The organism is Bacillus norwichensis, assembly GCF_014836955.1.
GTDB classification, from domain to species: Bacteria; Bacillota; Bacilli; order Bacillales; family Bacillaceae_C; genus Siminovitchia; species Siminovitchia norwichensis.
This window is the reverse complement of record NZ_JACSPV010000016.1, coordinates 1-90,313: the sequence shown is the minus strand read 5'-3', so window position 1 is coordinate 90,313 and position 90,313 is coordinate 1. Positions and strand designations below refer to the sequence as shown.

Annotated in this window: 72 protein-coding genes, 1 rRNA gene and 2 pseudogenes; 17 read left to right on the top strand and 58 right to left on the bottom strand. The window is 40.5% G+C overall.

Annotation, left to right across the window (positions count from 1 at the left end):
* Positions 1–186: 186 nt before the first annotated feature.
* Together H9631_RS11145 and H9631_RS11140 are read left to right on the top strand one after the other, a co-directional pair.
* A pseudogene (locus H9631_RS11145) lies at positions 187–752 on the top strand (IS256 family transposase); the annotation flags it as partial.
* A gap of 589 nt (positions 753–1,341) precedes the next feature.
* The gene (locus tag H9631_RS11140) at positions 1,342–2,775 is read left to right on the top strand and encodes a L,D-transpeptidase family protein (protein WP_404801734.1); all 1,434 of its coding nucleotides are present in this window, start codon (positions 1,342–1,344) and stop codon (positions 2,773–2,775) included.
* Between the two features lie 53 nt (positions 2,776–2,828).
* Here H9631_RS11140 and H9631_RS11135 read toward each other — a convergent pair whose 3' ends face one another.
* The 9 genes from H9631_RS11135 to H9631_RS11095 all read right to left on the bottom strand — a co-directional run bounded on the left by H9631_RS11135 (position 2,829) and on the right by H9631_RS11095 (position 16,395).
* Positions 2,829–4,391 carry a malate:quinone oxidoreductase gene (locus H9631_RS11135; protein ID WP_318246801.1) on the bottom strand — a complete coding sequence of 521 codons (1,563 nt, stop codon included), beginning with the start codon at positions 4,389–4,391 and terminating at the stop codon, positions 2,829–2,831.
* 660 nt (positions 4,392–5,051) lie between these two features.
* The gene (locus tag H9631_RS11130; protein WP_191812777.1) at positions 5,052–7,178 is read right to left on the bottom strand and encodes a heterodisulfide reductase-related iron-sulfur binding cluster; all 2,127 of its coding nucleotides are present in this window, start codon (positions 7,176–7,178) and stop codon (positions 5,052–5,054) included.
* A 3-nt stretch (positions 7,179–7,181) separates the two neighbouring features.
* Positions 7,182–8,165: an electron transfer flavoprotein subunit alpha/FixB family protein gene (locus H9631_RS11125; RefSeq protein WP_191812776.1), complete on the bottom strand. Its 984-nt coding sequence runs from the start codon at positions 8,163–8,165 to the stop codon at positions 7,182–7,184.
* A 12-nt stretch (positions 8,166–8,177) separates the two neighbouring features.
* The gene (locus H9631_RS11120) at positions 8,178–8,951 is read right to left on the bottom strand and encodes an electron transfer flavoprotein subunit beta/FixA family protein (RefSeq protein WP_191812774.1); all 774 of its coding nucleotides are present in this window, start codon (positions 8,949–8,951) and stop codon (positions 8,178–8,180) included.
* Between the two features lie 28 nt (positions 8,952–8,979).
* Entirely contained in the window at positions 8,980–10,626 is a 1,647-nt protein-coding gene (locus H9631_RS11115) for an AraC family transcriptional regulator (protein WP_191812772.1), read from the bottom strand.
* A 20-nt stretch (positions 10,627–10,646) separates the two neighbouring features.
* Positions 10,647–12,287, bottom strand: coding sequence for a urocanate hydratase (gene hutU / locus H9631_RS11110; protein WP_191812791.1), 1,641 nt, complete (start codon positions 12,285–12,287; stop codon positions 10,647–10,649).
* A 76-nt stretch (positions 12,288–12,363) separates the two neighbouring features.
* Positions 12,364–14,028 (bottom strand): urocanate hydratase, encoded by a 1,665-nt coding sequence (gene hutU, locus H9631_RS11105; RefSeq protein ID WP_191812769.1) that lies wholly within the window; start codon positions 14,026–14,028, stop codon positions 12,364–12,366.
* A gap of 54 nt (positions 14,029–14,082) precedes the next feature.
* Positions 14,083–15,225: an acyl-CoA dehydrogenase family protein gene (locus H9631_RS11100; protein WP_191812768.1), complete on the bottom strand. Its 1,143-nt coding sequence runs from the start codon at positions 15,223–15,225 to the stop codon at positions 14,083–14,085.
* A gap of 15 nt (positions 15,226–15,240) precedes the next feature.
* Positions 15,241–16,395 (bottom strand): CaiB/BaiF CoA transferase family protein, encoded by a 1,155-nt coding sequence (locus H9631_RS11095; protein ID WP_191812766.1) that lies wholly within the window; start codon positions 16,393–16,395, stop codon positions 15,241–15,243.
* A gap of 445 nt (positions 16,396–16,840) precedes the next feature.
* Between H9631_RS11095 and H9631_RS11090 the strand changes: the two genes are divergently transcribed.
* Together H9631_RS11090 and H9631_RS11085 are read left to right on the top strand one after the other, a co-directional pair.
* Positions 16,841–18,193, top strand: a complete 1,353-nt coding sequence (locus H9631_RS11090) for a YjiH family protein (protein WP_191812764.1) — start codon at positions 16,841–16,843, stop codon at positions 18,191–18,193.
* 422 nt (positions 18,194–18,615) lie between these two features.
* Positions 18,616–21,768 carry an ATP-binding protein gene (locus H9631_RS11085; RefSeq protein WP_191812762.1) on the top strand — a complete coding sequence of 1,051 codons (3,153 nt, stop codon included), beginning with the start codon at positions 18,616–18,618 and terminating at the stop codon, positions 21,766–21,768.
* Positions 21,769–22,116: 348 nt separating this feature from the next.
* Here the strand turns inward: H9631_RS11085 and H9631_RS11080 are convergent, their stop codons facing one another.
* The 6 genes from H9631_RS11080 to H9631_RS11055 form a co-directional block, all read right to left on the bottom strand.
* Positions 22,117–23,169, bottom strand: coding sequence for a sensor histidine kinase (locus H9631_RS11080; RefSeq protein WP_449727654.1), 1,053 nt, complete (start codon positions 23,167–23,169; stop codon positions 22,117–22,119).
* A 17-nt stretch (positions 23,170–23,186) separates the two neighbouring features.
* Positions 23,187–23,867 (bottom strand): response regulator transcription factor, encoded by a 681-nt coding sequence (locus H9631_RS11075; RefSeq protein WP_191812758.1) that lies wholly within the window; start codon positions 23,865–23,867, stop codon positions 23,187–23,189.
* 270 nt (positions 23,868–24,137) lie between these two features.
* Entirely contained in the window at positions 24,138–24,953 is an 816-nt protein-coding gene (locus tag H9631_RS11070) for an ABC transporter permease (protein WP_191812756.1), read from the bottom strand.
* On the bottom strand, positions 24,950–25,957 hold the full coding sequence (locus tag H9631_RS11065) for an ATP-binding cassette domain-containing protein (RefSeq protein WP_191812754.1): 1,008 nt from the start codon (positions 25,955–25,957) through the stop codon (positions 24,950–24,952). Before H9631_RS11065 ends, H9631_RS11070 begins: the two co-directional genes overlap by 4 nt.
* A gap of 455 nt (positions 25,958–26,412) precedes the next feature.
* Entirely contained in the window at positions 26,413–26,877 is a 465-nt protein-coding gene (locus H9631_RS11060) for a flavodoxin (RefSeq protein ID WP_191812752.1), read from the bottom strand.
* A 36-nt stretch (positions 26,878–26,913) separates the two neighbouring features.
* The gene (locus H9631_RS11055; RefSeq protein WP_191812750.1) at positions 26,914–27,195 is read right to left on the bottom strand and encodes a DUF2325 domain-containing protein; all 282 of its coding nucleotides are present in this window, start codon (positions 27,193–27,195) and stop codon (positions 26,914–26,916) included.
* 513 nt (positions 27,196–27,708) lie between these two features.
* On the opposite strand from H9631_RS11055, the gene rluF reads away from it, so the two are divergent.
* Entirely contained in the window at positions 27,709–28,416 is a 708-nt protein-coding gene (gene rluF, locus H9631_RS11050) for a 23S rRNA pseudouridine(2604) synthase RluF (protein WP_191812748.1), read from the top strand.
* A 248-nt stretch (positions 28,417–28,664) separates the two neighbouring features.
* On the opposite strand, the gene H9631_RS11045 is transcribed toward rluF, so the two are convergent.
* Positions 28,665–29,621, bottom strand: coding sequence for a TRM11 family SAM-dependent methyltransferase (locus tag H9631_RS11045; RefSeq protein ID WP_191812746.1), 957 nt, complete (start codon positions 29,619–29,621; stop codon positions 28,665–28,667).
* A gap of 467 nt (positions 29,622–30,088) precedes the next feature.
* Positions 30,089–30,985 (bottom strand): LysR family transcriptional regulator, encoded by an 897-nt coding sequence (locus tag H9631_RS11040; RefSeq protein ID WP_191812744.1) that lies wholly within the window; start codon positions 30,983–30,985, stop codon positions 30,089–30,091.
* Positions 30,986–31,153: 168 nt separating this feature from the next.
* Between H9631_RS11040 and H9631_RS11035 the strand changes: the two genes are divergently transcribed.
* Positions 31,154–32,344 carry a coenzyme F420-0:L-glutamate ligase gene (locus H9631_RS11035; protein ID WP_191812742.1) on the top strand — a complete coding sequence of 397 codons (1,191 nt, stop codon included), beginning with the start codon at positions 31,154–31,156 and terminating at the stop codon, positions 32,342–32,344.
* 1,058 nt (positions 32,345–33,402) lie between these two features.
* Positions 33,403–34,581 carry a metallophosphoesterase gene (locus tag H9631_RS22705; protein ID WP_318246799.1) on the top strand — a complete coding sequence of 393 codons (1,179 nt, stop codon included), beginning with the start codon at positions 33,403–33,405 and terminating at the stop codon, positions 34,579–34,581.
* 418 nt (positions 34,582–34,999) lie between these two features.
* Here the strand turns inward: H9631_RS22705 and rlmH are convergent, their stop codons facing one another.
* The 24 genes from rlmH to H9631_RS10910 form a co-directional block, all read right to left on the bottom strand.
* Positions 35,000–35,479 carry a 23S rRNA (pseudouridine(1915)-N(3))-methyltransferase RlmH gene (gene rlmH / locus H9631_RS11025; RefSeq protein ID WP_191812740.1) on the bottom strand — a complete coding sequence of 160 codons (480 nt, stop codon included), beginning with the start codon at positions 35,477–35,479 and terminating at the stop codon, positions 35,000–35,002.
* 114 nt (positions 35,480–35,593) lie between these two features.
* Positions 35,594–35,752: a CxxH/CxxC protein gene (locus tag H9631_RS11020; protein ID WP_191812738.1), complete on the bottom strand. Its 159-nt coding sequence runs from the start codon at positions 35,750–35,752 to the stop codon at positions 35,594–35,596.
* A 168-nt stretch (positions 35,753–35,920) separates the two neighbouring features.
* A complete protein-coding gene (locus H9631_RS11015; RefSeq protein WP_191812735.1) occupies positions 35,921–37,132 on the bottom strand; it encodes a S1C family serine protease in 1,212 nt (403 codons plus the stop codon).
* Between the two features lie 196 nt (positions 37,133–37,328).
* On the bottom strand, positions 37,329–38,123 hold the full coding sequence (locus H9631_RS11010; protein ID WP_191812733.1) for an MBL fold metallo-hydrolase: 795 nt from the start codon (positions 38,121–38,123) through the stop codon (positions 37,329–37,331).
* Positions 38,124–38,936 carry a two-component system regulatory protein YycI gene (locus H9631_RS11005; RefSeq protein WP_191812731.1) on the bottom strand — a complete coding sequence of 271 codons (813 nt, stop codon included), beginning with the start codon at positions 38,934–38,936 and terminating at the stop codon, positions 38,124–38,126.
* Entirely contained in the window at positions 38,923–40,251 is a 1,329-nt protein-coding gene (locus tag H9631_RS11000) for a YycH family regulatory protein (RefSeq protein ID WP_191812729.1), read from the bottom strand. The genes H9631_RS11005 and H9631_RS11000 overlap by 14 nt, the downstream gene beginning before the upstream one ends.
* Positions 40,248–42,074: a cell wall metabolism sensor histidine kinase WalK gene (gene walK, locus H9631_RS10995; protein WP_191812727.1), complete on the bottom strand. Its 1,827-nt coding sequence runs from the start codon at positions 42,072–42,074 to the stop codon at positions 40,248–40,250. Before walK ends, H9631_RS11000 begins: the two co-directional genes overlap by 4 nt.
* Positions 42,075–42,080: 6 nt before the next feature.
* Positions 42,081–42,788, bottom strand: a complete 708-nt coding sequence (gene yycF / locus H9631_RS10990) for a response regulator YycF (RefSeq protein WP_191812725.1) — start codon at positions 42,786–42,788, stop codon at positions 42,081–42,083.
* A 505-nt stretch (positions 42,789–43,293) separates the two neighbouring features.
* Positions 43,294–44,667 carry a VWA domain-containing protein gene (locus H9631_RS10985; RefSeq protein ID WP_191812723.1) on the bottom strand — a complete coding sequence of 458 codons (1,374 nt, stop codon included), beginning with the start codon at positions 44,665–44,667 and terminating at the stop codon, positions 43,294–43,296.
* Positions 44,668–45,308: 641 nt separating this feature from the next.
* Positions 45,309–46,595: an adenylosuccinate synthase gene (locus tag H9631_RS10980; RefSeq protein ID WP_191812721.1), complete on the bottom strand. Its 1,287-nt coding sequence runs from the start codon at positions 46,593–46,595 to the stop codon at positions 45,309–45,311.
* A 159-nt stretch (positions 46,596–46,754) separates the two neighbouring features.
* Complete coding sequence (locus H9631_RS10975) at positions 46,755–47,894, bottom strand: serine hydrolase (protein ID WP_191812718.1); 1,140 nt, start codon at positions 47,892–47,894, stop codon at positions 46,755–46,757.
* 95 nt (positions 47,895–47,989) lie between these two features.
* Positions 47,990–48,385 carry a VOC family protein gene (locus H9631_RS10970; RefSeq protein WP_191812716.1) on the bottom strand — a complete coding sequence of 132 codons (396 nt, stop codon included), beginning with the start codon at positions 48,383–48,385 and terminating at the stop codon, positions 47,990–47,992.
* 37 nt (positions 48,386–48,422) lie between these two features.
* Positions 48,423–49,742: a DUF4179 domain-containing protein gene (locus H9631_RS10965; RefSeq protein ID WP_191812714.1), complete on the bottom strand. Its 1,320-nt coding sequence runs from the start codon at positions 49,740–49,742 to the stop codon at positions 48,423–48,425.
* The gene (locus H9631_RS10960) at positions 49,735–50,256 is read right to left on the bottom strand and encodes a sigma-70 family RNA polymerase sigma factor (protein WP_191812712.1); all 522 of its coding nucleotides are present in this window, start codon (positions 50,254–50,256) and stop codon (positions 49,735–49,737) included. The genes H9631_RS10965 and H9631_RS10960 overlap by 8 nt, the downstream gene beginning before the upstream one ends.
* A gap of 311 nt (positions 50,257–50,567) precedes the next feature.
* Complete coding sequence (gene dnaB, locus H9631_RS10955; protein WP_404801735.1) at positions 50,568–51,920, bottom strand: replicative DNA helicase; 1,353 nt, start codon at positions 51,918–51,920, stop codon at positions 50,568–50,570.
* Positions 51,921–52,247: 327 nt separating this feature from the next.
* On the bottom strand, positions 52,248–52,697 hold the full coding sequence (gene rplI, locus H9631_RS10950) for a 50S ribosomal protein L9 (RefSeq protein WP_191812709.1): 450 nt from the start codon (positions 52,695–52,697) through the stop codon (positions 52,248–52,250).
* Positions 52,694–54,667 carry a DHH family phosphoesterase gene (locus H9631_RS10945; RefSeq protein WP_191812707.1) on the bottom strand — a complete coding sequence of 658 codons (1,974 nt, stop codon included), beginning with the start codon at positions 54,665–54,667 and terminating at the stop codon, positions 52,694–52,696. Before H9631_RS10945 ends, rplI begins: the two co-directional genes overlap by 4 nt.
* 42 nt (positions 54,668–54,709) lie before the next feature.
* Complete coding sequence (locus H9631_RS10940) at positions 54,710–55,648, bottom strand: YybS family protein (protein ID WP_191812705.1); 939 nt, start codon at positions 55,646–55,648, stop codon at positions 54,710–54,712.
* Positions 55,649–56,279: 631 nt separating this feature from the next.
* On the bottom strand, positions 56,280–56,516 hold the full coding sequence (rpsR, locus tag H9631_RS10935) for a 30S ribosomal protein S18 (protein WP_120115822.1): 237 nt from the start codon (positions 56,514–56,516) through the stop codon (positions 56,280–56,282).
* Positions 56,517–56,540: 24 nt separating this feature from the next.
* The gene (gene ssb / locus H9631_RS10930; RefSeq protein WP_191812703.1) at positions 56,541–57,041 is read right to left on the bottom strand and encodes a single-stranded DNA-binding protein; all 501 of its coding nucleotides are present in this window, start codon (positions 57,039–57,041) and stop codon (positions 56,541–56,543) included.
* Positions 57,042–57,104: 63 nt separating this feature from the next.
* A complete protein-coding gene (rpsF, locus tag H9631_RS10925) occupies positions 57,105–57,395 on the bottom strand; it encodes a 30S ribosomal protein S6 (protein WP_191812701.1) in 291 nt (96 codons plus the stop codon).
* Positions 57,396–57,616: 221 nt separating this feature from the next.
* On the bottom strand, positions 57,617–57,949 hold the full coding sequence (locus tag H9631_RS10920) for a DUF378 domain-containing protein (protein WP_191812699.1): 333 nt from the start codon (positions 57,947–57,949) through the stop codon (positions 57,617–57,619).
* Between the two features lie 106 nt (positions 57,950–58,055).
* The gene (locus H9631_RS10915) at positions 58,056–59,612 is read right to left on the bottom strand and encodes a fatty acid--CoA ligase (RefSeq protein ID WP_191812697.1); all 1,557 of its coding nucleotides are present in this window, start codon (positions 59,610–59,612) and stop codon (positions 58,056–58,058) included.
* Positions 59,613–59,636: 24 nt separating this feature from the next.
* Positions 59,637–60,776 (bottom strand): thiolase family protein, encoded by a 1,140-nt coding sequence (locus H9631_RS10910; protein ID WP_191812695.1) that lies wholly within the window; start codon positions 60,774–60,776, stop codon positions 59,637–59,639.
* A gap of 228 nt (positions 60,777–61,004) precedes the next feature.
* Between H9631_RS10910 and H9631_RS10905 the strand changes: the two are divergent.
* Positions 61,005–61,372, top strand: a pseudogene (locus tag H9631_RS10905) (MmcQ/YjbR family DNA-binding protein).
* A 318-nt stretch (positions 61,373–61,690) separates the two neighbouring features.
* On the opposite strand, the gene ychF reads toward H9631_RS10905, so the two are convergent.
* The 3 genes from ychF to H9631_RS10890 all read right to left on the bottom strand — a co-directional run bounded on the left by ychF (position 61,691) and on the right by H9631_RS10890 (position 64,057).
* Positions 61,691–62,791, bottom strand: coding sequence for a redox-regulated ATPase YchF (gene ychF, locus H9631_RS10900; RefSeq protein ID WP_191812693.1), 1,101 nt, complete (start codon positions 62,789–62,791; stop codon positions 61,691–61,693).
* Between the two features lie 157 nt (positions 62,792–62,948).
* Positions 62,949–63,146, bottom strand: a complete 198-nt coding sequence (locus tag H9631_RS10895) for a DUF951 domain-containing protein (protein ID WP_160706898.1) — start codon at positions 63,144–63,146, stop codon at positions 62,949–62,951.
* Positions 63,147–63,148: 2 nt separating this feature from the next.
* The gene (locus tag H9631_RS10890; protein ID WP_191812691.1) at positions 63,149–64,057 is read right to left on the bottom strand and encodes a mechanosensitive ion channel family protein; all 909 of its coding nucleotides are present in this window, start codon (positions 64,055–64,057) and stop codon (positions 63,149–63,151) included.
* Between the two features lie 185 nt (positions 64,058–64,242).
* On the opposite strand from H9631_RS10890, the gene yyaC reads away from it, so the two are divergent.
* Positions 64,243–64,851: a spore protease YyaC gene (gene yyaC / locus H9631_RS10885; RefSeq protein ID WP_191812689.1), complete on the top strand. Its 609-nt coding sequence runs from the start codon at positions 64,243–64,245 to the stop codon at positions 64,849–64,851.
* Positions 64,852–64,955: 104 nt separating this feature from the next.
* On the opposite strand, the gene H9631_RS10880 is transcribed toward yyaC, so the two are convergent.
* From H9631_RS10880 to rpmH, 14 genes are all read right to left on the bottom strand, one after another.
* Positions 64,956–65,672, bottom strand: a complete 717-nt coding sequence (locus H9631_RS10880; protein ID WP_191812687.1) for a DUF554 domain-containing protein — start codon at positions 65,670–65,672, stop codon at positions 64,956–64,958.
* Positions 65,673–65,708: 36 nt separating this feature from the next.
* Complete coding sequence (locus tag H9631_RS10875; protein ID WP_191812685.1) at positions 65,709–66,563, bottom strand: ParB/RepB/Spo0J family partition protein; 855 nt, start codon at positions 66,561–66,563, stop codon at positions 65,709–65,711.
* Positions 66,556–67,317, bottom strand: coding sequence for a ParA family protein (locus H9631_RS10870; protein ID WP_191812787.1), 762 nt, complete (start codon positions 67,315–67,317; stop codon positions 66,556–66,558). The genes H9631_RS10875 and H9631_RS10870 overlap by 8 nt, the downstream gene beginning before the upstream one ends.
* Before the next feature lie 262 nt (positions 67,318–67,579).
* Positions 67,580–68,977 carry a Na+/H+ antiporter NhaC family protein gene (locus H9631_RS10865; protein WP_191812683.1) on the bottom strand — a complete coding sequence of 466 codons (1,398 nt, stop codon included), beginning with the start codon at positions 68,975–68,977 and terminating at the stop codon, positions 67,580–67,582.
* Positions 68,978–69,004: 27 nt separating this feature from the next.
* Complete coding sequence (locus tag H9631_RS10860; protein ID WP_191812681.1) at positions 69,005–70,114, bottom strand: alanine dehydrogenase; 1,110 nt, start codon at positions 70,112–70,114, stop codon at positions 69,005–69,007.
* Positions 70,115–70,354: 240 nt separating this feature from the next.
* Positions 70,355–71,734 (bottom strand): sigma-54 interaction domain-containing protein, encoded by a 1,380-nt coding sequence (locus tag H9631_RS10855; protein WP_225220979.1) that lies wholly within the window; start codon positions 71,732–71,734, stop codon positions 70,355–70,357.
* A gap of 198 nt (positions 71,735–71,932) precedes the next feature.
* Entirely contained in the window at positions 71,933–72,793 is an 861-nt protein-coding gene (noc, locus tag H9631_RS10850; protein ID WP_191812677.1) for a nucleoid occlusion protein, read from the bottom strand.
* Between the two features lie 144 nt (positions 72,794–72,937).
* The gene (rsmG, locus tag H9631_RS10845) at positions 72,938–73,654 is read right to left on the bottom strand and encodes a 16S rRNA (guanine(527)-N(7))-methyltransferase RsmG (protein WP_191812675.1); all 717 of its coding nucleotides are present in this window, start codon (positions 73,652–73,654) and stop codon (positions 72,938–72,940) included.
* Between the two features lie 273 nt (positions 73,655–73,927).
* Positions 73,928–75,811 (bottom strand): tRNA uridine-5-carboxymethylaminomethyl(34) synthesis enzyme MnmG, encoded by a 1,884-nt coding sequence (gene mnmG / locus H9631_RS10840; protein ID WP_191812673.1) that lies wholly within the window; start codon positions 75,809–75,811, stop codon positions 73,928–73,930.
* Positions 75,812–75,830: 19 nt separating this feature from the next.
* On the bottom strand, positions 75,831–77,219 hold the full coding sequence (gene mnmE / locus H9631_RS10835) for a tRNA uridine-5-carboxymethylaminomethyl(34) synthesis GTPase MnmE (RefSeq protein ID WP_318246797.1): 1,389 nt from the start codon (positions 77,217–77,219) through the stop codon (positions 75,831–75,833).
* A 653-nt stretch (positions 77,220–77,872) separates the two neighbouring features.
* The gene (gene jag, locus H9631_RS10830; protein WP_191812671.1) at positions 77,873–78,493 is read right to left on the bottom strand and encodes an RNA-binding cell elongation regulator Jag/EloR; all 621 of its coding nucleotides are present in this window, start codon (positions 78,491–78,493) and stop codon (positions 77,873–77,875) included.
* Positions 78,490–79,278, bottom strand: a complete 789-nt coding sequence (gene spoIIIJ / locus H9631_RS10825; RefSeq protein WP_191812669.1) for a YidC family membrane integrase SpoIIIJ — start codon at positions 79,276–79,278, stop codon at positions 78,490–78,492. Before spoIIIJ ends, jag begins: the two co-directional genes overlap by 4 nt.
* A 75-nt stretch (positions 79,279–79,353) precedes the next feature.
* The gene (gene rnpA, locus H9631_RS10820) at positions 79,354–79,740 is read right to left on the bottom strand and encodes a ribonuclease P protein component (RefSeq protein ID WP_191812667.1); all 387 of its coding nucleotides are present in this window, start codon (positions 79,738–79,740) and stop codon (positions 79,354–79,356) included.
* Positions 79,741–80,015: 275 nt separating this feature from the next.
* Positions 80,016–80,150, bottom strand: a complete 135-nt coding sequence (gene rpmH, locus H9631_RS10815; RefSeq protein ID WP_120119205.1) for a 50S ribosomal protein L34 — start codon at positions 80,148–80,150, stop codon at positions 80,016–80,018.
* Between the two features lie 519 nt (positions 80,151–80,669).
* Here rpmH and dnaA point away from each other — a divergent pair.
* The 8 genes from dnaA to H9631_RS10775 form a co-directional block, all read left to right on the top strand.
* Positions 80,670–82,019 (top strand): chromosomal replication initiator protein DnaA, encoded by a 1,350-nt coding sequence (gene dnaA / locus H9631_RS10810; protein WP_191812665.1) that lies wholly within the window; start codon positions 80,670–80,672, stop codon positions 82,017–82,019.
* A gap of 174 nt (positions 82,020–82,193) precedes the next feature.
* The gene (dnaN, locus tag H9631_RS10805) at positions 82,194–83,330 is read left to right on the top strand and encodes a DNA polymerase III subunit beta (protein ID WP_191812663.1); all 1,137 of its coding nucleotides are present in this window, start codon (positions 82,194–82,196) and stop codon (positions 83,328–83,330) included.
* 118 nt (positions 83,331–83,448) lie between these two features.
* Complete coding sequence (yaaA, locus tag H9631_RS10800) at positions 83,449–83,664, top strand: S4 domain-containing protein YaaA (protein WP_191812661.1); 216 nt, start codon at positions 83,449–83,451, stop codon at positions 83,662–83,664.
* A 14-nt stretch (positions 83,665–83,678) separates the two neighbouring features.
* Positions 83,679–84,797: a DNA replication/repair protein RecF gene (gene recF / locus H9631_RS10795; RefSeq protein WP_191812659.1), complete on the top strand. Its 1,119-nt coding sequence runs from the start codon at positions 83,679–83,681 to the stop codon at positions 84,795–84,797.
* A gap of 11 nt (positions 84,798–84,808) precedes the next feature.
* Positions 84,809–85,057, top strand: coding sequence for an extracellular matrix regulator RemB (remB, locus tag H9631_RS10790; protein WP_191812657.1), 249 nt, complete (start codon positions 84,809–84,811; stop codon positions 85,055–85,057).
* Between the two features lie 44 nt (positions 85,058–85,101).
* Positions 85,102–87,027 carry a DNA topoisomerase (ATP-hydrolyzing) subunit B gene (gene gyrB / locus H9631_RS10785; RefSeq protein ID WP_191812783.1) on the top strand — a complete coding sequence of 642 codons (1,926 nt, stop codon included), beginning with the start codon at positions 85,102–85,104 and terminating at the stop codon, positions 87,025–87,027.
* A 298-nt stretch (positions 87,028–87,325) separates the two neighbouring features.
* Positions 87,326–89,809: a DNA gyrase subunit A gene (gene gyrA / locus H9631_RS10780; RefSeq protein WP_191812655.1), complete on the top strand. Its 2,484-nt coding sequence runs from the start codon at positions 87,326–87,328 to the stop codon at positions 89,807–89,809.
* Between the two features lie 423 nt (positions 89,810–90,232).
* A 16S ribosomal RNA gene (locus tag H9631_RS10775) occupies positions 90,233–90,313 on the top strand; the annotation flags it as partial.

Sequence of the window (90,313 nt, the reverse complement as noted above, 5' to 3'; positions counted from 1 at the left end):
TAAGAATCAGTTTTCATTCTAGACGGTGGCGACGAGAAACGTCGCCCGATTGTTTCCTCTGAAAATCTGTGGCATCCTCCGAAGGCTTTTACTTTATTCAGCCGGGGTTTGAACCCCCACTGAATGGAATACCAATATGCTTTCATCTCACCACTTACAGATGTGGGAGACTTCTGCTGAATAAAGTTAAAAACAAGCGCTGGAGAAGTGGACGTTAAGGTGCCGCGTGATCGGGCTTTGATCCTCAATTGATACCGAAGCGCAAAAAAGACGTGTCCGCCTGAAAACAAGGTAATTTCCATGTATGCACGTGGGATGTCACAACGGGATATTTCTTCAACGATTGAAGAGATCTATGGTTTTTCTGTTTCCCACGAAATGATATCGGATATTACTGATCATGTGCTTCCAGAGTTGGAGGAATGGCAAACGCGTCCGTTAAGCAACTGCTATGCGTTTGTCTTTGTAGATTGCATGTTTACCACCATCCGGAACCAGTATGAATCAAAGAAATATGCCGTCTATACGATCTTAGGCTATACCATGGAAGGCAAGGCCTATGGTTGAACGAGACGGAGAGCAAGCACAAATGGATGCAGATCTTCGATGAAATCAAGGCATGGGGCGTGGAAAACATCTTTTTTCTTTCAATGGATGGAGTCAGTGGGTTAGAGGAAGGTACTAAGGTCATTTTTCCTCAAGTCATCGTATGTAAATTAATGTACTACCCCTTACTTAACTCCACTCTTTACAATGAACTGAATCGTTCGGTTCGCCTAATAATATAATCATCATGGTTCGCTTCTTGCCCTAACTGTCAAAACACCGGCGAACATGTCCTTCCTCTTCTTGATGTTAGGCCGAACCCATTATGATTATATGACTGAACCGCTTATTCACATTACCTCAAATAAATATCTTTATTCTCGAATTTTCGGCTCTAGTCTCGGCACTCCACTATTCAACTATTATCACTTCATACCTAAAAGAAACTTTATACAAATCGGCCCACCTTAACTCATTGATTTGATTTTTTGAACTCAATTCGCTAAGGACAAACAGATTTGTATTTTTTATCTGTCACCTAAGGGAACAGATCAACGTTCCTCTCTGAGGGCTTTTTAGACATTCATAAAACGCCTTCTGATAACCAAACGAACAGTTCCATTGTCAAGGAATAAATGGTTAACCCCTTACATAGACCTATACTAATTGTTTTTAAAAATTTCACACATTACAAAATCCGACAAATTCCTTAGCAAACATATTGTAGTATAATTGTAATAGATTTGTAATATAACTAGCAGATTGCTGGTCGCACAGTAACGGAGGGAAATGTTTATGAGTTCTGTCAATGAACCTATTCAAACAGAAAGGAGCAGCCAATCAAAAAAGCCTTCAAAGCGTAATTTTATCATTATTGGAGCGATCATCATTATCGCTCTCATATTAGCGGGAATGAGCTATTATCAAGCAACCCGGTTCAATTCAAACATTACCATTAACGGCATCAAGGTTGGTGGGCTGACTGCTGATCAGGTAACGGATAAATTAAAAACATCCAAGTTAGCTAACAGGGTTTATATAGGGAAACAATTGATTATAAATAAAAAAGATACCCAGATGGCTTTTACAGATAAGGACCTGCCTAAAGTTAAAAACCTACTGAAAAAGCAGTGGACGTTTTTTCCTTCCAAGAAGGAAAAAGATTATGCGTTAGCACCTGAAAAAACGGATCTCTTCCGAACAGAAACACTAAAAAAACAACTAAAAAAAGAACTCCAATTAATGAATAAGAGCTTACAAGCACCTGTAGATGCTCAAGTGAAATGGGAACAAGGCAAAATTGTCATTTCCGAAAGCAAGGATGGAAAACAATATGACATCGACGCCTTATTAGAGGATTATGAAAAGCAGGTGTATACTAGCGATATCCATTTGGAGCCTATTTTCATACAGCCCATCAAATCGGACAACGCAATTATAAAAGAAAATGAGAAAAAGATGCAGGATTTCATACAGCAATCCATCGAGTATAAGGTACAGGATAAAGTGTACACCTTACAAGCGAAGGAACTAGTTAAAAAGGCATCTGTTTCAAATGATGGGAAGGTATCGGTTACTGAAAGTGACATTCAGAAAAAAATAGATGAAATTAATAAGTCTCAATCAACCTTAAACAAGGATTTTAAATTCAAGACCCATTCAGGCAAGGTCATCTCGGTTAGGGGCCAGGGTTATGGCTGGGCAATAGATGCTGAGAAAGAAACGACAATGCTTGAGAAGGCTTTTGAAAAAGGGAAGGAGTCCATTTCTGCTTCCAATATTTATGGAAACGGATGGGACTATGATGCTATTGGCTATGAAACAACAGCAAACAATGGTATCGGAGATACATACGCTGAAGTATCCATTGCAGATCAGCGTATATGGATTTATAAGAATGGAAAATTGATTGTCTCAACACATGTAGTGACGGGTAAAATGAGCACCAATGAGGGGACGTCACCTGGAGTTTGGTACATTCTCTATAAAGCCTCACCATACACCCTTAGGGGCAGTGCTGTAGGCAATCCTAACTACTCAGTTGATGTTAAATATTGGGCACCGTTTACCAATGATGGACAAGGATTCCACGATGCTGATTGGAGAAAAAACTGGGCTGGCAATGCCTATCTAACAGAAGGTTCGGCAGGCTGTGTTAACACACCTCCGGATGTGATGAAAACCGTATATGAACATCTCAGCACTTATGACCCGGTTATTGTCTATTAAAAAGACGGCTCCTGTACTCCTTAATAGGAAGTACAAGAGCCGTCTTTTTCTCTTTATGACACGCTTTGACTTTTATGCAGCGATACATTCTCAGCCAGACCCAGCGTTTCCGATGTAGAAGTAAGAATTTCTTGGAAAAGCTCTGGGTTTTCAACTAGTGACTGACCATAAGAAGGAATCATTTCTTTTATCTTAGACTCCCACTCTTTTATATGCTGCGGGAAGCATTTTTGCAATACTTCCAACATAACATGAACTGCTGTAGAAGCACCTGGAGAAGCACCAAGCAAAGCAGCGATTGATCCATCAGATGCACTGACCACTTCGGTACCAAATTGAAGGGTGCCCTTACCAGCTTTGGTATCCTTGATGACTTGCACACGCTGGCCTGCTGTTACGACCTCCCAATCCTCGCTTTTAGCACTTGGGATAAACTCACGCAATTCTTCCATACGTTGTTCATTTGATAGCATGACCTGTTGAACCAAGTATTTTGTCAGTGCCATCTCTTTTACGCCTGCCGCCAACATTGTAAGAACATTATTCGGCTTTACAGAACCAATCAAATCAAGGTTTGAGCCTGTTTTTAAGAACTTGGGCGAGAAGCCCGCAAACGGTCCAAACAACAAGGTTTTTTTGTTGTCGATATACCGGGTATCAAGATGTGGTACGGACATTGGTGGAGCACCAACTTTAGCTTTACCATACACTTTCGCATGATGCTGCTCTACAACCTCTGGATTGTTACAGACCAAAAATAGGCCGCTTACTGGAAAGCCTCCGATATGTTTGGATTCAGGAATACCGGTTTTTTGCAGTAAAGGCAAGCTTCCGCCCCCACCACCGATAAAAACAAATTTTGCAGCATGGTACTCACACACATTGCTATCGATATTATGCACTTTCACTCCCCACATGCCATCGCTTGTGCGTTTAATATCTTCAACACTGTGTCTGTAATTAACTTCGACATTTTTAGCCTCTAAGTGATCAAATAACATACGTGTTAGAGCACCAAAGTTAACATCCGTACCAGAGTCGACTTTTGTGGCCGCTATTGGTTCATTCGATGTACGATCTTGCATGATAAGCGGAATCCATTCCTTCAGCTTTTCCGGATCATCAGAAAATTTCATTCCCTGGAATAGAGGACTGCTTGACAATGCCTCAAAACGTTTTTTCAAAAACGTTACATTCTCTTCCCCTTCTACTAAACTCATATGGGGAATTGGCATGATGAAATCGTCCGGATTGCTAATTAGATTGCTCTTAACGAGATAAGACCAAAACTGTCTTGAAAGCTGAAACTGTTCATTCACCTTTATCGCTTTACTGATGTCTACTGATCCGTCCGGCTTCTGGGGCGTGTAATTTAGCTCACAAAGAGCCGAATGGCCCGTACCCGCATTGTTCCATTCGTTGGAGCTTTCTTCTCCAGCTTTTCCGAGTTTCTCAAATACTTTGATTTCCCACTCTGGTGCTAATTCTTTCAACAGAGATCCCAAAGTCGCACTCATGGCTCCGGCGCCAATTAAGATAATGTCTGTTTTTTCATGTATCTTGCCCATTACAACCTTCCTTATCCCTATATTTGCGTAAAAAAGAGTAGTTGTCACAAAAAACAAGGCGCCTCCATAGGAACACACCTTTTCTATACTTAATTATACCTCATACCCTAGTCTATTAAACTTTTTTTCGATAAAAATCATTGCTGTACTATAATAAGTATATCCTATTTAAAGCTAATAAAAAAGAGGGAAGTTTGTCCATAGGAGGCATTGAAACACAAAAAAACCAAGACCTTCGTCGGGTAGAATCAAACTTCGGCTTTCTCTTTGCCAGTGAACTCCTTCAGCGGGCGCTGAGCTCGCACTATTAAAAAAGATGAAGCTTGTCTGTGCCTCGTTAAAGAGTGCCTTTTTGGCCATTCGTAAGGTGCTTCTAGATGAAGTAGGCCAACGCTGAAAAAGTGTTATCAGACTAAAAAAGCACGCCCAAAATTGTCCTGATTAATATGCATTCAATATAAAGAAACCCACAATTCATCCCTGATGCAGAACAAATTGTAGGTCATATTAAAAATTCGCATGTCACATTAGTCAATAGAATAAAGTTTACGCTCTCTTTAACACAAACTGTCTTTATTAGTGAGACAGCTAAAATCAATTAAGTGCATTTGCTTTCGTTTTCCATTAACAGTTCTGGGAAAGCCTTCTTCTTCAAAGCTAGGTTGTGGCCTAAGACATAGAGTTGACCCTTTCCCGGCTTCTTTTATGTCAAATAAGCACGAAGTCTTTTTTCTCTCTTCTTTTCATCTCTTCGTCCACTGTTACAATGGATCGTTCTAATAATTCAGCCACATCCAATGTCTGCACTGTATCCTCCATCTCTTTTGCCTTTACGCCATCACTCAGCATCGTTAAGCAATATGGACAGCCACTGCCAATCACTCCCGGCTTCATTTCCAATGCTTGTTCCGTACGGGCAACATTGATTCGTTCTCCAGCCTTCTCTTCCATCCACATCAACCCGCCACCTGCTCCACAGCACATCGCCGTTTCCCGATTTCTCTCCATCTCGACCAATTTGACGCCAGGAATTCGCTTTAGAACTTCGCGGGCGGGGTCGTACACGTCATTATATCTGCCAAGGTAACACGAGTCGTGGAAAGTGATGGTTTCATTTACTTCCCTGATTGGAGTGATTTTTCCTTCCGTTAAAAGCTCATATAATAGTTCTGTGTGATGATAGACTTCTATGTCAGTCAGGCCAAATTCGGGATATTCATTTTTAAACGTATTGTAAGCATGCGGGTCGATGGTGACGATTTTTTTGACACCATACTTTAGAAACATCTCAATATTTGCCCTTGCCAGCTCTTGGAATAAAAATTCATTCCCCATCCTTCTCGGGGTGTCGCCCGAATTCTTTTCCTTGTTGCCAACAATAGCGAATTTCACTTCCGCAATGTTCAAGATTTTCACAAATGATTGTGCAATTTTCTGGCTTCTTTGATCATAAGAACCCATGGAGCCTACAAAAAATAAATACTCAAATTCTTCTCCTGATTTCTGCAGCTCTTTGACAGTAGGAGCATGAATATCCTCCCTGCCTTCACGCCATTTTTCCCGGTCCTTCCGGTTTAATCCCCACGGATTTCCCTGGCGTTCGATGTTTTGGATGGCTCGTTGGGCATCCGGGTCCATCTTCCCCTCCATTAAGATAAGATGTCTTCGCATATCAATAATTTTATCCACATGTTCGTTCATCACAGGACATTGATCCTCGCAGTTTCGGCATGTAGTACAGGCCCAAATTTCTTCTTCTGTGATCACATCACCTATTAATGAAGTTTCATAGAATGAGCCACTGCCTGTTTCAGCAGATTTTTTTGCCAGCATATTCCCCTGTGTATGACTGAAAGCATAAGCTGGCAGCCACGGAGAAAGAGATGTGACAACTGCTCCCTTTTCTATTAGATGGTCCCGCAATTTAATGATTAAGTCCATGGGGGAAAGCAACTTTCCGGTTCCAGTTGCTGGGCACATATTTGTACAACGACCGCATTCCACACAGGCGTACAAATCGAGCAATTGTTTTTGGTTAAAATTTTCGATTGCTCCCACGCCAAACACTTCCTGAGTCTCATCTTCAAAGTCAATGGAGGAAAGCTTTCCAACCGGATTTGTCCGACCTAGAAATACATTTACAGGCCCTGCAATTAGGTGAAAATGTTTCGACTGCGGAATATAGACTAAAAATGTGAGTAATATGAGTAGATGCATCCACCAAAATACAAAGAATAAAATGGATGCAGCAGTTGGTCCAATACCTGACAATATGTAAGCAACACCTGATGCCATCGGCTCAAATCCAGTTAAAGGTTTATCGAGCCAAATTTTTTCCATCCCTTTTAGACCGATTTTAGAAACCATTAATCCACCGATGAAAATGAGAACAAGGCCTGCTTTCCACCCTCTCTGTAAGCGGACAAGCCTTTCTACATATCGCCGGTAAAAGGCCCACACAGCGGCAATTAAGATCATCACGACAACAATTTCCTGGAAGAATGTAAAGTATGGATAAGTGGCTCCCAAAGGGAGATGAGCTCCTATGGAAAGTCCTTTTATTAATACATCCAGAGCACTGAACTGAACGAGCAGAAATCCATAAAAAAACATGAAATGGATCATACCGCTCTTTTTATCTTTTAGAACTTTTTTCTGACCGAATACATTTACTATGACAGCTTGGATACGTTCTTTCAGTTTATGGTTAAACTCTACTTTTTTTCCTAGCTTAATGAATTCATAACGAGTTTTTAACAGTGTGATAAAAAGGTAAGTCCCGTATCCTGTTACAGCTAAAAATAAAAACCAGTTAAGTAAAACTAGGTAGTTCATTTCTTAAACTCCAGAAACTGATAAATTTTGTTTTATCTCTTCTTTTAATAACGGGATTACTTCAAATAGATCACCAACGATCCCGTAATCAGCAATATCAAATATCGGTGCCTCAGGATCTTTATTTATGGCTACAATCACTTTCGAGTTGGACATCCCTGCAATATGCTGGATCGCACCGGATATTCCAAAAGCAAAATATAAATCAGGTGTTACCACCTTACCTGTCTGTCCAATCTGCAAAGAGTAGTCACAATAACTCGAGTCGCATGCCCCTCTGGACGCTCCTACTGCTCCACCAAGAAGATCAGCGAGACTTTGAAGCAGTTCAAACCCATCTACTCCTTTCACCCCGCGTCCACCCGCTACGATGATCTTTGCCTCAGATAAATCTACTTTTCCTGCCGTTTTTTGCACAACTTCTTTGATCACTGTACGAATGTTTTTTATTTCAATGTCCAATGAAGAAGCTGTACCTATTCTGGATTCGTCCTTTTCCAACGGTTTAATGTTATTGGGGCGAATTGTGATGAACTGAAATCCATCCGTAATTCTTTTCTTTTCAAATGCTTTCCCTGAATAAATTGGCCGTGTAAAGATCACTTTTCCTCCATTTGATTCAATATTCACAATATCAGATATGAGACCTGCCTGGATCTTTGTTGCAATTCTCGGAGAAACGTCTTTGCCTATAGCAGTATGGCCCATGATAAAACCATCCGGATTCTCGGAGTCAATCACGTGCAAAAGAGCTTGTTGATAAGCATCTGTTGTATATTGATTCAACGCTTCATTTTCCACTGTAATCACTCGATCAGCCCCATAATGATAAAGTGTTTCAATACAATTTGATACGTTTGTACCGAGTATGGCTGCGATTACTTCACCGCCATTGGACAACTTCTTGGCTGCTGAAATTGCCTCAAAAGCTACTTGGCGTAATTCCCCGTCTCGAGTCTCACAAAATGCTAAAAATTTTCCCACCATGAATACCCCCGTCTATGAAATAACTTTTGCTTCCGTTGTTAATAAGGAAAGAAGTTCTTTTACTTGAGTCTGCAGTTCGCCATTCAACAATTTTCCAGCCTGTTTGTCCGGTTTTGCAAAGATTTCAATCGTTTCTGTTTTCGTTTCTAATTCGTTTTCGTCTATATTCAGCTCATCCCAATCCAATGTATCCAACGGCTTTTTCTTAGCTTTCATAATGCCTGGTAGTGAAGGGTATCTTGGTTCATTCAACCCTTGTTGAGCAGTTGCCAATAAAGGTAAATCCAATTGCAAGCGTTCCTCATCGCCTTCGACATCGCGCACGACCTTCGCTCTTCCATTCTCAATACAAAGCTCGGTGATGCCAGTCACCTGAACGATGCCCAAAAGTTCAGCAACCCGGGGGCCCACTTGCCCAGAACCTCCATCAATAGCTACATTTCCTCCAAGAATAAGATCAAATTCCTTATCTTGAAGGTAGGTCGCAATCAAGGAGGCCGTTGTCATCTGGTCCCCATTCTCTAGTTCCTCATCATTGATCAGAATGGCCTGATCACACCCCATCGCCAAGGCTGTACGAAGTTCTTTCTCGGCTTCTTCGTCTCCAACCGTCAAAACTGTCACCTTACCGCCGTGTGCATCCCTTAACTGAACTGCTTCTTCAATAGCGTATTCATCGTAAGGATTGATAATATATTCAGCATCAGTATCGACAATTTCTCCATTTTGAATGGAGAGCTTTTCTTCCGTATCAAAAGTTCGCTTTATCATTACAAATATATTCACTGATTTCACCCCATTGTTTCTATGTACTTCACAACTTCGTTTCTTCTTTCTTATAACCCGGACGTAATAACGAATTACGGTATTGACTAGGTGTTTTACCGACGAGTGACTTAAATACCCGGCTGAAATACCGCGAATCATTATAACCAACATGATTAGCAATTTGATAAACGGTGTAGCTTAAATCCATTAACATCACTTTGGCTCTCTCAACCCTCAATTTTGAAATATATTCAACTAAAGAACAGCCTGTTGTTTTTTTAAACATGTTGCTAAAATAATTTGCGCTTAAACTTACATGGCTGGAGACCTCTTCCAATGTAATTGGTTGATCAAAATGTAGATCAATATAATTAATCGCTTTTTGCACGGACTTTAACACTTGTTTATTGTGGTTGATTAAAACTTGATCTAACATATTATTTGTAACTTTTTCAAACCATTCCTTTATTTCCTTAAGGTTTTCCAGGTTTTTTAACTGTCTATCAAATTCAGCATGCATAGAAAAAATCTCTTTCGGCTTCGAACCGCCATGTATGGCTGCTCGGGCTAAAGTAGTCAAAATATCAATAATTTGCAGGTGGAATACTCGGGGATTTAAATGATCTTGAGAAAAGAGAAGCTCATTTAACTCAGTGAGCTCTTTTTGGACACCTGCAAAATCTCCCATTGTAACTCTGCTTGCCAAACGAATTACATCATAGTTCAGAATGGTTTCATCTTCATTCACAAAAGGAGCTACATCATCAATATGAATAACCGTATTCTTGCCTGCAAAGAATTTATTTTCCTGAGCACGATACGCTTCTTGATATGACACATGCAGATTTCTGGCATCTTCATAATAATTTCCAATACCGATCGTAATGCTGTAACCCGTGTGTAATACTACAAAGTCCTTCATTTGTTCTGCTAAGTTTTTTGCATCTACTTTGTATTCTCTCTGGCTACTTTTCAGATGGCTTGCCAACAAAACAGCAATTTTATCTGCATCTGTTACTGCTACCAGCATTTCATTAACTGTCTCAGTTAAAAATCGTTGAATGCCTTGGATGATCTCGTGGCGGATTGAGTGTTCCCATTGTTTACTTTTGTTTTCGGACAACTTGTGGAAATCATCTATGTGCATGACCATTGCAGTGTTAGGTACATCAGACAGCCCAATGAACATACAGCGATCCCAAATCTCTTTTGAATGCTTGATACTCCCGTAGATTAGATCATATGCTAAACTACTTTTTAAATAAGAAGTTACCTTACCGTTTAATGAAATAGCATTTCTAACAGCTTCAGAGATTATTTCTTTTTTAAATTCATGAAGTAAATAGTAGATATTGTCATTTGTCAGTGGTTTTTGTAAATAGTCAATTGCACCAGCTTTTAAAAACTCGCGCACTTCATTTACACCGGGGTTTGATTTCATAAATACAAATTGAGTGCGAGCACGATCATTTTTTAAAATATGCAGTATCTCTTTTTCCAGCCCTTCATCTGGAAAGGTTTGATCCAAATCTACGATTACTAGGTCATAGTTGCTGAAAGCTGTTATCATACCTCTGCCATTCGCTAAAGAACACGTATAAATCAAAAAGTGGAAATCACACTCATTATTTAGTTCCTGAACCATTTGTATTAAAGTATCGTCGTTTGAGTAAATCAAGAGACCATGGTTCATTAGGCGACATCCTTTCATTTCTATAACGGTTTTTTTATCCCTAGTTTATTTACCATGGATTTGGCTGTCTCATATCCTGCATCTGCATGTCTGATAATACTTAGACCAGGATCTATTGTGAGTAATCGTTTCAGCTTTTCATAAGAGTCAAGACTTCCATCAGCCACCGCCGTCATCCCCGAATGAATGGAGTTCCCAATCCCGACCCCTCCGCCATGTTGAATGCTGACCATAGATGCACCACCACTTGCGTTTAGTAAGCCCGTTAAAATAGGCCAGTCAGCGATGGCATCACTTCCATCCAGCATATTTTCAGTTTCTCTTGTAGGCGCCGACATCGTACTGCCTTCAGAATGATCACGTGTAATGGCTACTGGTGCGGACAATTGGCCTGAAGCTACCATATGATTCAACAGTTCCCCCAACTGACTTCTTTCTTGATAATCCAACCAACAGGTCCTAGCAGGCAATCCATAAAAATAAATCTTTTCTTGGACAAAATTAATCCATCTTTCAGTCCTTTTGTCTGCGGAAAATTCAGTTAGAATCATTTCGTCAATCTTATATATATCGTTGGGATCTCCAGACAAAGCAATCCAACGGCACGGCCCTCTTCCTTCACAATAAAGCGGCCTAATATATTCTGAGATAAAGCCCGGAAAGGAGAATGCATCTGTATATCCATTTTCCAATGCTTGTGCCCGTATATTATTTCCGTACTCAAAAACAATGGAACCCTGCTGTTGAAAGTGGTTCATTGATTTTACATGCCCAGCCACCGATTCAGCAGCTAATTCTAAATAAGATTTAGGTTTTTTTCTTCTCAGAAAGTGAGCCTGCTCCAGGCTGAGGCCGCTGGGAATATAACCGTTCAACAGATCATGAGCTGCCGTTTGATCTGTTACAATATCAGGAATAAACCCCTTCTTTAAACATTCAAAATACACATCTGATGCATTACCCAAGAGAGCAATCGCAAATGGCTTGCCCTTCGCCGAAGCTTCTCTTGCAAGTGAAACTGCTTCGTCTACTGAGGAAACCATGACATCACAATAATTATTTAGTAAGCGCCTTTTTATTTTTTCTTCGTCGATCTCTACAATAATGGATACTCCACCGTGCATGGTTACGGAAAGGGGCTGGGCAGCACCCATCCCTCCCAAACCGGATGTAAGAACAATACGGCCCGCTAATGTACCGTTAAAATAACGGTCAGCCACTTCCCCCATTGTTTCAAAGGTTGCCTGCAGGACACCTTGAGCACCTATATAAGCCCAAGATGCAGCTGTCGCCTGTCCATACATCGTTAAGTTTTTCTTTTCAAGTTCATTAAAGGCTTGCCAAGTCGCCCATTTGGGGACCACCATGGCGGCGGCTGACAGAACTCTTGGAAAAAAGGGGAACGTTCGAAAGGTTGCGACTGGCTTGCCAGATTGGATAAGTAATGTATGATCTGGCTCGAGATGGGTAAGTTCATGGATAATTGCCTGCAGGGATTTTCTATCCCGAACAGCCTTGCCTGTCCCGCCATAAACAATAAAATCTTGAGCGTTCTCTGCCACTCTCGGATCAAGACTATTAAGTAATAACCGTAACAAAGCCTCTGTTTCCCAAGTTTTACATGTAATATCTGTGCCAACAGGCGAATGAATCGTTCCCATCAACGGAATTGCTCCCTTCTTTTCCCCTTTTTTACTGTTTGTCCTAAAGACATTTAAATGTTTTGAATGTGTTCAGCTATTGCAGCATAGGAATTTGAACACCTTTTTCCTTGGCTACTTCAATGGCTTTACCATATCCTGCATCCGCATGGCGAACAACGCCCATTCCAGGATCTGATACTAAAACCCTTTCGATCCTTTCAGCTGCCTGTTTTGTTCCATCAGCCACCAAAACTTGGCCAGCATGGATGGAGTACCCCATTCCAACTCCTCCTCCATGGTGGACACTTACCCAGCTAGCTCCGCCGCATGTATTGATAAGTGCGTTTAAAATTGGCCAATCAGCAACCGCATCACTTCCATCCCTCATCGCTTCAGTTTCGCGATTCGGGGATGCTACGGAACCACAATCAAGATGATCTCTTCCAAATACAACCGGCGCCTTTAATTCCCCGCTTGCCACCATCTCATTTACTTTTAGGGCGAAGCGGTGACGATCTCCATATCCTAGCCAGCATATTCTTGCTGGCAACCCTTGCCATTTAACCATTTTCTGCGCCATATCAATCCAGTTAACTAAAGACTTGTCTTCTTTAAACATTTGTTTGGCCAATTCATCTGTTTTATAAATGTCTTCAGGATCACCGGACAAGGCTGCCCAACGAAAAGGTCCTTTCCCTTCACAAAACAAGGGGCGAATATATGCCGGTACAAAACCTGGGAAATCAAATGCATTTTCAACGCCCATCTTCTGAGCATTTGCCCGAATATTGTTCCCATAGTCAAACGTTTCAGCTCCAGCTTTTTGGAAACCAAGCATTGCTTCTACATGTACTGCCATAGACTTCATAGATTTTTGCTCATATGCTTTTGAATCCCGTTTCCGTAATTCAAGTGCTTCATCATATGACATGCCATGAGGTACGTAACCGTTAATTGGGTCATGAGCACTCGTCTGGTCTGTAACAATATCCGGAATGATGCCTCTTTCAAGCAATTCCGGATAAACATCCGCACAGTTCCCGACGAGCCCGATGGAAGCCGGTTCCTGTTTTCCAGTAAACTCCTTAACCATTTTAAGCGCTTCATCCAAATTTTCTGCAAAATAATCGCAGTATCCTTCTCTAATCTTTCTTTCAATACGCTGGCGATCTACTTCAACGACAAGAATAACCCCTTTTGCCATTTTTCCTGCCAATGGCTGGGCACCACTCATTCCTCCCATACCGCCAGTTAGAATAAATCTTCCTGTTAAATCAGGAGTTCCAAATGCTTTTTTAGCTGCCTCTACAAAACTTAAATAGGTTCCTTGCAGAATTCCTTGGGCACCAATATAAATCCAGCTACCTGCTGTCATCTGTCCATACATCATAAGTCCTTTATCTTCCAAGTCGTAGAAATGATTCCAGTCTGCCCAAGCAGGAACCAAATTGGAATTAGCAATCAACACTCTCGGAGCTGTTTCGTGTGTTCGAAATACACCTACTGGCTTCCCAGACTGTACAAGTAACGTTTCATCGTTCTCAAGATTTTTTAGAGATTCAACAATTGCCTCATAACACTCCCAATTCCTTGCCGCTTTTCCAATTCCGCCATAAACAACAAGTTCTTCAGGTTTTTCAGCTACTTCTGGGTCCAGATTATTCATCAGCATGCGAAGCGCTGCTTCCTGTTCCCATCCCTTACATATAAGATCGTTTCCGCGGGCGGCTCTGATAACCCTTTTCGTTTGGTTTGTCATATTAAAGTTCTCCCCTATTTTTAATTATGGCTTTTGTCATGAACACTTTTGGTGCTATTTTCCAAGCAAGTGATGTGAAACAACCATTTTTTGTACTTGGGATGTTCCTTCGAAAATCTCCAATATACGTTGATCCCGATAGAGACGCTCAATCGTATATTCCTTCATGTATCCATAGCCTCCATGAATTTGCACCGCTTTATGAACGATCCGGTTAGATGCCTCAGACGTAAACAGTTTCGCTATTGAAGCTTCTTTGGACAAACGGTACCCTTCCCGGTCTTTCAAGCTGGCTGCATAGTACGTATACAGGCGCCCTATTTCAATCTCTGCTTCCATTTCAGCCAGCATCCATTGGATTCCCTGATATTTTGAAATGGACTGATTAAATGCAATTCTTTCTTTTGAATAGGAAACGGCTTCATCCAATGCTGCTTGGGATAAACCGACGGCCATGGCGGCAATACCGATTCTTCCACGGTCCACTACTTGCATGGCAAGCTTGAATCCGTCACCTTCTTTTCCGACGATACTTTCTTTGGGAATCCGACATTGATCGAAAATAACCTCATCGGTTCTGGCTCCTCGAATCCCCATCTTGTCATCACCGGCTCCAAAGCTTAACCCAGGTGTATCTTTTTCAACAACAAAAGCGCTAATTCCCCTTGCTTCCAAAGATGTATCTGTTTTGGCATAGACAACGTATGTGTCTGCATACCCGGCGTTTGTTATAAATATTTTTGTACCATTGAGGACATACTCATCACCCTCTAAGCGAGCCGTGGTTTTCATAGATGATACATCTGTTCCTCCACCAGGTTCGGTCAGACAAAATGCAAATAAGTGCTCTCCCGTAAACCCTGGAACTAAATATTTTTGCTTCATCTCTTCACTTGCACCTAAATATAAACTATCTGTTCCTAAATAATGAGCAGTTAAAATGGAACCGGTTGCAGCACATGCAGCAGTCATTTCTTCAACTGCAATTGCTTCGGAAATAGAGCCAGCCCCAACTCCTCCATACTCTTCCGGATAGGCGATTCCCATTAATCCTAGTTCTGCTAATTGTTTGATCGTTTCAGTCGGAAAACGGTTGTTTTCATCCAACTCCGCTGCCTTTGGAGCTAAGACTTCTCTACTAAAATCCCTTACCATTTTTCTGATGCTTTGTTCTTCTTCTGTTAAACGAAAATCCATATTTATCCCTCGCTTTTAATCTATTCCTATTTTTAACACTCTCTTTTTAATCTCATCATTATGTTCACCCAACAGAGGAGAAGCCTTGTCAATGGATGGAGGAGTTAATGATAATTTCACTGGATTTCCTGGAACTTTCATTAGTCCTGCGATCGGATGATCTACTTCCACCAGCATTTCTCGTATTTTTGTATGCTCATCTTCCACAACATCTTTAATACTATTGATTCGCGAACATGGAACTCCTGCTTCGCTCATTGAGTTCTCTGCTTCTTCTACTGTGTAAGAAGTGAGCCATTCTTCGATAATCTCTTTTAATTCTTTTTCATGTTCAGTCCTTAGACTATCAGTTAAAAATCTCAGATCATCAATAAGCTCAGGTCGCTCTATTACATGGCAAAGCCGAGCAAAAAGCGGATCATTTGCAATGGCTATGACTATGTAGCCATCCTGCGCTTCATAAATATCAAACGGCGTACTAATTGGATGCCGACTTCCAATTCTCGATGGAACAATTTGGTCCACAGTGTACCTTAGAACATTCGTTTCGAGCATTGCAAAGATGCTGTCCACCATTGCTATATCTAAAAATTGTCCTTCTCCGGTTTTTTCACGGTGATAAAGAGCGACTATAGTTCCAAACGCGGCATATAGCGCAGCACTCATATCTCCTAGAGAAGAGCCTGTTCTAGTCGGCGGATTATCGGGATGACCCGTTATACTAGTCATTCCTCCCATAGCCTGAGCCACTAGATCATAAGCGGGACGTTGGCTATACGGACCAAATTGACCAAATCCAGAAATCGATGTATACACTAGCTGTGGGTTTAACTCTTTTAATGTCTCGTAATCCAGACCTAGCTTTTTCATTACTCCGGGCCTAAAATTTTCCACAATTACATCTGTCTCTTTGACCAATTGAAGTAGTAGCTCTTTGTCCATTTCATCCTTCAAATTTAACTCGATGCTTTTTTTCCCGCGGTTCAAAAAACCAAAATAAGCGCTTTCATCATTTTGAAAAGGGCCAAAGTGTCTCGTATCATCTCCTGATCCGGGTTTTTCAACTTTCAATACATCAGCACCCAAGTCTGCAAATAACATCGTACAGTAAGGACCAGCCAGCACTCTGCTGAAATCCAATACCTTTATATTTTCCAATGGCCGTTTCAATGAATTTCCTCCTCCTTTTTCCCCTGTATCCACATTATGGCAAGGGCATTATTCGTGAGCCAGTCGTATTTTCTATGAAATAGTGGATTATTCTTCGATTAAACATGTAAAAAATCAACCATCTACTTAAAAAACGACTTGATAGAATCTTTAACTCTAGTATAAAAAGAAATCTTTCAGAAAAAACAGGCTAATTTGTTTTGAATTGGTGTACTTTTTTAAGATTCAAACAAAGGAAATTGAACCTTTTGTCTACCAAAGTAAAGGAGTTTCCTCGAACGTAGAATTTTCAATGATTTCGATAATTTGTGAACTTACATTACACAATATCTATTTTTATACTTAATAAAAATACATAGGGACCAAACAGCTAAAAATGATAGCGCTTTATTTCTCTTCATCTTCCCTTTGATCACGGCCAATTTTTTTAAGAGGAGTTGTAAATATGATAAATTCACCTTTAAAAAAAGAGTTAGAGGTTCCGCAAGATGTCCAACCAATTAAAAGCGCTTCATCTCCAACAAATGTATTTAAATTTTTCGGCTATAGCAGTATTGGTATTTTTATGTTCTTTGTCCCAATCTCGCTTAACGGAAAATCATCTATTATGCTTGACCATATCGTAACCGGCATTTCAAGCATTAGCTCCCGAATGGTAACGATCTATGCCCTCCTGATATTACTGGCAGGTGCGCTGTATCCATTCATTCATAAATCTTGGAATAAAAATATCACAAATATTATATTTTCTATTTTAAAATTATTGGGTCTCGTATTAGGTTCCATGATAGTTTTCAATGTTGGCCCGGCTTGGTTGTTTGATCCCGACATGGGGCCATTTTTAGTAGAAAAACTCATCAAACCCGTAAGCCTCCTCGTTCCAATCGGCGCTGTTTTTCTTGCTTTATTAGTCAGTTACGGCCTTTTGGAATTTGTTGGGGTATTCATGCAGCCGATTATGAGACCTATTTTCAAAACACCCGGGCGATCCGCTATTGACGCAGTGGCTTCATTTGTAGGTAGCTATTCCATCGGTCTGTTAGTAACTAATAGAATTTTCAACGAAGGCAAATATACTATACGAGAAGCAGCTATCGTTGCAACAGGGTTCTCTACCGTTTCAGTTACGTTTATGGTTGTCATTGCTAATACATTAGACTTAATGCATGTCTGGAATTTATTTTTTTGGATTTCCCTTGTTGTAACATTTGTTGTGACTGCCATCACAGTCAGAATGTGGCCTTTAAATAAAATGAGCGATGAATATCTAAATGGAGAAGGCCAACCAGAACAAATAATTACAAAGAATCGCCTGAGGCATGCATGGAAAGAAGCAATGCATACCGCTGACACCACCCCGGGACTGTTGAAAAATGTTTCTTTGAATCTAAAAGATGGCCTTTTGATGACCATGAGCATCTTACCTAACATTATGTCTGTTGGTCTGCTTGGTCTTGTACTAGCAACCTACACCCCTTTATTCGATTGGCTCGGTTATATTTTCTACCCTCTTACATGGGGATTGCAGTTACCTGAACCGCTCATAACAGCAAAAGCAGCCGCCATATCCGTTTCGGAAATTTTTTTACCTGCACTGCTTGTTGTAGAAGCCCAGTTGATTACAAAATTTATTGTCGCCGTTTTATCGGTTTCATCCATTTTATTTTTTTCAGCTATCATCCCATGTATCTTGGCCACGGATATACCTATCAGCGTACCAAAGTTAGTAATTATTTGGTTTGAACGAGTAGTATTAACATTACTCATTATTATCCCGATCGCCTTTTTATTATTTTAGTTATACTTACCAACTATCAAATAGAGGACCTGCTGATTAACCAGGGCCTCATTTTCCGGGGCTTTATAGAATTCCCTAAAATCTGGTGGAGAGTCACAGCTTTCCACCAGATTTTTCATTAAACCCATGAAACTAAATTCCTCAGGGGAATCTATCAGCACAATGGGACTGGCCTAATCTATTTTTAAATAGGTATACCAATTGACGAACGTATTACTGAATACATTTTTTATGATAGAATGTCGATATAAATCCTTTGTAATGATGAATTTAGAGCTGACTCTCGCACCTTGATCGGGTCTTTGTATTCATTATTCATGAAAGTGAAGTCGATTTTCACTTGTACATCTACATAAATTAATTGAACCTCTCAAAATCTATCTCCTTATAAAAATTGTTAAATAAAGGAATTTTTTCAAGCTATGTCGAACTTTTTTGGTATGATACGTATTAAAAAGAAAAGCTCATTACACTATTTACTTATTTTTATATCAATTTTTATCATTCTCATATCCTTGCGTTTTACATGGTCCAAGCTGTTCTATACATCAAAACAGCCGCAAATCATTGATGGGGTAATGGACCTGCGTGGCATAGATTTGGAAAACTCCCCCTCCTTTTATTTAGACGGTGAATGGGAATTTTATCCTGGAGTGTTCATTTCTGGAGAGGATATCCAATCGAAGGATTATACTTCCCGTAAAATCCATGTTCCTGGAGATTGGGAAGAAGAGTTGGATAATCACTCCAATTCTTCATATGGGCACGGGACATACCGTTTGCGCATTTTAATGGATCCAGCTGTTGTCCCCCTTGCATTCTGGTTTCAACGATTCGAAGCGGCATCCCGCGTCGAATTAAACGGACAAGCTGAGAACAGTTTTGGCAGGCCTGCAAAGAGAGCGAGTGAATATGTACCAAATAACACCTCTTATACTGCGACTTATACGCAGACAGGTACAAAAGAAATCGAGCTGATTATCCATGTATCCAATTTCGACAATCCTTTTAATGGGGGTATCTTGGAGTCCATCCGTTTTGGTTCTCAGGCCTCGATTGATTATGTGCGTTGGTATTCCATCGGCTTTCAGCTCACTACATTTCTTATCCTAATGCTTCACGGATTATATGCTTGTATTCTTTATTTTTTTAATCGGAATGAACGAGCGTTTTTCATTGCATTTCTGCTCATGTTGGCAACTGGAATATCCATTATGATTGGTAATGATAACATCCTTTTACTCTGGCTGCCCTTAAATTACTCATGGGCACTTAAAATCAAGCTGCTCTCTTTATTATGGGGAAACCTCTTAACCTTTCTTATTTTCAGAAAGTTTGCATTGGCTCCACAGCGAAATAGATGGATCAGGATTTATATTTATGCGCTAACAGGACTTACTGGATTTTTCATCGTTTCACCTGCTTCTTGGGTAAATGGAATAGTCCATTACAACATTTTTAATATATTTTATGGGATTCCACTTGCTTGGTTTATTCATACAATAGGAACGATGATTTTTAAACATCAAACATACAAGGATATTGTATTTTTGCTCCTATCTGCTGCAGGTATCTTATCTAACCTGATTTGGAGCCAAGTGGATCATTATATGAATATCACCACGGTTTATTACCCGATTGATATTATCGTGGCTATTACTGGGTTTTCATCGTATTGGTTCAAACAATACTTTCGCAAAGGCCATGAGAATGCCGAACTCACTGAGCAACTACAGAGATCCAACAAGGTAAAGGACCAGTTTCTCGCTAATACATCACATGAACTAAGGACGCCGCTGCACGGTATTACCAACATTGCACAAACCGTTATCACTAAGGAAAAAAGCAGGATGGATGCCAGTAGTGTTAAGGATATGGAGTTACTTGTATACGTAAGCCGCCGCATGTCTTATATGCTAGATGACCTTCTAGATGCTGCACGTCTTCGGGAACATCGCATTGTACTGCAACAATCTCCTTTGCACATTCAATCTATCGTTCCTGGTGTTATCGCTATGTTGAAATATATGGCTAAAGGTAAGTCCGTCCAGTTAACCCCCCATATTTCTGATTCAATGCCCGCAGTTCTGGCAGATGAGAAAAGATTGGTCCAAATTTTGTATAACTTATTACATAACGCCCTCAAATTTACGGAAAAAGGAACAATTTCTATTTCTGCCGAAATAAAGAACGGTCGGGCCATAATACAAGTCTCTGATACCGGGATTGGAATGGATGAGGAAACGTTGAAGAAGTTATTTCTTCCTTACGAACAAGGGCCCAATAGCAGTAAGGACGGCAGAGGGGTTGGCCTTGGTTTAAACATAAGCAAACAATTGGTTGAATTACATGGAGGTACTTTAACCGTTAGTTCCACACTTGGTGAAGGATCCGTTTTCAGTTTTGATCTTCCGTTAGCTGAGGTGACGGATATATCGAAGGCTCCTTCATCTAAACAAACAGAGCAACCTTATTCAGTTCAAGATTGGCCGAAGGATGAATCTCCCGGATTCCTTTTCTCAGACACGGCTATCAATGAAATAGCCGCTACTGAAGCGATACCGCCATTATTAGTGAACAGTAAAGCGAAAATCCTAATAGTGGATGATGATCCCATTAATTTGAAAGTGCTTGTGAGCATCCTTTCTACGGATTCATATCATATTACTACGGTTCAATCATCCCACGAAGTACTGGAGTTATTAGATACAAAGCAGTGGGATCTGGTAATCGCTGATGTCATGATGCCGCACATGTCCGGGTACGAATTAACAAGTAAAATAAGAGAGCAGTACTCCTTATCAGAGCTTCCGATTTTACTGCTGACTGCTCGAAGTCAGGTTACTGATATTTATACTGGATTTTCTTCTGGAGCAAACGACTATGTTACCAAGCCTGTAGACGCCCTGGAGCTAAGATATCGAATCAGATCCCTCATTACGCTAAAACAATCCATAAATGAGCGATTACGAATGGAAGCCGCCTATTTACAAGCTCAGATTCATCCTCATTTTCTGTTTAACACACTTAATTCCCTTATGGCACTTAGCCATATTGATCCAGAGAGAATGAGAAATCTGGGAGATGCCTTCGCATCCTATTTGCGGATTAGTTTTAACTTTCTTAACACAGGGGAATTCGTTGAGCTGGAGCATGAATTGAAGCTTTCCGAGGCTTATCTGTATATTGAAAAGGAACGTTTTGGAAATAGATTGTCTATTGTATGGGAGGTTGAGCCCGATATAAGCTTGCGTCTTCCACCACTTTCCATACAGCCTTTGATTGAAAATGCTGTTAAGCATGGACTTCTCAAGCAAATCCAAGGGGGAACAATTCATATTCGAATTGTCCACCAGGAAAGTTTTACACTCATTGAAGTAAAAGATAATGGTATAGGGATAGAACAAGAAAGGATCAATCATCTGCTGAACCTGTCCATAAAAGAAACGGGTGGAATTGGACTTTCTAATACAAACAGACGCCTAACACAATTATACGGCAGGGGCTTATCGATTATAAGCAAGCCCAATGAAGGGACAACTGTATCCTTTATGATTCCAGATACACATAATTAGTCTTTAAATTAAGCTGGGCAACCATTTTTTAAGCAGGGTTGCCCAACTTTTATGTCACGAGGAATCCCTGGTGAATATTGCGCCCCCTTTTGCGGGTAAAAGACAAATATGAATGAGTGGTATTGCATTAATTTACATACCGCTGCTCTTCCACCATTGAACATTAATAGTTTAGCTGAGAAGAACTCTTGGTCACCTATCCAAATTATAGGCTTTTAGATAATGGTTATAATCTCTATAGGAATACTTATTTCTCGTAAAAATTTAAGCCCACTCCCATTGAAACACTCGGAAGTGAGCCCTTTGATATATTTATAAAGATGTACAAATCACATACATGTGAACCATTTATTCTAATGCCTGTTGTAGTGTGATGGTTATTTCAGTTCCTTTTCCAGGATCACTTTGGACTTGAATAATACCTTTATGCAAATCGATAATTTTTTTTACGATGGCGAGACCAAGACCATTGCCTCCAGAATGGCGATTTCTTGATTGATCCGCTTTATAGAATCGCTCAAATATGTGCATGAGTGCTTCTTTATTCATGCCAATTCCGGTATCTGTTATTGTTACCTTTAGTTTATTATTGTCCGTTTTGATTGCTTCGACCGTGATGGTGCCTCCCTTAGGAGTGAATTTAATACTATTATGAAGTAAGTTAATCCACACTTGATCCATCAGGTCCTCATTGGCAGTGATGGTTAGCGCTTCAAGAGAAATATCCATGTTCATGTCCTTCTCCGTCCATTGTGGTTCATTGGCAAGAATGATTCGCCGAAGCTGTCGGTCTAATCGATAGCTTTGCTGGTCAAAAGGAATGTGATCAGACTCCAAAGAAGTGAGCTTTAATAAATTTTCACTTAACTTTGAAAGCCTAATACTTTCCAATTCTATAATGTTTAAATAATGTTTACGCTCATTTGGGCTTAGCTCGTCATTTTTTAACGCATGGGCAAACCCGCTAATGGACGTTAAAGGAGACTGGATCTCATGTGAGACATTCGAAATAAACTCTTGCCGCATTTCCTCCATTGCTCCCAGTTTATCTGCCATATCACTAATGCTTTCAATAATCTTGGAATAGGGATGATCACGCCCTTGGAATTGATAGTGATAATAAGAAAGATCAATATTGAAATTTCCCTCTGCCATCATTTTCATCGCCTGAATGATTGGATGCAAAAATTGTTCCTGGCGATTTTTTACCCATTTAATATTTGTGATCACAAACACCAAACAACCAAACAGGAAAAATCCCAAAATGGAGACGAGTAACTGTCTTACATAATCAGAAGGAGTATAATGAATGGCACCAAAAAACCAAGACGCTAGCCAATAAGCGAAGGACCAGCATAAAAGCAGAGATATTATGACAGCTAAAAATTTTAAAGCTTTCATTATCCATTCATCCAGCTTCAAGGAGTCACCTCCAACCGATAACCTAGTCCACGGATTGTAGTAATTTTAAACGGACAACCGTCATAGGAAAATCGCTGCCGTAAACGTTTAATGTGAACATCAACAGTTCGTTCATCCCCCTCGTAATCAAATCCCCAAATATCTTCTATTAATTGTTCCCTGGAAAGAGTCTGCTGCTGGTGTGTGGCCAGTGTGAACAACAGATCAAACTCCTTAGGAGGCAAGGTCAGATCATGATCTTCAAAATAGACTTTATATGAAGTTCGATCAATCACGACATTTCCTAATTCGATTTGGTTAGAAACGGTGATTTTATAACGTTTCAGTAATGCTTTTACTCGCGCAACCAGCTCAGCCGCAGCAAACGGCTTTACCATATAATCATCCGTCCCAAGGTCAAATCCTTTTACTTTTTGAGCTGTCTCCCCTTTTGCCGTTAACATTAAGATTGGAAGTGTATCGGAATAATAGGTTCTTATTTCACGGCAAAAAGCCCACCCGTTCATGTTTGGCATCATAATATCCAGAATAATGAGCTCAACTTTATTTGTTTCGAGTATAGACAATGCTTCTTCCCCGTCTGCAGCTTCTATAACCATTAGACCTTCCTCAGACAGAAGAACGCGTATTAATTCACGAATATGAGGGTCATCATCCACAATTAATATTTTTGTCACTGTGTTCATTCCCCTATAATTTAATCAAATGCGCCTTGACGTATTTACGCCCAGATTTTGTCGAGCTTAAGCCCGATAAATTTTTCCTGAAAATCTGTTGTATCCGCTGGAGGCTTTCACTTCATTCAGCCGGGGTTTGAACCCCACTGATTGGAATACCAATACGCATTCATCTCACTACTTACAGAAGTGAGAGACTTGTGCTGAATAAAGTTAAATAAAGAGTATGACAGTCAATATGTGATGTCAACACATGGCTTTTTCATACAATTAAGTCCTTCGCATATAGGCACGGACGGTAAGTGGTGCAAAAATGGCGACAATGATTGCGGCACCAATAAGTGAGAGCGTCAGGTCCAAACCGATGGTTCCAGAGTTGGTCAGTTCCCTGACAGCAGTGACGAGATGCGAGATTGGGTTGATCTTCACAAACCATTGTAGCCAATTAGGCATCGTCTCAGCCGGCACAAATGCATTGGAAACAAAAGTGAGTGGGAACAGCACAATCATTGAGATACCTTGAACACTTGATGCTGTACGCGCGATCACACCAAAAAAGGCAAAAATCCAACTGATTGCCCAAGAACAGACGATCACAAGAAGTGCGGCGATAGCAACATGGCCTATCCCTCCATCAGGTCGATAGCCCATAATATAGCCCATGGTAAAGGTCAGCACAGATGCGATTGTATACCGAATGGTATCTGCTAACAGAGCGCCCGCCAGCGGAGAGATTCGCGCAATAGGCAGTGACTTGAATCGATCAAATACGCCTTTATCCATGTCCTCACGTAATTGGACTCCAGTGACGATTGAAGTCGTGATGACCGTTTGAACAAGGATACCAGGAATAATGACTGGCAAATAATTTTGTACGTTTCCAGAAATTGCCCCGCCAAAAATATAAGTAAACATTAAAGTGAAGATAATTGGCTGAAGTGTCACATCAAATAATTGTTCAGGCGTACGGCGAATCTTTAAAAGACCACGGTAGGCCATCGTCAACGAATGACTTACAGACTGGCCAAAGCTCGTTTTATTACGTAGCCTACGCTCAGCAACCGGTGTAATTGCAGTGCTTTTCATCCTCTCTCACCTTCTTTTTCCGATTTATTTGAAGCATCCTCCCCGGTTATGGCGAGAAAGACCTCATCCAAGGTTGGTTTCTGCACACTTAATTCTGCCAATTGAATTCCTGCATCACGAAGACCGATTAGCAGATCAGTAACTCGATCAGCATCTGCCATTGGTGCAATAATTTTTCCACCTTCTGATGAAACAGATGACTCAACCTTCAGGACTCGATCAGTAATCTGACGAGCACTCTGTATGTCTTGTGGATTTTTCATACTTAAATACAACGATGAAGTACCAATTGTCTCTTTCAGTTCATCCACGGTTCCCTCTGCAACAACGCAGCCACGATCGATAACTGCAATCCGATCAGCAAGTTCATCCGCCTCTTGAAGATATTGGGTTGTTAACAGGACAGTTGAACCCTCCTTCACCAATCGGCGCATCGTCTCCCACATTTGATTGCGTGTTCGCGGATCTAGCCCCGTAGTCGGTTCATCTAAAAAGATGAGTGGCGGCTGTGCAATGAGACTTGCTGCCAAATCCAACCTGCGGCGCATACCACCTGAGAAATTTTTCAATGGGCGCTTAGCGGCTTCTGATAGTCCAAATTCTTCTAATAATTCCGCTGCCTTTCTCCTAGCCTCTGCACGCCCCAGCCCCAATAATTGAGAGAAGATGACCAGATTCTCGGTAGCACTAAGTGACTCATCAACTGATGCATACTGACCAGTCACTCCAATCAATTGACGGACAATCTGCGCCTCCTTCACTGAATCATACCCGAAGATGCGAGCCGAGCCTTCGTCCGGCCGCAGCAGCGTCGCTAGCATTCTGATCGTAGTGGTCTTTCCTGCGCCATTTGGACCAAGCACCCCGTAAATGGAGCCGGCTGGTACTTTCAGATTTACCCCATCTACCGCACGATTGTCACCAAACGTTTTGACCAATCCACTTGCTTCAACTGCCCAATCACCATTGGCAGTCAAGGGCTTTCTTCCTTGTCTATTCCCCAAAGTAAATCCTCCTTTTTCATGTAACACGGATAATATAAAGGATGATAAATTACATTTATGAACTCAATATGAACAAAGATGACATATGGTTATAAATAAAACATTGATCTAGCGAGTAGCAGGTATTTCGTTTTATTGAGATTTTCTAGATTACATTGATCGGAGCGATTGTGGGAGCTGAAATATGTAGACTTGTGGCTTGAGATAGGACATCTAGAAAGATGAGCAAAAAAGAGCATTCTCTTTATAAAGAATGCCCTGCTAAAGTATTTATTTGAGGGTAAAAGAACTGAAGGCCGTATCCAAAACTGAGCGTGGTCGCGGAACAAACTGTTTGGAAAGATCTCACTAGGTGCCCACATCTCCCTATCGCCTCATAGCTGAAGTAAAAAGCGGCCGCTCATGTCTCTGCTAACTTTTTTCAAGACCTTTATTTAACAAAGGCTGAAGAGGGTTTAAGCAACACTAATGTATTTATTTAAAAATGCAACAAAACTCTTTCCCAGCTCACGACAGAGCTCTTTATCTTCCTGATCTGGTGTTAGCTCGATTTTTAATCCTTCTGAAAACACTTGCGCTCCTCTGTCTTCGAGTTTTTCGATTAAAGTGTCAACCGCTGCACCGTATTGCGGAAAAGCTGAATTACAAGAACCAAAAGCCGCCGCTTTCTTTCCTGTTAAATTAACATTATCCATCTCTTCATAAAAATCCAAAAATTCATCAGGCAATTCTCCATCAGCCCATGTGTAAGTTCCGAGCAAAATCCCATCATAGTTTTCTAGGTCAGCTGCCTCCCCGCCGTCCATTATATCTATTACGTCTAATTTTCTCCCTGCCTCTCCTACACCATCAGCAATTGCCTCTGCCATCATTTCCGTATTTCCACTCATACTGGTAAAAACCAAAATGATCTTTGACATTTTTACTCCCCTTCAAATAATCATATTATCCAAAAACTAAATTATATTTTTAAGTGCTTTAAAGATTGAACACCAAGAACGCTTAGCATAAAAAATAGGAATAGCCTGCTTTTTGGCTCGTTGTTTGATTGCTGTTGATAAATTATGATTCACATAATCCGTTAACACTAAAATATAACCTGTATTTTCCGGTATAGACTTTTTGACCATTTGTGCTTTTCTCCCGTTAATATGTAGGACTTCATCAAATCCTAGGGACGATAATTTTTCAGGAATAATACCTAAATGATCGGCCCCTACGATGAGTAAAGAGCGCATTTTTCCTCCCCCATAACTTTAATTATTTTAAAACCTCATTTGAGCCGTGGCATCGGACATAAGTTATATTGTTGCTATAGTCTTACCAACAATCATAAAACCATAACGCCTATAGTGTTCTACCTTCATTTTGTTTTTCTTTGAGGTTATCTAAATCATCTAAATGAGAACTATTATCATTATCTAATTATCATTTTAATTGAAAATGATTCTCATTGTCAATAGTTGGTTTGTATTTTAACAAATTAAAAACCTTTACCTAAAGTAAAGGAGACAAAGAAGGAGCCCATGCTATCTTTGTTCTGATGCGATAGTAAAGCCGCGTAACAAAAAATAAATAGAAAAAAATTTCCCATAATAATCAGTGGCTCATTCTGCCTGCAAATCTTACAGTGACACGGTTACTTTATTTAGATTAAGCTTTTATCTATTAAGTGTTTTGTGATTTTACTCCAAGAATGCAATATAGTTAGGTGACTAATAAAATAATCATCTAGTTAAGGGTGTGTCAACATGCGTATTAATAAATATATAGGAGAGGCCGGAAAAGCATCCAGACGAGGTGCGGACAAATTAATTGCCGATGGGAGAGTTACTATTAATGGGAAACGTGCCATAATAGGCAGTTCAGTTGAACCTGGGGATGACGTTCGAGTAGATGGAAACCCCATCCGAGTAGCAAGGAATAATGTCTATATTGTCTTAAATAAGCCAGTGGGCATCACAAGTACAACTGAAAAAGGTGTAAAGGGGAATATTGTTGATTTGGTCAACCATCCATTAAGAATATTTAATATCGGGCGCCTGGATAAAGATTCAGAGGGTTTAATCCTTCTTACGAACGATGGCGATATTGTTAATGAAATTCTGCGGTCTGAAAACAGGCATGAAAAGGAATATATCGTTTCAGTAGACAAGCCGATTACTCCTGAGTTCTTGAAGGGGATGTCTGAAGGTGTAAAGATTTTAGGTACGACAACACTTCCTTGTGAAACCGTCCAATTATCAAAATTTGATTTTAAAATCATTTTAACGCAAGGGCTGAATCGTCAAATCCGCCGCATGTGCGCAGAATTAGGGTACAACGTTTACAGATTGCAAAGAATCCGGATCATGAATATTCATTTGGGCAACCTTCCTCCTGGGCAATGGAGAGACTTAACCAAGAAAGAGCGAAGTCAATTGTTCAGAGACTTAGACTATGAGCCAAAAGAATGGTGAAAATCGCAGAATTATAGCTCAGATAGAATGACTAGCATCTTTATTTTTTCACATAACAGAACACGGACAGGGCTATTAATGAAATTCAGTAAAAGGACTTAGTTGAAAAAACAAGTCTGTTCCTTATTCAAAGGCTACGAAGTTACCCTGGAGACACAATAATTTAAATAAAGCTTGACTTATTATTAGCTTTAGACTGTAGACAAGCTTACATATTGTCTACAGTCTGTTTTCATTTCTAAGGAAATTTATTCACATACAATCACTTCGCGTGTGAACCTCCCTTTGCTAACAGCAGCACGATCGATAATAGAAAATCCCTCTTCTAGCAGGATGTCATCAATTGGTTCAACAGTTACAAATACGGCTTTCTGAGCAATCCTGCGTGCATGACTGAGTATTTCTTTCTGCTGCTCAGGGGTGATGGCGCAACATAAATTGTAAGGTAAATCGATAATCGCTACATCATAGTGATTAGTAACGTCACGGATGTCTGTGAAGGTCACTTCTCCCGAAAGCCCGAAATAAGCGATATTCTCTCTGACGCCATTGAGGATAAGAGGATTGTTGTCGCTTCCCACAATATCAATCCCCATGGATAAAGCTTCCACCAGAACAGTCCCGATTCCGCAGCAAGGGTCGATGGCTTTTATTCCGCCTGGTTCGGGAACAGCGATGTTTGCAATGGCTCTGGCTACGCGTGTGTTCAGCGCAGTGGAGTAGCTATGAGGCTTTTGTTGATGTCTATGCCAAATCGGTTCACTTTTAACATAATCACCGAAAATCCATCTTCCGTTCACAACCATAATACCGAACAGTCTTGTTGGGTGCTCAAGAGCAGCCTCACCATTGATGTGTAGCCCGACTTCCTTCTCAATTGCACGTCTGTTCTCAAACCCTATCTTTTCCGTTTTTGATGAGCCTTCATTTTTCACATAGACTACTTTAAATGTTTCACATGCTATTTGTAAGAGCTCCACTTGATTGAGAAGCTCTTGAAGGCTTTCCACCTCATAAATGACAGAAATTCTTTCCTTAATAAACGGACTTCGGCTTGGATCAATCATTACATGGCTTTTCACTAGGTTATCTTGAGGCTCGGCTCCAAACAATGTACGGGCCTCCAAAGCACATAAAGAATGTTCTCCCCCATTGCAGGAGTATGTATATAAATAGGTCGGCAATTTTTTGAGTGTACTATCCAATCGTTCTCATCCTTTAACCTTTCAAATTATTTAAGGCAATAGATATGGTCTTAATTGACTGTACCTATTGCCGTCTTGATAAAGCTTCTATCTAAAAAACACCTAGTCTATACTGTACATAGACTTAAGTAACATACATTTTGTAAATTTCTCTATATACAGGGTCTTCAATTTTAGTACTTATCTCTGTAGATTTGATTTGGGATATGGTGTGACGCCAAAGTGCTTTTTTATTCTTGGTCTCAGCTTCCTTTACCCTCTTGATTTTAGTTATAGAACATAAAAATACCACTCTTATCCCTAGGATAAGATGAAAATCAGCATAAATATTACTTAGCTCAGAATTATTCTGTACGGTTCACCGTCACGCATCTAACTAGGTCGGTTAAGATATTTTCAAGTGAACCATATTATTTTTTTGCTACATACATCTTCTAATTTTAACAAAACTACTAGTACACTTATTGCTATAAGAAGTTTCTTATATTTTCTTCAATCAGGTCAACAAACCTTTCCGTAGCTCTATTTAAAGGAACGTTTTTCAAATAACATATACCAATACTTCTTTTAGGTATAGGTTCCATTAAGGTCACTTCATGAAGCAGGCCTTTTCTCAAAAACTGTTCAGAGAATTCTTTTGTAACGCAAGCAACACCAAGGTTAATCTTTGCAAATTCTAACAGCAGTTCATGTGAACCTAACTCAAATTCCGGCTGAATTTTAATTCCCTTTGTAAGGAAAAATTCTTCAACATATCTTCGGGAATTGGAATTGTCCAATAAAATAAGCGGGAACTTAACCAATTCCTCATATTTCATTGGCTTAGAAAATACTTTTCGGTATTTTTCGCCATATACAAAGGTATCTTGGATTTCTAGTAAAGGCTTTACTTCTAATGACTTGTCATCAATGGGGAGATTACAGATGGCGATGTTCACTTCTCCCGCTTTTAAGGCAGCTATAATTTCCCACGTTGTCCCATTGACTATTTTGAATTTGAGATTTGGATAGCGGTTGTGAAAAGTTTCTAAATAGGGAAGTAAAAAATATCGCGAAATAGTATCGCTAACCCCTATTTTAAACTCACCAAGGATTAAATTTTTAAATTCTAAAAGCTTTTCTTCACCAGCTTGTATAATTTGAAGTGCTGAACTGACATATTCAAACAATAAATTTCCTTCATCAGTTAGCGTGACACCTTTAGATAGCCGATTAAAAAGCCTTGTATCTAATTCCTTCTCTAATTGTGCAATTGATTGACTTATTGCCGGCTGTGACATATATAGCACTTTTGCCGCTTTGGAGAAGCTTTGATTTTTACTAACAGTATAAAAAAGGTAATATAAATCCAATTTGCTTACCATATAACCCGTCCTTATATCCGATATTAGATATATTGACTTTACTTATATCATTAAAAACCGTATATTACAAGAGGAGACTATTTGGATAGTTAATGTATTAGATGATACTTTTTAAAAAGTGAACCTTTTATCGAATATAGCTAGATTGCGAAGAAGGAGCGAATGATTGTGGAAAGAGTTGTAGGAACTGTTGCCAGGGGACTTCGTTGTCCCATAATCAATAAGGGAGATCGCATTGAAGATATTGTTGTTGATAGCGTATTAAAAGCAGCAGAAGTTGAAGGCTTTACCATTCAGAATAAAGATATTGTAACTGTTACAGAGTCGGTTGTGGCACGTGCACAAGGAAACTATGCCACCATTGACCATATTGCCAAAGATGTTCACGCCAAATTTGGCGATGATACCATCGGTGTGATTTTCCCTATCCTTAGCCGTAACCGCTTTGCTGTTTGTCTTAGCGGTATCGCAAAAGGCGCCAAGAAAATCGTGTTAATGCTAAGCTATCCCTCCGATGAAGTAGGCAATCATTTAGTCGATTTAGATACACTTGATGAAAAAGGGATAAACCCTTGGACAGATGTTCTAACAGAAAAGCAATTTCGTGAGCACTTTGGCTACAACAAACATACCTTCACAGGCGTAGATTATATCGATTATTACAAGTCCCTAGTTGAAGAATATGGAGTAGAATGCGAAGTAATCTTTTCAAATCATCCAAAGACGATTTTGGAATACACACAGAGTGTACTTTGTTGTGATATTCATTCACGGGATAGAACGAAAAGAATTTTAAAGGCTAATGGCGGCGAAAAAATTTATAGCCTCGATAATATTCTTTCTGAATCAATTGACGGAAGTGGTTTTAATGAGGCCTATGGTTTATTAGGCTCGAATAAAGCAACAGAAGATAGTGTAAAGTTATTCCCGCGCAATTGTCAGCCTGTCGTTGATAACATTCAAGAAATCCTGAAAGAAAAGACAGGTAAAACGGTTGAGGTCATGGTTTATGGTGATGGGGCATTCAAAGATCCTGTTGGAAAGATATGGGAACTGGCAGATCCGGTTGTTTCCCCTGCTTACACAGCTGGATTAGAAGGAACACCGAATGAAATTAAATTAAAGTACTTGGCTGACAACCAATTTGCTGACTTAAAAGGTGAAGAACTAAAAAAAGCCATCTCTAAGTACATTGATGAGAAAGAGGATGACTTAGTCGGAGCAATGGAAGCCCAAGGAACTACACCTCGGAGACTAACAGACCTAATCGGTTCACTGTCCGATCTAACTTCAGGCAGCGGTGATAAAGGGACACCGATTGTCTTTATTCAAGGCTACTTCGACAACTACACAAAATAAGCATTACTAGAAAATCAACGAAAACTTATAGGACAAGGGAGAGTAACTCCTTTGTCCTATTTTTATGGCTGACAGATGCTTGAAAGAGAATGTGCTTATATCAATGGTATACCCTCTTTTTGACTTACTAGTAGAACTTCACTTTTTACTTTAAGCCTCATTTATTGTGGTACGTTTATAAAGATATATCGACTGCATCAAGCGATTCTTTTTATTTTTCATCTTTTCCTTGTTAAAATAGAATAACCCTAATTTCAAATCAATAGAATTAGGGAATTATAAAACTAAACGTTAGCTCTTTCTAAAGCATCTAATACTTTCTATTACTTCACTTTTTCTTTTAGATTCTTGATTATTTAAATATTTTTTATTCGTAGTTTCATTGGACATTAAATCTTCAACTGGATCATTAACTATTGCTACAAGGAACTTAAACTCTTCCAATGCTTTTTCATTATCCCACATTACTTCTTTAATCTTGCCGCATTAAGTTTCAACGTTTTTTACTATTTAAACGAGGTAACGAACTACCATCTAAATGATAACGTAACAACATTAACAAATGGTATCTAAACTTTCTATACTTTTATTCCTAATAAAGTACTCTATCTTACACAGAGAGAAAGCTGCCATATAATAAAGCATTAATTCATTACTATTAAATACCTTTTCGGAATACTCTTTATAAAGCCTGCCATGATACCTACTTGACATAAGTGGAACATCTAGAAACATACCACAAAAACTACGCCATTGGGTTGATATGGTTACGATTCTAACCTTTTCTATATTATTACTACTTCCAAATTGCTTGGACCTTCTTTCATAATAAAGTCTTTGCTTTTTATCACTAAATGATTCATAGTAAGCTCCTAATCTCTTTTGAATTGAGCAATGGATAGAAAAAGATGAACCAAATTCACCTGAGGAAATGGCCATTTGCATATGAAAATGTTGAAGTCGATGAAACATTTTATTTCGAATTAAGAGATCAGTTGTATGGATGCAAGGCGTAACAATTGGTCTATGGAACGATAAATCATAAGGTGGGAAATCTGGTGATTCTAATAGTTTTAGCTTTTTTAGGAATCTTAACTTTTTATAGTGCAACAAATTATTATATGGGGAATAAGTTGTTTATTTGGTTGCAACTCTTACTACCAAATATCAACGGTTTATTATTTTGGGGAATATATATTTTCTGTGCAATTACACCTTTACTTGCAGTTCTGCTCTCCAATTATCGGGTGACGGGTTCACTTTCAACTATAACTAGTTTTATTGGCCGTCTAGGTGATCATTGGATGGGGATTTATTTTTATCTTTTATTAATCACGATTATAGTAGACTTCATTCTATTGGCAGGTAGATTATTTAATATAATTCCTACACCACTAAATGGAAACATTCATTTTTTATCAGGGCTTATTATTGTATTAGCTGTTTTTGGATTATGTTCTTATGGTCATTATCATGCAAATCAAATAAAAAATGTATCTTACGATATACAAATTCCCAAAGAGATGGTAAACGATAATTTAAGGATCATCATGCTTAGTGATTTGCATTTAGGATATACGAATGATGTGGCTTATCTTGAGAAGATAGTAGACAAAATTAATGATATGGAACCCGACATTGTATGTATTGTTGGAGATATATTTAATGGAAGTTACTATGCTTTAGTGGATGCCGAAAAAGCAGAGGGATTGATGAGAGGAATTCAATCTACCTATGGTGTGTATGCTAGTCTAGGTAATCATGATGCAGGATCTACATATAATGAAATGATAGCATTTCTTGAAAACAGTGAAATTACTCTATTAAATGATGAAAATACTATTATAGCGGATCAAATTGTTTTAGTTGGGAGAAAAGATTCTTCGCCAATTGGTGAACAAGGAGAAGAGAGAACAAATATCGCAGATCAACTAGCACAAATACAATTTGATTTACCAATTATTGTGATGGATCATCAGCCATCAAATATCTCAGAATATGGTGAGAATGTAGATTTAATTCTTAGCGGTCATACTCATCAAGGACAGGTTTTTCCAGCTAATCTAATTACGAATGCCATATTTGAAATTGATTATGGTCATTATCAAAAAAATCAAGATAGTCCACAAGTTATTGTTAGTTCGGGTATTGGTACATGGGGACCACCAATGAGAATCGGTACGGATAGTGAAATTGTAGAGATATTAATTAATCCATTAAGTTCCGCGGTGGATTGAGATTATGACGTTACTATAAAAACTCCATTGTGTTTTGTGCTTTTGGTACGGCTATTGACAACAAGAACGAAGATGGTTGCTTAAGGTGGTTTAAACCAAACCTTTAAAACGGTTTATCCATTGCTTCACCATGTGATCCTTTTATGTTCCTACCTCTCATGAGGACTACCTTTCAGCATAGGCATCAATTAAATAATATATATTTATCAATTTCATATTTACCATGGATTAACACATAATAAAAAATAATATAAAAGTGGAGAATAACCACTCTTATATTATTTTTTTTCGCTTTTTCTATACCATTCTTTGTGTTTCAAATTATAAAAACCTAAACTCAGCGTATATTTTTATTCTAATACTCTTCCATAAGGTTCTTGTACAACTTTTTTGATGGACACACTCATTTGGTTTACCGTTACTTGTGATACGGTTCTCCCCTCAATATCCTAAACGCCCGATACACCTGCTCAACCAAGATCAATCTCATCAACTGATGCGGAAAGGTCATTTTTGAAAAAGACAAGGCTTCGTCTGCCCGCTTCATGACTTCACCGCTCAAACCAAGGGACCCGCCAATAACAAAGACAGCACTGTTTTTACCGGATGCAGAAAGGCGGCCCAGCTGCTCTGCGAATTGTTCGCTGCTCGCCTGTTTGCCCTCAATGGCCAAGGCGATGACGTAGGCATCGGGATGGATTTTGTCGAGGATACGGTCTCCTTCTTTTTTCTTAATTTGTTGCATTTGGGTTTGGCTTAGGTTTTCTGGAGCTTTTTCGTCGGGGAGTTCAAGGATGTTGATTTTGGTGTAGGCCGAAAGGCGTTTGAGGTATTCATCAATGCCCTGTTTCATATGTTTTTCTTTTATTTTTCCGACTGAAATAATGGTGATGTTCATGTTGTCCAATTCCTTCCTTTAGATTACACACAGGTTACAAACACACAGCAAACACTTTATCCACAGTAGTTATCCACATATCCACATTATTCATCCACATTTAGTGTGGGAATATTAGTTCCCCACTATATATTCTGCCGGATTATTGCAATATTTACAGGATGTGGGTAACTTATTTTCTACCGTAAGCTTCTCTAATATAGGTGCTGTTTCCTCTTCATCTACAATAATGTCTAACGCCAATTCAACGTGTTCTTTGCAGCAATAAATCATACTTGGTCCTCTTTTCTATTAAAAATCCTCAGTTTTTATGGCCTCAATCTATACGCATTACAGCCTCACTGCTCAATTTCTGCCATCAACTGCCAAAATTTATCCACAATCCATTTTACCATATAAAATATAAAAGCGGGAAAGCACCTGTGCCTTCCCGCTTCCACTTTATAATCTTGTCTCGTCTGTTAAATTGACGGTGGCATCTTGTTTTTTACCACCTCGATAATAGGTGACTTTCATGGAATCTCCGACTTTCTTCTTGTTGTAAAGATATTTTCGGAGCGCCACGACATCTTCAACTTTCTCACCATCCAGTGCAACAATGACATCTAGTTCTCTCAGCCCTGCTTTTGATGCTGGTGAGTTGGCCAGTACGTTCTCGATCATGATACCAGATGTTATGTCTTTTGGAAGCTTCAATGTCTGCTCTTGGTGATAGGCGGAGATTTCAGCGACATCACGCAGCGTAACACCCATAGCCGGACGTTTCACTTCACCGTATTTTTCCAGATCTTCAATGATCGGTATGACGTAATTGATAGGGATGGAAAACCCGATTCCTTCAACGGCACTTTGAGCAATTTTCATGGAGTTAATGCCGACAACCTGCCCCGCAATATTTACTAGGGCTCCACCGCTGTTTCCAGGGTTGATAGCCGCATCAGTTTGAATGACTTCCGCATTCCAATCTGGGACACCATCTCTATTAATATCAACAGGGACAGTTCGATTCACACCAGAAACGATTCCCTGTGTTACAGAACCAGCGAATTCCAAACCGAGAGGATTTCCAATCGCCAGAACAGGCTCTCCGATATGTAAAGCATCAGAGTCTCCAAATTCATTCACAAATCCATCTCCAATATCCTTGGAACTGATTTCAACCACGGCCAGATCTGTCCATATGTCACTTCCCCGCTGCACCCCAGGAACCTTTTTTCCATCTGAAAGCGTTACTTCCAGTTCGGTAGCATCTTCCACAACATGGTGGTTTGTAACGATATAAGCCTTGTCCCCTTGTTTTTTATAAATAACGCCGGAACCGACTCCCACTGCCTGCTGGTCTTCCTGACCAGTTGTCCAGAAATTGGCTGTTTGGATATTGGTAATGCCCACAACGCCTTTTCCAGCCTTTTCTACGGCTTTTGTTACATCCGTTGTCACATCGAGCGAAACCTGCTCTTTTGTTGAAGTTCCTTCATTTTGCTGGATTGTTGCATCGTTTAGGCTTTCATTGTTTTTTATTCCAAAAATTGATGGAGCCAGTATGGCAATAATCAATGCTCCGATCAGCCCGCCGATCAATCCCGTAAAAAAGCCTCCTCTGCCACCTCGGTTTTTGAAACGGTTCGGACTATGATCATCGTATAATCCCACTGCTCACCATTCCTTTCATTAGCATCCATGAAGATAAGTTTCCCTTCTATATGGATAATTATAATCCGCTTGGCCGGAAAACACATAAAAAAATATTCTTATTCGAAAAAATGTAAAAAGAAATGAAAATAAGCGGTCATATAACCGGTTATCTTCATTTCTTTTCCATATTGATTAAACCTTAAACCTACTATTACTATACAGCAGTTAACACTGTTGGTATGTACGGATCTGTATCAAAAAGATCCAACTGGGTGCCAATTTCTATTCCTCTTGTAGCAAGCGTCTGGGTTACGCTCATTCTTGCCAAGTCTTTCATATTGTTATCCTTGCTTAAATGGGCAAGATAAATCCGTTTTGTCCGGTCACCAATGACATCACTCATCGCAAGTGCCGCATCTTCATTGGAGACATGGCCAACATCACTCAGTATTCTCCGTTTGATATTCCAGGGGTATCTCCCCATCCTCAGCATCTCCGTGTCATGATTACTCTCGAAAATATAGACGTCAGCGTCCGAGATCATTCCTTTCATACGATCACTGACATATCCAGTATCCGTAATCAAAACAACCTTCTTCTCTCCAGTTCTGAAAATGTAAAACATTGGTTCAGCCGCATCATGCGAAACACCGAACGATTCAATATCAAGATTGCCGAAGGATTTCACCGTCTCCATGCCGAAAGTGAATTTTTGATCAACAGCAATTTCCCCGACATGCCCATCCATTGCTTTCCACGTCCGTTCATTTGCATAAACGGGCAGCTTGTATTTTCTCGCCATGGCCCCCAGCCCCTTAATATGGTCGCTGTGTTCATGGGTAATGAAAATGGCATCTAGCTTGGACGGATCACGGTCAATCTGCTCCATCTGCTCACCGATTTTTTTACAGCTTAACCCGGCATCTACAAGGAAGGAATGTTCTTTTGTCTCTATATAAAAGGCATTTCCCGAGCTGCCGCTTGCCAATACGCTAAATTGCATCGACATTCATCTTACCTCCAATACCGATTTCCCACTTCCCGTATTTTCCTGAATAATTTGGCCTTCAAATGCATTCACAAGCATTGACTCTTTCTCACCTTCATGTTCGGCAACCACATGCCAAGTTGGTGTCAATACCTGAGAGGCTTCCATATTAACAACCGTGTAATAGCCCAGCTCCGCCCGGACAATTTTGCTGTCCTGTTTCAGCAGCTTATTCCGGTAAATGGCCTCCACTGCGCGAATTGCTGGTAATACCTCTTCTTTTTCACTGATTGGCTCAATCTCTTCAAGCATTGTCTGTTCATATGAATAGACTTCATTATCTTTATCCACATTAAAAACAAGGTGTGCACTTCTATTTTTAAATAGCAATTTATCTTGATGTTTTTGGTAAAAGGTAATGGTCCCAGCTTTTTTGTCATAATTACCGAAGCCATATTGGTCTCCGTATAGAACATTGTTTCGCACATACTGTTCCATCTCTTGAGCATTAATCTTATCCGGTACCTCGACGGGATTCGCCAGTTTAGAATAAATAATGGATCCATCTACAATGGTGATAGACTGGTCCTTCAGCTTTTCAATCTCTTTTTCATTAAAAACCTTTGTGTTGGCACTAATATATTGATCCCTGATTGGATTTTTAGGAATGCCGCTGTAATCAATGCCGTCGTTGTGCAGATTTTCTTCCAAAGAGACATCTGTCCTCACTTCGAGCTTGTTATCCTTTTGTTTATTCATCAATTGAGTCAGAAGGAAAATGTCAAGGATTAAGAATGCGATAATGAAAATGGTCTTCAGTCTACCCCAATCCACTTAGATTCCCCCTAACTTCCTTCACTTCAAACCTTTCCCAAGTATCCTTGTATAAATAGTACCAAGAAGGTTCTAGAATAATCACTTTTGGATTCTCCGGGTTCTTGTATATTCTATACCCCAGGATCAGCTCTTGAAGCTTATCGATGTCTATGTTCGGATCCGCAAGTAAGGTATCCATTACTTCTTCCCCTGAAGCCAAATAAACCTTATCAGGATGAGGCAATGGAATATCAAGGCTAAAGTATGGTCTGCGGTACTGGTAAACCTCTTCCTTTCCCCAATATAGCTTGATTTCAGACATACCTTCAGTATTAAATACCGGATAACCTTTCAGAAACAGTTGGAAAATCGTCTTCTGAGTGGTTGGGTCCATACTAAAATATTTATAATTGTCCGTCCAGCCCGCATGCTCGTTGATAAATTCGATACTTTTCTTAAGTAGATCCATATTATCCTGGCTGGTAATCTCATCTGTTGCCTGGCTTGGATTTACATAAGAGATCATGCTAGTCGCTTTATCCACATTCATCATGCTGGTCGGGTCAGTTAATTTTTCACCAGTTGAATCCTCACTGATTTTTCTTACCAAACTGGGATCCTTAAATAGTGCATCCTTAAACTCAGTAGGATCGACGTAATCAGCATAATAGTGATATCTGTACATCACTGTCTCTTTAGCAGGAAGATACTTTACCCTGCCATCCGGCAGCTCATATGCTTTGAATTCAGGAAATTGGCTTGTCTGTTTATCCAAGCGGTTTAAAAGAGCTTGGATATGTTCATAATTGACGTGGCTTTCATAGACTTTTCCTTCTTTGTTTGAGATAAAAAAGCCTGTCCCGTCTTCCTTGGAACCGTCCTCCCAATGAATAACTAAACGGTCAAATGATCCTCTCGGTAAACTTTCCGACTCAAATCTAAAGATCCCTTTATATAAATCAAAAGGAACGAGATCAGGGAAGATGAGTTCTAGAGAATTATTTCTTTGAGCTATAGATCTGATCTGATCCTGCGAATAAGTCCTTGCATCCCCAAGATCATAAAAGCTCCAACTACTGAGCTCCTGTAATGTCTCACCGATTTTCTTTTCGTCTACTATACCAAAGTGATCATTGTCCATATGAAGCAGAAGCTTAACCGGCCTCACGACCTCTCCTACATCCTTTGGATCCGATATTTTGGAGACTTCATGAACTTGCTTTTTATCATTGAACTCATACTTCGGCTGAAAAGTCCATAGAGTCCAAGTTAATACGGCACTGATAAAGACAAGAAAAATAAGCAGCACTGATTTAATTGTTTCATATCTCACGACCAATCATCCTCTTGTTCCGGATCGTAAGGAAGCGTAAATATGATTGTCGTTCCTTTTCCTTCTACGCTCCTTGCCCAAATGTCTCCGCCATGGGCCCCTATCATTTCTTTTGCAATCGCCAATCCAAGACCTGTTCCTCCGAGACGTCTTGTCCGTGCCTTATCCACCCTGTAGAAACGCTCAAACACCTTTTCCAGATTCTCCTTCGGAATACCCAAGCCTTGGTCGCTGATGCTGATTTGAATCTGCTCATCCAGTACCTTTAGCCTGAATGTCACCTGTCCACCTTCCGGAGAATACTTCAGAGCATTTGAAATGATATTGTCAATAACCTGCGTCAGCTTATCTTCATCAACTTTGATAAACATCGCTTTGTCAGGCAGCATTCGTTTGAAAGTTATGTGGCGCTCTTTCGTCATCTCAAAGCGGTCAATGATATGATTGAAAAATAATACAAAATCTACCCATGTTGGATTGATCTCATAATCCTTGCTGTCCATTTTTGACAGTTTCAATAGATCGTTTACGAGGCGGATCATCCGTTCCGTTTCATTCTGTGTTACATCCAAGAAACGCGGAGCCAGCTCTCTATCATGTATTGCTCCATCAGTGAGTGCTTCAAGGTAACTGCGCATCGTAGTGAGCGGAGTTCTAAGCTCATGCGAAACATTTGCCACAAATTCTCTACGTTCCGCTTCAATTTTCTCCTCTTCCGTCACATCATGGAGAACAACAATCAGCCCATTTACAAAGCCTGTGTCCCTTTGAATGACGGAGAAATTAGCCCGTAAAATAAAGGGAGATTCATCCGTACTGTAGTCAAGTACAATCGGTTCCTGCTGATCCAAAAGATCTTCAAAGCTGTATTGATCATCCAAAAGGAGCAGCTCTGTCACTGGCTGGGAGATCATTGTTTCACGTGAAACATTCAGCATCTGGGAAGCACGCTCATTGATTAAAATGACTCGTCCCTTCCTATCTGTTGCAACAACACCGTCCGTCATATTGGAAAGTACCGAGGAAAGCTTTCTCCGCTCTCCTTCAGTCATAGCCTGTGCTTCCTGAAGCTTTCGAGTCAAGTGGTTGAATGAAATAGCAAGCTGTCCAATTTCATCATCACCATAAACACGGACCTTCCGTGAAAAATTCCCCTTTGCCATGGCCACTGCTTGCCTCTTCATGTCAGAGATCGGCCTTGTAATCGTTCTTGCCACAAGAATACCCAGTACTGCAGTAATGAGCATAGCAATCAATGTGGCAGATATAAAGATTTGGTTGATTTCTTCCAATTGGTCAAAGACCGTTTCTATTTTTGCGACAAGGTAGATGGAGCCCGCCACTTCCCCACCGATTTTAATAGGTGTCGCCAAAATCCAGACACGGTTCCCGGATTGTTCATCTATAAAAATTTTATCTTCTTTTTCCCCGCCGGCCAAAATTCTTTTTACCATGACATCGGTTGTTTTCTGGCCGACAATGCTTTGATTGTTCCGTTCTGAGGTCCCGATGATCAAACTTCTGTTATTGATGGCTCGAACCTCTGAAATATCCTGAGCTGAAAAGTCAGCGAGGAGCTTTCCTACTTCTTCTTCGAGCGGAGGGATGCTTTCATCCGTACGATCCTTCATCATTTCCTCGACAAGACTGTATTCCAGCAAAGGCAATCTTCCTTCAATAGATTGCTGGAAGTTACGGACCAATTGATCCTCGAGCTTATTAATGAAGTAAACACCGATGATCTGCATGGCAATCAAAATAAGCAATAAATAAATTGTTACAAACTTAACATGTACAGATCGAAAAAAGCCTACTTTTTCCATATGGGACTACTCCTGTTCAGGTACGCGTAAATAGTAGCCTACTCCTCTTCTCGTCACAATCCACGTAGGGTGGCTTGGATTGTCTTCTATTTTTTCTCTGAGGCGCCTTACAGTCACATCTACTGTTCTGACATCTCCAAAATAATCATAGCCCCATACCGTTTGTAGCAAATGCTCGCGAGTCATTACTTGTCCGCTATGCTTTGCTAGATAATGAAGAAGCTCAAATTCACGGTGTGTCAATTCGATGGTTTCTCCATTCTTGGATACAACATAGGCATTTGGATGAATAGTCAGTGAACCAATAGTGATTTCATCGTTCTCGTCTTCTGTCAGTTGATCAGCGATTTGTGCATGGCGGCGTAAGTTCGCCTTCACCCGCGCAATCAACTCCCGCGTACTGAAAGGCTTTGTTACATAATCATCTGCGCCAAGCTCAAGTCCAAGAACCTTATCGATTTCTGAATCCTTGGCAGTCAGCATAATAATCGGCATTTCATATTTCTTTCGGATTTCCCTGCATACCTCCATCCCATCACGGCTTGGAAGCATAATATCCAGCAAAACCATATCTGGCTGCATTTCTTCAACGAGTTCAAGCGCCTCTTCGCCATCATAGGCACATTGTACCGTAAATCCCTCTTTCTTTAAGTTAAACTGCAGGATATCGGCAATCGGCTTCTCGTCATCAACTACTAAAATTTTCTTCTCCACAGTGCCCTTTCTCCTCCCATCAACAAATATTTATCATATATTTTCTACGAAATTGTTTTTGTCTCTTAATCTAACTATTTTATCATAAAAAAAGGACTAGTCCAAATGGGGCAAGAGCCCGCTGGGACCACTCCTATAAAGGTTCAAAGTGTAGTGTTTATTTGATAGACAGCTTTTCAGCCATTTGCTGCTGGTAACTCGATCATGCTTCATGCACCACAGCCTCGACGTGGCGTTTTGTTATTGCAATTTCTGGACACAGCAAAAATGATTGGTTAGTTTCCAATCATTTCCTAGAGAATAGAAAAAGCACTGCGAGAGTCAATGTCGTCGCAATGCTTTTTGATGGATGATGTAATAAATCGTATATTATCATAGGATTTTTGAGTGTGCAACAAATACAGACATGATTTTACAAGAAAAATACGACTTTCCTTAGATTGTCACATAATGTTTACAATTTAAGCTGGTTGTCTTTACTGTTAAAAATAGTCTATGCAAGCCTTTATTGTTTATGATAATATTCCTGCCATTTGTTGTTTCCTTCGTAATAGATTTCTCTCCAAACCTTATTTCCATCTTCATAGGCCTCTCTCCATGTTTTCGTTCCGGTTTCATATCCATAGCCCCAATTTTTTTTCTGGCGTTCATAAAGCAAATTCCAGACTTTGTTTGTGATATCGTATTCCTCCTGAATCCCTTCTCTTGAAAGGACAGACTGGAGATCTTCAGCATGCTTAAATTCAATATCAGATTTTTTCATGATGGTTTGGCCCAAGTCGTCCGCTTTCTTCATGAGTTCCTTTTGCTTAGCCCCCACCTCTTTAAGACCTTCCCGCTGCCATTTTCCCCATGCATCCATCAAACGCTGGTACTCTTCTTGCCAATATTTCTCTACATCCTGTTTGGAGTTGGCCAATGTGAATTCACCGTTTCCTGCTTCGGCCACTTCTTTTAAAAGCTGCTGGGCTTCATTGTCCACTTGGAAACCGATAATGTTGATGATCGGCTTAATTCCTTCCGCAGCTAGTTGTTTGGCCTCCTTTACCGGATCTCCCCCGCATGTTTCAATCCCATCACTTACCACATATACAATGGCGGAACCGGCATCTTCCGGAATATCCTTTTTGGTCTCGGCAATTGCTTTTCCAATCGGTGTCCAGCCAGCCGGTTTTACTTGTTCCAGAGCAGACTTCACCTTGCCCGAATCGTTTGCTCCATGATAAAGCGTTTCAGTGGACGCACAGGAACGCTCCTTATCTGCATCGCTTCCGGTTCCCTCATACCCGTATACTCGAAGGGAGACCGTACTTTCCTTAGGTAGGACATCTATGAAACTCATGATGGCGCTTTTAGCCTCGTCCATTCTTGTTCCACCCTTGTTTTGAGCGTTCATACTGCCGCTGGCATCCAATAAAATGGCATAATGGACGCCGTTAACAATCGGCTCGTCAATATCCTCATCAGGCCGGGTACCAGTGACCTCAATCGTAGGGTCAAATTTAATTAATTCCTGAACTTCCTTATGATAATCTTCAGCTACCAATTTCAGGATTGCCTCTGTGTATTGCTCACTAGTCAGATGATTAGGAAGTTCCTTGAGCTTCTCAATAGCCGCCTGCTCATCATATTGTTCTCCACTAAATTCACCTGGCTTCCTCATGAGGTTCTTCTCATCCTCTGTCATCTCTCTCGGCAAATCTGTCGATTCATAGAATTCTGGTTCTTTTTCCCACCAGGCGTCCTTTACCTCCGTCTCCTCGGTGGCATCGTCCTTAACAGCTTGATCAGGCTCGGACTCTTTTTTTGTCTTCTCCGCCTTGCCACAGCCGCCAACAATGACCCCGGCGGCCAAGATTGTCAACAGTAATCTTTTCACCTTCTTCTTCCTTTCTATTGGAATCTTAAGCCTATTCTAACTTGGATTTTCGTAAGGAGTAACGAAACGGATAGGATTCATCCTTTTTTACTAAGAAAGAACTTGTAAAGGCTAGGAAGAAAGCATTGTATATGTACGTTGCTAGCAGGGATTTCTACCTAAAAAGTACGAACAGATCATTTAAGCAAAACCTGTCCATAAAAAAAGCATGGAGTTATAAAACCCCATGCCTTACTTAAATGATATATACTTTTGTTGTCAAATGGCGGCTGAGGAACGCTTCCTCGGGAATCGTCTTATGCTTGTTGGAGCTAAGCAAGGCGTTTCCGCATTTCACCTCAGTCTGTACATCGGTAAACAACGCCTTTCGTTTTTCCTTTTGTCCAGCTACAGGCGCCAGCGACTAGCAGACTTCCTTCTCCTTCCTACGATAAGTCAACATCGGCTCCGACGTATAGAAGATATACTAGTGCAATCGAAGCGACAGAATGTCGCTCTCTGAGCCTGCCGACGGACAGGACGTCCTAGTGCCACCGAAGCCACAGGACGTGGCGGCTTGAGGCGGCCTTCGTCGCCGTGTTTCCTTTATCTCGTCAGGAGTCTTCCAGTCTGTACGTCGCTAAACGGCGCCTTCCGCTTTTCTACCTCCACACACTCTTCACTATATTGGTCTGTGAACGATCTGGTCCCACTGAGAAGATGGAAAGAGGTACGCCTGTTAATTGGGATACACGCTCAAGATAATGACGCGCATTTGCAGGCAATTCATCTAATGTTCTACAACCTGTGATATTCTCTGTCCAACCAGGAAGTTCCTCATATAAAGGCTTGCAATCTTTTAAAATGTTCAAGTTAGCCGGATATTCTTTGATTAATGTGCCTTTATAATCGTATGCTGTACAAATTTTTACCGTTTCAATTCCTGTCAACACGTCGATGGAGTTCAAAGAAAGATCCGTCAATCCACTGACTCTGCGGGCATGGCGAACAACAACACTGTCGAACCAGCCGACACGGCGCGGGCGTCCTGTTGTTGTGCCATATTCACGGCCCACTTCACGGATTCGGTCACCGATCTCACCTTTCAGTTCTGTTGGGAATGGGCCATCTCCCACGCGGGATGTGTATGCTTTACACACTCCAACAACATGGTCGATTTTCGTTGGTCCAACGCCAGAGCCAATCGTTACTCCTCCCGCAACCGGGTTGGATGATGTAACGAACGGATAAGTTCCTTGGTCGATATCTAGCATGACGCCTTGAGCTCCTTCAAAAAGGACACGTTTGCCTTCATCAAGCGCATCATTAAGGACAACTGATGTATCACATACATAGTCCTTGAACTGTTGACCGTACTCATAATATTCATTCAGAATTTCTTCCAGAGTGAAACCTTCTGTTTCATAAAAACGCTGTAACAGACGGTTTTTCTCTTCAAGATTGCGTTTCAATTTTTCCTCAAAGACTTCGCGATCCAAAAGGTCGGCAATCCGGATTCCGATACGTGCAGCTTTATCCATGTATGCAGGGCCGATTCCTTTTTTGGTTGTACCGATTTTGTTTGCACCCTTACGTTCTTCTTCCACTTCGTCAATTTTAATATGGTATGGAAGAATGACATGCGCTCTGTTACTGATTCGCAAATTATCCGTAGAAATGGAATGTCCGTGCAAATATGCGAGTTCTTGAACAAGAGCTTTAGGATCTACAACCATCCCGTTTCCTATCACACTGATCTTATCTATATAAAAAATCCCCGATGGAATTAAATGCAGTTTATATGTCACATTGTTGAATTGAATTGTATGGCCGGCATTGTTGCCTCCTTGATATCGGGCAATCACTTCTGCGTTTTCGGATAAAAAGTCCGTGATTTTCCCTTTTCCTTCATCTCCCCATTGTGTACCGACAACTACTACTGATGACATGCAAACAGCACCTCCGACGGTTTATGGTGAACCCTAATATAGAACATTTATATTTTATTAGTGCAGATTCCGCACGTCAAGTGAAATACGAACATTATCATTAATTCCCATATTTTTGTTCGCTTTTACAAATGTTTTTTGCTTCAATCCTATTATAACCTAATATTCAATTTGATTAACCGAATTCAAAGCTCCTAATTCTTTTTCTACTTTTGAACGGAAAGAAGGGTCTGTCAAAATTTCAAGTTGAAAACTGTTCAATTTTTTTGTCAGCTGCATTTGTTCAATTGTACCCAGATCATTCGCAAAAAGAACAAGCTCTGTCCGGTTACCTTTCTTATCCTCTGCATACATGGCTTTTGTTAATACAAAGGCCGTCGAACCACCTTTTTGCCCCGCATGTTTGAGCCACTCACGATTTTGTGGATTTTGCATCAATCCTTCCATAACAGGATCAAGAAAGGTATGCGTTTCCCTGGAAAAATACTGTTTTCCATTTAATTTTTCCATCAGTGAGACATAGTCACTTGTCGTTGCTCTTGTTAAACGATCAGACCAAACTTTTTGGAATTTCATATCAAAGGCTGAAGCCAATTCCTTTTTCTCTTTGGATGTTGGTGGCATCTCATTCCAACTCTTAAATATTTCGTTCGCTTTTGCCCGATAGTCATCCAAAGGCATGTCCTTCAGCACCTTTAATGCTTCCTTCTCGGACAAATTCCTTTCTTCCATTATTGTTTTGGGAAGAAACATCCCGGCTCCAATTGGGTAGATCAGCTCATGATCAGAAAGCTCGGTTTGGATAAGAACATCATTGATATGGTCCAGCCCTAACAGATTAATAAGAAAATCCGTATTTGCATTGGAGCTAAAGGTAATCATCCCATTGGCTACTTCGCTCATCGTCACCTGTTCCAATGAGGTTAAAGAATCAATCCATGCCTGATGGGCACCGCCATCCGTCTTCGGAATATAGTACTTCTCTAATTCTTGAAGGCTTACTGTTTCTTCAGGATTGATTGTTCCTTCGGCGGCTTGCTGTGCGTACTCAATCGCTATAATAATCTTCATCGTGCTGGCTAATGGCAGAGGCTCATCACTGTTAACATTAGCCATCTGCTTTTCATTATGCATGATTGATAAAGCAATATTTTTTGAATCTGCCTGCTCTTTAATCAACTGGAGAACAAATTCGGGATCATCTTCTTTAAATTCGTTTTTAATAAACCAAATGCCAAAACCTATGATTAATACCGCAATCAACAACACTATGGCAATAATCCAAAGAACCTTCTTCACATCTGTTCACCCCTCATGTAATATACGGGAACAGAGCTCAGAAGGTTTCGAGTGAAAAATTAGACATTCAATAATCGTACTCATTTGGTACCTATTTAAGGTGCTACAAGTTCAACTTTTATTCTGTCTGGATCCTCAAAATAAACAGCATAATGATCATCTCCACCTGCAAAAGGATGCTGGTCTTTATAAAGAATAGAAACTCCTTTTTCCTCCAATTTTTCTGTAAGATCATCTACATGTTGTCGTGAAGCTGCATAAAATGCTAAATGATTAAGACCTATTCGGCATCTATGATAAGGGATATCCAAGAATCGCTCTTCCGTTTGCACAAAAACGATGTATGTATCATCCTTTATCCAACTTCGCCCACTTTCCCATTCCTGAAAGGAGCTGTATCCCAGTTCTTCGAGAAACCAGCCCCAAAAATCAATGGATTTACTTAAGTTAAATACGTTTATTTCAATATGATGAAGCAGTCCCCTTGCCAATCATATCCCCCCATCGCTGTGTATGGTCTTTAATCAATCATTTCAATTCTATGTCCTTACCGTCAATATTGATTGATCTAATCTTTGAAACCTCTAAAGGTAAAGATGGTATGAATTTAACTTTAACCTTTCCTTCCTCACTAAAGCTAGTCATAGAATCTAAAGTTTGAACACTGCCATCGGTCATTTTAGCCCTTACATCGATTTCGATTGAATCGTTGAATTTACCGTTACCGTATAAAGTTACTCCTAATGGTGAAATAGAAATATTTTTCGAACTCCATGTTCCAAAGTTTTTATGAAAGTCACTATTCATTTCGTCTTGAACAGATCGCATTTTAAAAGTAGTATTCCAGTTCCCTGTTGTATATTCTCCGTTAGAAACAAAATGTGCAATTAATTCTTGTTCTTCAAAATCTACACTATCTATATCAAAAATATATTCAGTATATCCATCACCATAGTTGGTATGTCCTGCTTCATCTATTCCAAAAGTGATATTAGTAGGATGTATTTCATTACCTGAATCATCAACAAAATAAAAATAACCATGATCATCAATATTCCCCTTATTCCACCTCACTTGAATATGAAGGTGATTATCAATGATGCCCATATTTGTAATAGGCATAAACTCTATTTCTGGAAGAGGCATTTCAAGCTTATTTGGCTTTAAAACCTGTATTATCCCTTGATCTTGTAGCTTTTGATACAAATTTCCACCACCGCCCGGAATGTCATTCATATCGAGTTGAATCGTTTGAGGTGGATTACTTGTGATTTCTGAAAGATTGGCATCAACTGCGACTTCAAATGTTTGTTTATCGCTAAGAAAGGAATTAATACGCAATTTCACTTTTCCATTGTTAAGGTTATCCCCGCCATTTCCTTGGATTCTTACCGTAGCAGTGTTTGTTTTTTTATCATAATCTACAATTCGACTATTAAACATTTGAGCACCAGTTAAAGAATAATCGTAAAGGTCAAGAGTTTCATCAATCCTGTTACCCGTTAAATCTTGTAACGTAACATAAATAATTGCCATTTCATTATCATTCATCGCAGCAACCACTTCCATTTTAATTCCATCATTTTCGTCGCTGATCTCAATAGGTTGAAGCATTAATGCGATTTCAGGACTGACAGTAGCTATTAAATTATTAAAGCTTGGTATACGGGCCGCCCCTACCCCAGCCGAAAATACTACCAATGCAGAGGCTATCAAAGGAATCGCTAACTTTTTTAATTTCCTTTTTGGTTTTTCTGATTTCGCCTTCATTACACCAAATCTTGACCTCTCATGTAATTCATTTGGAATTTCAATTTTTTCTAATTCCTGCTTTATCTTATTACTCACCAAGATCAGCCTCCTTAAACTTCTTGCGAAGTTTATCTAATGCCCGATATAATACCGATTTAGCCGTACCAAGTGGGATCTCTAATACCTCTGATATTTCTTTAAACGTAAAATTTTGATAAAACCTCAACAGAACAATACTCTTCTCATTATCTTGTAACGTGTCTATCAAATTTTGTAATGTTAATGAAAGAGGAATATCTTCATCATCTGAGCCAACGAATTCTTCAAACTCGGGTATTAATTGAATCACTTTCATATTTTTTTTAACCATATTAACTGCACAGTTGATCGTCATTTTCATCAACCACGTTTTGAAGTACTCGGGTTTTTTCAATGTATGTATCTTTTTAAACGACTGATATGCTACTTCTTGAACAACATCTAAAGCATCTTCTTGATTTTTGACATATACAAAAGCCATTCGATAAATGTCTTCCTCAGATTGTTGAAAAATCTTTAAAAAGGCTTTGTCATTCCCTTTCTGAGCTTTTTTCACTAAGCGTATAATCATAATTCACCCTCTCTTTTTTTGCCCTATATCTATTAGACAATTGAAAGTTCCATATGGCTTAAAATTCGTAAAAGTTTTTTCAATAAAAATAAAAAATCGCCCGGAAAGACGATGGAATTCTTAGAATAACCTAGAATAGCAGAATGGGATTTATAGGTAATGAGGAATACCTAATATCTCCTAAAAATAAAGGCTGTAAAGGTTGTCCGCTCTCTGTGGTATTAACTTCCCTATTTCGTTTTTACCGTTTCTTAAAAATAGTCTTGAAGCCCCTATAAAAAAAACACCTCTATATAAGAGGTGCTCTACAACTACGCTCCAGGCGGAGCATCCGCGTCATCAAACCTTCGTTCCAAGTTGACGAATTTATTATATTCTTTTACAAATGCCAGTGATACGGTTCCTGTCGGACCATTCCGCTGTTTAGCGATAATGATTTCGATGATATTTTTATTTTCCGTTTCCTTGTCATAATAATCATCACGATACAGGAATGCAACGATATCAGCATCCTGCTCGATGGAGCCGGATTCCCGGATATCGGACATCATTGGTCGTTTATCCTGACGCTGCTCAACTCCCCGGGATAGCTGTGATAAAGCTATGACCGGGACTTCCAATTCACGTGCGAGTGCCTTGAGTGAACGGGAGATTTCTGATACTTCCTGCTGCCGGTTTTCCTTTGAACGGCCGCTCCCTTGAATCAATTGCAAATAGTCGATCAAGATCATCCCAAGTCCGCTTTCTTGTTTCAGTCTCCGACATTTCGAACGGATTTCACTGACTCGAATTCCTGGTGTATCATCAATATAAATACCAGAGTTGGATAAGCTTCCCATTGCCATCGTCAGTTTTCGCCAATCCTCATCAGTCAGAGAACCTGTTCTTAAATTCTGAGCATCAATATTCCCCTCTGCACAGAGCATCCTCATGACCAGTTGCTCTGACCCCATCTCCAAGCTAAAAATCGCTACATTTTCATCTGTTTTCGTTCCAACATTTTGAGCAATATTCAAAGCAAAGGCTGTCTTCCCCACAGATGGACGTGCTGCAACGATGATCAAATCGTTGCGTTGGAATCCGGCTGTCATCCGGTCTAATTCCGAGAATCCTGTCGGGATTCCCGTCACATCCCCTTTCCGGTTATGAAGCAGTTCAATATTGTCATATGTTCGGACAAGGACATCTTTAATATCTTGAAAGGCCCCTGAATTTTTGCGCTGAGCAACTTCCATGATACTTTTTTCAGCTTCATCAAGAAGTGCTTCCACTTCATCTTCGCGCGCATAGCCTTCTGTCGCAATATCTGTAGCCGTTCGGATCAAACGACGCAATAGAGCCTTCTCTTCTACAATTCTAGCATAATAGCCAACATTGGCTGCTGTCGGGACAGATACAGAAATCTCACTCAAATAAGAGATTCCGCCAACATCCTCCAGCAATTTTGAGGCGGCCAGTTGTTCCGTAACGGTAACCAAATCAACGGCATGTCCTGTTTCATTTAAATGGATCATGACTTCAAATATTTTCTGATGGGCACTGCGATAAAAATCTTCCGGCAGCAAAATCTCAGATGCCAATACGATAGCCGCAGGATCCAGAAAAATCGCTCCGATTACCGCCTGTTCAGCTTCTATATTCTGCGGCGGCGTACGGTCAATCATCAACTCATTCAATGTACAGGTCACCTCCCTATTATTTTAACCTCGTCGATCCAAAAATAAAGGCGCAAGAAAGATGGCAGTTCTCCAATCAAGCTACTGATTCAAGGAATGCCTCATGGACTAGCCTCCTGAAACTATGCGACAATGTTCTCAAAAGAGCTATGACTCAGGAGCATGCTCTTTTTTGCGAACCAAGCATATTCTCAGTGTCTGGGATGAAACTTTTTTATGTGTTTTATCATCAGTAAAAAAATGTGACCCGAAGTAACCAGATCACATTTTTATCGTTTATTCTATTCTATCATGAATTGATCAATGAGAAGTACATTATTTTTGTTCCGCTACATGGACATTAAGAGTCGCTGTCACTTCATGATGAAGTTTAACTGGAACCTTCGTAACGCCAAGAGTCCGGATCGGCTGATCCATTTCTATTTTTCTGCGATCCACTTTAATGTCATGCGTCTTTTTTAGTTCATCTGCCACTTGCTTGTTGGTAATAGAGCCGAATAGTCGTCCGCCTTCACCGGATTTTGCTTTAATTTCAACCGTAAGCTTCTCTATCTTTTCTTTAAGGTCTTTAGCATCCTGAAGAGCTTCTTCTTCCAATTTCTGCTCTTTCTTTTGCTGGTTTTTAAGATTGGCTAAATTTCCAGATGTTGCTTCAACTGCCAACCCTTGTTTTAAAAGGAAGTTTTGCGCATAACCAACAGCAACATCCTTCACTTCCCCTTTTTTACCTCTCCCTTTTACATCCTTTAAGAAAATTACTTTCACGATGTTTGCCCTCCTTCAAAATATTCATCCAACACCTGTCTTAACTGCAGCTCTGCTTCTACTACCGTGATTCCTGGAAGCTGTGCCGCTGCATTCGTCAAGTGTCCCCCTCCGCCGAGCATTTCCATAATAATCTGCACGTTCACTTCTCCAAGGGAACGCGCGCTGATTCCCACAACCTCTTCCGCCCGTTTGGAGATGACAAACGATGCGGCTACACCATCCATTGTCAATAATGTATCAGCTGCCTGTGCAATCATAACTGGGCTATAGACAACATTGTCAACGCCGGTCGCGATGGTCACTCCGTTACCGTAAAATTCCATTGTTTCAATCAGCTTAGCTCTTTTAATATAAGATTCGATATCTTCCTTCATGAAGCTTTGTACAAGAACGGTATCCGCTCCGCGTGCCCGCAAATAGGAAGCCGCATCGAAGGTCCGGGATCCCGTTCGCAAAGTGAAGCTCTTCGTATCAACAATAATACCGGATAAAAGTGCCGTTGCTTCCAGCCTGTGAAGCTTTTTGCTCTTCGGCTGGTATTCAAGCAATTCTGTCACAAGCTCGGCTGTAGACGAAGCATATGGCTCCATATAAACTAGCAACGGCTTGTTTATAAAATCTTCGCTTCTCCGATGATGATCTATGACGACAACTCGGTCAGTTTTGCTCAGCAGTTTTTCTTCAATCACGAGAGAAGGTTTATGTGTATCTACAACAACAAGTAATGTTCCTTCCGTTGCAATTTCTAGAGCATCTTCAGGCGAAATGAACCTGGAATAAAGGTCCGGTTCGTTTTTTAGCTCTTCCAAAAGCCTTTTGACACTTGTATCAATTTCATTGAAGTCAATGACTATATAGCCCTCTTTCCCATTCATCTCCGCAGCTTTTCTGACCCCAATTGAAGCTCCGATTGCATCAAGATCAGGGAATTTATGTCCCATGATGATCACTTTGTCGCTTCCCAAAATCAAGTCTTTCAATGCATGCGAGATAACGCGGGCGCGAACCCGAGTCCTTTTCTCCATTGGGTTTGTTTTCCCGCCATAGAATTTCAATTTTCCGTTTGGCAGTTTCATTGCGACCTGGTCTCCCCCGCGTCCCAAAGCCAAATCTAAGCTTGATTGAGAGAGAGCTCCGAGTTCTGGAAAATCAGAAACGCCAAGCCCTACACCGATGCTTAACGTAAGCGGCACATGCTGCTTTGCTGTCGCTTCCCTGACAACATCCAAGATAGAAAACTTATCTTGCTCTAGCACATGCAATGTTTTTTCATTAAATAAAATAATAAACCGATCCGACGATGTTCTTTTTAAAAAGATGCCATGTTCCAAGGCCCAATTATTCAACAAAGCTGTAACTGTGCTATTGAGTTCACTTTTTGTCTGATCATTCATTCCCTGGGTCGCGTCATCATAATTATCAAGCAGAATGGTTGCAATCACCTGGCGTTCATCCTGATACCGTTTCATCGTTTCGATTTCTTCCGTTACATCAAAAAAATAAAGAAGACGTTCTTCATTCTTCAAAAGTACGCGATATTTGCGTTCATTTAATGTAATGATCTCAGATTCTTTTTCCTGTTGAATGGATGGTATGAGTGACTCGGCTACTTCATAAAGTGAACGCCCAACGAGCGACGGTTCATTCAACCGTGATGCCATGTAAGAATTGCTCCATTCAATGATATTATCTTCATTGAACAACATTACTCCGATCGGCATATCCAGTAGCGCTTCTTCCCCCACTTTTTTCACACGGTGAGAAAGCGTGGAAATATATTTTTCGATCTCCCTCATCCTGTCCTTCTGGGAATTAAAAAATAATACCAAGAAAATGATGAGCAAGAGAGCTCCTATCGCGCCTGCCCACCAGTATCGAAAACTGATGATTACAAGAAGAATGGCGCTTAAAGCTACAATCCCAATTATCGGAGGAAGGCTCTTCTTTTTATTTATATATGGCGGCATCCTTTCAGCTCCCTTAACTCCATACTAATTTTTTTCCTATCATTACTTCTTTGCCAATCGCTGTCTTAAATCAAAGCCTAAATCAATTATACCTAATAACCTGATGATAGAGAAAAACGTTGGCAGTAAAAAAGTCATAACCGTGGCGGTAACCGGTATAGCTTTCGACCACTTTTTCACATGACTATAATAATAAATGAAGGCCAGTCCCTGTATCATCATCAATATTTGCAATATATAAGCAGCATTGACGACGGTCATATGTAGAAATGTTCCTTCTGCAGGTTTAATAAAGAGGGAAACCATCAAGGTGATTAAATAATACCATAAGATACTTTTTGGGAATTTTACCGTCCTAAAAGGAGGAAATTTCGGCACATCAATTCCAAACCTCTTGATAATCGGAAAATTAATCACAATGAATAGAATAACGTATAAGAATGCGCTACTCACCAGAAGACTTGGAGCCAGCGTTTTCATTAATCCAATCATATCCTGAACCTGCTTTTGCAGGTTAGGGTCAGGAGTCTGCCCCAGCGCTCTCATCATGTCGGCATATTGGTCGGAAGACCTTAAAAAGATCTGGATCATCTTATCAAAAAAATTCATACCAAACAGTTGAGCTGCCAGCACATAAAATAATACAACATTCCCCAAAAACACCAGGTTCGAAGCCATATAGGTAACCATCTTAGTTTTTCCAGTTCGAATGCAATATCCCATCATTATACCAGTTGTCCCATATAGAATCGTAAATGGAATCGCAAGCACCGTCCCTGCTAGCATAGACATAAACATTGCCCCTATAAGCAATACAAGTGAATTTTTCAAAGGGTATTTTGAACTATAGAAAAGGAAGGGCAAGATTAGAAAAAATTGAGTGGCGAGCATTGCCATCGGAACGTAGGCAGAAAAGAGCAGCAGCACTGTAAAAATCGCAAGCATTAATGCCCCTTCTGTCAACATGCGCGTATTTTTCACTTTTTCACCTCATTAAGTATGTACCAGTCTATTTTAACAAAAAACACCTGATAAGTCACAGGCGGCAAGGACATTATTAAAGTAAGCATTTATTTGGCAAGCAAATTACGAACGGAACGGATAAATTAAGAATCTGGCGGAAGGATGGGCCGAGGTCGAATAACTCGTTTTAGCTGTATCGCCAGGTATCTAATGGCAGATATTGAGACGGGTAAGGATATTGAATGCTTCTGATAAGGTAAAGAAGAATGAAATATGAGGATGCCACTAAAATTTTAGAGTTGTGCTGAAAAAAGTATATCCTAACGACATTGTTCCTGCACAAACACTTTTTACTGCGTCGATACTAGACGTGGCACTCTTGAATTTATTCACAAACAGAAAAGCGGAAGGCGCACAGACTCAGGCGACAAGCACAAGGCGAATTTTGATGAGATAGTTCCCCAACACCGACTTGATCCTTGCGCCGGTGACGCTGTCAGCACTTGCACGTCCTGTGAGTCGGCGGGTTCAGTTCAGCGACGTCCTGTATGTCGCAGCTAAGAAAAACTTAATATTTCATCTAATTTTATGCTTTCTTACTATATCAAAAAAAGAGCAACAAGGATTTCTCCTCATTGCTCCCCTCTTATTATTCTCCTGACACAAATGGAAGAAGTGCCATTTGACGAGCTCGTTTGATAGCTGCAGTCAATTTACGTTGGTACTTAGCACTTGTTCCTGTCACACGGCGTGGAAGAATTTTCCCACGTTCAGAAATGAACTTTTTAAGTAGATCAACATCTTTATAGTCGATGTGTGTAATACCGTTCGAAGTAAAGAAACACACTTTCCGACGCTTACGTCCGCCTCTACGTCCACCTGCCATTTAAAACCCTCCTTTATCATTTTATTAAAATGGAAGATCGTCATCTGAGATATCGATTGGTTGTCCATCATTTGAGAACGGATCCTCATCTGTCCGAGTATAGCCCTGGTTCCTTTGGTCACCGTATGATGAACCTTGGCTTCGTTGATCCCCACCACCATATGGGTTTCCGCCAACATCGCGACCACGATCTTGTGAAGCAGCACCTCTAGGCTCCAAAAACTGGACACTATCTGCAACTACTTCAGTTACATACACCCGTTTTCCATTCTGATCATCATAACTCCGTGTCTGCAAACGACCGTCAACTCCAGCCAAGCTTCCCTTTTTCAAGAAGTTGGCCACATTTTCTGCCGGGCGACGCCAAATAACGCAATTGACAAAATCTGCTTCACGTTCTCCCTGCTGATTTGTAAACGTACGGTTAACAGCTAATGTGAAGTTCGCAACCGGTACTCCGTTTGGAGTATAACGCAGATCTGGATCTTTAGTTAATCGGCCAACTAATACTACTCGGTTCATCATCAGAATCAACCTCTTCCCGATTTACTATTCTTACATTGTTCCACGTGGAACATTTATTTCTGTTTATTTTTCTTCTTCTTTAATTACGATATGACGAATGATATCATCGTTGATTTTAGCAAGACGATCAAATTCCTGAACAGCTTCAGCATTTGCATTTGTATGGATTAAGCGGTAATATCCTTCACGGAAATCCTCAATCTCATATGCCAAGCGACGCTTGCCCCAATCCTTTGATTCGATGACTTCAGCCCCTTCGGAAGTAAGAATATTATCGAAACGTTCTACAACAGATTGTTTCGCTTCTTCCTCAATGTTTGGGCGAATAATGTACATGATTTCGTACTTTCTCATCAATGTTCCACCTCCTTATGGTCTGTGCGGCCCTCAAAAAAATAATCAAGGGCAAGGAGCAACTTTCATTACTCACAGAGAAAAATTATAACATAAAGACACTCATAAAACAAATATCATTTTTTATTATAGTATATATTCCAGCCAATCAACATATATCGACAATTCGACATTATTAATAAAAAACCATGCTCGCCTCTATGGCTTGCATGGTTTTCAAATTATTCTTCTTCATTATCATGAAAATTTCTGGATGGATTGAAGGTATGATCTAGATCTGGGTCTTCGGCAAATTCCGTTCCATAGTTAGGCTGAACGCCTGTTCCTTCATCTAGAACTGGACTTGTATAACGCTCACTCTCGTCCGCTTCCTCCCGATCGAAGAAATATGACAAGCAAATAAGGCCGCTTAGTCCAACTAAGGTATAAATTAACCGCGATAAGCCCCCTCCAAATATGGCAGCCACGAGGTCAAACCTGAATAATCCGATCAATCCCCAGTTGATAGCACCAATAACGACCAGAGCTAAGGCAATTTTACGTAGTGTGCTCAAGCTGAACACCCCCTTTTTTCTTCAAAAGAACCAACAGTGGCATTTGCTATTGATTCGGTACTATTATTTGAAGAAAAGAGGTGCTTTATACTGTTTAGAGTTCGTTTTATTTTTTAGCGATGGCAGCCTGCTCTCTCAGCATAAATTTTTGCAGCTTACCACTAGCATTTCGCGGAAGCTCCTCCATGAATTCATAACGGCGCGGCCTTTTATACCGAGCAAGACGATTGTTTTCTGTACAAAAGTTATCCAGCTCCTGAGCCGTTATCGAAGGATCTTTTTTCACCACGAAAGCGACAACTCTTTCTCCCCACATTTCGTCCGGCTCACCGACGACGGCGGCATCCAAAACCCCGGAATGTTCAAATAGGACATCCTCGACTTCCCTTGAATAAATATTTTCACCGCCCGAAATAATCATATCTTTTACACGATCACTCACCCACAAAACGCCTTCTTCATCCATGTATCCAATATCTCCCGAATGGTACCATCCTTCATACATTGCTTCTTTTGTGGCATCCGGACAATTAAAATATCCCAGCATGGTACTTGGACCTTTCACGATGATTTCTCCCAACTCCCCGGGAGAACAAATATCGAGGGGATCAGATGGTACTCCTTCTTTTACTTTGACCACTCTTATTTCATGATTGATCAAAGGTTTTCCAGCAGCTCCTGATTTTGATAGTTGCTCATCATCATATAGCACTGATATAGCAGGCCCCATCTCAGTCATCCCATATGCCTGAAATAAATCAATTTCCAAAGTATTATTTACTTTTTTGACAAGGGCCGGAGCCATAGGAGCTCCTCCGTAAAGCCCTGCACGTAGGCTTGAAAAATCAGCTTCTGTTAAATCTTCACGCAGTATCATATTCCACATTGTGGGGGCACCAAAAAAATGAGTGATTCTTTCCTCTTTTATAATTTGAATAAGCTCCTTTGCATCAAAATGATGCATAATGATATTGGAACCGCCCATCATAAGACGTGGAAGGAAGGCACAATGGAGCTCAGCGCAGTGAAACATTGGTGCTACACTCAGACCCCTCTCATTTTTTGTCACACGCATAACAGCCGACATGATGAGACTCTGATCTACCATATTGCGGTGGGAATGTATGACTCCTTTTGGCATCCCTGTCGTGCCGGAAGTATACATGATGGCGTAGGGATCATTTTCATTGAGTTCACAAGTTGGTCTCTCAGTCGAAGCGTTGGATATTTTCTCATCATATTCCTTTGCAAATGAACCTGGCTCATCAATGCACCAAAACTGAATATCCGAAATTAACTGGGCCGCATACGTAACTGTACTGCTCGTTGCTTTTTCATACAACACAATTTTCGGGGCTGCATCGCTTAAAATGAATTTCAATTCTTTTCCCGTCAGGCGAAAATTGATGGGATTGAAAATGGCGCCGATTTTCATGCAAGCAAACAGAGTCGTCGCGAATTCGGCAGTATTGTACAAAATAGTGGATACCCTGTCTCCTTTTTCAACTCCCGCATGTCTGAAGGCATTGGCAAGCTTGTTCACCTCCAGATCCCAATCACGATAGGTCCAGCTTTTTCCTAATCTCCGATCCACAAGCCCTTCCTTTAAGGGAAACTTTGCAACAGTCTGCTCAAATACATCTCTGAGTGTAGGTCCTCCCACGTATACCACTCCCTGTATTGAAATTTACTGTTCAAGTCTTTCTATTATTGTCGCGTTCGCCATGCCGAAACCTTCACAAATCGCCTGGAGTCCATATTTCTTATTCTGCCTTTCCAATTCATGAACCAATGTCGTCATTATCCTCGCCCCGCTTGCACCAAGCGGATGCCCTAGCGCAATTGCACCTCCATTGACATTTAGTTTTTCCGGGTTCGCTTCAGTTTCCTTCAGCCATTGGAGCGGAACAGAAGCAAAAGCCTCATTTACTTCAAATAAATCTATATCTGAAAGGTCCATTCCAGCTTTCTTCAATGCTTTCTCCGTTGCTGCTACTGGCCCTGTAAGCATTAAGGTGGGGTCTGACCCCACTACTGACCTAGAAATGACTCGAAAACGAGATTTTACCCCAAGTTCTTCCGCCTTTTCCCTGGACATGAGCAATATGGCTGCAGCTCCATCGCTGATTTGGCTCGCATTACCCGCGGTGACTTTTCCATTTTTTAAAAAAGGAGGTTCTAAAGCTCCAAGTTTTTCCATTGATGTATGTTCACGGGGACCTTCATCGTTATTCATCATTCCACTTTCAGTAGTGATTTCCATGATTTCACGATTAAATCGGCCTTCCTTCATGGCTCTTACAGCCTTTTCATGACTCTTCAGGGAAAAAAGGTCGAGCTCTTCTCTTGAAAATCCCCACTGCTCTGCAATCCGTTCCGCCGACAGCCCTTGGTTGATTATTTCATAGCGATCCGTTAGCTTTTTACTGTTTCTGGCTCCTTGCAAATTTGAAAGCATGGGAACTCGCGACATACTCTCCACTCCGCACGCTATAACGACATCCATATCTCCACTTAAAATCGCTTGGCAAGCAAAATGAACCGCCTGCTGGCTTGAACCACATTGTCTGTCAAGGGTGACTCCTGGAACTGTCATCGGATATCCTGCTATCAATACAGCGAGCCTTGCAATATCATTTGCTTGTTCGCTTGCCTGTGTAACGCAGCCGGCAATGACATCTTCCACGTGACTTGCTTCAACGCCAGCCCGTTCCGTAATTTCCTTTAAAACCATGGCAAGCAGCTCGTCCGGGCGTGTCTGGCTTAACATCCCGTTTCTTTTTCCAACTGGTGTCCTTACAGCTTCAACAATCACAACTTCCCTCAAACATTTCTCCTCCTTAGTCGTTAGAAAGCGCTTACCTTCTTTTTCGATAAACTCTCGGCATTTTCCTTCTTTGGGAGATGTTCTATTTGAAATAGAAAAAGGAAAAATAGAGATGAAAGATGATAAAATACAAAAAGAGAACCTTTTAAATTGTTTTTTCAACCAACGGCTTTGTTGTTAAAGTGAGTGTAATGGCTTTAAGAAAAAATATAAAGAAGGAGTGATGAAATGGATAGAAAAAGCATTGAATCTTGTTGTTTAAAGCTCGCAGGTACCACCCAAGATTACCAAAAGGATTGGGAAGCTGACCGATTTTTTATCGGAACCAAGATGTATGCAATGATTGGTGGGGATTCAAATGGGGAACCCATCTTAACATTAAAATGTGATCCGACTCTTTCAGAGGAATTACGAGAAGGTAATGAAGCGGTCATTCCCGGATATTATATGAACAAAAAACATTGGAACTCCATTTACTTTGAATCAAACATATCAGATGAGCTAATAGAAAATTAATTGCACATTCCTACAACTTGGTCTTGAAAAATCTACCCAAAAAAGTACAAAAAGAGATTGGTCTTCCATCTGAAATATGAATGAAGAATAGAGATTAACTACTTCTAAAGAAAAGTTAGGTGAATTTTGCATTTAGTTATCATAGCAAAACAACTGACTTTATCACAATATGTGAATCCTCACTGAATATGCTTCATTCAGCTTTACACCAAGAGAACACACCCACATAAATATCGTCTATTTTATCTATACAATTACCAATGAAAAAACGGCTGCGAGGTTAGCAGCCGTTCAAAGTAAAGTAAAGTACAGTCCTCCATTTTACCGAAAGTAAAATAGAGTAACCCAACATGATTTAGAAATATACCTTGATTAAAAAGTTTGATGCACCAAATGACTCAAACATTAAAGCGGAAATGGATGACATCGCCATCCTGTACTAAATATTCTTTTCCTTCCAAACGCACTTTTCCTGCTTCTTTTGCAGCACTCATAGATCCAGCATCCCGTAAATCTTCGTAGGAAACTGTTTCAGCGCGAATAAATCCTTTTTCAAAATCCGTATGGATGATTCCGGCACATTGCGGGGCTTTCATTCCTTTTTTGAATGTCCACGCACGGACTTCTTGCTCTCCGGCTGTAAAATAAGTAGCTAATCCCAAAAGATGATAGGCTGCACGAATTAATTGATCTAATCCGGATTCCTCTATTCCCAATTCTTCTAGGAACATCGCTTTCTCATCATCGTCGAGCACCGCGATCTCTTCTTCGATTCTGGCACTGATGATAATGACTTCCGCGTTATCTTTTTCCGCATAGTCCATCACTTTTTTCACATATTCATTGCCTGATGGATCAACCAAATCGTCTTCTCCAACATTCGCTACATATAAAACAGGTTTGCTTGTCAGCAAATGAAGCTGTTTGACAATTTTAAGCTGGTCATCGGAAAAATCAATAGCTCTTGCCGATTGGTCAGATTCGAAAGCAGTTTTTAATTTGCTCAGCACTTCAAATTCAGCCATGGCATCCTTGTCTTTTTGCTTCGCCATTTTTTCAACGCGGCCAATGCGTTTTTCAACAGATTCCAAATCTGCCAAAATCAATTCAAGATTGATCGTCTCAATGTCATCAATCGGATCTACTTTTCCTGATACATGCGTGATGTCGCCATCAGCAAAACAGCGAACAACATGACAAATTGCATCCACTTGGCGGATATGGGACAAGAATTTGTTTCCGAGTCCTTCCCCTTTGCTCGCGCCTTTGACGATTCCGGCGATATCAGTAAATTCAAAAGCCGTTGGTACAGTTTTCTTCGGCTTGACAAGTTCAGTCAATTTTTGGAGACGGTCATCCGGAACTTCTACGATACCGACATTAGGGTCGATTGTACAGAATGGATAGTTCGCTGCTTCCGCTCCCGCTTTCGTAATTGCATTGAATAAGGTTGACTTGCCTACGTTTGGCAAACCAACAATCCCTGCTGTTAGGGCCATCTCGGTCACTCCTCTTTGTCGGGACAGGCTCTGCCCCCAATCCATTCATAATTATAGAGACTGAAAGGAAAAAGCGCAAGGTGAATTGCCGGAGCTTTGCCCCATGCAAGAGTAAAAATCCTAGCTCTCCGTCCTTCCAATAGAAAAAGCATGACGTTCACTCCTCATGCTTTTCCAAAATCTTTTTCATTTTTCTTGTGAACTCCCGCCTTGGGAGCATAACGCTGTGTCCACAGCCTTCGCATTTTATGCGGATATCCATCCCCATTCGTATAATCCGCCAACGATTGGTTCCACATGGATGAGGTTTTTTCATTTCAACAACGTCTTGAAGGTTAAATTCTTTTTTTTCCATTCTTATCCCCCTTGTCGGTCACTAAAATGATTGTTTTTTGGGTGATCGCTCCCTTGCATCATCACAATGCGCTGATACGGAACTTCCACCTGTTGTGCATCTAATTCGAGTTTGATTGCCTTTCGAAGCTCCCTTGCAATAAATGCATTTTGAAGCGGCAATGTCTCTGCAGTTACCCGCAGGACAATTTCAGATGCGCCTAATTGCTGAACCCCAAGCACACTGGGCGTCCCAACAATTTGTTCATATTTTTGCGGCATTGTTTTCAGCAAATCTTCAATTAAAACTTCCACTTTTTTCAAATCCGCCTGATAACCAAGATAAATATCTACAACTGCTACACTATTGTGAAGCGAAAAATTCGTCACTTCTGTAATATTGCCATTTTGAAGAATGTACAGTTCTCCTGTCCAGTTCAATATTTTCGTTGTCCGAAGTCCAATTTCTTCGACGGTTCCTTCAAATTCTCCAATTCGAACATAGTCTCCAACGGAAAACTGATCTTCGAAGATGATAAAAAAGCCACCAATTACATCTTTCACAAGGTTCTGAGCGCCAAAACCAACGGCGAGTCCCAAAATTCCCGCACCAGCCAGAATTCCTTTTACATCAATTGATAATGCCGAAAGAATTGTGACGATAGCAATAAAATAAACTATATACGATAGGATATTCTGCAACAGTTTAACAAGCGTTGCTTCACGCCTCTCCGAAAATTGCATCGGCACATTGGATCTTCTTTTGAATATTTTTCCAATCGCAGCCTTTCCGACTCGTATGACAATAGTAGACACAATAATAATAATGATGATTTTTAAAGCGATCAAACCATAATTGATCCATAAATCAGGGTTGGTCAGCTTTTTTATCAATATATTCGTTTCCTTCTCTAAATCTGGACTTTGCTTCATTTTTGTTCACCTGATCCACTTCTTGAATTCATTCCTTTATTTTAACAATAAATGATGCCCCTTTCCAATCATAAAAAGTCTTCTTCCAGCCCATCTCCATGTATAGAAAATGGCTGTTCTTCGTATACTGGTTATCAAATAACAAAATCGAACGGTTTTATGACGAGTGCTAAAGGGGGATTGGAGTGGAGCAACAGAATATAGTTGATACTATCGTACATTTTGAGGATCAAACCGCGATTTATAAAATATCCGATGCTCTTTTGGACCTTCTTCCCTCACAGAAAAATCAGCCTGTCATCATTATTTGCATTGGAACAGACCGGTCAACCGGAGATTCGCTCGGACCATTAATCGGATCTTTCTTATCCGAAGCAGGAATGAATATCTTTCATGTTTACGGAACATTGGAAAGTCCCGTACATGCGATGAACTTGAAGGAGATTTTACAGTATGTGAAAAAATCATACAAAAATCCGTTCATCATTGGTATTGACGCTTGTTTAGGCAGAATTGAAAGTATCGGAGAAATCAAGGTTGGTACAGGTCCAATTAAGCCTGGAGCTGGGGTAAATAAAAAGCTCCCGGAAGTAGGAGAAGCTTTTATTACAGGTATCGTCAATATGGCGGGACATATGGAATTCGTCGTACTCCAAAATACGCGTTTGAACCTTGTGATGAAGCTAGCGAAAAAAATATCCGCGGCCCTTGTCGAAGCCGATAGAATCTACGACAAAAAAACAACCTTCCAGTCAATCGGTTTCAACCTTGTAAAAAGAAAACCAGCGAAATAGCGGGGCTAAAATGGCGGGGTCTGACCCCCACCGCGGTAATGCGTTAAAGCAGCGGGGGTCAGACCCCTAAATAAAAAAAGAAACAGGTATTTCTCCTGTTTCTTTTACAAGGCTCCCATTGGAAAGTAGTGCATGATGGCAACGATTATGGCTACTACCAGAATGCTTGGCAACAGGTTAGCCACTCGGATTTTCGTCAAACCCACTAAATTCAGGCCAATAGCAAAAATCATCATTCCTCCTGTGCCTGTCATTTCCACTATAAAAGCATCCATCAATTCCTGAGGTACGAGCTGATTAATCTGGGTTGCAAACAAAGCAATTGTCCCTTGGTAAAGAACAACCGGGATGACGGAGAAAATAACCCCAATGCCAAGTGTCGTTGATAAAATAAGGGCTGTAAATCCATCAATGATTGCTTTCGTATACAGCACATTATGGTCATTCCGAATCCCACTATCCAGAGCTCCAATAATTGCCATCGCACCGATCACAAAAATCAATGTAGCAGTCACAAATCCCTGGGAAATGCTCCCTGTTCCGGTTGATCCCATCTTTTTTTCCAGCCATTTACCCACAGCGGCAAGCTTGTCATCAAGCGCCCACCATTCACCCAGTACTGCACCAATCACAAGACTGATAATGACAATTAAAAAATTTTCGCTTTTGAAGCCCATCTGCAGTCCAAGAGCTATGACAGCCAATCCAATCCCATACATGACTGTTTCCTTCATTTTTTCTGGAATGGTTTGTAGAAATCTTCCAAGCAACGTACCTATAATAATGCAGACTGCATTCACAATTGTCCCCAATAAAATCATGAGCTCACCCGACTTTTCCTATCAATGGAACTTCGTTTATTCGCTTAACCCCATTATTTCTAAAATACGTTCCAAATCTTCCGGGGAAAGAAACTCGATTTCAATTTTCCCCTTTTTCTTATTTTGACTAATTGTCACCGTTGTTCCAAATTTTTCTCTCAGATGATCTTCCCGTTCCCTTATAAAAACGTCTTTCTTAATGACTTTCTTTTTTGTTTCACGTGGAACATTTTCATTTAGTCTTTGGATTAGCCGCTCTAATTGACGGACGTTTAGTTCTTCTTTTATTGTCTGCTCCGCTACGGAAAGCATCTTGTTTTTCTGCTTAAGTCCAAGCAATGTCCTTCCATGACCCATTGTTAATTTTCCATCGGTAATCAGCTTTTGGATTTTTGGAGGCAATGTCAGCAACCTAACATGGTTAGCAATATAAGGCCTGCTTTTTCCAAGCCTTCTGGCAAGATCTTCCTGTGTAACGCCAAGCTTGTCCATTAAAGTTTGATAAGCCGCCGCTTCTTCCATTGGCGTCAGATCCTCACGTTGCAAGTTTTCCAACACAGCAAGTTCCATCATTTGAGAATCATTAAATTCTCGGACCACTGCAGGGATTTTTTTGAACTGTGCGGCTTTTGCTGCACGGAATCGCCTTTCCCCTGCAACAATTTCATAACCTTTTCCGCTTTTTCTTACGATAATAGGCTGTAAAATGCCGTGCTCCTTAATGGATTTCTTGAGCTCGTCAATCGCTTCAGCGGAAAAGATTTTCCGTGGTTGATAGGGATTAGGCTTGATTTCGGTCAATTGGATTTCTCGGACCATCTCCTCTGACCCTACATCCACATCTATGTTCGCAAACAAAGCATTAATGCCTTTTCCAAGTCCTTTAGCCAACTTCAGCCACTTCCTTTGCGAGTTCTAAGTAAACTTCCGCTCCCCTTGATCTAGGATCATAAATGATGATTGGCTGCCCGTGACTTGGCGCTTCACTCAGCCTGATATTTCTTGGAATCACTGTTTGATAGACTTTATTTTGAAAGTATTTCTTCACTTCCTGAATCACTTGGAGACCAAGATTAGTCCGGGCATCTAGCATCGTTAACAGCACACCCTCAATCATCAGCTCCTGATTTAAATGTTTTTGCACAATCCGAACTGTATTTAATAACTGACTGAGTCCTTCCAACGCATAATATTCGCATTGTACCGGTATTAATACTGAATCAGATGCCGTCAAGGCATTAATTGTCAGTAATCCGAGTGATGGAGGGCAATCTATCAAAATAAAATCATATTGATCCCTTACTTCATCCAAGGCGCGTTTTAAACGAACTTCCCTTGATATAGTCGGAACCAGCTCAATTTCAGCCCCTGCCAATTGAATAGTTGATGGGACCACTGACAGATTTTCCACCGCCGTCTCCTGGATTACCTTTTTAATATCTGCATCATCAACAAGCACGTCATAGACGCATTCGTTGACATCCCCTTTGTCAATCCCCGCTCCGCTTGTCGCATTCCCTTGCGGATCTATATCTACAATTAATACTTTTTTTCCGATGTAAGCCAAACAGGCCCCTAAATTGATAGAGGTGGTCGTTTTTCCGACTCCCCCTTTTTGGTTGGCTATGGAAATGATCTTTCCCAACAATTTCACCTACCCCTTACTTCCTACGAAAATTGTTCGCACCTAATCTATTTTAACAAATAATACGCAGCATTTAATCTTAAATCCTAAAATATTTAAAACATCATTTGTCACTTATAAAAAAGTAGTAGACAGCCGTTTCTCATACTATAAAAATACAGAAACAGTACTTTGTTTTGAAATGCATAAAAATAAAAAATCCGACTCTCTATTAAAAGAGCCGGATTTTTCCAATTTAGCAAATAATAAGGTGTTGAAAACATTATACAAAAACTAAGCCAATAAACAAATAGGCCATACTAGCAATTACCGCAACAGCTAGAGAATAGGGAATCTGTGTCTTTACATGATCCATATGATCTGATGCAGCACCACTTGATGCCAGCACTGTGGTATCTGACAAAGGCGAACAATGATCTCCAAACACCCCGCCGCCACAAACTGCCGCAATGGTAGCCAAAACAAGAGTAGTTACCTCATCTCCCGTAAAGCTAAACGCAAGCGGCACAGCCAGTGGCATGACAATGGCAAAAGTTCCCCATGAAGATCCTGTAGCAAAGGCAATAATCGCTGCCAGTACAAATGTAATCATTGGAAGAAGACTAGGAGTCAAAAAATTCTCTGTAATGGAAACAATATACTCTGCGGTTCCAATATCCTCAGTTAATTTATTTAATGAATAGGCAAAAGCCAATATGATGATTGCAGGCAAAACACCCTTCATCCCCGACGTTGCTGTTTTCATAATTTCATTAAAAGGAATCCCTTGTAATCTCATAATGATTCCCAAAACAACTGAAGCAGTCAGAAATGCTTCCATTGTTTTGGCAGAGTCTAATACAAAAAATGTGCCAATTGCTATGCTGATCACAATGATAACTGGCAAGAAAAGATTCAAAAATATATTTGTTTTAATTCCCTCATAAGGTGCTATCTCTGTTAACTCTTCTCCCATCAAGGGCTCGGCCCCATCGCGTAATACCTTCCCTTCCTTCATCGCCCGCTCTTCAGCCTTTTTCATTGGACCAAAATCCGGAATAATTTTTAGGGCTATCAATCCAACAAATAAGACTGACAGGAGTGCATAAAAATTAAAAGGGATGGCTTTGACAAATACTTTTATCGCTTCATCAGGACTTGCAATGGTTCCCATTCCTATTAACAATCCAGAAATAAAAACTGCCCATCCGGTTATAGGCATTAGTACACTTACTGGCGCCGAAGTAGAATCCGCTATATAGGCCAATTTCTCCCTTGATATCTTAGCTTTATCAGACAAATTTCGCATAGTAGACCCGACAAAAAGTGGGCTAAAGTAATCACTGAAGAATACAAACATACCTAAAAACCAAGAAACAAGCTGAGTTTTTACACGATTAAAGTTTTTTCTATCCATGATAGCTGAAAATCGTTGTATGGCTCCTGTTCTCTGAAAAAAGGCTATTAATACGCCTATAAAAAGCTCCAACAAAAATATCCACGAAAAGCTTGTGGTACCTAAAGCTTCCTTTAGTAGATTCGGAAAACCTAATAAACCTTGTCCGGCAACGAGGACACCAATAAAACAGGCAACCGCAAGCGAAAATACAGTATTTCTTGTAATAAATGCTAAGAGAATGGCAATGGTTGCGGGTAATAAAGAAAGTATACCTAACTCCATATTTTCTCCCCCCTTTTTGATTATTCATTAAGTGACATTATTTTTTGAGATTTCGATTGGATTTGTCCACTGCCTATGTTGAATTTTTCCTGTCTCCTCATGCGTTAAAATTCCTTTGTAAGCTGTTAGGCCCCGTCTTAAATATTCATTGTCCATTAAAGCCTGCTCAATTCCTTTATCGGCTATAGCCTGAATATGCGGGTACACAGCCGAAGCATAAGCAATAGAAGCGGTATTTGGTGCAGCCCCCGGAATATTATCAACGCCAAAATGAATAACATCATCGACTACATATACTGGCTCTTTGAAAGTTGTTGGTCGATAAGTTTCGATAGCTCCCCCGACGTCTGCGCTAATATCAACAATGACTGATCCTTTTTTCATCATTTTTAGCATTTCTTTTGTTATTAAATGGTCTTTACGATGTTTAGGCCATTTCACGCAATTAATAACTAAATCAGTCTGCGGCAGAAACTCTTTAATCGTTTCTTGATTGGAAAAGGCTGTCATCACATTTTTTTGAAAAAGATACTGTATCTCTCGCAAAGTCCCAATATTTACATCTAGTACCTTCACTTGTGCACGTAACGAGGAAAGAACATCAACTGCGCTTTTCCCAACAATACCCCCTCCCAATACCAAAGCTTGGATCCCAGGGACACCTCCGACACCCCCAACCAATTTCCCAATACCACCATTAGTTGTAAGTAAATACTGTGTTCCCAGTAAGGCACCTAATTTACCGGCTACTTCACAATTAGGAGATCCAAAACGATGAGTATCTTCTGCGGTTACGGCAATGACTTCTTTTTGTAATAATACGTCCACCTCATCTTTATTTGCAGCGGGATGCAGACAAGCAAATATAATTTGGCCCGGCTTCAGCAGTGAATATTCCTGATCATCAATTTCTTTTACTTTCACAACCAACTCCGATTGTTCAAAAATAGCTTTTGACTGATCAACAATTATTGCACCAGCTGCCACATAGTCTTCATTGGAAAAACCCGCCTTTTCCCCTGCGTCACTTTCTATTAACACCTCATGACCTGATTCAAACAGTAATTTTACCTCTTTTGGTGTCAATATAACACGTGACTCACCATCCTTTATTTCTTTTAAAATACCTATTTTCATAGCTCCTCATCCTTTCCTCAATTCATACAGATTAATGGTAATTACTTTGGTAAGTCCTTCTTTTTTCTATCTTTGCAAGTAATATGCCAAAAATATAAACAAAAAAATAAGACAAATCCTTTGATATAAAAGATCCGTCTTAAAAATTGCTAGCATTAAATTGAGGAAAGTGCCATAATCATAACACCCACTTGTTAAAATTATGGCAATTGAGTTGATGACCATCTGTAAACACTTTCATTAAATTGTAATCTTATACTGTTTCATTTTTGCTTGAAAAGTTTGCCTAGGAATATCTAGTAATCTTGCAGCTCTTGATACATTTCCTTCAGTCAGAACAATCGCCTCTTTAATTCGCTCTTTTTCCAATGTAGCGATTTCTTCTTTTAGTGGAAGCATCTCTTTTTCACTATCCGATTTGACAAGTCCCAACAATTTCATTTGCTGTTCCATGTGCTTAACCTGTAAAGTATCTTCGCAGACATCTACTTGGTTCATAGCATATTCGATGATGTTTTCAAGCTCTCTTATATTCCCTGGCCAATCATGGTTGTGGAGGGATATTAAGGCATCCTTGGATATATGGGCTATCTTTTTTGATAACTTCTTATTGAACTTTCCAATAAAGTAATCAATCAATACTCTAATGTCCTCTTTCCTTTCCCTCAGCGGTGGAATAGCTACCATCATAACCCCTATCCTATAGTATAAATCCTGACGTAGTATTCCTTCCTTTATACATTGGACTGGATGGATATTCGTTGCAGTTATAAGACGAACATCTACGCTTCTTAGGTGCGAATCACCTATCCTTCGAACATATCCCTCTTCTAGTACCCTTAGAAGCTTTGCCTGTAAATGAATTGGCATAGAATTGATCTCGTCGAGAAAGAGAGTCCCTCCATCAGCTAATTCGAACAAGCCGGGATTATTTTCCGCGCCTGTAAAACCCCCGCGTTTTGTGCCGAATAAGATACTTTCAATTAAAGTTTCAGGCAATGCTGCACAATTTTGAGTAATAAATGGCTTGGACCTGCGATCGCTTGCATTATGGATTGCATGAGCAAACAGCTCTTTTCCGGTTCCCGTTTCACCGTAGATAATAACCGGCGAATCACCTTGAGCCATGTTCTTGACTGACCTTTTTATTGAAAGCACTTCTTCGTTTTCTGTAATAATATCATCCAGCGTAAAAAAAGCTCTTTCCGGTTTTACCTTCTCCTTTAAATGTTTAACTCTAAATGAATTTGGGTCAATCTCCACAACAGAAGTTGACAATTGGCCTGTCACGCTTATATCTTTAGACAATTCAATTGCACCAATAATTTTTCCGTTTGCCTTAATGGGGAGAGAAATATTTGTAGTTTTATTTTTATTCCCATTAAAATCAACAATGGACTGACTTGCTCTAAATATTGGAGTTCCACTTCTCATAGCTTGAAAAAGGGTACTGCTTGTCTCATTAATCATTGGAAAAACAGAAAATAGATTCTGTCCAATAATTCCTGCATTTTCATCAATTTCACTATGGAACTTAGGATTAAACTTGATGGTGAACAATATAGTACCCTTTGTATCAACTATACTAATCCCATCAATATATTTGAGCTGTTCTAGCAAAACTCCACCTCCAAACTTGCATTTACAGAGAAAGCGGCGAGTAAAGTACAGGATCATTACCCTATCAAAAAAGGGCACAAAACAATAAGGAATCCTGATAAATTTGCATTATCAGGATTCTAATCTATCCAAAAGGAAAGCTCGATATTAATCTATAATACGATAAAACATCTTAAATAATAGCAAGTAAATACATTCTTATTTTTTTGGAATTTTAATAGTAATTTGGTAATACTGATCGAAATCTTCCTCTGTGGAATCCAGTTTAATTCCTGTATCAGCTACCATAGAAAGTGACTGGCGAATCGTATTGACGGCAATCCGCATATCTTTGCTGATCGCTTTCGTCCTTTTGGCAGGCTTAGGCTTGTCGCTCGATAGGATCTTGTCCACCTGCTCTTCCGTCTGTTTGACATTCAGATTCTTCTCAATAATGACTTCCATTAATTTAATTTGTTTCTCTGCGTCTTTTAATGGAATCAAAGCACGGGCATGACGCTCGGTGATTTCCTTTTTTAAAAGACCTTCCTGTACTTCTTCCGGAAGTTTAAGAAGACGAAGTTTGTTTGCCACAGTGGATTGACCTTTTCCAAGCCTCTGAGCCAATGCTTCCTGCGTCAAATTATGAAGCTCCAGCAGCTTTCCGTATGCTAAGGCTTCTTCAATAGGAGTCAGTTCCTCCCTTTGCAGGTTCTCTATCAAAGCGACGGAGGCGGTCTCCGTGTCATTCATATTTTTAATAATCGCGGGTATTTCATCCCAGCCAAGCATCTTGACAGCGCGAAATCTCCGTTCGCCCGCAATAATTTCAAATTGTTCATTTTCTGCTTCTCTGACGACAATCGGCTGGATGATTCCGTGTGTATGGATCGTACGGGCCAGTTCCTCTATTTTTGAATCATCAAAAATAGTCCGTGGTTGAAACCGGTTCGGAGTAATGGCGGAAACAGAAATATTCCTAACTTCTTCCCGTTCTACCAAATCTTCTGCCTCTCTCTCATTCTCTACAGGCAGCTCTTTATCACCCAAGCCAAAAAAACGCGAGAAAGGATGTTTCATCCTTCTACACCACCTTGAAATAGTAACTCCCTTTTATACATCATACTATTTTTTAAGCTATTTTTCCTGCCGTATTTTAAAAAGCAGGAAACAGCTAAGCAACAATTCTAGTTTATCCACGCTCTATACTTAAAATATAAAAAATTATTCCAATGGCAATTTATTGGGAGTCCCTGGCTTTCGTGGGAATTTTTTAGGTGTTTTTTTCACCTTTTCCACGATAATAATATTACGTTCACTTTCTTCGATCGGCAGTTGGAAAGAATGGACATCCACTAATTTTCCACCGAGCTGCTTGAGCGCTTTTTCACTAGCGGCAAGTTCCTCTTCTGCATTGGCTGCCTTTAGAGCAACGAATAGCCCATCCTGTTTGACAAGCGGCAAGCAAAGTTCACTCAAAACAGACATTCTTGCAACAGCACGTGCCGTCACCATATCAAACTGCTCACGGAACTCTTCTTTTTTCGCAAAGGTTTCCGCCCTATCATGAAAAAAGAATGTGTCGTTAAGCTCCAATTCCTTTGCAAGCTCATCTAGAAAAGTGATTCGTTTTTTCAATGAATCTACAATCGTTACTTTAATATCTGGAAAGCAGATTTTCAGTGGAATACTTGGAAACCCGGCACCTGCTCCAACATCACAAAGTGATAAAGTTTGATTAAAATCGAGAAAAAAAGCGGCACTCACCGAATCATAGAAGTGTTTTAAATACACTTCATCATGATCGGTGATTGCTGTTAAATTCATTTTTTCATTCCACTCTACAAGGAGCTTGTAATAAAGTTCGAATTGTTCCAACTGGCGGGCACTCAATTCGATTCCTTTGTTCTTTAATTGTTCCGTAAATTGCTCAATATTCATTTAGTTGACCCTTTCTTAAGCATGTTGAGGGATAATGATTGTCTAGCTCCAAGCGCCTTTCGGCTAATAGATTTCGCGGACTCCTCCTACGATAAGTCAACATCGGCTCGCCTATGGCTTCGCCGTGTTCCTTTATCTCGTTGGAGCCGCTCCAGTCTGTACGTTGATGAGCAGGTACTTTCGCTTTTCTACTGTCCAGCTTCAGGGGGACTCGAGGTCCCCCTGAAGCTTCACTGGTGCTTGTCGCACCTAAGCCACCGTCTTACACTTTTCTTATACCCGAGCAATTTTTCCATGCTCAATATACACTAAAAGGATGGAAATATCTGCCGGATTGACTCCTGAAATGCGGGACGCTTGAGCTATGGAAAGCGGACGCACTTTGTTCAGCTTCTGCCGTGCCTCTGTTGCAATTCCATTGATGGCCTCATAATCAATATCTTCAGGTATCTTCTTATTCTCAAGTTTTTTCAGTTTTTCCACCTGTAGCAAAGATTTCTCGATGTAGCCATCGTATTTGACCTGAATTTCCACTTGTTCGATCACATCTTCAGGTAGCTCTTTTTCAGCAGGTATCAACTGGATAATATGAGAGTACTTCATTTCAGGCCGCTTCAACAAATCGGATGCACGAATCCCGTCTTTCAATTCGCTTCCGCCTGCTTCTCGGATAAGCGCCTGGGTTTGTTCATTCGGCTTTAAAATTGTTTTTTGCAGACGTTTGATTTCTGTTTCTATATCTGCTTTTTTCTTCATGAATCTCTCATGTCTTTCCTGGGAAATTAATCCGATTTTATGCCCAATATCTGTCAGGCGCAAATCGCAATTATCCTGGCGGAGCAAAAGTCGGTATTCTGCACGCGAAGTCAGCAATCGATATGGTTCATTCGTTCCTTTTGTGACAAGATCGTCAATTAGGACACCAATATAAGCGTCTGAGCGGCTTAGAATCACTTCATCTTTTCCGAATATATTTCTTGCTGCGTTAATTCCCGCCATTAATCCTTGGGCCGCTGCCTCTTCATATCCGGATGTACCGTTGATCTGCCCGGCAGTGTAAAGATTTTTAATTTTTTTCGTTTCCAATGTCGGCCAGAGCTGAGTAGGTACGATTGCATCATATTCAATAGCATATCCCGGTCTCATCATCCGGGCATTTTCCAATGCTGGAATTGTTTTGAGCAGCTTATGCTGTACTTCTTCCGGCAAACTGGTTGATAACCCCTGAACATACACCTCATTTGTATGCCGTCCTTCCGGCTCCAAGAAAATTTGATGGCGCGGCTTGTCACTGAAACGTACTACCTTATCTTCAATGGAAGGACAGTAGCGGGCGCCTGTTCCTTTGATCATTCCTGAAAACATCGGGGATCGATGCAGGTTTTCATCAATTAGTCTATGGGTATGTTCATTCGTATACGTCAGCCAGCACGGCAACTGGTCAGTGATCGTTTTCGTTGTTTCATAGCTGAATGCCCTTGGTTCCTCATCTCCTGGCTGGATCTCCGTCAAACTATAATCAATTGTCTGGCTGTTGATCCGCGGCGGTGTTCCCGTTTTAAATCGCTCCATTTCAAAGCCAAGCTCTTGCAAATGTTCCGAAAGCTTGATAGAGGGCTGCTGATTATTTGGGCCGCTTGAATATTTCAATTCACCCAAAATGATTTCACCACGAAGGAACGTTCCCGTTGTGATGACAACAGCTTTGGAGCGGTAAATAGCGCCTGTCATTGTAACAACACCATGGCATATCCCGTCTTCTACAATCAGCTCGTCGACCATGCCCTGATGCAAAGTAAGATTTGGTTCATTTTCAAGTGTATTTTTCATTTCATGCTGATATTGGAACTTGTCTGCCTGTGCCCGTAAGGCTTGGACTGCCGGTCCTTTTCCGGTATTCAGCATTCTGATTTGAATAGCTGTTTTGTCGATGTTTTTACCCATCTCACCGCCAAGAGCGTCGATTTCCCTAACGACAACACCTTTAGCCGGACCGCCGATGGACGGGTTGCACGGCATGAAAGCGACCATGTCCAGATTGATCGTAATCATCAAAGTTTTTGCACCCATTCTGGCAGCAGCCAGTCCTGCTTCACTTCCAGCATGCCCCGCTCCTATTACAATGATGTCATATTGACCTGCTTCAAATTGCTGCATCCTTCTTACCTCCTTTAAATTATTTTCCTAAACAAAATTGAGAGAATAGCTGATCAATCAAACTATCCTGTACCGTATCTCCGATAATTTCGCCAAGCAGTTCCCATGTTCTTGTCATATCGATTTGGACAATATCAATTGGAGTGCCCGCTGCGATACCTCCTTGCACATCTTCTATTGCTTGAAGCGCCTGATGTAAAAGCGCGATATGCCGACTGTTTGAGACATAAGTGATATCACCGGCTTCCAATTCTCCATGGAAAAACATATCTGCTATCGCCTGCTCCAGATCGTCAATGCCTTCTTCCTGGAGCAAAGATGTAGTAATGATCCTATGTTTTTGGGCAACTTGTTTTACTTCATTCATATCTATTTTCCGTGGCAGATCCGTCTTATTGACAATCACAATGACATCCATGCCTTCTACAGCTGCAAACAGCTGCTCATCCTCCCGGGTGAACGGTTCAGCTGAATTCAGCACGAGTAAAATCAGATCTGCTTCCTTAAGGACCTTTCTTGACCGCTCAACACCGATTCTTTCCACTATATCTTCCGTTTCCCTTATCCCCGCTGTATCCACCAGGCGTAAAGGTACTCCACGTACGTTCACATATTCTTCAATGACGTCCCTTGTTGTTCCCGGAATATCTGTAACAATCGCTTTATTTTCCTGAACAAGACTATTAAGCAGTGATGACTTGCCGACATTCGGACGACCAATAATGACCGTCGATAGTCCTTCACGCAATATTTTACCTTGTTCAGCTGTTTTTAGTAATTTGTTTATCTCTATTTGAATATGATCCGCTTTTTCAGTTAACATGCGATGCGTCATTTCTTCCACATCATCATATTCAGGATAGTCGATATTCACTTCCACATGTGCCAACGTTTCAAGAATTTCCTGACGCAAACCAGTGACCAATTTAGAAAGACGCCCTTCCATTTGATCCAGAGCCACATTCATCGCCTTGTCTGTTTTTGCACGGATTAAATCCATCACAGCTTCTGCCTGGGATAAATCGATTCTTCCATTTAGAAATGCTCTTTTGGTAAATTCGCCAGGTTCTGCAAGACTTGCCCCGTTGTTCAACACCAATTGAAGCACACGATTAACGGACACCATCCCACCGTGGCAATTGATTTCCACAACATCTTCTTTCGTATATGTTCGTGGTGCCCTCATTACACTTACCATTACTTCCTCTATCGTTTCCTCTGTTTCCGGCCGGATGAGCCGTCCATAATGAATCGTATGGGAAGCGACCTCTTCCAACCTCTTTCCACTTGCACCTCGAAAGATTTTGTCCGCTATCTCAACTGCTTCCTCACCACTAATCCGGACGATGGCGATTCCGCCTTCTCCGAGCGGCGTGGAAATTGCCGCTATCGTTTCAAAATCCAACATGCTCACCACTTCTTTTTAAAAATATATTTAAATGAATCCACAGTAAATTTATCGTCCAAAACCACCGGCCCTATCCACAAGCTAAAAGCCGCACTCTTTATTTTAACTTATCCACATGTGAATAACAATGCGGTAGAATTACGTTTTTTTCAAAAAATAATGAGATAGAAAGAAGAAGGATTTCACCAAGGAGAAGGAGACAAATATCGAGGGTAGATCTTTAGGATAAGCCCCTTTATATGGTTAAAAAACAAAGGGGTGTTTTTACGGATTTTCGAGTGTCTAGGCTGGAATGTTTCTTCATACTTGTACTTAATGGCCTCCTCTTCTTGCCATTTCCATATAAGAAAAGCGAAAAGCGCGTAGCCTTAGTCGACAAGCACAAGAGTATCAATTACATTGTGAAAAGCTTTCTTTAGTCGGCTTCATGTAGCTTTGCAACGAAGGAAACACAGGATTCCTTGAAGAAGCTGTGCTACTGGAGCATATCTCCCTGAACTTCCGGGTGATTTGCCAATGTCCCCTAGCCGCTTCAAACCACCACATCCTATCGCTTTTGGTGCCCTAGTACTTCCTGTACATCATAGACACATAAAAGCTTAAATATTTCATCTAATTTTATACAAAAAAACACCTCCCATATTTGGGAGATGTCATTTCGGCTGGATCACAACATATCGATTTGGCTCTTCCCCTTTGGAAATCGTCTCGACATCTTGGCTTTCAGCAAGTATTGTATGTATGATTTTTCGTTCATAATTGGGCATAGGCTCCAGTGAAACAGGCTCTCCTATCTGCGTTGCTTTAGAGGCAAGCCTTTCTGCAAGACGTACAAGAGTTTCCTTCCGTCTATCCCGATAATCTTCCGGATTCAGGATCACTCTTATGTAATGAGATGAGTGACGGTTGGCTACAAGCTGTGTCAAATATTGTAAGGCATTCAGGGTTTGCCCTCTTTTTCCAATAAGCAAGCCCATCTTTTCGCCCGAAATATTGAACAAAACATTGCGACCATCTTTTTCGACAATGTCCATTTCCGCTTCAATTCCCATATTTTGAACGATGTCTTGTAAAAACTGCTTAGCTGATTCGATAGCACCCGGCTTCGCTGTCACCTCAACGACAACCGGGCGTGATCCAAACAGTCCAAATAATCCTTTTTTTCCTTGGTCAATAATGTTAACTTCCACTTGATCTTCTGTAGTTTCTAGTTGAGCCAAAGCCGATTGTACTGCTTCTTCCACGGTTGATCCGGTTGCAGTGACTTGTCTCACTTCTTAGTTCCCCTCACCTTTCCGTCTTTGGCAGCTGTACTTGCAACAACCGGGGGCTTAATAAAATACGTCTGAACAATCATGAAGATATTACCGACCACCCAGTATAACGAAAGCGCTGCTGGAAAATTGATTGCAAAGATCATAATCATGACCGGCATAATGTAAAGCATCATTTGCATTTGTGGATTAGCACCTTCTGTACCAGCCATCATGAGCTTTTGCTGTAGGAAAGTCGTAACCCCAGCAACGACTGGTAATATGTAGAAAGGATCCGGTGCACCCAAGTCAAACCAAAGGAATGTATGAGTCGCAATTTCCTCAGTTCTGATAATAGCCTGGTAGAAACCGATCAGAATCGGCATTTGAATTAACAGTGGGAAACAACCCGCGAGCGGGTTAACATTATGCTTTTGGAAAAGCTGCATCATTTCCTGCTGCAATTTTTGTTGTGTTTGTGCATCTTTGGAACTGTATTTCTCTCTCAACTTCTGCATTTCCGGCTGCAGCACCTGCATTGCTTTTGAATTCTGTGTCTGCTTAATCATCAGCGGCAGGATTGCTAAACGAATCAGTAATGTAACAATCACGATTCCCAATCCGTAGCTATTTCCTAAAAGTTCGGCAGTATTTGTAATGAGCCATGATAAAGGATAAACAATATATTTGCTCCAAAAACCAGTGCTTTCAGCTGTGATGGGCACAGGGTCATTGATTGTTGAGCAGCCCGCTGCTATGACTACAAATGCAAGCAATGTAGTCATGAGTAGTATTCTTTTTTTCAAACTTCATATCCTCCTGTGTATGAAAATAACCCTGTAAGGGCATTAGATATGGTCTATCGGTTATTTTAACACTTTTTATTGCCGCTGTTGATTAAAATCATTTTTATTTTTTTCATGTTTTATCTTTTTCAGACTTTTTCCAAGCCGGAGGACATGTTCCAGGCTTTTCTTTATTGAATGATAATCCATTTCGGCCGCCGGTTTCCTGGCGATGATGACAAAATCCTTATTGTGGCTGATTTGCTCCTCAAGCTCATGAAAAGCTTGGCGTATACAGCGCTTGATTCTATTCCTCATAACTGCATTTCCAATCTTTTTGCTCACAGATAGACCGATCCTGAAATGGTTCTGTTTCTCTTTTTCCAGCATATATATGACAAACTGTCTGTTTGCCACTGATTTTCCTTTTTTAAACACTGCTTGAAATTCTGCATTTTCCTTGATCCTAAATGCTTTTTTCATACCTCCACCTCAACAAAGAAAAGCGCAAATGCCTGTCCAGCAATGTAGATACTGAAATGTCTTTGATGAAATAAAAGATCAGGAAGTACAAGGGTACCTGTCGATCCGCCCAAGCCCTGGTGAACTCTAAAAAATATGTAGCTTGCAGCATTGAGGTAACCTCTCCATCAAGACCAATCATGACTTATCAGCCTGCAAGTCATGATGTGCTGGATTTAGACAGTTCTTCGGCACTTTTCTAATTAGAAAAAAGACCACTGAGACGTTTCAGTGGTCTACGCTGACAATACTTTTCTTCCTTTACGACGACGAGCTGCTAAAATTCTACGACCTGTTTTTGAGCTCATTCTTGTACGGAAGCCATGAACCTTGCTTCTTTTTCTTCTATTTGGTTGGAATGTTCTTTTCATTTATGACACCTCCTCGAGGATTTAAACAATCACAGGTTAGACAGTCTTACTAATTATAAAGATGTGATTCAATGATTGTCAACCTCTCATTTTTATTTTTCTGCAGATCCAACTTCTCCAAATTGATTAATTTTTGCTTGTGGATTATTTGTGAAATCATTTTTTCTTATTCACATCAATTATCGACAAGTTTTTCACATATTCTCCAGCTGTTAATAATTTTTTTCTGGCAAAATTTATTAATGTGGATAATGCCTTCCGTTCATTGCAGTCCTTTGCTTTATTTGGTATGATTAAATTGTTTTTACTGTGGAGAGCTTTTCTTGTCCAATGTGTTATCCACAGATTGTGAATAACATGTGGATTGTTTATTCACCCGTTATGAATATCATTGTCCACAATTAGTGGATATTGTCGAAAAGGACTCTTTCTACTATATTATATACTTTTCCACATTTACTAGACCCTCAAAAGGAAATCCAATTCTCGATATTAGTATGAAGCAAAGGAGGTACAGTATTGGAAAACCTGTCCGATCTTTGGGAGAAGGTGCTTGAAAAAATAGAAACGAAGATCAGTAAGCCGAGTTTTGATACATGGCTTAAATCCACGGAAGCGCATGAACTTCAAGGCGATACTATGACAATCGCTGTTCCCAATGAGTTTGCAAGAGACTGGCTTGAAGGCCGCTATACAAATTTAATCTCCAAAATTTTGTATGAGCTAGTTGGAGAAAATTTGAATATAAAATTCATTATTCCTCCTGATGCGGAAGATGAACTGAAAAAAGAAACGGCTCCAAGCTCAAGTTCTATCCAAGAAATAAAAAGAGAAGAAACATATCAAAGCATGCTTAATCCTAAATATACATTTGACACATTTGTCATCGGAGCGGGCAACCGTTTCGCTCATGCAGCATCTCTTGCGGTCGCCGAAGCGCCCGCAAACGCATATAATCCGCTTTTCATCTACGGAGGTGTCGGTTTGGGGAAAACCCATTTGCTTCACGCAATCGGCCACTATGTACTCGAACACAATCCGTTGGCAAAAGTGGTTTATTTATCTTCTGAAAAATTTACTAATGAGTTCATTAACTCGATTCGGGATAATAAAGCGGTCGATTTTAGAGATAAGTATCGAAATGTGGATGTGCTTTTAATAGACGATATTCAATTTATAGCCGGAAAAGAACAAACACAAGAGGAATTTTTCCATACATTTAATACCCTTCATGAAGAAAGCAAGCAAATTATTATTTCAAGTGACAGGCCTCCTAAAGAGATTCCAACTTTAGAAGACAGGCTAAGATCACGATTTGAATGGGGACTGATTACAGATATCACTCCTCCTGATCTAGAAACTAGAATCGCCATTTTACGGAAAAAGGCGAAAGCTGATGGCCTCGACATTCCAAATGAAGCCATGCTGTACATAGCGAATCAGATTGATACAAATATCCGGGAACTTGAGGGCGCACTAATCCGTGTTGTTGCCTATTCCTCGTTAATCAATAAAGATATTAACGCTGACTTGGCAGCTGAGGCATTAAAAGATATCATTCCTAGTTCAAAACCAAAGATCATTACCGTTTTGGATATTCAAAAAACAGTTGGTGCCGAATTTAACGTTAAATTAGAAGACTTCAAAGCGAAAAAACGAACAAAGTCCATTGCTTTTCCAAGGCAGATTGCTATGTTCCTCTCCAGAGAACTGACAGACCTCTCTCTTCCTAAAATTGGGGAAGAATTTGGAGGACGGGACCATACAACAGTCATTCACGCCTATGATAAAATTTCAAAAATGATGGAATCTGATACGGAATTCCAAAACATCATTAACGGCATTCGTGATTCATTAAAGAATCCATAATGGGGATGATGTGTATAAGTGTGCCTTGTTGTTTCACACGATGTCCACATGTGAGTAACTTGTGTTTTTCAATCATTCACATACTTATCAACATATCCACAGCCCCTACTACTATTACTACGAATTTTATATTTAAAAGATTAATATATAAAGGCTGAAACGAGGGAAGAAATTATGAAGTTTATCATTCAGCGTAATCGGCTGATCAATAGTGTTCAACATGTCATGAGGGCCGTTTCTTCAAGAACGACTATTCCTATTCTGACGGGAATAAAGATTGTTGCTAACAATGATGGGATTACCTTTACAGGAAGTGACTCTGATATATCAATTGAGTCATTTATTCCTATTGAAGAAGATGACAATCAGATAATTGAAATGATAGAAACAGGGAGTATTGTCCTTAATGCAAGGTTTTTCGGGGATATTGTCAGAAAGCTTCCAATGGATACAGTTGAAATCTCTACAGAAGATTCCCAACATGTACTCATTAAATCAGGGAAAGCGGAGTTCAATTTAAATGGGTTCGACCCTTCTGAATATCCACTCCTCCCTCAGATTTCAGAAGAAGATGTTTTCTCAATCCCAGGTGATCTCTTAAAAACAATGATTAGACAAACTGTATTTGCAGTGTCCACCTCAGAAATACGCCCCATCTTGACAGGTGTAAACTGGCAGATCGAAAATGGGAATCTTGTTTGTGTTGCTACAGATAGTCATCGACTTGCGAAGAAAATTTCGCCAATTGATATTCCAAAGGACATGAGCTATCAAACTGTCATTCCGGGAAAAAGTCTCCTTGAGCTTAGTAAAATCTTGGATGACAGCGATCAGCCTGTTCATATTGTTATTACCGACAACCAAATACTGTTTAAGACGAAAAACATTCATTTCTTTACTAGAAGATTGGAAGGGAATTATCCAGATACTTCCCGTCTGATTCCAACTGATTACAAAACAAATATTACACTTGATGGAAAAATGTTTAACGATGCCATAGACCGTGCTTCTTTATTGGCAAAAGAAGAAAGAAATAACGTTGTTAAACTCGCCTCTCAAGGGGGAGATATGTTGGATATATCTTCGAATACTCCTGAAATTGGCTACGTTTCTGAGGAGATCCCAATTGGAGTACTTGAAGGAGAAGAGTTGACGATATCCTTCAGCGCAAAATACATGATGGAAGCCTTAAGAGCTGTGGATGGAACAGATATAACAATTAGTTTCACAGGAGCGATGAGACCATTTATCATCCGTTCAGATGAAGACCCGTCCATTTTGCAATTAATTTTACCTGTCAGGACTGCTTAATTAAACCTGCCTTTCCGGCGGGTTTTTTCCTTTTGGGAACTTTTCTACCCTTTGTCATACTGTTAAATCTTTAGTAAAATAAAGATAGTAGATTACTTTATACGAAAAGAGTGAGAATGTGGAAACAAAAATCAAAATTGAGACGGATACCATTACACTGGGACAGTTTTTGAAGCTTGCTGACTTGATTCAATCCGGAGGGATGGCCAAGTGGTTTTTAAGCGAACATACAGTCCTTGTGAATGGAGAACAGGAGCAGAGAAGAGGACGAAAGCTTGTGGAAGGCGATCTGCTTGAAATTACAGGGGTTGGAAGTTTCCTTGTTGTCCACTAAAGGATGTTGACCCGATGTATATTGAAGAACTGGCACTGGAAAATTATCGGAACTATGAACAACTCTCGCTATCTTTTGAAAATAAAGTAAACGTCTTTGTCGGAGAAAACGCCCAAGGTAAAACAAATGTCATGGAAGCAATCTATGTCTTGGGTATGGCCAAATCCCACAGAACGTCCAATGATAAAGAATTGATACGTTGGGATGAGGATTATGCTAAAATGGAGGGTAGGGTCAAAAAGATAAACGGATCTGTCCCTTTGCAGTTAATTATTTCCAAAAAAGGGAAAAAAGCAAAATTCAATCATATCGAGCAGAGGAAGTTAAGCCACTATGTAGGAAATATGAATGTCGTCATGTTTGCGCCTGAAGATCTGCGTCTTGTCAAAGGGAGCCCTCAAACAAGGCGTCGTTTTATTGATATGGAGATTGGTCAGGTATCGCCGGTCTATCTTTATGATATCGGACAGTATCAAAAGATTTTGCAACAGCGGAATCATTATTTGAAACAGCTGCAGACAAAACGGCAAACCGACCAGACATTCTTGGATATTTTAGATGAGCAATTTATCAGTGTAGCCATCAAAATTATCAAAAAAAGATTCGAATTCATCCATCTGCTGCAGGGATGGGCTAAACCGATTCATGCCGGCATTTCCCGCGGGCTGGAAACGCTGAGCATTCAATATAAACCCTCTTTGGATGTATCAGAAATGCTTGATTCGTCCACAATGATTACCGTATTTGAAGAAAAGATTTCATCGATCAGAGAAAGGGAAATTGATCGTGGAATTAGTCTGGTTGGCCCTCATCGAGACGATGTGAATTTTTTTGTCAATGGGCGTGATGTTCACACGTTCGGTTCACAGGGGCAACAACGGACAACCGCCCTTTCAGTGAAATTGGCTGAAATTGAACTGATTTATTCAGAAATTGGAGAATATCCGATTCTTCTGTTGGATGATGTACTCTCAGAATTGGACGACTACCGCCAATCACATTTGCTCAATACGATTCAAGGGAAAGTCCAAACGTTTGTCACAACAACAACGACAAGCGGAATTGACCATCAGACAATTAAAGAGGCGGACAGTTTTTTTGTGCAAAACGGAACCATTACAAAAGCGCAATGAGGTGAACGCTAATGTATGTCCATTTGGGTGATGACGTGATGATCCGCTCCAGTGAAATCATCGCTATTCTAGATAAACAGACAGTCATGGATTCTGAAGAGATGAAGGGACTACTCGAAAAAAGGAAGTCCGAATTGATGAACATTTCAAATGGCACCTTTAAGTCCCTAGTCATTACTTCAGCCCATATGTATCTTTCACCCATTGCAATTGCCACTTTAAGGAAAAAGGCGCTGAGCGGCGTACCGACGAACGGGTAAGGTTCATGAAATAGATGGAAAGTGCAGGTGAATCCTCAATGTCAATGGAACAAAAAGCATTGCAGGAACAAACGTATGATGAACATCAAATCCAGGTGCTGGAAGGGCTTGAAGCGGTCCGGAAGCGTCCCGGAATGTATATTGGCTCCACAGGTATCAGAGGTCTTCATCATCTTGTGTGGGAAATAGTCGATAACAGTATCGATGAGGCCATGGCAGGCTATTGTGATGAAATAGTGCTTACCATCGAAGCTGATAACAGTATCACTGTTCAAGATAATGGGCGCGGGATCCCTGTCGGAATCCAAGAAAAAATGGGACGTCCAGCCGTAGAAGTCATTTTGACAGTACTCCATGCTGGCGGTAAATTTGGCGGCGGCGGGTATAAAGTGTCCGGCGGTCTTCATGGCGTTGGCGCATCCGTTGTAAATGCGCTATCCAGTGAGCTGGAAGTATATGTTCATTTGAATGGGAAAATCCATTATCAAAAGTATGAACGTGGAGTCCCTCTTTTTGATTTGAAAGTGATCGGGGATACCGAAAGAACAGGAACAACCATTCATTTCAAACCTGATCCTGAAATTTTCACGGAATCAGTCATATATGATTTTGAAACTCTTTCTTCTCGTACCCGGGAATTGGCTTTTTTAAACAAAGGGTTGAAATTGATCATTGAAGATAAGCGTGAGGAAGATCCGGCTGTAAAAGAGTATCACTACGAAGGCGGGCTCATTTCTTATGTAGAGCATTTAAACAGATCAAAAGAAGTTCTTCACGATGACCCGATCTACATTGAGGGCGAACGTGAAGACATATCAATTGAAATCGCCATGCAATATAACGATGGATATGCGAGCAACTTATACTCATTTGCGAACAATATCCATACGTATGAAGGCGGAACGCATGAATCTGGGTTTAAAGCTGCATTGACAAGGGTCATTAATGACTATGCGCGTAAAAGCCAAATCTTTAAAGAAAATGACAGCAATCTTTCCGGGGAAGATGTCAGGGAAGGCTTAACAGCCATTATCTCTATCAAACATCCGGACCCGCAATTTGAAGGACAAACGAAAACGAAGCTAGGGAACTCGGAAGCGCGCGCCATAACTGATGCACTTTTCTCTGAACACTTTGAGAAATTTTTATTGGAGAACCCATCATTGGCAAGGAAAATTGTTGAAAAAGGTACCATGGCGGCTAGAGCGCGCATGGCAGCCAGAAAAGCGCGGGAGTTGACCCGCCGTAAAAATGCACTGGAAATTTCTCATCTTCCCGGCAAACTAGCCGATTGTTCTTCAAGAGATGCTTCGATTAGCGAATTATATATCGTTGAAGGAGATTCCGCTGGAGGGTCAGCAAAACAGGGGCGTGATCGTCATTTTCAAGCCATTTTGCCTTTGAAAGGTAAAATTATCAATGTTGAAAAGGCGAGATTAGACCGGATTTTCTCCAATGCTGAGGTGCGTGCGATCATAACAGCACTTGGAACCGGGATCGGTGAAGAATTTGATATTTCAAAAGCAAGATACCATAAAGTTATCATCATGACGGACGCAGACGTGGATGGTGCCCATATCCGGACATTGCTGCTCACTCTATTCTATCGCTACATGCGTCCGCTTGTTGAAGCTGGTTATATCTATATTGCTCAACCTCCTCTATTTAAAATTAGCCAAGGGAAAAAAGACATGTATACCTATTCTGAGCGTGAATTGGAAGCCGCTCTGGCGGAACTACCGAAACAGCCAGTACCGGGTGTGCAGCGCTATAAAGGTTTAGGAGAAATGAATCCGGAGCAGCTATGGGAAACAACAATGAACCCTGAAACAAGGACACTTTTACAAGTTGGCCTTGAGGACGCTATTGATGCGGATGAAACATTCGATATGTTGATGGGAGAAAAAGTCGAACCACGGCGTTTGTTCATTGAAGAAAATGCTTTGAATGTAAAAAATCTGGATATATAACCGATTGGTTGAAAGCAAGTGATGCAGTAATAAAATTTGCTGCTTCACTCGTTTTTTTTAAGGAAGAAAGCATTAAAATTTTTCATGGATAAAGATTCGGAAACGTATATGCTTTGTCCAGCGACAGCTAGTGCAGGCGCAGTGATAGAACACTGCCTGTTACCAGATACAGCGCCTAGTCCACATGGATCAAGCTGCTGCTTCTCTGTGCGGCTGAGGAACTGCCCCTCGGGAATATCATAATTTGCCCTGAGCAAGGCGTCTATGCTTTTCTTGAAGGAAGGAAGGTTTTGAGTTTATGACAGACATGCCCGATAACGTAAAGGAAATAAATTTAAGCCAGGAGATGCGTTCATCGTTTCTCGACTACGCGATGAGCGTTATCGTTGCTCGTGCCCTTCCCGATGTCCGCGACGGCCTGAAGCCGGTTCATCGCCGGATATTATATGCTATGAACGATTTGGGAATGACGAGTGACAAAGCGTATAAGAAATCAGCGAGGATTGTCGGTGAGGTAATTGGGAAGTATCATCCGCACGGTGATTCGGCTGTATATGAAACAATGGTGCGGATGGCACAAGATTTTAGCTATCGGTATATGTTGGTGGATGGTCACGGAAACTTCGGTTCCATTGACGGCGACTCAGCGGCCGCCATGCGGTACACAGAAGCGAGAATGTCAAAGATCTCTATGGAACTTGTAAGAGATTTAAACAAAGATACAATTGATTATAAGGACAACTACGATGGTTCGGAAAAAGAGCCGGCTGTTTTACCTTCGCGCTTTCCGAATCTGCTTGTTAATGGTTCTTCGGGAATTGCTGTTGGGATGGCAACCAATATTCCACCTCACCAGCTTGGTGAAGTAATTGATGCTATTATTTCATTGAGTAAAGATCCTGATATGACTATTCAGGAATTGATGGAGCATGTTCAAGGCCCAGATTTTCCAACTGCTGGTCTGATTGTCGGAAGAAGCGGAATCCGCCGGGCCTATGAAACAGGCCGCGGCTCCATCATGATGCGGGGAAAAGTTGAAATTGAAACAAAGTCGAACGGCAGGGAGACAATCATTGTCAACGAACTTCCTTTCCAGGTCAATAAAGCAAGGCTCATCGAGCGGATTGCTGAACTTGTCCGTGAGAAAAAAATCGATGGAATTACTGAACTACGGGACGAGTCGGATCGTGTTGGTATGCGAATCGTCATGGAGGTTCGCCGGGATGCCAACGCCAATGTCATTTTAAACAACTTATATAAAATGACAGCACTGCAATCAAGCTTCGGTATCAATATGCTTGCATTGGTAGATGGACAGCCAAAGGTTTTAAACCTAAAGCAATGTCTTTACCATTATTTGGAGCACCAAAAAGTCATTATCAGAAGACGGACGGAATATGAGTTGCGCAAAGCAGAGGCGCGGGCCCATATTCTTGAAGGACTTCGAATTGCATTGGACCACATTGATGCGATTATCAGCCTCATTAGAGGATCAAAGACTACAGAGATTGCTAGAGCCGGCTTGATGGAACAATTCAGCTTGAGTGAAAAGCAGGCTCAAGCCATTCTTGATATGAGGCTTCAGCGCTTGACTGGATTAGAGAGAGAGAAAATTGAAGAAGAGTATCAAAATCTGGTGAAGTTGATTGCCGAATTAAAGGCAATTTTGGCTCAAGAGGAGAAGATTCTTGAAATCATCAGGGAAGAGCTTCTTGAAATTAAGGAACGCTTCGATGATGGCCGCCGTACGGAAATTGTTGCTGGCGGAGTAGGCCATATGGAAGATGAGGATCTCATTCCAAGAGAAAATATCGTTGTCACGCTTACTCATAACGGATATATTAAGCGACTTCCAATTTCAACATATAGGAGTCAACGTCGCGGTGGGCGTGGTGTGCAGGGAATGGGTACAAATGAAGATGACTTTGTTGAGCATCTTATTACAACATCTACTCACGATACCATTTTGTTTTTTACAAACAAGGGGAAGGTGTATCGGACAAAGGGATATGAAATCCCTGAATACAGCAGAACAGCCAAAGGGCTGCCGATCATTAACCTGCTTGGTATAGAAAAAGGCGAATGGATTAACACGATTATCTGTGTCGAAGAGTTCTTGGAAGATTGGAATTTATTCTTTGCAACAAAACAGGGTGTGGTAAAACGGACACCAGTTTCCGCATTTGCTAATATTAGAACGAATGGGTTAATCGCCCTCAATCTCAGAGAACATGACGAACTAATCTCAGTTAAATTAACGGATAATAGTAATAATATTGTGATAGGAACGAAAGAAGGTCTTCTCATCCGTTTCCACGAAACCGACGTACGCTCAATGGGAAGAACGGCAACAGGTGTGCGGGGGATCAACCTATCTGACAAGGATGAAGTCATTGGAATGGAAATCCTTGAAGAAGATCATGATGTCCTCGTTGTCACAAAAAACGGTTACGGCAAGCGTACTCCAGCAGAGGATTACCGAATTCAATCGCGCGGTGGGAAGGGAATCATTACGTGCAATATTACAGAAAAGACCGGAACAGTCGTTGCTCTTGAAACGGTAAAAGGTGATGAGGACATTATGCTCATCACAGCGGGTGGTGTTTTGATCAGAATGTCTGTAGAAGACATTTCGATACTCGGGAGAAATACCCAAGGTGTTATTTTGATCAGACTGGATGATGAAGAGTCTGTAGCCACAGTGGCCAAAGTGGAAACATCTGAAGGATTTGAGGAAGATTCTGATGCTCCAGACGATGAGGACACAGCAGACGAAGAATGATAAGAATCTTGAACATGAAAGCGCCAAGTTGGCGCTTTTTTTGGATTTGATAGAGTATAATCAGGTATTTTTGAAAAAACATCTGGAACTTTTATGCTGTGTTGAAAGTTTTTTTCGAAAAAGCATTGCCAGATTAAATAAAAGGTGTTATATTATTAATCGCTGTCCAAACAGGTTGTCACATAAAAAAACTTTTTTAAAAAAGTAGTTGACGCCCAAAAGATAGTTTGATATGATATAAAAGTCGCTCAGGAGAGCACGAAAAACAAAAGCAAGTTTGATCTTTGAAAACTGAACGAAACGAACGTCAATAATTTGATGTAACAATGGTTTTAAACCATTGCCAGCTAGAGCAAGGAACAAAGGCTAAGTTCGCCACATCCTGTGGTAACGCCTTTGCTAGTACATCCTGTACTTCGAAACTTTTATGAGAGTTTGATCCTGGCTCAGGACGAACGCTGGCGGCGTGCCTAATACATGCAAGTCGAGCGGATGAAGGGGAGC

Excerpts from the sequence above, each read along its gene's own strand:
- hutU (WP_191812769.1), bottom strand. The coding sequence starts at position 14,028 with ATGACAAACCAAACGAAAAGGGTTATCAGAGCCGCCCGCGGAAACGAT.
- walK (WP_191812727.1), bottom strand. The coding sequence starts at position 42,074 with ATGGAAAAAGTAGGCTTTTTTCGATCTGTACATGTTAAGTTTGTAACA.
- H9631_RS11085 (WP_191812762.1), top strand. The coding sequence starts at position 18,616 with ATGTCGAACTTTTTTGGTATGATACGTATTAAAAAGAAAAGCTCATTA.
- H9631_RS11055 (WP_191812750.1), bottom strand. The coding sequence starts at position 27,195 with ATGCGCTCTTTACTCATCGTAGGGGCCGATCATTTAGGTATTATTCCT.
- H9631_RS11100 (WP_191812768.1), bottom strand. The coding sequence starts at position 15,225 with ATGGATTTTCGTTTAACAGAAGAAGAACAAAGCATCAGAAAAATGGTA.
- H9631_RS10980 (WP_191812721.1), bottom strand. The coding sequence starts at position 46,595 with ATGTCATCAGTAGTAGTTGTCGGTACACAATGGGGAGATGAAGGAAAA.
- H9631_RS11070 (WP_191812756.1), bottom strand. The coding sequence starts at position 24,953 with ATGAAAAGCACTGCAATTACACCGGTTGCTGAGCGTAGGCTACGTAAT.
- H9631_RS11115 (WP_191812772.1), bottom strand. The coding sequence starts at position 10,626 with ATGAACCATGGTCTCTTGATTTACTCAAACGACGATACTTTAATACAA.
- rpsR (WP_120115822.1), bottom strand. The coding sequence starts at position 56,516 with ATGGCAGGTGGACGTAGAGGCGGACGTAAGCGTCGGAAAGTGTGTTTC.
- H9631_RS10860 (WP_191812681.1), bottom strand. The coding sequence starts at position 70,114 with ATGAAAATAGGTATTTTAAAAGAAATAAAGGATGGTGAGTCACGTGTT.
- mnmG (WP_191812673.1), bottom strand. The coding sequence starts at position 75,811 with ATGCAGCAATTTGAAGCAGGTCAATATGACATCATTGTAATAGGAGCG.
- ssb (WP_191812703.1), bottom strand. The coding sequence starts at position 57,041 with ATGATGAACCGAGTAGTATTAGTTGGCCGATTAACTAAAGATCCAGAT.
- rluF (WP_191812748.1), top strand. The coding sequence starts at position 27,709 with ATGCGTATTAATAAATATATAGGAGAGGCCGGAAAAGCATCCAGACGA.
- H9631_RS11090 (WP_191812764.1), top strand. The coding sequence starts at position 16,841 with ATGATAAATTCACCTTTAAAAAAAGAGTTAGAGGTTCCGCAAGATGTC.
- gyrB (WP_191812783.1), top strand. The coding sequence starts at position 85,102 with ATGGAACAAAAAGCATTGCAGGAACAAACGTATGATGAACATCAAATC.
- H9631_RS10945 (WP_191812707.1), bottom strand. The coding sequence starts at position 54,667 with ATGCCGCCATATATAAATAAAAAGAAGAGCCTTCCTCCGATAATTGGG.
- remB (WP_191812657.1), top strand. The coding sequence starts at position 84,809 with ATGTATGTCCATTTGGGTGATGACGTGATGATCCGCTCCAGTGAAATC.
- H9631_RS11125 (WP_191812776.1), bottom strand. The coding sequence starts at position 8,165 with ATGGTGGGAAAATTTTTAGCATTTTGTGAGACTCGAGACGGGGAATTA.
- H9631_RS11010 (WP_191812733.1), bottom strand. The coding sequence starts at position 38,123 with ATGTCGATGCAATTTAGCGTATTGGCAAGCGGCAGCTCGGGAAATGCC.
- ychF (WP_191812693.1), bottom strand. The coding sequence starts at position 62,791 with ATGGCCCTAACAGCAGGGATTGTTGGTTTGCCAAACGTAGGCAAGTCA.
- H9631_RS11130 (WP_191812777.1), bottom strand. The coding sequence starts at position 7,178 with ATGAACTACCTAGTTTTACTTAACTGGTTTTTATTTTTAGCTGTAACA.
- mnmE (WP_318246797.1), bottom strand. The coding sequence starts at position 77,219 with ATGTTGGATTTTGAAACGATAGCGGCAATTTCCACGCCGCTCGGAGAA.
- H9631_RS10895 (WP_160706898.1), bottom strand. The coding sequence starts at position 63,146 with ATGGAAAAAAAAGAATTTAACCTTCAAGACGTTGTTGAAATGAAAAAA.
- H9631_RS11060 (WP_191812752.1), bottom strand. The coding sequence starts at position 26,877 with ATGTCAAAGATCATTTTGGTTTTTACCAGTATGAGTGGAAATACGGAA.
- rlmH (WP_191812740.1), bottom strand. The coding sequence starts at position 35,479 with ATGAACATCACCATTATTTCAGTCGGAAAAATAAAAGAAAAACATATG.
- H9631_RS10865 (WP_191812683.1), bottom strand. The coding sequence starts at position 68,977 with ATGGAGTTAGGTATACTTTCTTTATTACCCGCAACCATTGCCATTCTC.
- rnpA (WP_191812667.1), bottom strand. The coding sequence starts at position 79,740 with ATGAAAAAAGCATTTAGGATCAAGGAAAATGCAGAATTTCAAGCAGTG.
- dnaN (WP_191812663.1), top strand. The coding sequence starts at position 82,194 with ATGAAGTTTATCATTCAGCGTAATCGGCTGATCAATAGTGTTCAACAT.
- rpsF (WP_191812701.1), bottom strand. The coding sequence starts at position 57,395 with ATGAGAAAGTACGAAATCATGTACATTATTCGCCCAAACATTGAGGAA.
- noc (WP_191812677.1), bottom strand. The coding sequence starts at position 72,793 with ATGAAACATCCTTTCTCGCGTTTTTTTGGCTTGGGTGATAAAGAGCTG.
- rsmG (WP_191812675.1), bottom strand. The coding sequence starts at position 73,654 with ATGAATATTGAGCAATTTACGGAACAATTAAAGAACAAAGGAATCGAA.
- H9631_RS11020 (WP_191812738.1), bottom strand. The coding sequence starts at position 35,752 with ATGATTTATTGCTGCAAAGAACACGTTGAATTGGCGTTAGACATTATT.
- H9631_RS11040 (WP_191812744.1), bottom strand. The coding sequence starts at position 30,985 with ATGGTAAGCAAATTGGATTTATATTACCTTTTTTATACTGTTAGTAAA.
- dnaB (WP_404801735.1), bottom strand. The coding sequence starts at position 51,920 with ATGATTGACCGTACGCCGCCGCAGAATATAGAAGCTGAACAGGCGGTA.
- rpmH (WP_120119205.1), bottom strand. The coding sequence starts at position 80,150 with ATGAAAAGAACATTCCAACCAAATAGAAGAAAAAGAAGCAAGGTTCAT.
- gyrA (WP_191812655.1), top strand. The coding sequence starts at position 87,326 with ATGACAGACATGCCCGATAACGTAAAGGAAATAAATTTAAGCCAGGAG.
- recF (WP_191812659.1), top strand. The coding sequence starts at position 83,679 with ATGTATATTGAAGAACTGGCACTGGAAAATTATCGGAACTATGAACAA.
- H9631_RS11140 (WP_404801734.1), top strand. The coding sequence starts at position 1,342 with ATGAGTTCTGTCAATGAACCTATTCAAACAGAAAGGAGCAGCCAATCA.
- H9631_RS11080 (WP_449727654.1), bottom strand. The coding sequence starts at position 23,169 with ATGAAAGCTTTAAAATTTTTAGCTGTCATAATATCTCTGCTTTTATGC.
- hutU (WP_191812791.1), bottom strand. The coding sequence starts at position 12,287 with ATGGGAACGATTCATTCGCCTGTTGGCACAGATATTACATGTAAAACT.
- H9631_RS10890 (WP_191812691.1), bottom strand. The coding sequence starts at position 64,057 with ATGAAGCAAAGTCCAGATTTAGAGAAGGAAACGAATATATTGATAAAA.
- H9631_RS10880 (WP_191812687.1), bottom strand. The coding sequence starts at position 65,672 with ATGATTTTATTGGGGACAATTGTGAATGCAGTCTGCATTATTATAGGT.
- H9631_RS10960 (WP_191812712.1), bottom strand. The coding sequence starts at position 50,256 with ATGATTATACGCTTAGTGAAAAAAGCTCAGAAAGGGAATGACAAAGCC.